The following is a 115,343-nucleotide window of genomic DNA, read 5'->3' as shown; positions in this document are numbered from 1 at the left end:
ATTCCCGATCCATTCTGGAAGCCATCCGACAGCATGGACATCTCTCCACCCATGTTGGTGAAACTGCCCTATATCGTGGTGATGGTAGATGAGTTTGCTGACCTGATGATGACCGTGGGCAAAAAAGTTGAAGAGCTGATTGCCCGCTTAGCGCAGAAAGCGCGTGCTGCCGGGATTCATCTGGTTCTGGCAACACAGCGCCCGTCAGTGGATGTGATAACGGGTTTGATTAAAGCTAACATTCCTACGCGTATCGCCTTTACGGTCTCCAGCAAAATTGACTCCCGTACCATTCTTGATCAGGGGGGGGCAGAATCACTACTGGGCATGGGGGATATGCTGTATATGGCACCTAACTCATCAATTCCAGTGCGTGTGCACGGTGCCTTTGTCCGTGATCAGGAAGTACATGCTGTCGTTAATGACTGGAAAGCTCGTGGTCGCCCTCAATACATTGAGAGTATTATCAGTGGTGGTGACGAGGGGGAAGGCGGTAGCCTTGGCTTGGACAGTGATGAAGAGTTAGATCCACTGTTCGATCAGGCGGTGAGCTTTGTGTTGGAGAAGCGCCGTGCGTCGATCTCTGGTGTTCAGCGTCAATTCCGAATCGGCTATAATCGTGCTGCACGTATTATTGAGCAGATGGAAGCTCAACAGATTGTGAGTACCCCGGGCCATAATGGCAATCGTGAAGTTTTGGCACCGCCACCTCATGAGTAATCTTTTGTTCTGAGGCTGTTAACCTAGACAGGGCCGCTTTGCGGCCCTTATGCCAAGAAGCATCACCCGTATTTATCAGAGAATTTTATAAGGTATTTAGAATAATGAAAAAACTGCTTGTTGCGTGCTGTCTGTTATCTGGCTTAATTTCAACCTCAGTCTTGGCGGATGCCAGCACTGATCTGCAAGGTCGCCTGAGCAAGGTGAACAGTTTCCATGCTAATTTCTCGCAGAAAGTCACCAGCTCTGAAGGGGCTGCGGTGCAAGAAGGCGAGGGTGAGCTATGGGTAAAACGCCCTAATCTGTTTAACTGGCATATGACCTCACCGGATGAGAGTGTGCTGATTTCCGATGGTGAGACACTGTGGTTCTACAACCCCTTTGTTGAACAAGCTACTGCGACCTGGCTGAAAAATGCCACCGGCAACACACCTTTCATGCTGATTACTCGCAACAACCCAGATGACTGGAAGCAGTACAATGTTAAGCAAAAAGGCGATGACTTTGAGTTGACGCCAAAAAATGCCAGCGGCAATCTGAAGCAATTTACAATAACAGTTACCCCAACAGGCACCATTAAAAGCTTTGCTGCAGTTGAGCAAGATGGGCAGCGCAGCGCGTATACCCTGAAGGGGCAACAAAATAGCTCAGCGGATGCCAGCAAGTTTAAATTTACCCTACCAAAAGGTGTGACGCTGGACGACCAGCGGCAGTGAGGTTTGAGTGAGTAATATGTCCCTCGATTTTTCCCAAAATGAGTTTCAGCCACTGGCCGCGCGGATGCGGCCTTTGACGTTGGATCAATATATTGGTCAGCAGCATCTGCTGGCAGCGGGTAAACCGCTACCGCGGGCAATAGTCGCGGGGCAGTTACACTCGATGATCCTCTGGGGGCCGCCGGGGACCGGCAAAACCACGTTAGCAGAGATTATTGGCCGCTACGGTCAGGCGGATGTTGAGCGTATCTCTGCGGTGACCTCTGGTATTAAAGAGATCCGCGAAGCTATTGAGCGAGCGCGGCAAAATCGTGATGCTGGGCGGCGCACAATATTGTTTGTCGATGAGGTTCATCGCTTCAATAAAAGCCAGCAGGATGCATTTTTACCGCATATTGAAGATGGCACGATCACCTTTATCGGCGCCACCACTGAAAATCCTTCGTTTGAGTTGAACTCGGCACTGCTCTCCCGTGCACGCGTCTACTTGCTGAAATCATTAACTGCCGCAGATATCGAAAAAGTGATTGATCAGGCGATGTCTGACTCTCAGCGTGGCTATGGTGGGCAGAATATCAAACTGCCCGATGAAACCCGCCGCATGATGTCTGAATTAGTGGGGGGGGATGCGCGTCGTGCCTTGAATAGCCTCGAAATGATGGCAGATATGGCAGAAATAGATGCCAACGGGGTACGTGTGCTCACCCCTGATTTGCTAAAAGAGGTCTCTGGCGAACGAAGCGCTCGCTTTGATAATAAAGGCGACCGCTATTACGATTTGATTTCGGTAGTGCATAAGTCTATTCGTGGTTCAGCCCCAGATGCGGCGCTGTACTGGTATGCCCGAATTATCACCGCTGGTGGTGATCCGCTTTATGTCGCCCGGCGTCTGCTGGCGATTGCGTCAGAAGATGTGGGTAACGCAGACCCACGCGCCATGCAAGTGGCAATTTCAGCTTGGGACTGTTTTACCCGAGTAGGGCCAGCAGAAGGTGAGCGGGCGATTGCTCAGGCGATTGTTTATTTGGCCTGTGCGCCGAAGAGTAATGCTGTTTATACCGCGTTTAAAGCAGCGATGCAGGATGCTCGCGATAAACCTGATTTTGATGTTCCAGAGCATCTGCGTAATGCGCCAACCAAACTGATGAAAGAGATGGGGCTGGGGGCTGAATACCGATATGCCCATGATGAGCAACATGCTTATGCTGCGGGTGAGAACTATTTCCCGCCAGAAATGGCCGCTACACGCTACTATTCTCCGTCATCCCGAGGTCTGGAAGGGAAAATCGGTGAAAAGCTGGCATGGTTGGCTGAGCAGGATCAAAATAGCCCGATAAAACGCTACCGCTAGCCCTGTCGTTGCGGTAAGGTTAACGCTATAACCACTTGGTAAGTGGCGGTTTACGTCGCTTACCGCGTTAAATTTTTCTCCCATTAACCATTTATACCCAGAGTTTATCTATACGGAAGTATATATGTGGGTATATCCATAACTACAAGCACAGGACTAGCATGCTCGATCCCAATATGCTGCGCAATGAGCTAGACGCAGTCGCCGAAAAACTGGCTCGCAGAGGTTTTAAACTTGATGTTGAGATGTTGCGCCAACAAGAAGAGCGCCGCAAAGTTTTACAGGTTGAAACAGAAAGTCTGCAAGCAGAACGTAATGCCCGATCGAAACTAATTGGTGCGGCCAAGGCGCGTGGCGAAGATATCGAACCATTGCGTTTGGAAGTCAATGTGCTGGGTGAAAAACTGGATGCGGCTAAGGTCGAACTGGATAAGTTGCAAAACGAAATCCGCGATCTGGCACTCTCTATCCCTAACCTGCCGGATGATTCTGTGCCAGTAGGCAAAGATGAAAACGATAACCTTGAAGTCAGCCGTTGGGGTGAACCACGCAAGTATGACTTTGAGGTGAGAGATCACGTCTCGTTGGGCGAGATGGCCGGCGGCCTCGATTTTGCTGCCGCAGTAAAACTGACCGGTGCACGTTTTGTGGTGATGAAAGGGCAAATTGCCCGTATGCACCGCGCGTTATCCCAGTTTATGCTGGATCTGCATACTGAGAAGCATGGCTATCAGGAAGCTTATGTTCCTTATCTGGTTAACCATGCCACTTTGTATGGTACTGGTCAGTTACCTAAGTTTGGCGAGGATCTGTTCCACACCAAACCACTGGAAGAGGAGTCAGACAGCAGCAACTATGCGCTGATCCCTACAGCTGAAGTCCCGCTGACTAACCTGGTTCGTGATGAGATTCTGGAAGAGGAGTCTCTGCCATTGAAAATGACCGCCCATACACCGTGCTTCCGTTCAGAAGCTGGCTCTTATGGTCGTGATACCCGTGGCTTAATCCGTATGCATCAGTTCGACAAAGTTGAGATGGTGCAGATAACCCGCCCGGAAGATTCAATGGCGGCACTGGAAGAGCTGACCGGTCATGCAGAGAAAGTGCTGCAATTACTGGAACTGCCATACCGTAAAGTGCTGTTGTGCACTGGTGATATGGGCTTTGGCTCCAGCAAGACTTACGATTTGGAAGTGTGGCTGCCAGCGCAGGATACTTACCGCGAAATCTCTTCCTGCTCAAACATGTGGGATTTCCAGGCTCGCCGTATGCAGGCCCGTTGCCGCAATAAAACCGATAGAAAGACCCGTTTGGTTCACACCCTGAATGGTTCTGGTCTGGCAGTCGGCCGTACGCTCGTTGCGGTGCTAGAGAATTACCAGCAGGCAGATGGCCGCATTCAGGTGCCAGAAGTATTGCGCCCGTACATGGGTGGGCTGGAGTTCATTGGTTAAAAAATACGGATTAATAAATTGTGGGTGAACAAAATAGCCGCGATTTATCCTCAGTATTGATCAAGCGCCTACGGGCGCTTTTTCTTTTTAGGTGTACCGATCGAATATCGCCAACTCACTGCTGACAAAAACGAACCAACATATCGTGCTATCCCCACCTGAGAGGGAATTGACTTTTTTATCGCCAGTGGCATGATGCGCTCACTTTCATCGTCCCGACGGCTTCTCTCTTACTATGTCCGCATACTCTCGCCCGGTGCTGCTTCTGCTCTGTGGGCTTTTGCTGTTTACTATCTCTATCGCGGTGTTAAATACATTGGTTCCCCTATGGTTATCCCATCAACAGTTGCCGACCTGGCAAGTGGGGATGGTGAGTTCATCCTATTTTACCGGGAATCTGGTCGGGACCTTGATTGCCGGGCGATTGATCCAACGGCTCGGCTTTAATCGCAGCTACCACTACTCCTGCATTTTGTTTGCGCTGGCGACTTGCGGATTAATGCTTTCTGTCGATTTTTGGAGTTGGCTGGGGTGGCGCTTCTTTGCTGGCGTGGCCTGCGCGCTGATTTGGGTCATTGTTGAGAGTGCGTTACTGCGCAGTGGCACCTTAACCAATCGCGGGCAACTGTTGGCGGCCTACATGATGGTTTACTATCTTGGGACTGTCACCGGGCAACTGCTGCTAGGCGTGGTGTCGACACAACTGCTGAATGTCATCCCTTGGGTCAGTGCATTGGTGATTACCGCGATGTTGCCGCTGTTGTTTGCTCACTTCTCACATCAGGAGGGTAGTGACGCCTCCCATATTGCAGTTTGGCCGATGCTCAAGCGCCGTAGCGCGCGTCTGGGCATCAATGGCTGTATTATCTCAGGTGTACTCTTAGGCTCGCTCTATGGGTTGCTGCCGTTGTATTTATCCCATCAAGGGATGAGTGATGCCAGTGTGGGATGGTGGATGGCATTACTGGTCAGTTCAGGGATTATCGGTCAGTGGCCGATTGGCAAAATGGCTGATCGCTATGGTCGCTTGCTGGTGCTGCGCATTCAAGTATTTGTGGTGATCCTTGGTAGTGTGGCCATTCTGGGCAATTACGCTTTGGCTCCCGCACTCTTTATTTTGGGCTGCGCTGGTTTTACCCTCTATCCAGTGGCGATGGCGTGGGCATGCGAAAAAGCCAGTGCCGATGAGTTAGTGGCGATGAATCAGGCACTGCTGATGAGCTATACTATCGGCAGTCTGACCGGCCCGACCATGACTTCATTGCTGATGCAACGCTATTCAGACAATTTACTGTTTATCATGATTGCGGGTGTGGCGTTGGTGTATTTGATGATGTTACTGCGCAAACCTGATCAGCAGCAAACACCGTACGCGGCAGTCTAGTCACCAAAAAAATGCCGCCAGTTGGGTATCCAACATGGCGGCATTGATTGAGTCTCTGATTATTGGCTGGCGATTATCAGTAGATTACTTTGTGACCATAGCTTTCCAGAATACCTTTCACGCGGTCCATAATCTCCGCAGTAGGGGGTTTGACCCCATCTAATTTGTACTCTTCGCCCATGGCAATCCATTTATGCTTACCCAACTCATGGTAAGGCAGCAGTTCGATCTTCTCGATATTGGTCATATTCTGGGTAAACTCACCCAACATATGTGCTGATTTATCATCATCCGACCAGCCCGGCACCACCACATAGCGGATCCAGGTTTTCTGGTTACGTTTTGCCAGATAGCGGGCAAACTCCAGAGTGCGATGATTGGAGACACCAACCAGATTTTGATGCACGCTGTCATCCATCTGTTTCAGATCCAGCATCACGAGATCGGTGGCATCAAGTAACTCATCAATGACGGGGTCATAACGGCGCACAAAGCCGTTGGTGTCCAGACAGGTGTGAATACCCTCTTCGTGGCAGGCGCGGAACCAGTCGCGCACGAATTCAGCCTGTAGGATAGCTTCGCCACCGGAGGCGGTCACGCCACCGCCAGAAGCATTCATAAAGTGACGATAAGTGACGGCTTCTTTGACCAACTCTTCAACGGTAACTTCTTTACCGCCATGGGTGTCCCAGGTATCACGGTTATGGCAATACAGGCAGCGCATCAAGCAGCCTTGGAAGAATACGATAAATCGGATCCCAGGGCCGTCAACGGTGCCACAGGATTCGAATGAGTGAATGCGGCCAAGTACGGACATTGCAGGTTACTCCAATACTGAATAAATAAAGGCCCCACAAAGGTGGAGCCTTTTAGTCTAATCTATTTTAGTTAGAACTTATATTGACTGAGTGAATGTACGTGTAATTACATCTTGCTGCTGTTCTTTAGTCAGCGAGTTAAAACGAACAGCGTAACCTGATACACGGATAGTCAACTGCGGATATTTTTCCGGGTTTTCCATCGCATCTAACAGCATTTCACGGTTCATGACGTTCACGTTCAGGTGTTGACCACCTTCGATGGACGCTTCGTGATGGAAGTAACCATCCATCAGACCCGCCAGGTTAGCTTTACGCACTTCGTCGTCTTTACCCAGTGCGTTTGGCACGATAGAGAAGGTGTAAGAGATACCATCTTTAGCGTAAGCAAACGGCAGTTTGGCCACTGAGGTCAGAGAGGCAACCGCACCTTTCTGATCACGGCCATGCATTGGGTTAGCACCAGGACCGAATGGAGCACCGGCGCGGCGGCCATCTGGAGTGTTACCGGTTTTCTTACCATAAACCACGTTAGAGGTAATGGTCAGCACGGATTGAGTTGCAACCGCACCACGGTAAGTACGCAGCTTCTGAATTTTCTTCATGAAGCGCTCAACCAGATCACATGCGATGTCATCAACGCGTGAGTCGTTGTTACCAAACTGTGGATATTCGCCTTCGATATTGAAGTCGATAGCCAAGCCATCAGCATCACGAATGGTGCTTACTTTGGCATATTTGATAGCAGAGAGGGAGTCAGCAGCAACAGACAGACCTGCAATACCACACGCCATAGTGCGATAAACATCACGGTCATGCAGTGCCATCAATGCAGCTTCATAGCTGTATTTGTCGTGCATGTAGTGAATGATGTTCAGCGAGGTAACGTATTGTTTAGCCAGCCAATCCATAAAGTGATCCATGCGTTCCATGACTTTGTCATAGTCCAGCACTTCATCCATCATTGGCGCTTCTTTCGGGCCAACCTGGATCTTCATTTTTTCGTCAACGCCGCCGTTGATTGCGTACAACATGGTTTTCGCCAGGTTAGCACGGGCACCGAAGAACTGCATTTGCTTACCGACAATCATCGGGCTAACACAACAAGCGATAGCATAGTCATCGTTGTTGAAGTCAGGGCGCATCAGATCATCATTTTCATACTGTACAGATGAAGTATCGATAGAGACTTTAGCTGCGTATTTTTTGAAGTTCAGTGGCAGTTTTTCAGACCACAGAATGGTCATGTTCGGCTCTGGAGACGGCCCCATGGTGTACAGGGTGTTCAAGAAGCGGAAGCTGGTTTTGGTCACCAGAGTACGGCCATCAACGCCCATACCTGCCAGTGATTCAGTGGCCCAAATTGGGTCACCAGAGAACAGCTCATCATACTCAGGGGTACGCAGGAAGCGAACCATACGCAGTTTCATAACCAAATGGTCAATCAGTTCTTGCGCTTCGATTTCAGTCAGTTTGCCCGCTTTCATGTCACGTTCGATGTAAACGTCAAGGAAAGTAGAAACACGACCGAAGGACATTGCAGCACCGTTTTGCGATTTAACCGCAGCCAGGTAGCCGAAGTAAGTCCACTGTACTGCTTCTTTAGCGTTAGTCGCTGGACCTGAGATATCGCAACCATATTTAGCTGCCATCTCTTTGATCTGAGCCAGAGCACGATGCTGTTCAGCAATCTCTTCGCGCAGCTGGATAGTCATCTCCAGGTCTTTACCGTTCTCCAGATCATCTTGCAAAGAGTTGAACTGAGCCAGTTTGTCTTTCATCAGGTAGTCGATACCGTAAACGGCTACACGACGGTAGTCACCAATGATACGGCCACGGCCATAGGCATCGGGTAAACCGGTCAGTACACCTGATTTACGGCAGTTCAGGATATCTTTGGTGTAGACGTCAAACACACCTTGGTTGTGCGTTTTGCGGTAATCGGTGAAGACTTTTTTCAGTTGCGGGTCAAGTTCACGACCGTAAACTTTGCAAGAGCCTTCTACCATTTTGATGCCGCCGAATGGGATCAGGGCACGTTTTAATGGTTTTTCAGTCTGCAAACCAACGATGGTTTCCAGATCTTTGTTGATATAGCCAGCATCATGAGAGGTGATGGTCGCCACAACGTCGGTATCGAAATCAACTGGCGCATGAGTGCGGTTTTCCAGTTTGATGCCTTCCATGACTTGCGCCCACAGCTTGTCGGTTGCTTCGGTAGAGCCGGCAAGGAAGGATTCGTCGCCTTCATAAGGGGTGTAGTTCTTCTGGATGAAGTCACGAACGTTTACTTCGTTCTGCCAGTCACCCTGGGTAAAGCCTTGCCATGCTTTGGCCAATTTTTCATTAAGTTCGGTCATAATGCATCTACCTTTTAATGTGAATTTCTTCGAAAACCGTGTGCGGCCACACTTAGTGTTGCTGGTCACCGCGCAGATAAATTACCCAGTAAGTCAAACCAACCAACAAACCGCCACCAATGATGTTGCCGATGGTGACTGGAATCAGGTTATCAATAACAAAGTGACTTACAGTTAGGTTAGCAAATTGCTCTGGTGCTGCTCCTATGGATTGCCAAAACTCAGGCGTCGCGAAGTTTTTAATCACGATACCCATAGGAATCATAAACATATTGGCGATGCTATGCTCAAAGCCGCTGGCAACAAACATGCCCACCGGTAAGATCATCGCGAACATTTTGTCCATTATGGTACGGCCGGAGTAACTCATCCAAACCGCCAGGCAAACCATTAAGTTAGCCAAAATCCCCAAACAGACTGCTTCAATAAAAGTATGGTGTAGTTTGTGGTCAGCTGTTTGCAGGACATTCAGCCCCCATTGACCATTTGCCACAGTATATTGGCCGGCGAACCAGATAAGCGCGACGAAGAACAGTGCTCCGCACAAGTTCCCAATATAGACATTAACCCAGTTACAGCCAAGTTGACGCCAGGTAATACGGCCACTGGCTTTGGCGACAGTGGTTAATACAGTAGAGGTGAAAAGGTCACCACCACACACCACCACTAACATTAGCCCCAAGGAGAAACAAATACCACCAACCAACTTGGCAAAGCCGAAAGGCACGCCCGCAGTACCGGTAGTTGCTGTGATATAAAAAACAAACGCAATTGAAATAAACACACCAGCAGTAATCGCTAAATAAAAAGTTTTCAGCGGATGCTTGGTGGCTTTATAGACACCGGCATCTTCAGCTACTTTAGCCATTGCCGCAGGTAATAATGCATCGAAGGGGTTGTCAGCTTTCACACTAACTCTCTTTTTAGGGTTAATAAAGCACAACGAGATACTAGCAAAGCAGTATAGCGTGAAAATTGATATGGATCATATTGCGCGAGTTTAGTTAGGGCTAAATCATTACAAATTGTACGCTTAATAAGGTTAACTTTATGATTTTAAACATAAAAAAATATTTTAAGTTTTACAAATAATTTTGATTGGACTGTTTTGAAGCCGTTGAGAAGGTTAACTAAAAGCGGTATTTGTAGCTGTTTTTATTATTATCGATCATGAAAAATTAACTATTTATTCACCTCTCTGCCTACTTTATCTCGCTGGCAAATAATGTTTGTTTAATAGTGCTGTTTTTCCACATAAGCGGCGTCAGAAAATAACGTTTTTTTATGACAAAAACAATTGTTGGAGTTCAGTGATGGCTATTTATTTTCGTTAGGAATAATTGCAGTAATAAATAGGCGAGGATCTCGAAGATAACCTCTCCCGCAGATGGCTAATTGATCCACGGGAGAGGGTAAAGAGCTTACTCGCCTTTAGCCCAGTAGCGGCGTTTAGCGGCTTGTAACTTGGCATAAGCACCGAGCAGCGCCTGATGTGCAGGTAATGCTTTCAGATCTTCATCGACACTAAACAGGCCGTTGAAGCGCTCCTCACCCGCTAATGCCGCAGAAGCAGCCTCTACCGCTTCCTGGCCATACATCTTCACAAATGCGCTGTGGTACTGCATCGGTTCACGATCAGGCTCTTGAGTCAGCAGCAGCAAGGTTTGCAGACAACGGTAATAGTTGGCCTGTTTTGCCGTAAAGACCGAAGAGTTAAAATCTTGCGTCCACTCCAGCCAAATTAGCCCTTGCTCCAGATCGCCGCCCGCTAATGCCAGCATGGATTTCAGTTCACCCACCCGCAAGGTATACCAGCCGTTATCTTTACCGGTGGCGATACCCAGCAGTTCGCGCACACGGGCGAAGTCGTCCAGCCCCTCATCATCAAGTTGTTGGATCAGTTCCAGATACTGCGCGGGTTGCCAATCACTGTCTGGCAGGGCCAGTAAGGTGTCACGCAGATGCACGCCCATGGTGTTGTTCGCCATCAGCAGGTCTTCGGCAGGGTAAATATCAGACATTCCCGGCACCAGAATGCGGCAGGCGTAAACACCTAAATGTTCGTAGTCAGCAATGTACACTTCAGCATCTTCTTGATTGAAGATGGCCATCAAGGTGGCGAACTCCTCTTCCGTGCTGCCTTTAAAGCTCCAGTCGACAAACGGATAGTCGGCATCCTCTTTAAACATATCCCAGCTGATTAAGCCGCTTGAATCGATAAAGTGAGTTTCTAGGTTGGTATGCTCAGCCACCTCTTCATCATCAAAGGTCGGTGCTGTAAAGACATCCAGATCTTTCAGGCTACGGCCCTGCAATAGCTCAGTCACTGTACGTTCCAGTGCAACACCAAAGTCTGGGTGGGCGCCGAAGGAAGCAAAACAGGTGCCATTTGATGGGTTAAACAGCACCACACAGATAACCGGGTACGCGCCACCTAAAGAAGCATCGTAAGAGAGGATCGGGAAACCCTCCTCTTCCAGTTTGGCGATAGCTTCCACCACCCCCGGATAGCGATTTAACACCTCTGTCGGGATCTCTGGCAAGCTAATGGATTCCGCGATAATGCGGTTTTTCACATAGCGCTCAAAGACTTCCGACAGCGCCTGCACGCGGGCTTCGTTGGCGGTATTCCCCGCAGACATGCCGTTTGAAACATACAGGTTGCCGATAATATTCATCGGAATATAGACGGTTTCTAAATCTGACTGGCGGGTGAATGGCAGCGAGCAGATACCGCGTTTGACATTACCGGACTGCAAATCCACCAGATCACTGGCGACCAACTCCTGTTCAGGGTCGTAAAACGCCAGCAGGCGCTCATCCAGAATACCTTCCGGCAGCAGATCATCCTCAGGGATTGGGAACCACTTTTCATTCGGATAATGAACGAAATCGCCCTCGGCAATGGCTCTGCCCAGATAGAAATCCGCGAAGAAATAGTTGGTGGATAAGCGCTCGAAATATTCACCCAAGGCCGAAGCCAGTGCCGCTTTCTTGCTGGCACCTTTGCCATTGGTAAAGCACAGCGGGCAGTCGCGGTCGCGGATATGTACCGACCAAACGTGAGGAACCGGGTTGAGCCAAGAGGCTTCTTCGATATTAAAGCCGAGGTCACTCAGTTTTTGCTGAAAACGGGAGATGGAGTCTTCCAGCGCGGCATCTTTGCCGGGAATAAAGGTTTGGGTCATTGTCGTCACTTTTTGGCGGTACTAAAAACGCGCGATCATACGGGGTTTTAGTTAATAGCTCCATGTATTCCTAAAGTACAGCAATTGTCACAGTTTTGATGTGGATATTCCGGATAATTCGCTAGCTTATAAATAAATGGAGTCATAAATATGGAATCTATAAAGCTAACGGTATTAGCTGGGATCTTAGCCGGGATCAGCGGTTCGGCCTTTGCGCTACCCAATATTACCTTATTGGCAACCGGGGGAACTATCGCGGGTGGCGGTGATTCAGCCACCAAATCTAACTATACTGCGGGAAAACTGGGGGTCGACGCCTTGGTGAACGCGGTTCCTGAAATGAAAAAACTCGCTAATATTCAGGGCGAGCAAGTGGTAAATATCGGTTCTCAGGATATGAATGATGAAGTCTGGTTAAAGTTGGCGAAAAAAATTAATGCCGATTGTGCCAAAACAGATGGATTCGTGATCACCCATGGCACTGATACATTGGAAGAAACCGCCTATTTCCTTGATTTAACAGTGAAATGCGATAAACCCGTGGTCATGGTTGGCGCAATGCGGCCAGCCACCGCTCTGGGGGCAGATGGCCCGCTGAATCTTTACAATGCAGTGGTGGTTGCCAGTGACGCCAATTCCGCCAAACGTGGCGTGCTGGTGGCGATGAATGACCAGGTGCTCGCGGGCCGTGATGTGATGAAAACCAATACCACCTCGGTACAGACCTTCCAGTCGCCGAATAGCGGATCACTAGGTTATGTCTATGATGGAAAAGTAAATTATCTGCATCAACCTGCGCCAAGACAACCGGCTTTCGATATCAGCAAGCTGGAGACATTACCGAAAGTTGGCATTATTTATAACTACGCCAATGCGTCTGATGTTCCGGCTAAAGCACTGATTGCTGATGGCTACCAAGGCATTGTTAGCGCCGGTGTTGGCAATGGTAATCTTTATCACACGGTGTTCGATACACTGGCAACAGCGGCTCATAATGGTGTGGCTGTTGTGCGCTCATCCCGTGTGCCGACCGGCTCGACCACCGAAGATGCAGAAGTTGACGATACCAAATATGGTTTTGTTGCCTCTGGCTCTCTGAATCCGCAAAAAGCCCGCGTGTTGCTGCAATTGGCATTAACCCAAACGCAAAAACCGCAAGAGATCCAAAAGCTATTCCACGCCTATTGATCGGGCAATCTTCGACGGAGGCTTCGGCCTCCGTATCATTAAAGCAGCACAGTTTCTCCCTCTCAGGCGAATAACCATTGCAGCAGGCGGACTCGAATGATAAAACCGAGTCAGGATAATGTTGGCAATCTCAGTAGAGTGTGGTGAGGGGAAATGACACAAGTTTATAATTTTAGCGCAGGTCCGGCGATGCTACCGGTTGAGGTTTTACGTCGTGCGGAACAAGAGTTACGTAACTGGCATGGTCTTGGAACGTCGGTGATGGAGATCAGCCACCGCAGTAAAGAATTTATGCAGGTAGCTGAAGAAGCAGAAAAAGATCTGCGCGATCTGATGCAAATTCCGGCTAATTATAAAGTGTTATTCTGCCACGGTGGTGCGCGGGCGCAGTTTGCAGCCGTGCCATTGAACCTGCTCGGCGACAGTAAAAGCGCTGATTATATTGACGGCGGCTACTGGGCACACAGTGCAGTTAAAGAAGCACAGAAATACTGCACACCTAATGTTATTGATGTGACGACCCACGATAACGGTGTGACGGGTATTCAGCCGATGAAACAGTGGAAGTTGAGTGATAATGCTGCCTATGTGCATTACTGCCCGAATGAGACCATTGATGGCCTGGCGATTAATGAAGAGCCTGATTTCGGCAATAAAGTGGTGGTTGCCGACTACTCCTCATCCATTCTCTCTCGCCCGATTGATATCAGCCGCTATGGCGTGATTTATGCGGGTGCACAGAAAAATATTGGTCCAGCGGGCCTGACCGTGGTTATCGTACGTGACGATTTGTTAGGTAAAGCGCGTACTGAGTTGCCATCGATCCTTGATTATAAAGTGCTGGCTGAAAACGACTCTATGTTCAATACCCCGCCAACCTTCGCCTGGTATCTCTCCGGCCTGGTCTTTAAGTGGCTGAAAGAGCAGGGTGGTTTGGGCGCAATGGAAAAACGTAATCAGGCCAAAGCCGAATTACTCTATAGCGCTATCGACAGCACCGGTTTCTACCGCAATCAGGTGGCGAAAGCTAACCGCTCTTGGATGAATGTGCCGTTCCAAATGGCTGATGGGTCATTGGACAAACTGTTCTTGAGTGAGGCTGAAGCGCAAGGCTTGCAAGCTTTGAAAGGGCACCGCGTGGCCGGCGGGATGCGCGCTTCGATCTATAACGCGATGCCAATCGAAGGCGTTAAAGCATTAACAGATTTTATGGCTGACTTTGAACGCCGCCATGGTTGATGGCTGACGGCTCAGGGCCGATATCAACCTGAGCTGACATCACCCATTTACTTATAACGCATTAATTTATAATAATTTAATTTGCTATGACAACAGCTCCGCCCTATGCGGGGCTGTTGCCCATTGAAGACTGGAGAGTACTTTTCCCATGCTGGAATCCCTGACGTTACAACCCATCGCCCTGATTAATGGCACCGTTAATTTACCCGGTTCTAAAAGTGTTTCTAACCGTGCACTGCTTCTGGCCGCGCTGGCCGAAGGGACTACCCAGCTGAATAACCTGTTAGACAGTGATGATATTCGCCATATGCTCAATGCGTTACAGGCGCTGGGGGTGAATGTCCGTCTCTCCGCTGATCGTACCCGCTGTGAAGTTGATGGTGTTGGCGGTAAGTTAGCAGCAGAGAGCCCATTGGAGCTCTTCTTGGGGAATGCGGGAACGGCAATGCGGCCATTGGCAGCCGCCCTGTGCTTGGGTGATAGCGATATTGTGTTAACCGGCGAACCGCGTATGAAAGAGCGGCCAATTGGTCATCTGGTGGATGCATTGCGCCAGGGGGGCGCACAGATTGATTATCTGGAGCAAGAAAACTACCCACCGCTGCGCTTACGTGGCGGCTTCCGTGGCGGCAACCTGACGGTTGATGGCAGTGTCTCCAGCCAATTTCTGACGGCATTGCTCATGGCGGCCCCGCTGGCTGAACAGGACACCGAAATTCAGATTCAGGGGGAGCTGGTTTCCAAGCCCTATATCGATATTACCCTGCATCTGATGAACGCCTTTGGTGTGGATGTCAAGCATGAGAACTACCAGATCTTCCATATCAAGGGGGGCCAGAGCTATCGCACTCCAGGGGCCTATTTGGTTGAAGGTGATGCCTCTTCAGCCTCCTATTTCTTAGCCGCCGCTGCGATTAAGGGTGGCACAGTGCGTGTCACAGGTATCGGCAAAAAAAGTGTGCAGGGCGACATCCGGTTTGCTGATGTGCTGGAAAAAATGGGCGCAAAAGTGACTTGGGGCGACGATTACATTGAGTGCAGCCGTGGCGAATTACGCGGCATTGATATGGATATGAACCACATTCCTGATGCGGCAATGACCATTGCGACGACAGCACTATTTGCTGATGGCCCGACAGTCATTCGTAATATCTATAACTGGCGGGTAAAAGAGACAGACCGCTTATCGGCTATGGCAACTGAGCTAAGAAAAGTGGGGGCGCAAGTCGAAGAGGGCGAAGACTATATTCGCGTCGTCCCCCCTGCGCAGTTAATCACCGCAGAAATCGGAACCTATAATGACCACCGCATGGCGATGTGTTTCTCACTGGTGGCGCTATCCGCTATTCCAATAACCATCCTTGACCCTAAATGCACCGCGAAGACCTTCCCTGACTACTTCGAGCAGTTAGCCCGATTGAGTCAGCCATCCTGATCATTATTTTTATGATCATAATATTATGATGGGTGCTGCGTGATCTATCAGCATAAAATGGGCGCCCCTAGGTGCCCACTCTTTAGTCGATAACAGACTGTTTTATTACCTGTCATCACTTATCTCTTTAGCGAATCAATAAAAAATAAATATTTTTTCTGGTTATCTTTCCCATCTCTTCTACACTCCTGCCACTGCCATGGTCTTATTTTCAGCAACTGAACCTCGGTGGGGTAACAGTTCACATCGATGCGGCGTATAATGTTGCTCCTGTGTTTGCCCGATGGGGTAGACAAGAGGTTTTGCCTACCGAAAGGAGAGAGAAATGACGGTGACAGCCCCGGTGATAACCGTTGATGGACCAAGTGGTGCAGGAAAAGGTACGCTTTGCAAAGCATTGGCTGAATCGTTGGGCTGGCGTTTGCTAGATTCTGGTGCGATCTACCGAGTTTTGGCTTTGGCGGCACTGCATCATCAGGTTGATATCAGCACCGAAGAGGCATTGGTACCACTTGCCGCACATCTCGATGTTCGTTTTGTCTCACAGAATGGGCAGTTAAAAGTGATTTTAGAAGGTGAGGATGTCAGTAATGAGATCCGCACCGAAACTGTGGGTAACACCGCATCCCAAGCTGCTGCTTTTCCACGTGTTCGTGAGGCATTATTGCGCCGACAACGGGCATTTCGTGAAGCGCCAGGCCTGATTGCCGATGGCCGAGATATGGGTACTGTGGTCTTTCCTGATGCGCCGGTAAAAATATTTCTTGATGCAAGTTCGCAAGAACGTGCGCACCGACGTATGCTACAGTTGCAGGAAAAGGGGTTTAATGTTAACTTTGAACGTCTTTTAGCCGAGATACAGGAGCGAGACTCTCGCGATCGTAATCGGTCTATTGCACCTTTAGTCCCTGCGGCGGATGCGTTGGTACTGGATTCAACCAGTATGTCAATCGAGCAGGTGATCGAACAGGCGCTGGCTTATGCCCAACGAATTCTAGCATTGCCGTTAAAAAAATGACGTCAATGCGGTCAGTTCTGAGCTCTCAACGATTTATTTTTTAATTAAAATTATTTTTGATGAGCACTTTAACCTTACTGCAAGGATATGTGGCGAGGCATGTGAAACAACCCCATCCGGCGGGATGCTAGATGGACGTTAACCTTAAGAATCCTGAAGATTATAAACATGACAGAATCTTTTGCTCAACTCTTTGAAGAATCCCTGAAAACAATTGAAACACGTCCGGGCTCTATCGTCCGTGGTGTTGTTGTTTCTATCGATAAAGATATCGTACTGGTTGACGCCGGTCTGAAATCTGAGTCAGCAATTCCAGCAGAACAGTTCAAGAACGCGCAAGGCGAACTGGAAATTCAAGTCGGCGACGAAGTTGACGTTGCACTGGACGCTGTTGAAGACGGCTTCGGTGAAACTCTGCTGTCCCGTGAGAAAGCTAAGCGTCACGAAGCATGGCTGATGCTGGAAAAGGCTTACGAAGAAGCTGCAACCGTTACTGGTGTGATCAACGGCAAAGTGAAGGGCGGCTTTACAGTCGAACTGAACGGTATCCGTGCGTTCCTGCCTGGTTCACTGGTTGATGTGCGTCCAGTTCGCGATACTCTGCATCTGGAAGGCAAAGAGCTTGAGTTCAAAGTCATCAAGCTGGATCAGAAACGCAACAACGTCGTTGTTTCTCGTCGTGCAGTTATCGAATCTGAGAACAGCGCTGAGCGCGATCAATTGCTGGAAAACCTGCAAGAAGGCATGGAAGTCAAAGGTATCGTTAAGAACCTGACTGACTACGGCGCATTCGTTGATCTGGGTGGCGTTGATGGCTTGCTGCACATTACTGACATGGCTTGGAAACGTGTTAAACACCCAAGCGAAATTGTCAATGTGGGCGACGAAATCACTGTTAAAGTTCTGAAATTCGACCGCGAACGTACTCGTGTATCCCTTGGCTTGAAACAGCTGGGCGAAGATCCATGGGTTGCTATCGCTAAACGTTACCCAGAAAGCACTAAGCTGACTGGCCGTGTAACTAACCTGACTGATTACGGCTGCTTCGTAGAGATCGAAGAGGGCGTTGAAGGTCTGGTACACGTTTCAGAAATGGATTGGACCAACAAAAACATTCACCCGTCTAAAGTTGTTAACGTTGGCGACGTAGTGGAAGTTATGGTTCTGGACATCGATGAAGAGCGTCGTCGTATTTCTCTGGGCCTGAAACAGTGCAAATCTAACCCATGGCAGCTGTTTGCAGAAACCCACAACAAAAACGACCGCGTTGAAGGTAAAATCAAGTCTATCACTGACTTCGGTATCTTCATCGGCCTGGACGGCGGCATCGACGGCCTGGTTCACCTGTCTGACATCTCCTGGAACGTTGCAGGCGAAGAAGCAGTTCGTGAATACAAGAAAGGCGACGAAATCGCAGCTGTTGTTCTGCAAGTTGACGCAGAACGCGAGCGTATCTCCCTGGGCGTAAAACAACTAGCAGAAGACCCGTTCAATAACTACCTGTCTGTTAACAAGAAAGGTGCTATTGTTACTGGTAAAGTAACTGCAGTTGACGCTAAAGGTGCTACAGTTGAATTGGCTGGCGGCGTAGAAGGTTATCTGCGTGCTTCCGAAGCAACTCGCGACCGCGTTGAAGATGCAACGCTGGTTCTGAACGTAGGTGATGAAGTTGAAGCCAAATATACTGGCGTTGACCGCAAAAACCGCGTAATCAGCCTGTCTGTTCGTGCTAAAGACGAAGCTGATGAGAAAGATGCTATTGCTACAGTTAACAACAAGCCAGAAGAAGGCAACTTCTCTAGCGCAATGGCAGAAGCGTTCAAAGCTGCAAAAGGCGAGTAATAACGGGGGGCGGTTTCTCCGCCCCTATACGGTAGTTTAGCTGCAAAGCTTGGAGGTAATATGACCAAGTCTGAACTTATTGAAAGACTTGCTGGCCAGCAATCTCATGTACCGGCTAAGGCCGTTGAGGATGCAGTGAAAGAGATGCTTGAACATATGGCTGGAACACTAGCTGAAGGTGAGCGCATTGAGATCCGAGGATTTGGCAGTTTTTCTCTTCACTACCGTGCTCCGCGTGTTGGCCGTAATCCAAAGACTGGCGCTAAAGTTGAGTTGGAAGGTAAGTACGTTCCACACTTTAAGCCAGGTAAAGAATTGCGTGATCGCGCTAATATCTACGGTTAAGTTGTTTACGACTTACCGCGTTATTATGTGTGCCCAAAGAACGTGGGGTTGTCGCTAACAAGCTGCAACTTCATGTTTTAAGGTATACACGCTGATAAGAAACGGTGCCTCTCGCGGCACCGTTTTTCTTTTTTATCCCTCAATGCTGTTGTCCGTCATATCCGGCCTTCTCGATAAATAAATCACTTCTTTTTTAGATACATCCCGCATTTCCTCCACTGTTTTTGCAACAGGGTAAAAGAGTTAGCGAACTGGCTCTGAACTCCTGCATTTTGTACTGGCAGCATGGTTCATCAACATAGAAAATCCACTTATTCCCTGTGAAATGAACGGATGGCATGAGGCTATCTGGTAGGCGACAATGGACGGTTTATTATTACTTTATCAATCGATCAGGCGGCAGCGGCTGTAGTTGTCGGGTTATTACCCCTTATCTTTCTACCTCAGTTGCCCGGAGCCAATATTATTGGCGCGGTGTTGATGTTAGGCGTGCTACTCGGGTTAATCCGCAATAGCTATTGCCAATTTTTGGCATTAGTCATGATCAGTTTTATATGGGGGAGTTGGCACGGAAATAGGGTGCTGGCACAAATTGGAGCATTAACTCAGGGCGAGCAGCAAATAGTCGCAACAATAAATAGTTCGCGTCTTGCATGGGGCGAAGATAAAAAAGTCCTATTGGGCATTCAACAAGTTAATGGACAACGAGTCTTTCCCCCTATCGCGGTCGTCGTACATGGGGTAAATGCGCTTGAGCATCATTGTGCTGGACAACAATGGTCGTTGAGCTTGCGAATGCGGGCTGTTCACAGCTTATTAAATGAAGGTGGCTTTGACAGCCAACGATGGGCGATGGCAAACCGCCATCCATTGCAAGGACGTATCATTAAAGCTGAGTTACTTGATGGGCGTTGCAGTCTGCGCCAGCAGGTCATCAGCGTCATTGAACAGCAACTAGCGCCCTATGATCAGCGGCAGATATTACTGGCGCTGGCTTTTGGTGAAAGGAAGCAGTTGGATAGACCACAATGGGCGCTGTTGCGTGATACAGGGACAGCACACCTGATGGCGATTTCAGGGCTGCACATTGCTTTGGCGGCTCTATTCGGAGGAGTACTGGCACGGGCAGTACAACTCTTATTACCCGCCAGATGGGTTGGGCCACTGTTTCCGCTGATAATTGGTTGGCTGGCGGCAATGATATATGTTTGGCTGGCAGGGGCAAATCCTCCAGCAGTCAGGGCTGCCATAGCATTAACTCTGTGGCTGTTGCTCCGGCTATTTGGTATTTCGTGCAGCACATGGCAAGTATGGTTATGGGGGCTGGCGCTAATTTTACTGAGCGAACCACTCGCTATACTCTCAGACAGTTTGTGGCTCTCCTGTCTGGCGGTATTCAGCTTACTATGTTGGTATCACTGGGTGCCCATTTCCGCTCGCTTTCGGGTGGGGTGGGCTGGGGTGGTTATCCGGTGTTTCCATTTGCAATTCGGCATGATGCTGTTGTTGATGCCACTGCAAATTAGTTTGTTTCATGGTGTCAGCTTATTTTCGATACCAGCAAATTTATGGTCAGTACCACTTATTTCTTTGCTTACTGTACCTTGCGTGTTGCTGGCACTGGCATTCACGCTGCTTCCAACCACGGCTGGCGTATTTTGGTTTATGGCCGATATGTCACTTACCGTGGTTCTCTTACCGCTCAATCAACTGAAAGCGGGGTGGTTGCATACCGGGGCCACATCAGTTGCACTTGGCTATGGTGGCTGGTTAGCCATACTCATCTGGCGTTTTCAATGGTGGCGAAGCTATCCCATTGGGATCATGGTGTTATGTGTCAATTTGGTACTATTCAGTCATAGGCGCGATGAATATCACTGGCGCGTTGATATGCTGGATATTGGGCATGGTCTGGCAATGGTTATTGAGCGTGAGGGGAAAGCGATTATCTTTGACACGGGTAATCGCTGGAGTACGGGCAGCATGGCTGCTGTAGTGGTTCTTCCTTATTTGCGATGGCGCGGCATTACTGTTGAGCAGATTATTCTAAGTCATGACCATCAGGATCATACCGGGGGGCTTGCTGAGATTCAGGCCATTTTTCCACAGGTGAGTGTTCGTGCACCATTTCCCGTCGCCGGTATTGTAAATAGTTTGCCATGTAAACAAGGGGTTACTTGGCAGTGGCAAGGTTTAGATTTTGAGGTTTTGTGGCCTAAAACAGAGGTGATTAATGCCCAAAATGATGATTCATGTGTTATTCGCATTGATGATGGTAAACACAGCTTGTTATTGACCGGTGATCTTGAGACTCAGGGAGAACGGCACTTGATCAAACATTTCCGCACTAAATTAGCTGCAACAGTGCTGCAAGTCCCTCACCACGGCAGTAATACCTCTTCGACAGCGCCTTTTCTGCGGGCAGTAAAACCCGAATTGGCATTTGCTTCTGCCGCGCGCTATAACCAATGGCAGCTACCAACGAAAAAAGTGATTAAGCGCTATCAAAAAAATAACATTATTTGGCGAGAAACATCAGTATCCGGCCAGATAAGTGTTTATTTTTACAGTGATAATTGGCAAGTTAAAAGTTATCGCGAACAATTAATGCCACGTTGGTATCACCAGCGGTTTGGTGTTGGAGGCCATAATGAGTAGAATAGGCCGCTATTTCTTCTGGTGCTGGTATTTGCATGATGAATGATAAAGATCTATCCACTTGGCAGACATTTCGTCGCCTCTGGCCAACGATCACTCCTTATAAGACCGGACTTGTTGTTGCGGCGATAGCATTAATCCTAAATGCCGCCAGTGATACCTTTATGTTGTCGTTGCTGAAACCATTGCTAGACGATGGGTTCGGTCATGCGGATAGCTCAATTTTAAAATGGATGCCATTGGCTGTCATCGGTTTGATGGTTGTTCGTGGGGTAACCGGTTTTATTTCTAGCTACTGTATCTCATGGGTATCGGGCAAAGTGGTGATGCATATTCGCCGCCGATTGTTCAGCCACATGATGGGGATGCCGGTCTCCTTTTTTGACCAGCAATCGACCGGTACACTGTTATCGCGTATTACCTATGACTCCGAGCAGGTAGCGGCATCATCTTCCAGTGCATTGGTGACAGTGGTGCGGGAAGGGGCTTCTATCATCGGTTTGTTCATCATGATGTTTTATTATAGCTGGCAGTTGTCAGTAATTTTAATCGTCATTGCGCCGATTGTTTCAATCTCTATCCGATTGGTTTCTAAGCGTTTTCGTAATATCAGTAAAAATATGCAAAGTACCATGGGTGAAGTGACCACTAGTGCTGAGCAAATGCTGAAAGGGCACAAAGAGGTGTTGATCTTTGGTGGCCAGAAAGTTGAAACCGAACGTTTCGATACCGTCAGTAACCGTATGCGCCAGCAGGGAATGAAACTGGTTTCTGCCTCTTCCATTTCTGATCCGATTATTCAGCTAATTGCCTCTTTTGCCTTGGCATTCGTGCTCTATGCAGCAAGTTTCCCTAGCGTGATGGAAACCCTGACCGCCGGTACTATCACTGTCGTATTCTCTGCAATGATTGCTCTGATGCGTCCATTGAAATCACTTACCAATGTGAATGCACAGTTCCAGCGTGGTATGGCTGCTTGCCAAACGCTATTCACCATTTTGGATATGGAGCAGGAAAAAGACGAGGGTAAACTGGAAGTTGAACGTGCTAAAGGCGAAATCGAATTCCAGCATGTGACCTTCTGCTATCCAGGCAAAGATACCCCAGCACTGAATGATATCAATATGCACATTGAAGCGGGCAAAACCGTGGCATTGGTAGGGCGTTCAGGCTCAGGTAAGTCGACCATCGCCAATTTGCTAACCCGTTTTTATGATGTTAGTGACGGTAGTATTTTGTTGGATGGACACGATCTGCGTGATTACCGACTCGGGGCTTTACGCAACCAAGTTGCGTTAGTCTCGCAAAACGTTCATCTATTCAATGACACAGTAGCGAACAATATTGCTTACGCCCGTGATGATCAGTACAGTCGCGCTGAAATCGAAGAAGCTGCTCGTATGGCGTATGCCATGGACTTTATTAATAAAATGGAGCATGGCCTGGACACTGTTATTGGTGAAAACGGCGTAATGCTTTCCGGGGGCCAGCGTCAGCGAATTGCCATTGCCCGAGCCTTACTACGCGACTGCCCAATCTTGATTCTGGATGAAGCCACTTCGGCGCTGGATACTGAGTCTGAGCGGGCAATTCAGGCCGCCTTGGACGAGCTACAGAAAAATCGCACCTCACTGATTATTGCTCATCGCCTATCAACGATTGAAAAAGCGGATGAAATATTGGTTATTGAAGATGGGCGCATCGTAGAGCGTGGTGTACATGCAGAATTGTTGGCGAAGCAAGGTGCTTATGCCCAACTTAACCGTATGCAGTTCGGCCAATGATTGAGCGTATCTGGTCAGGAGACTCCTGGCTCTATTTGCTGCTGTTACCGCTCTCTTGGTTATACGGCGCAATCAGCTGGATTATCCGGGCCAGTTACCGCTTGGGACTGCGAACCTCCTGGCGCTCGCCAGTTCCGGTTATCATTGTGGGTAACCTGACTGCGGGGGGCAATGGCAAGACGCCTGTCGTCATCTGGCTGGTGGAGCAGTTACAACTGCGGGGCTACCGTGTTGGGGTAGTCTCTCGTGGTTATGGTGGCAAGTCCGCCGTGTATCCGTTAGTGCTGACTAATGAAAGCACCACGGCGCAGGCTGGTGATGAACCGGTGTTGATTTATCAACGCACTGGTGCGCCAGTGGCGGTTGCGCCAAAACGTGCTGAAGCAATCCAGGCGCTACTGCAATCCCATACACTGGACTTTATCATCACCGATGATGGTTTACAGCACTATGCACTACAGCGCGATGTTGAACTGGTAGTCATTGATGGTGTGCGCCGTTTTGGCAACGGCTGGTGGTTACCCGCAGGCCCGATGCGCGAGCGGGCAGGGCGATTGCACTCCGTGGATGCGGTTATCACTAATGGTGGTGTCGCCGCAGCGGGAGAGATCCCAATGCAATTGGTCGCTCGGGAGGCGGTCAATCTGGTGACAGGGGAGCGTCAACCGGCACGGCAGTTACAGCATGTCACTGCTATGGCCGGTATTGGTCATCCTCCGCGTTTTTTTGCCACATTGAGTCTGCTAGGGATTGAGCCTGAAAATGAGTATGCTTTTGCCGACCATCAGGATTATTCATTGGCGCAACTTAGCCCACTGACCACTGGCCCACAAATTTTACTGATGACCGAAAAAGATGCCGTCAAATGCCGGACTTTCGCTCAGCCTAATTGGTGGTACTTGCCAGTAGATGCCCTGTTGCCAGCCGATCAGGCTGAATCATTGTTGCTGAAAATAGAGGCATTATCGCAACATGCAAAATAGCCCAAGGTAATAGCCCAAGGTTATATATTCAACTGCGTGAGCTTCAGGGCTGTTGCACATGCCCTAAGTGAGCGCTGCTGAGTCTCTTCGTACAGTTGTAATTCATTCATCACCGCTATACCCAAATCACGCTGAAAATTTTGTTGGCTGGAGTGTTCGGCAAAATGACTCTGCCCTTTATCCCCTAAGTTCGACTGAAAAATACCGGCAGCACTGACTGGCAGAAAGTCCTCATAGACCAAAGGTTCATATTGGATGATCTCGGCGTCAATTAGCTGATTTAGCGTCAGCGATTGTATTGATTCAGTCGATACGCTACGGCTTTTCTCTGTGGGGAAATAGCGGAAGAAGGCGAGCTTCTCGGCACGCATCGCCTGATAATTATCAGGAAACTGACTAAATTGCTCGCTAAGAATCGCCATGTACTGCGCGGCATTTTTTTCATTCGCGGGAACCTGCAATTGATCCTGTGCGGCTTGAAGCAAACGGTCATATAGACTGCGGCCCTTGGCTGTCAAGGCGGCCCCGCGTTGCTCTATCTCGCCAAACCGGGCGGTGTGATGCCCTGGAATGAGTTGCCCATCGGTGGAGACAAACGCGATTTTCTCCTCCAGCGCTTTAAAACTGGTTTGCCGTAGCAGTATTGGGCAGTTGCGTGGCGGAGGGCCTTCAATCACCGCTTTGGGGGTAATATTATGCTGAGGCATCGCCAATTGTACGGCGTCAATATCCAAGGTTCGTGGGGTCAGGTGGTTAATATGTGGCCCTTTGAAAGCCACCACATCGGCAATCAGCCGATGCTGGTCATGCAGTTGCTGATAGACTTCAGCACTAACCGTTGCTTGATTATGCCAGCGGAATGTCTCGAGTGACTGAGTGATAAAATCATCGGCCTCGCCACTGGTCAGCCCGCCTGCGGTTTCAGACTGAATAATCAGCTCGATAGCTCGCGAGGTAAAAATTGACCTTTTTGCCAAAATATCGGCAGCTTGTTGCCGCAACTCAGGTTGCTCAATCAACTCCAACCGCAGTAATGACGTAAAAATTCTGAACGGACAGGTTTGTAGCGAAGCTTCATGTACCGCACGGAAGGCTGTCGAGTGCACCGGCACACCCGCAGGAGCCAGATCATAATAGCCGACAGCTTGCATGCCCATCACAGCAAAAAGGCGGCGTAGCATCGCAAGTTCAGTAGCAGTTCCTACGCGAATAGCGCCGTGCCGCTCCATGCTAAGCCGCTCAATCTCTCCTGTTTGGTGCAACTGACGTGCCAGTGCAGGCTGCTGATTTATCGTCTGTTTATTGGTATCGGCAACCAGCTGTAATAAGGTGCCGTAAAGTGGGACTTCGGCCTGATACATATCCGACATGGCGCGGGAGAATCTGGCGCGGATCTCATCGGGATGGATAAATGACGGGTGGCTCATAATCAGGTCGCTCCTTCTTGCCTATCGGGGCCGTCATCGCCAGATAATGGTGTCTGCGGCGCTCGTATGTTCAGTTTTTATTTTAGATTGATATCGATAAATTAGCTGGTAAGCAGCGGAGAATATTGGTTTTTTATGCGTAGCATCTCATTCATGCTGTGATTTAATGCATACCCCCAGATAAAATTGTTGCATAGTGTATTATATTGTGAGTTAATGGCGGTTGGCCTGTGATACAGACCTATTTATGTGTAAACCTGTACGAGAGTAAAGCAGAGCAGTTCCTCCCAAGACGTTATCTTGCGATACCGCTTCAAAGGCGAATCTTCTAGTATCTCCGATAGTAACTCCCATAAGTAATGTTTATAAACAGCCCCACTACTATTTATTCCCACTAGCGAGTTTCCAATAGCGCTAAGTGCCTTATGGCAGATAAAGCTGCGTGGGTGGTAGTTACAGATGGTGGTAGTTACAGATATTGTTGCTCTGTCATTCAGAACAGTAATGTTTGGACTATTTTGGAAAATAATCATGCCTCTGTGCTAATTATTTATCCGGATAGCAAAATTTTAAGACCCGTACTTATGCGGGTTTTTTCATACAATCAAGCTCATAGAGGTTTAATCAGAAAACTTTAGGATGGGCAACTGCATCTAAACAATAAATAAAAATGAGTTGTTAGGATGCCCAGTAAAAGGAAATTTATTATGACGTTAAAAATGGGTCGCGTGAAATGGTTCAATCAGTCTGAAGGTTACGGCTTCATTTCACCACACGATGGTGGTTTGGATGTGTATGTGAGTAAGACAGCCATTGCCAACACCAAAAACAGATCACTGAGTGAAGGGCAGGACGTGGAATTCTCTACTTATCGTAGTATTCATGGACCGTCAGCAGCAGATGTGATCGCTTTCTAAGCAAACGGCTACCCAAGGGTAGCCGTTAGTTTTTTTGCCTCTATTCAACCAACACACTGATTGCCGGGCGATTTTGCAGGTGCTTCTATTTGTATTTTTGCAGCTTAGTTGCTGAAGTTAGCAAACAGCGCAATGATTTTATGGAATACTTTCATTTCTTTCTCGATAGATACAATTGTGTGATTTAGGTCACAAATTTTACTCCTCGCCATTCAACATATCAATAACAAAACCAACATTTATCACCCCTGGCTAGGGCGTGTGTTTACTTATCTTGATGCTAATTAACATAACTGTTTGTTATTAATCGTTGATATGCATGACGGTGCCGGCGCAGTTAACCTGCATCCGCAGATATGGTATCCTCGACCACTTTCCTGCTGGCTAAACTCCACTCTGGGGGATGTATGGATCATCGTTTACTCGAAATCGTTGCCTGTCCGGTCTGCAACGGCAAGTTGTACTTCAATAAAGAGAATCTTGAACTGGTATGTAAGGCTGACAATCTGGCCTACCCGGTGCGCGATGGCATTCCGGTATTGTTGGAGAACGAAGCCCGCCCACTGTCAATTGATGAGAAGCACGCATGAGTTTCATTGCTATAATTCCCGCCCGTTATGCTTCAACCCGTCTGCCCGGTAAGCCGTTGGCTGATATTGCTGGCAAACCGATGGTCGTCCATGTGATGGAGCGCGCGCTGGCATCCGGTGCTTCTCGGGTGATTGTGGCAACCGATCATCCGGAAGTGGTTAAAGCCGTTGAAGCCGTGGGGGGAGAGGTGTGTCTGACCCGCACAGATCATCAATCAGGTACCGAGCGATTAGCGGAAGTCATTGAGCGTTATGGCTTTGCGGATGATGACATTATCGTCAATGTGCAGGGCGATGAACCCCTGATACCACCGGTCATTATTCGCCAGGTAGCTGATAACCTGGCAGCATGTAGTGCTGGTATGGCAACACTGGCAGTGCCCATTGAAAGCAGCGAAGAAGCATTTAACCCTAATGCCGTCAAAGTGGTGATGGATGCTCAAGGTTATGCGCTCTATTTCTCCCGTGCCGCTATTCCGTGGGAAAGAGAGCGTTTTGCGCAATCAAAAGAGAGCATCGGCGACTGCTTCTTGCGCCATATTGGTATCTACGCCTATCGTGCCGGTTTTATCCGCCGTTATGTTAACTGGGCACCGAGTAAACTCGAGCAAATCGAACTGTTAGAGCAACTGCGTGTGCTGTGGTATGGCGAGAAAATCCACGTGGCGGTCGCCAAAGCCGTACCTGCGGTAGGGGTTGATACCCAAGAAGATTTAGATAGAGTTCGGGCGATTATGCTCAACCAGTAACAGCCGCTAAAGCGCTTAAGCCAGACTCAATGGGGTCTGGCTTTTTTGTGCACAGAAAACCCCCAGCTAGGCTGGGGGTTCCGTAAAGCTTTCAGCTTTGAGTCAGTTATAAAAACCCCTTTTGATTTGTTAAAACAGTTTGCGGTCTGGCAACTGCAAACGTTCAACAAGAAATCAAAAGGGGGTCCCTATGAGGGACGAAAAGAGCTTAGCGCACACGCGATGGAACTGTAAATATCACATAGTATTTGCGCCGAAGTACCGAAGACAGGTGTTCTACGGGGAAAAGCGCAAAGCGATTGGCAGTATTTTAAGAAAGCTGTGCGAATGGAAGAACGTGAATATTCTGGAAGCGGAATGTTGTGTGGATCACATCCATATGCTTCTGGAAATCCCACCCAAGATGAGTGTGTCGGGCTTTATGGGATACCTAAAGGGAAAGAGTAGCCTGATGCTTTATGAGCAGTTTGGCGATTTGAAGTTCAAATATCGTAACCGGGAGTTTTGGTGTCGAGGGTATTACGTTGATACGGTGGGTAAAAATACAGCCAGGATACAAGAATACATAAAACACCAACTGGAAGAGGATAAAATGGGTGAGCAGTTGTCGATCCCCTATCCGGGTAGCCCGTTTACGGGCCGTAAGTAACGAATTGTGATGCAAATGTCAGATCGCGATGCGCCTGTTAGGGCGCGGCAGGTAAGAGAGCCTTATAGGCGCATATGAAAAACCTCCGGCTATGCCGGAGGATATTTATTAATGGGGGCTACCCTGCATTGCGCTATTTTATGTTTATTGTGGATATTATTTGATCTGCATTCTGGAAATCTCCTGCCCACCATCCCATTATGAATCATCAATTTTGGCAGATAATTGGATAGAGCCTTATGGAACAGCTGAAAGCTGAATTGAGTGTCGTGCTTGGGGAGTCAGTTACCCGCCTTGAACGCATCAGCGAGCAGCCCTATGCCCATCTGTATGCAATCTATAATCAGCAGGGGCAGGCTATCCCATTATTGGCGAAAAGCTATGTTTGTCAGGGGATTGCCCAGCAAGAGGCCTATAAGTTGTCCATGCTGGCGCGGGAGGGGGACATCCGCTTGCCGACGGTGTACGGCTTAGTTATGACCCATCAATCGCCCTATAAAGAAATTCTGCTGATGGAACGTCTACGTGGCGTTTCGGTAGAAGCACCGACGCGGACCGGCGACCGCTGGAGTGCCTTGATGGATCAAATCGTTGAAGGTGTGTTGGCGTGGCATCGGATTGATAGCCATGGCTGTGTCGGCAATGTAGATAGCACGCAGGAAAATGATTGGTTTAGTTGGTATCAGCAGCGAGTTGAAGTGCTGTGGGCCAGTTTGTCGAATATGAACTCGCCGCTAATGACGTTAGAGGACCGCGCGATACTTTATCGTGCCAGAGCCTCACTGAAGTCACTTTTTGCCGATTTTGACGACAGCTCGGTACTGGTTCACGGCAATCTTACGCTGCGCAGTATGCTCAAAGATGCGCGTAGTGACCAGTTGTTGGCGATGCTCAACCCAGGCCCGATGTTGTGGGCGCCACGTGAATATGACTTATTCCGCCTTAGCGAAGAGGGTATGCCGAGCCAACTTCTCTACCGCTACCTCAGTAAAGCCCCCGTCTCTGAATCCTTCGTTGCCCGCCGTTGGCTCTATACGCTTTGGGAACTCGTCTCGCGCTTTATTCATACTGGCAGTTTAGATCGCGCTTTATTTGATAACGCAGCGCGACAACTTTTACCTTGGCTAAATTAGCGATCTTGGGCGCTGCTGCTATTTTCATCACTCTTATGGCCACTTAATTTTTGCCACATTAGCCCCATTGTCTCATACCAGGCGCGCTCGCTATGACCCAAATAGGCTGCCGCTGGAATAGTGCGTTCCCAGCTATGCAGTGGCGTGGTAATGGCCAACTGATTAGCCGGAGCGGGGATAGGGTGCAATCCAATGGCGGTAAAGAACTTAATTGCACGTGGTAGATGGCTCGCTGAGGTCACCAGTAAAAACGGTTTATCCCCCACCAAAGTCGCCACCGCCGCCGCCTCTTCGACAGTATCTTTCGGTTGTTCTAACGTCACAATATCTGCCGCTGGGACACCTAAACTTTCTGCCACCTGTGCTGCGGTCTTCGCGCTGCTCTGATTGTTGGGGGTACTGGCGCCAGTAAACACCATTTTTGCATTAGGATGGGCGCGATAAAGCCTGACTCCCTCAGTGACTCTTGGCAAACTATTTGCGAATAAATTGGCACTGGGTGGCCAATTCGGATTAAACGTGTAGCCGCCACCAAGGACAACAATGTAATCTACCGGGTCGTTTCCCTGATAAGTGGCGTACTGTTTTTCCAGTGGTAATAGCAGGCGATCCGCGACAGGTTGTAGGCTAATAAGCAATAATAGCAGCCAACTCAATGTAAAAAGTGTTTTGCCACTTTTCTGCCAGCGAGTAAACCACAATAAGATTAATGCCAGTCCCATAACCAGAAGTAGAAAAGGCAGTGGCATTAATAAGCCGCCAACAAATTTTTTTAAGGTGAAAAGCATAAAAATAGGGACCTTTTGACTGAAAAAACGGCATTTGATGAGGATTACCGGTCAAGAAGATTTATTCTAAGTCAGGCTGTGCCAAAATAGCAGGTTCGACGGCACTCTTTTTACTGTAACTATCGATTTACTCGTCTCTATCAACGGCGATAAATCAATAGTTATAGATATACCCAAAGTCATTGGCGGAGCAGTTGTTCATGCAGGATCGTAATTTCGATGATATTGCCGAAAAGTTCTCCCGCAATATCTACGGTACGACGAAGGGAATGATTCGTCAGGCGGTGGTTTGGCAAGATATTACCGAGCTGTTAGTGCAGTTACCGCAACGGCCGTTACGGATTTTAGATGCCGGAGGCGGCGAAGGGCATATGGCATGTCAACTGGCGGCATTAGGCCACCAGGTTCTATTATGTGACCTCTCTGCTGAGATGATCCAGCGTGCTAAAGCCGCGGCTCAGGAAAAAGGTGTGAGCCACAACATGCAATTTGTACAAAGTGCGGCTCAAGATATCACCCGACATTTAGAACAGCCGGTTGATCTGATATTGTTCCATGCGGTTTTAGAATGGATTGCAGAGCCACAAGAAGTTCTGCAAATACTTTTTAATGCGCTAAAGCCCGGAGGTGCGCTCTCATTGATGTTTTTCAATGCCAATGGGCTGGTAATGCGCAATGCAGTATTAGGTAATTTTCAGTTGGCGATACCGGGTTTAAAAAGGCGTCGACAGCGCTCGCTGTCACCGCAATACCCTTTAGATCCGCCGACGGTATATGGTTGGCTTGAGCAAATGGGTCTATCCATTAGCGGCAAGACGGGAGTCCGGGTGTTTCACGATTACATGAAAAATAAACAGCAACAAGTCGATGAGTTTGCTGAATTATTGGCGTTAGAACAGCGCTATTGCCGGCAGGAGCCGTTTATCAGCCTGGGGCGCTACGTGCATGTCTCGGCGTTTAAGCCGAATCTGAAGGACCCATTATGAGTGAATTTTCCCAGACAGTACCCGAACTGGTCGCCTGGGCGCGAAAAAATGATTTTTCGATTACTCTGCCAACGGAGCGTCTGGCCTTTCTTATGGCGATTGCCACCTTAAACGGTGAGCGGCTGGACGGTGAAATGAGTGAAGGGGAGTTGATCGATGCATTTCGTCACGTCAGCAAAGGTTTTGAACAGACCTCCGAAACCGTGGCGGTGCGGGCCAATAACGCCATCAATGATATGGTGCGCCAGCGGTTACTAAACCGATTTACCAGTGAAATGGCTGACGGCAATGCTATTTACCGTCTGACCCCATTGGGCATTGGTATCACCGATTATTATATTCGTCAGCGCGAATTCTCTACTCTGCGCCTGTCAATGCAGCTGTCTATCGTGGCGCAAGAGCTACAGCGGGCGGCAGAAGCGGCAGAAGAGGGCGGTGATGAATTTCACTGGCACCGCAATGTCTTTGCGCCGCTAAAATATTCAGTGGCTGAAATTTTCGACAGCATTGATATGACGCAGCGCCTGATGGATGAGCAGCAGCATAGCGTGAAGGAAGATATCGCCGCGCTGTTGAATCAGGATTGGCGTGCGGCAATTGCCAGTTGCGAAATGTTGCTGTCAGAAACCTCAGGTACACTACGTGAGTTGCAAGATACGCTGGAAGCGGCAGGTGATAAGCTTCAGGCAAATTTATTGCGTATTCAGGAAGCGACCATCGGCAATGCCGGGTTGGATTTGGTCGATAAGCTAGTCTTTGATCTGCAAAGTAAACTTGACCGTATTATCAGTTGGGGTCAACAGGCGATTGACCTGTGGATCGGTTATGACCGCCACGTGCACAAGTTTATTCGTACTGCAATTGATATGGATAAAAACCGAGTATTCGCCCAACGACTGCGCCAATCGGTACAGAACTATTTTGATAGTCCTTGGACCCTCACCTACGCCAATGCGGATCGCTTGCTGGATATGCGCGATGAAGAGCTGACGTTGCGTAGCGAAGAGGTCACAGGGGAGCTGCCGCCGGATCTGGAGTTTGAAGAGTTCAATGAGATCCGTGAGCAGTTAGCCGCCATGATTGAGCAGGCGTTGCTGGTGTATCAGCAGCAAAAAATGCCGCTCAATTTGGGGGAAGTGATGCGCGACTACCTCGCGCAATATCCGCGTGCTCGTCATTTCGACGTGGCTCGTATCCTGGTCGACCAGGCAGTTCGCCTTGGTGTGGCCGAAGCCGATTTCTCAGGGTTACCTGCCGAATGGCTGGCAATCAATGATTACGGAGCCAAGGTGCAGGCACATGTCATCAACAAATATTGAAGTAGTAATGTCGGTTAAACTGGCTCAGGCATTAGCCAACTCACTGTTTCCCGCGCTGGATAGCCAGTTACGTGCGGGTCGCCATATTGGCATTGATGAGCTGGATAACCATGCTTTTCTGATGGATTTTCAGGAGCAATTGGAAGAGTTCTATACCCGCTATAATGTGGAGTTAATCCGCGCACCAGAAGGTTTCTTCTATCTGCGTCCTCGCTCTACCACCCTTATCCCGCGCTCGGTGCTATCTGAGCTGGATATGATGGTGGGTAAGATCCTGTGTTATCTCTATCTCAGCCCAGAACGTCTGGCCCATGAGGGGATCTTTGCGCAGCAAGAGTTGTACGAAGAGCTATTGAGTCTGGCCGATGAGAGCAAATTGCTGAAGTTTGTTAACCAGCGCTCGACCGGTTCGGATTTGGATAAGCAGAAATTGCAGGAAAAAGTACGAACGTCCCTTAACCGGCTGCGTCGGCTGGGCATGATCTACTTTATGGGCAATGACAGCAGCAAGTTTCGTATCACTGAGGCGGTGTTCCGCTTTGGTGCTGATGTGCGCAGCGGCGATGACCCACGTGAAGCCCAGTTACGCATGATCCGTGATGGCGAGGCCATGGCGGTGGAAAACAGTCTGTCACTCCATGATGAAAGCGATGAAACTGATATCACCATGGGCAATACAACGGACAGTGCAGAGGATGAACAGGAATGATTGAACGCGGTAAATTTCGCTCACTGACCTTGGTTAACTGGAACGGTTTCTTTGCCCGAACATTCGATCTTGATGAATTAGTCACCACGTTATCTGGCGGTAATGGGGCCGGTAAATCGACCGCCATGGCCGCTTTTGTCACCGCATTGATTCCTGACCTGACGTTACTGCACTTTCGTAACACCACCGAAGCCGGTGCCACCAGTGGTTCCCGCGATAAAGGCTTACACGGTAAGTTGCGCGCCGGGGTCTGTTATTCAACTCTGGACGTCGTCAACTCTCGTCATCAGCGGATAGTGGTTGGTGTGCGCTTACAACAAGTCGCAGGGCGTGACCGTAAAGTTGATATCAAGCCTTTCACCATTCAGGGGCTGCCGACCGCTATCCAGCCAACGCAGATCCTTACCGAAGTGGTGGGCGAGCGTCAGGCGCGCGTGCTCTCATTACCAGAGCTAAAAGAGCGCGTCGAAGAGATGGAAGGGGTGCAGTTTAAGCAGTTTAACTCGATCACTGATTACCACTCCCTGATGTTTGATTTGGGGGTGATTCCGAAGCGCTTGCGCTCTTCTGCTGATCGCAGCAAATTCTATCGCTTGATTGAAGCCTCCTTGTACGGCGGTATCTCCAGCGCCATCACCCGCTCACTGCGCGATTACTTATTGCCAGAAAACAGCGGCGTGCGGAAAGCCTTCCAAGACATGGAAGCTGCGCTGCGTGAGAATCGCATGACGCTGGAAGCTATTCGCGTGACTCAGTCTGACCGCGACCTGTTTAAGCATCTGATCTCAGAGGCAACCTCCTACGTTGCCGCTGACTATATGCGCCATGCTAATGAGCGGCGTATTCACCTCGATGGTGCGCTGGTCTTGCGCCGTGACCTGCTTGCCAGCCGCAAGCAACTGATAACTGAGCAGTATCGCCATGTGGAGATGTCCCGTGAGCTAGCTGAGCAAAGTGGTGCAGAATCGGATCTCGAGACTGACTATCAGGCGGCCAGTGACCATCTGAGTTTGGTGCAAACCGCGATGCGCCAGCAGGAAAAAATCGAGCGTTATCAAGGCGATTTGGAAGAGCTGACCTACCGGTTGGAAGAGCAAAGTGAGGTCGTCGGCGAGGCTGGTGAGCAGCAGGCCGATAACGAAGCCCGCGCCGAAGCCGCCGAGCTGGAAGTGGATGAGCTGAAAAGTCAGTTGGCCGATTACCAGCAAGCGCTGGACGTCCAGCAGACCCGCGCCATCCAATACCAGCAGGCGCTGCAAGCACTGGAACGCGCGCGCGCGCTGTGCCAATTGCCTGAATTAACAGCCGATAATGCCGAAGAGTGGCTAGAGACCTTCCAGGCCAAAGAGCAGGAAGCGACCGAATCCTTATTGCAGCTTGAGCAAAAACTGAGCGTTGCCGATGCCGCTCACAGCCAATTTGAGCAGGCGTATCAACTGGTGGTGAACATTGCCGGTCAGGTCAGCCGCAGTGAAGCTTGGCAAACCGCCCGTGAACTACTCCGTGACTGGCCATCTCAGCAACATTTGGCTGAGCGGGTGCAACCATTGCGTATGCGCTTGTCCGAACTGGAGCAGCGCTTACGCGCCCAGCAGGACGCCGAGCGCTTGTTGCAGGAGTTTTGCAAACGTCAAGGGCAGGTTTATCAGCCAGAAGAGCTGGAAGAGTTGCAGCGCGAGCTGGAGTCGCAGGTTGAAGAGCTATCCCTGAGTGTCAGCGATGCCGGTGAACGGCGCATGGAGATGCGTCAGGAGCTGGAGCAACTGAAGCTAAAAATTCAGGAGTTGACCGCGCGCGCCCCGGTTTGGCTGGCAGCACAAGATGCCCTGAGCCAACTTAGCGAGCAGAGCGGCGAGGCACTGGAAGATAGCCGTCAAGTCACGGAACACATGCAACAGTTACTGGAGCGTGAGCGTGAAACCACGGTTGAGCGTGATGAAGTGGCGGCGACTAAACGCGCCATTGATGCGCAAATCGAGCGGTTGAGCCAGCCGAGTGGCGCTGAAGATGCGCGAATGATTGCGCTGGCCGAGCGTTTTGGTGGTGTGCTGTTATCCGAGATTTATGACGACGTCACTCTCGACGACGCCCCTTACTTCTCCGCGCTTTATGGCCCATCACGCCACGGTATCGTGGTGCCGGATTTGTCATTGGTGCGCGATCAACTGGTCGGTTTGGAAGATTGCCCGGAAGATCTCTATCTCATCGAAGGGGATCCGCAGTCATTTGATGACAGCGTATTTGCCGTCGAAGAGCATGACAAAGCGGTAGTGGTGAAAATCGCCGATCGCCAGTGGCGCTACTCTCGTTACCCAGAAGTGCCGCTGTTTGGTCGCGCTGCCCGTGAAAACCGCTTGGAAGCGCTGTATCAAGAGCGCGACAGTTTGGCTGAACGCTACGCCACCTTGTCATTTGATGTGCAAAAAACACAGCGTCTACATCAAGCATTCAGTCGCTTTATTGGCTCCCATCTGGCGGTGGCGTTTGATGCAGATCCAGAAGCTGAAATTCGTTTGCTGAATACCCGTCGCGGTGAAATAGAACGCGCACTGAATGCACATGAAGATCAAAACCAGCAGCAGCGCCAGCAGTTTGCACAAGCCAAAGAGGGAATTTCGGCCCTTAACAGATTGATTCCACTGGTTTCACTGCTACTGGATGATACCTTAACCGATAGAGTCGAAGAGATAACCGAAGAGTTGGCAGAAGCACAGGAAGCGGCCCGTCATATCCAAAAACATGGCGCGGCTCTAACCAAACTTGAACCGCTGTTGGCGGTGTTGCAAAGTGACCCGCAGCAGCACGAACAGTTGCAGGAAAACTATGCTTTGGCCCAGAACAGCCAGCGCCAGGCGAAACAGCAAGCTTTCGCCCTGACCGAGGTGGTTCAGCGCCGTACGCACTTTAGCTATACCGACTCTGCGGGCATGTTGACGGAAAACTCAGATCTTAACGATAAGCTGCGTCAGCGCTTAGAGCAGGCCGAAGCGGAACGCAGCCGTGCTCGTGAGCAGTTACGCCAATATCAGGCGCAGTTTACCCAGTACAACCAAGTTTTGGCTTCACTAAAAAGTTCTTACGACGCCAAGCGTGAGATGCTGAAGGAGCTGAGTCAGGAGCTGGTGGATATTGGTGTTCAGGCCGATGCCGATGCAGAAGCTCGCGCCCGCACCCGCCGAGATGAGTTGCATGCCGCACTGAGCACTAACCGCTCGCGACGTAATCAGTTGGAAAAACAGATCACCTTCTGTGAAGCCGAGATGGACAGCTTGCAGAAGAAACTGCGCAAGCTGGAGCGCGATTATTATCAGATTCGCGAGCAAGTGGTCAATGCCAAAGCGGGTTGGTGTGCGGTGATGCGGATGGTGAAAGATAATGGCGTTGAGCGCCGCTTGCATCGCCGTGAACTCGCCTATATGGATGGTGACGAGCTGCGGTCAATGTCGGATAAGGCGCTGGGGGCATTGCGTCTGGCGGTTGCCGATAACGAACATCTGCGTGACGTGCTGCGTTTGTCAGAAGATCCGAAGCGGCCTGAACGTAAAATCCAGTTCTATATCGCGGTGTATCAACATCTGCGTGAGCGCATTCGTCAGGATATTATTCGTACTGATGATCCCGTCGAAGCCATTGAGCAAATGGAGATTGAGCTGGGCCGCTTGACGGAAGAGTTGACGGCGCGTGAGCAGAAATTAGCCATCAGTTCCAAAAGTGTGGCAAATATCATCCGTAAAACCATTCAGCGCGAACAGAACCGTATTCGTATGCTGAACCAGGGTTTACAAGCGGTCTCATTTGGTCAGGTGAAGAGTGTGCGGCTGAATGTTAATGTGCGTGAAGCTCACTCTACCTTGCTCGATGTCCTATCCGAGCAGCAAGAGCAGCATCAGGATCTGTTCAACAGCAACCGTCTGACCTTCTCGGAAGCGCTGGCAAAACTGTATCAGCGCCTGAATCCACAAATGGATATGGGGCAGCGCTTGCCGCAAACCATTGGTGAAGAGCTGCTAGATTACCGTAACTATCTGGAGCTGGAGGTCGAGGTTTACCGTGGTGCGGATGGCTGGTTACGTGCAGAGAGTGGTGCATTATCGACCGGTGAAGCTATCGGGACCGGTATGTCTATTCTGGTGATGGTGGTGCAGAGCTGGGAAGAGGAGTCACGCCGTTTACGTGGTAAAGATATTTCTCCTTGCCGTTTGCTGTTCCTTGATGAAGCGGCGCGTCTGGATGCGAAATCTATCGCGACATTATTTGAACTGTGTGAGCGATTGGAAATGCAATTAATTATTGCAGCACCAGAAAATATCAGTCCAGAGAAAGGGACAACCTATAAATTGGTACGAAAAGTCTTCCAAAATCATGAGCATGTACATGTGGTTGGCTTAAGAGGCTTTGCGAATGAAATACCGACACTGCCGGTTGAACAACTGCATGGTGGTTAATAGTTGTTCAAATAAAAAGCAGCAATAATTAATCCTACTAAATAGCCGCGTAAAAACGGCTATTTTTATTTCTGCCACATCTTGCGGGTTATATTTTATAAGTGCAGAAAATCTGTTAGCGTAAAGTAATGGTTAAAAATATAGCGTTGGCTACTCACAAGGGCATTTCAGTTTGTATAATCATATTAATGCCCAAAATTTAGAGAGAGCAGCTAATACCGCTGCAATGTCAAGGAAGAAGGGTAACGACAAACTATGGCGTATTTAGATAGTCAGCATACCGGGGGCATAGAATGTCGATAGGGAAACGAAGTCCGCAACGCGCATTAACGTTATATTGCGCTTTAATTTGCAGCCTGATGCCACTATTTACCGCATCGGCACCGATCACAGCAATAGACTCATCTTCAGTGTTGTCTCCGAGCCGTCAGGTGATCCCGGCGACATCAAATATGTCGGTGGCACAAAGCCGTTCACAGTTATTAGCAATATTGCCTAAAACGATTACACCTTTTTATGCGTCTGATTTGGCACTTTTATATGCTGAAAATGCGATGCAACCTATGTGGCAGGATAAAGTTGCCACCCAGCGTTTTCAGCAACAATTAGCCGAAGTGGCGCTCTCCGGTATTCAACCGCAATTTATGCAGTGGGTAAAATGGTTAAGTGATCCTGAGATGACCGGCATGGCCCGTGATATTATTTTATCGGATGCCATGCTGGGGTATTTGCACTTTATCTCAGGTGTGAATGCCAACGGCAGCGTTTGGTTGTACAGCAATGTGCCTTACAAGATGGCGATGCCACCCGCCACCGCGCTAAATCGCTGGAAGCAGGCAGTACAAGAGGGGAGTTCCGCGGCTTATCTGGCGTCATTGGCCCCTCAGCATCCTCAATACGACAAAATGCACAAAGCGCTGAAACAGATGCTGGCTGATCGGCGACCCTGGCCACAGCTGTCCAATGGCCCGAGCTTACGTCCGGGGCAGCTCAGTGATGATATTCCGGCGCTACGTCAAATTCTCGATCGAACCGGCATGTTGCACCCTGTGGCCGCGACGCCGGTAAAAGCGCCAGAGGTTATCCCTGTTGATAATCCTACGGTTGCCGCAGTCAATGACGACCTCTCTGTTGATGAAGAGAAAACCCGCGCTCAGGCCCACAGTCTGGTGGTTAGCCCATCAGCGGCACCTGTTGCTGATATTCCGGTCACCGGAGGGGCTATCACGCCGCCATCTGCACCGTTAACAACTATCGCTACACTTACCGACAATGTCTACACGCCCGAGTTAGTGGCGGCCGTCAAACGTTTTCAACTGTGGCATGGGTTGAGTGATGATGGGGTGATTGGCGCGCGCACCCGCGAGTGGTTAAATGTTTCACCACAAACGCGGGCTACCTTGCTGGCACTGAATATTCAGCGCTTACGTATTTTGCCGGGGCAGGTTGATAACGGCATCATGGTTAACATTCCAAACTATTCGCTGAATTATTATAAGAATGGTGCGGAAGTGCTCTCATCCCGAGTGATTGTTGGCCGTCCAAGCCGCAAAACACCGCTAATGAGTAGCGCGTTAAATAATGTGGTCGTTAATCCACCGTGGAACGTACCGACCTCTCTGGTACGCCAGGATATCGTGCCAAAAGCACGCTATGACGCGGGCTACTTCCAACGTCACGGTTATACCGTGCTGTCTGGGTGGAGTAATGAGGCTGAAGTCGTTGACCCATCAATGATCGATTGGAGCATGATTTCACCTAATAACTTCCCTTATCGTTTGCGTCAGGCCCCAGGTGCCAGTAATTCATTAGGGCGATTCAAATTTAATATGCCAAGCTCTGATGCTATCTATCTGCATGATACGCCGAACCATGGGCTGTTCCAGAAGGATATCCGCGCGCTAAGTTCCGGCTGTGTGAGGGTGAATAAAGCCTCTGATTTAGCCAATATGCTATTGCAAGATGCGGGTTGGAATGATGCGCGGGTCTCATCGACCCTGAAGCAGGGCGATACCACTTACGTCAACATCCGCCAACGTGTTCCGGTGCAATTGTATTACCTAACAGCATGGGTTGCTGATGATGGTAAGCCACAATTTAGAACAGATATTTACAATTATGATAAAACGGTGAGATCCGGTGCACAAATCTCACCTCAAGCTGAACTTTTGCTGCAATAAATGCAGTAAAACTCAATAACTAATGGTCTTAATATCGGGTTATCGTCGGGGGGGCCTAAACCAAGGCTCCCTTTAACCGAACATCAACGCACAGTGAATGCGGGCCGAATGCGGGTTGACTGACTTTCCGTAGGCGGTTATGGTTCGGAGCGGCACATTTAGTGCTTTCTTTTGACATTATTGCCAGGTATTAACAGAGAACATGGATAAAATTGATAATCATCGCCGCAAGTGGCTAACATTAGGCGGGGTGGCGCTGGGTATGTCGCTACTACCGGGGCAAGCATTTGCTACGCTTTCGACTCCTCGCCCACGTATCTTGACCCTGAATAATTTGAATACAGGCGAGTCCATAAAAGCAGAGTTTTTTGATGGTCGAAGCTATAACAAAGACGAACTTTCCCGCTTAAATCATCTATTCCGCGATTATCGGGCCAATAAAGTAAAAACCATCGATCCACGCCTGTTTGATCAGCTATATCGTCTACAAGGTCTTCTCGGTACAACTAAACCGGTGCAGCTTATTTCCGGTTACCGCTCCCTTGATACCAATAATGAGCTGCGTGAACGCAGTCGCGGTGTGGCTAAGCACAGTTTCCACACGCAAGGGAAAGCGATGGATTTCCATATTGAAGGTATTCAACTAAGCAATATCCGCAAAGCGGCATTAAAAATGCGCGCAGGTGGTGTAGGATATTACCCTCGCAGTAACTTTGTGCATATTGATACCGGGCCGACTAGAACCTGGTAACGCGAATTTTTATGCCAATGCATTGAACGCTGCATTGGGGGTGGAGCTTATGAAATATCAAATTATTCCAGTCACGGCCTTTAGCCAGAACTGCACCTTAATCTGGTGCGAAGCCACGGGGCAGGCTGCATTGGTCGATCCCGGCGGTGATGCAGACAAAATCATTGCTGAAGTGGCACGCCAAGGGGTCAACGTGAACCAGATTTTGCTGACCCACGGTCATCTGGACCATGTAGGGGCAGCTGCTGAGTTAGCTGCACATTTTGATATCCCTATCTATGGCCCTGAGAAAGAAGATATTTTTTGGTTGGAAGGGCTACCTGCCCAGAGCCGAATGTTTGGGCTAGATGAGTGTGAAACTTTTACCCCAACTCGTTGGCTGGAAGAGGGTGATAAAGTCACCGTCGGCGAAATAGAGTTGTCAGTCCTGCACTGCCCTGGCCATACGCCGGGGCATATTGTTTTCATTGACCAGCAAGGTCGCCTGGCGTTAGTGGGTGATGTTATCTTTAATGGCGGGGTTGGGCGCAGTGATTTTCCGCGTGGTGATCACCAGCAATTGATCAACTCCATTCGGACTAAATTGCTGCCATTGGGCGATGATATAACCTTTATCCCCGGCCATGGCCCAATGTCTACACTAGGGCATGAGCGGCAGACTAATCCATTTATACGTGAAGAACCTGCTATTTGGTGATGACAAATATTTTAGTCGCATTATAAGAGTACACAACCAAAAGGAAGGCACCATTCGGTGTCTTTTTGCATTATATTTAATAAGTGAACAATGTGCTTTGTGAGCCAATCAGCGGCTATTTATTTGTGCTGTTATCATAATAATGATATCCATTGAGCAGAGTGCTATCGCTGCGATATTGACGGGGTATAATGGCCAGATAGCGCCACTAACCAGCAGTAATTGATATTGACGCGGCATGGTTCTTACTGCCGTTTTGAGCTAGTAATATTACGAGCGCTTTTCAATGGGATCCACTATGCCATTTCGTCGTTTCAGACTGAATAAGTTCCTGTCCCGGCTTGGTTTTTCTTGCATGGTATTTTTACTGTTTCTGTTGCTAGGTGCTGTTGTGATTTATGGGCAAACCAAAGCAAATATGCATCAGGATGCAGAGACCAAACTATTACAAGGTAGGGTGCGCTTCGATCAGATATTTAATAACTTGCAACATGCGGCTATCCAAGTCGAAACCGGACTGGGAAAACCTTGCTTGCAAGTTGTACAGAACTTACGGGATCAAGTGGTCATGGTGCCAGATGTTCGCTCTGTCTCTTTTGCCAAGGGTTCGACCATTTTTTGCTCCTCAATATATGGCCCGCTTTCTGCCCCTTTTGATTTAAATGTATTTGTCGATGGGCAACTCGAGTTAATGTCGGGTAATGATGTTACACCCGACCGCGCTTTAATGGTGTACCGACAGGAACGAGGTGATTACAGTATTTTGGTTGCCGTCGATGGCTATTACCTGCGTAGTATCCTTAATCTGCTGAGTGGTGATATTCAGTTGCAACTGAGAGTGGGTAATCAGTGGATGGACGCGGCAGGTGCAGTACATGTCGGCGCGCCTCAGAAGAAGGGGGAGTTACTCTATTTGGCGTCAGATAAGTTTGCTTATTCGTTAAGCACAACACTCTCTAATCAGCAATATTTGGCCTACGTTTGGCAATATACTCAAGGTAGCCTGATATTCTTCATCTTAATGAGTATCGGATCAGCTGTACTTGTTTTTTGGTTATCGGGCCGAGCGGCATCACCCACTCAGGTATTAAAACAGGCATTAGAAAATAACGAGTTTATTCCTTACATGCAGCCCATTGTTTCGGGTAAAGAGAAATATTGGATTGGCTGTGAAGTATTAATGCGCTGGCAGCATCCTGGGCAGGGAATGATTCAACCAAATCATTTTATTCCGATGGCCGAGGATAGCGAACTGATTGTGCCAATGACTCGTTCTATTATGCAGCAGGTGAGTGCAAGATTTGCCCCTTATGTAAATCAATTACCGGAAGGTTTCCATTTTGGCTTTAATATTAGCGCCAACCATTGCCGTGATTTGAGCCTATTAGATGACTGCCGTAATTTCATTCAGGCTTTTGGCGGCAATAAAATTAATATTACGCTGGAATTAACCGAGCGCAAATTGATTGTTGCAGATGAGATGACTGACCGATTATTCGCAGAACTCCATGCTCTTGGTGTCTTTATTGCTATTGACGATTTTGGCACCGGACATTCAAGTCTGAGTTACTTGCAGAAGTTTAAAGTCGATTTCTTGAAAATAGACCAAAGTTTTGTCGGCATGATTGGCTCCGATGCGCTCTCAAGTCACATTGTGGGTAATGTTATTGATTTGGCGACCCGACTGGGGTTACAGACGATTGCCGAGGGGGTCGAAAACGACACACAGATGCGTTATTTGCAGGCTCACAATGTTGATTACCTGCAAGGCTATATGTTTGGCCGGCCGATGCCTATGAGCGAATTTGCCAAATATATGTTCCATTAAGAGCTGTTGTTTGATCTGACATATTAAGAAAAATAAAAGGGTACCTGCAAAGGCACCCTTTTACGGTCAGTGACCCGTCATAAAGCACTAATTAGAGCACAGCGACGATAGCTTCACACAGTGGAGCCATGTTGTCCGGCGTCATACCAGCAACGTTGACTCGACCAGAGTTAACCGCGTAAACAGCGAACTCATTACGCAGGCGTAGAACTTGCTCTTTGGTCAGGCCACTGAACGAGAACATGCCATTCTGGTTAATGATAAAGCTGAAATCTTGTTTCGCGCCTTTTTCCTGCAACGTATTCACAAACAACTGACGCATACGGTGGATTCGCTGGCGCATATCGGCCAGTTCTTGTTCCCAAATCGCGCGCAGTGCTGGGGTGCTCAAAATTGTGGCAACTACAGAGGCGCCATGCGCTGGTGGGTTAGAGTAGTTAGCACGGATAACCGCTTTAACCTGACTGAACGCAATATCAGCTACATCGTTGCTTGCTGCAACGACAGTGCAAGCCCCAACACGCTCGTTGTACAGGCCGAAGTTTTTTGAATAAGAGCTGCAAACAATCAACTCTTGATGTGTCGCGGCGAAAATTCGCAGGCCCTGAGCATCTTCTTCCAGCCCTTTGGCAAAGCCCTGATAAGCGAAGTCAAACAGTGGCAACCAACCTTTAGCTACTGACAGTTCAGCCAGTTGGCTCCACTGGGCTTCAGTTGGATCGATGCCGGTTGGGTTATGGCAGCAGCCATGGAACAGCACGACGTCGCCAGCCTGAGCTTCTGACAGGCTATTTAATAGCCCATCGAAATCTAGCGCATGGTTCGCTGCGTCATAATAAGCATACTCAACCACTTCCAGCCCGGCAGCAGCGAAGATATTTTTATGGTTCGGCCAGCTTGGATTACTGACCCAGACACGTTTGGCGCTGGTTTGGTGGGCGATAAAATCAGCAGCGATACGTAACCCGCCAGTCCCACCAGGGGTTTGAGCGGTACGCGCACGTTTATCGGCGATAATGGCGCTCTGGCTACCGAACAACAGTTCCTGAGTGCAACTGGCGAAAGCCGGTAGGCCACCAATATCCAGATAGTTTTTGGTAACTTCGTTTTCCAGCAAATACTGCTCAGCTTTTTTCACGCTGGTGAGCACCGGCGTTTTACCGGTTTCGTCTTTGTAGACGCCGATCCCCAGGTTGATTTTATTAGGGCGGTCATCCGCGCGGAAAATATCGGTCAGGCCCAGAATAGGGTCCGCAGGTGCAGCAGTGATTTTTTCAAACATGTCAGAGGCTTCCATGGCTTAGCGTTAAGCAAACAGAACCATCAGGGTAACGCCAGTTGCGGTCTTTGCCAACCGTTTGCGATAAAAAGAAATGAATGTTGTGAGGCGGGGGGATTCAGGGTGAAAAATCGGCACAATAGAGCCATTGACAGCGGAATATCCCTATATTTTGGCTAAGGATAGAAACAAAAAGGCAGAGCCGAAGCCCTGCCTTTTTTCAACTTATGTCAGCAGATAAACTGCCTGATTAAGTTTAACTTAGAACTGGTAAACCAAGCCAACACCAACAACGTCGTCTGTCAACAGACCGTTAGCTTCGGTGAATGCATCTTTATCCATCAAGTTGATTTTGTAATCAACATAGGTGGTCATGTTTTTGTTGAACGCGTAGTAAGTACCAACAGAAACATATTTCACCAGATCATGGTTGTCGCCAGCTGCGTCATCCAGATCCTTACCTTTAGACTGTACATAGCCTAAAGATGGACGCAGACCGAAGTCGAACTGGTACTGTGCAGTGATTTCAATGTCACGAGTCTTGTTAGCGATAGTATCATTAGCATCGCCGTATGGAGTCATGTTTTGAGTTTCAGCATACATTACAGCCAAGTATACGTTGTTTGCGTCGTATTTAGCACCAACGTTCCATGCCTGAGCTTTTTCGCCAGGAGCAGTGCTGAAACGTTTTTGTTCGTCAGTACGGTTTGAAGAAGAGAAACCAGCACCGAAGTTTACACCGTAACCGATATCATAAGTAGAGGAGATACCGAAACCGTCGCCATTCTGATCTTTCAGGTTATTAAAGGTAGTAATACCACCTGTTGTGGTAGAACCATCACGACCATCTTCGTTTTTGCCTTGATATTGCAGAGCAAAGTTCAGGCCATCAACCAGACCGAAGAAGTTGGTGTTACGATAAGTAGCCAGACCAGTAGAACGGCCAGTCATGTAGTTATCAGAGTTAGAGATGGAGTCGCCACCGAACACTGGCAGCATGTCGGTCCATGCGTTAACGTCATAGATTACGCCGTAGTTACGGCCGTAGTCCAATGAACCGAATTCAGCAAATTTCAGACCAGCAAAGCCCAGACGGGTTTTGTTGCCTTTGTCGCCTTGAGATTCAGCGTGGTTAGCCTGAACGTTGTATTCCCACTGGCCGTAACCGGTCAGTTGGCTAGTAATTTGGGTTTCACCTTTGAAGCCAAAACGAACATAAGTTTCGTCGCCGTCTTGACCTTTGTTGTCAGAGAACTGGTGACGCGCGTCAACTTTACCGTACAGGTCAAGTTTGTTGCCGTCTTTGTTGTAGATTTCTGCTGCATTAGCTGCGCCAGCTGCTAACAATGCTGGGATTACTACTGCAAGAATATTGCGCTTCATCATTATTATTACCCTCATTGGTTTTATTCGGACACCTGCCACTGCCGCCAATAATTTTTTTGGAACTATTGTTGAGAGTTTGGTGTCGTCTGTGTCTGAACGCAGTGTTCCATTCGCAGGGCTTATAATCCAGACCGAAAATGCTACCAATTACCTGAATATGTTTCAGTGGGATACTATTTGTTACTAAATGTAAATTTAAGGGAACTTTGTGACTTAGATCTAACTTTAAAAAATGACAAAAGCCAGCTGAGCTGGCTTTTATTTATACAAATAAACATTTTTTTTCGAAATGACGAACTTAGAAGCTGGCATTTCTCGGTGTGCGTGGGAATGGAATGACATCCCGAACGTTCTGAACCCCAGTTACATAGGAGATCAAACGCTCAAATCCAAGGCCAAATCCTGAATGCGGTACAGTGCCGTAGCGACGCAGATCACGATACCACCAATAATCTTCTTTATTGAGGCCCATCTCTTCCAGACGCGCATCCAACACATCTAAGCGCTCTTCACGTTGTGAACCCCCGATGATTTCACCAATTCCCGGCGCCAATACATCCATCGCCGCAACGGTTTTGCCATCTTCGTTCATACGCATATAGAAAGCTTTAATGTCTTTCGGATAGTTTTTAACCACTACCGGCGCTTTAAAGTGTTTCTCAGCCAAATAGCGTTCATGTTCAGAAGATAAATCAATGCCCCAAGAGACGTCATTCTCAAATTTTTGACCTGATGCTTTCAGGATCTCGATAGCGTCGGTGTAGTTAACCTGAGCAAAGTCAGAGGTAACAAAGCGTTGCAAGCGATCTAACGCATCTTTATCTACCCGTTCAGCGAAGAACTTCATATCATCGGCACGTTCGTTCAGTACCGCCTGGAAAACGTATTTCAACATTTTCTCGGCCAAGCCGGCGACATCATCCAGTGAGGCAAAGGCAACCTCTGGCTCTACCATCCAGAATTCAGCCAAATGACGACTGGTATTGGAGTTTTCAGCACGGAAAGTTGGGCCGAAAGTGTAAACCTTAGATAACGCACTGGCGTAGGTTTCACCATTTAGCTGGCCGGACACAGTCAGGAAGGCCTCTTTACCGAAGAAGTCCTCGCTGAAATCGACAGCACCGGTATCAGTGCGTGGCAGATTTTCCAGATCTAAGGTGGAGACACGGAACATTTCACCGGCACCTTCGGTATCTGAAGCGGTGATCAGTGGTGTAGAAACCCAGAAATAGCCATTTTCATCGAAGAAACGATGAATCGCCTGTGCCAAAGTATGGCGAACACGGGCCACTGCACCAATCAGGTTAGTCCGTGGGCGCAAGTGAGCGACTTCACGCAAATATTCGATACTGTGACGTTTTGCCGCCATCGGGTAGGTATCGGGGTCATCAACCCAACCTACCACTTTAATTGCGGTGGCTTGAATTTCAAAACTCTGTCCTTCACCTGGTGAGGCCACCACTGTCCCGGTGACTTCGACTGAACAACCGGTAGTCAGATGCAGCACTTCATCCTGATAATTAGGCAAAGTATTATTCACGACGGCCTGTAACGGGTCAAAGCAGGAACCGTCATAAACGGCAACGAAGGAGATACCCGCTTTAGAATCTCTCCGGGTACGCACCCAACCGCGTACGGTGACTTCACTGTCAACCGCAGCACGGCCTTGCAGTACGTCGACTACAGGCACTACGCTCATAGATTTCTCTCTTTAATAGTTTTGATATAGAAATAGTTAACAACCCAAGAAAATGGGGATATTGCTATGTTACTTGCGACAGTGCAGGACACAAGTAGAAATCACCAGTTTAGTGCAACATTTCTGTGCTTATTTCTGAATAGAGGCGACACAATTCAGGGCTGATTTTAACTGAGGGGGATAGAGTGGCGGAAAAATGTGCAACTCAGGCAAATAGCTGGGCGGTTTCGCGACCCAGCTATTGATCAATAAATACAAAAAAACGGTGCTCGAGGTTAACTGGCTTTCTTGACTAAAGGCAGGGCAAAGGCTTCACGTAACTCATCAACAAAAGCAGGGTCATGACAAATGGTTTTACCAGGGCTATCAGAAAGCTTAGCTACTGGTTTGTCGTTGCACTCAATTAGCTTGATAACAATATTGAGTGGCTTAACCCCGGGGATATCGCAAGTTAAACGCGTACCAATACCAAACACCAATTGAATTCGTTGGTAGAAGTGGCGGTAGAGCGATAATGCTTTTTCCAAGTCCAGATTATCTGAAAACACCAATGTTTTGCTCATTGGGTCAATACCCAGCTTCTCATAATGGGCGATCGCTTTCTCTCCCCATTCGACTGGATCACCCGAGTCATGGCGTAATCCCTGATAGCGATTGGCGAATATTTGATCGAAATCGCGTAAAAAAGCATCCATGGTAATACAGTCGGTCAATGCTACGCCGAGTTGATCGGGATACTCATCCAACCAGACTTGTAGCGCCACGCGCTGGCTGTTGGCCAGAACTGGGCTTATCTGCTGATGCGCCTGGAACCATTCATGGGCCTGAGTGCCCACTGGCGTTAATGCCAACTTGCGTGCTAAATCATAGTTGCTGGTCCCGACCAGATAAGGGAACTCCTCTTTTAAGCTACTGACGATGGCATATTGTATTTCACGCGAAAAACGGCGGCGAGAGCCAAAGTCCATTAACTTAAAGTGAGTAATATCAATATCAGCGCTAAGCAACTTAAACTGTTGCAGCTTGTTGCGCAGTTGCTGGACCGCCTGGGCGGTCGAAACATCCACAGAGCGGCGGCGATGGACAATTTCACTGATCACTGCCAGCAGCGGCACTTCCCATAAAATCGTTTCACACCATAAGCCGGCAATACGAATCTCTAACTTACCGCTGTTATCCGATACAGTGACCTGCTCGGGATTAAAGCGAAAAGTACGCAGCCAGTTCAGATAGTCAGCTTGAAAGAAGGGTAAGCCGGAGAGGTAGAGATACTCATCATCGGTCAGCGCTAATTGGCTCATTAATACTATCTGGTGGCGGATTTCGTCGGCATATTTGCCCAACAGCTCATCACCACGGCAGCGAAATTCAGCGGCAACGGTAATATAGCGATAGCGATGGAACACGGCTTGCTGCATGTGAAGCTTATATGCATCGGTATCAAGCAATGAAGTCAAAATCGGTGAGGCGTCTTGAGTCATGGCGCTATACAGCATCCTCGTAGCAACATTTCCGTAGTCGGCATAAACGATAAAGTCACGGGAGTATACCGAGATTATCCTGTTATTGAAGCTTCATCACACCATAAATGCTAATCCGAGGTCTAGGTTTAAACGTGCCATTAGCTCTGAATCGGAAATAGTAAACAGCTATATCTTTTGGCATTCCCACTCACGGATATCACCCAAGGCGGCAACGTGGGTATCCAGCGCGGGTAAAGACGCCATGAACGCCGGACAATAACTGCGCTACTGCTCACCAATTGCAAACCTATCATTGACTTGCGAACTGGCGCGAAAAATTCACAATCAGTGCCAGATTTTCCCTAATAGCACGGGTTCTCAACTAGGTTTTTCTAACAATTGTGATACATTGAAACGCTATCTGGGTCTGGGGCGAAGTCAATGGCAGTCATGTTCTTAAGCCCCACCAACTATAAATACAGACCTGATAATCATACTCACAGATGACGTCAAAAGGGTTTCTATGACACAACAGCCGCAAGCTAAATACCGTCACGATTATCGTGCGCCGGATTACACCATCACCGATATCGATCTGGACTTCGCACTGGATGCGCAAAAAACGACGGTAACGGCGGTCAGTAAAGTAAAACGTCAGGCAACCGAAGTGACACCGCTGATCTTAGATGGTGAAGATCTCACATTAATCAGTATCAGCATTGATGGGCAAGCATGGCCTCATTATCATCTGCAGGATAATTCGCTGATTATTGAGCAATTACCCGCATATTTCACACTGACAATCGTCAATGATATCCACCCGGCGACAAACAGCGCGCTTGAGGGGCTATATCTTTCCGGTGAAGCGTTATGTACCCAGTGTGAGGCCGAAGGCTTCCGGCATATTACCTACTACTTAGACCGCCCTGATGTGCTGGCCCGTTTTACAACCCGCATTGTTGCTGACAAGTCTCGCTATCCGTATCTGCTTTCTAATGGTAACCGGGTAGGGCAAGGGGAACTGGAAGATGGCCGCCATTGGGTAAAATGGGAAGACCCATTCCCAAAACCTTGTTACCTGTTTGCACTGGTTGCCGGTGATTTTGATGTCTTACGCGATAAGTTCATTACCCGTTCTGGCCGTGAAGTGGCACTGGAACTTTTTGTTGATCGGGGCAATTTAGATCGCGCAGACTGGGCGATGACCTCACTGAAGAACTCCATGAAGTGGGATGAGACCCGTTTTGGTCTGGAATATGACCTCGATATCTATATGATCGTTGCGGTTGATTTCTTCAACATGGGTGCCATGGAGAATAAAGGGTTGAATGTATTCAACTCAAAATATGTTCTGGCAAAAGCAGAAACCGCGACAGATAAAGATTATCTGAATATTGAAGCGGTTATTGGTCATGAATATTTCCATAACTGGACCGGCAACCGAGTCACTTGCCGTGATTGGTTCCAGTTAAGTTTGAAAGAAGGGTTAACAGTATTCCGTGATCAAGAGTTTAGCTCTGATTTAGGCTCACGTTCTGTTAATCGCATTGAAAATGTACGCGTCATGCGCGCAGCACAGTTCGCGGAAGACGCCAGCCCAATGGCCCATGCGATTCGCCCAGATAAAGTCATCGAGATGAACAACTTCTATACCCTAACGGTATATGAAAAAGGCTCAGAAGTGATCCGCATGATGCATACCTTACTAGGTGAACAGCAGTTCCAGGCGGGGATGCAGCTCTATTTTGAGCGCCATGATGGCAGTGCGGCGACCTGTGATGATTTCGTCCAGGCAATGGAAGATGCATCTAATGTTGATCTCTCCTTATTCCGCCGCTGGTATAGTCAATCTGGCACTCCAATACTGACGGTACGTGATGATTATGATGCAGAAAAGCAGCAGTATCATTTGCACGTTAGCCAAAAAACCTTACCAACCGCTGATCAGCCAGAAAAACTGCCATTACATATCCCACTGGATATTGAGCTATATGACAGTAAAGGCAATGTGATCGCGTTGCAAAGAGATGGCTTGCCAGTTCATCATGTGCTGAATGTGACCGAAGCTGAACAGACCTTTACCTTTGATAATGTTGAACATACACCAATCCCATCCTTGCTGCGTGAATTCTCCGCGCCAGTTAAATTGGATTATAGCTATAGCGATCAGCAGCTCACTTTCCTGATGCAGCATGCGCGCAATGAATTCTCTCGTTGGGATGCGGCGCAAAGTCTGTTGGCAACCTATATCAAGCTTAATGTTGCTAAATATCAGCAGAAACAGCCATTGACTCTGCCTGCCCACGTGGCTGATGCCTTCCGCGCAATATTACTTGATGAAAATCTTGATCCTGCGTTAGCCGCACAGATCCTGACACTGCCATCAGAAAATGAAATTGCAGAACTGTTTACCACCATTGATCCGCAGGCTATTAGTGCAGTGCATGAAGCGATTACACGTTGCTTGGCTCAAACACTGTCCGATGAGCTGCTGGCTGTTTATGTGGCGAATTTAACGCCGGTTTATCGCATTGAACACGGTGATATCGCCAAGCGGGCATTGCGCAATACTTGCCTGAGTTATCTGGCATTTGGTGACGAGGAGTTTGCTAACAAGCTGGTCTCTTCACAATATCACCAGGCCGATAATATGACTGATTCGCTGGCAGCAATGGCCGCAGCAGTTGCAGCACAGTTACCTTGCCGCGATGAGTTACTGGCCGCCTTTGATCTTCGCTGGAACCACGATGGCTTGGTGATGGATAAATGGTTTGCGCTGCAAGCGACCAGTCCGGCGGTAGATGTTCTGACTCAGGTGCGGGCTTTGCTTAAGCATCCAGCATTTAGTTTGAGCAATCCAAATCGGACTCGTTCATTGATCGGCAGTTTTGCCTCTGGCAATCCAGCAGCATTTCATGCCAGCGATGGTAGCGGCTATCAATTCCTAGTGGAGATTCTCAGTGATTTGAACACCCGTAACCCGCAGGTTGCTGCACGATTGATTGAGCCTTTGATCCGGCTGAAACGCTATGACGCAGGGCGTCAGGCTCTGATGCGTCAGGCATTGGAACAATTGAAAACGTTGGAAAACTTATCCGGTGATCTGTTCGAGAAGATAACCAAGGCGCTGGCTGCATAAACCTGGCGGTATAGTCTCTGACTAAATAAGAGGCGTAGGGTAAATAGATGGCTGACCATAATGAATCACCGGTCAGCCAGATTATCTTCCCCATTAAGGAGGGCAGTAATGCCCTCTCAGGCTGCTAACAAACCCCGATGACGCGATCTGGAACGGGAGAGGACGGGTAGAAGAGTAAAGCGTCTGCGCCAGGGATGGCGCGGCTCGAGCCTCCAGGGAGGGATTGACGGCGTCTTTACGATCTAGCTGTTCTCTCCGCAACCGGCACTTTGTCAATAACCTCAGAGGGCAGTAATGCCCCCTTTATCTCTCATTACCTGCAAATAATTAACACTTTGTTAGCAAGAAAGTGGCGCTTGCGACTCTTTGCGTGGCTTTACTTAGCAAACGTTTACTTTCCCGAAAGATGAATTTACCATTCCCTCATCTATCCGCATGTTGGAAGTCGGTCAACTAACCGCTGTGAATTGGTGTCGCCACACAAATTGAACGCCAATGGTTGTAGAACGACAGAATTAATACCTACCAACGGTTTGTCACCGGTCGCTCAGGAGATCACATGTACTATCCTCTCGTCAAAAAAGCACTCTTTCAGCTTGATCCAGAACGTGCCCATGAATTTACGTTCCGCCAGTTAAAACGTGTTACCGGTACACCGCTTGAGTTTTTGGTACGCCAGTCGGTGCCAACTAAGCCGGTAAGCTGCATGGGTCTGTCATTCAAAAACCCGTTGGGTTTGGCTGCCGGTCTGGATAAAGATGGCGAGTGTATTGATGCGCTAGGCGCAATGGGCTTTGGCTTTATCGAAGTCGGAACAGTGACACCACGACCACAGTCAGGTAATGACAAGCCAAGATTATTCAGGATCGTTGAAGCCGAAGGTTTGATCAACCGGATGGGATTTAATAATCATGGGGTTGATAACTTAATTGAAAATGTCAAAAAATCACATTTTGGCGGTATTTTAGGCATTAATATCGGCAAGAATAAAGATACGCCAGTAGAACAAGGTAAAGAAGATTACTTGATTTGTATGGATAAAATATATCCATACGCGGGATATATTGCGATTAATATTTCCTCACCTAATACACCTGGATTACGATCTTTACAGTACGGTGAGGCATTAGATGACCTATTAGCAGCAATTAAAGATAAACAAACCGAATTGCATGCACGACACAATAAGTACGTTCCGGTTGCAGTAAAGATCGCGCCGGATCTTACGGAAGAAGAATTGATCCAAATAGCTGACAGTTTAGTTCGCCATAATATAGATGGTGTTATTGCCACTAATACAACACTCGATCGCTCTCTAATACAAGGATTAGATTATTGCGAACAAGCCGGTGGTTTAAGTGGTCGACCATTACAATTACGCAGCACTGAAGTGATTCGTCGTTTATCACAAGAGTTGCAAGGGCGTCTGCCAATTATTGGTGTCGGTGGAATTGATTCAGTCACCGCCGCTCGGGAAAAAATGGCTGCCGGTGCGTCATTGATTCAAATTTATTCCGGATTTATCTTCCGTGGACCCGGTTTGATTAAGCATATCGTTACTCATATCTAATTATTTATCTTCATTACATGCCGGGGGGTTTATTTATTCCTCCGGCTCGTCTATATTTTACTCCGGTAGATAAAATATACAGCGAAAGCCTTAAATGAATTTAATCCCCCTTGATGGGTGAATACTCAGTTATTGAGTCAATGATGTGGCAGCATGGCGGGAAGGAAAAATATGCGAATTAAACCAGACGATAAATGGCGTTGGTATTTTGATACCGAACATGACCGACTGATGTTGGATTTAGCCAATGGTATGATATTTCGCTCGCGTTTCCCGTCTAAAATGCTCACCCCAGATGCTTTTGATGAATCTGCATTTTGCGTTGACGATGCAGCACTCTATTTTGAATTTGAAGATCAATGCCGCCAAATTAAGTTGAGTAATGAACAACGTTCAGAATTGGTGTTAAATGCACTGGTCGCATTTCGTTACTTAAAGCCGTTAATGCCTAAAAGCTGGTATTTTGCTCAACAGGCTAAATCATTTGCGCCGCAAAATGCTGAACTGGCCGTGGTGAAAGTATTAGATAGCGGAGAGGAGGTTCGTTTGTTAGTGGTTGAGTCAGGTGACTCCGCCAGCTTATGCTTATTAGCGCAGTCTCAGGTAGTATTAGCTGGCCGCCAGTTGGTGCTGGGTGATGCGATAAAGATAATGAACGACCGCTTATTGCCACTCGTGATTGAAGAGATTTATACCGCACCAGCTTTCAACCTTGACCGGGCGGTATAATTCTCGGCAGTTTAAAATCGATTGGCTCTATTAGAGGCTTATTTACCACTGAGTGTAATGTCGCCCTTAGGAATACAGCTACAACAAAGAATCGTTCCGTCATTGCTAATGGCACTCTGTTTTAATGGTGCAACTTCGCCATCCACTAAGGTAATTCTACAACTACCACATATCCCAGCTCGGCATGAATAGGGTATACGGATATTCTGTTGTTCCAGTTGCTCCAACAATACCTGCTGATTATTGCCATTAAAGCGGATGCCATTATATTCAATGGATACCGCTTTGGATTGATCTTGTGGTGCATTAACGCTTTCAATGATGATACCTGCGGCGTAAGGCCGTGGTGGTTTGGTTGACAGAATTTCGACTTCATCGCCGACGCGAATAATACCACTGTTTCTGGCCACCATATTCTGACCAAAATCGATATCGCCATTCTCCGCCGTTCGGAATGTCTGCAGTGTCCGCAATGGCTCGCCGGTTGGATGTTTCCGTCCACGCTCAACGCTGACTGTGGTTAATACACAGCGGCTACATGGCTTAACCAGATCAAAGGTAATATCGCCGACACGGATAACTTTCCAACTGTCCTCGGCAAATGCACTCGCACCGGTCACCACTAAATTTGGCCGAAACTGTTCCAGCTTAATACTGCCGGGGCAGCGCTGTTGCAACTCTTTAAAGGATGCTTCGTTGATCAGCAGGTAAGGGAAGCCATCGGCAAAAGAGAGTGGAACTTCTGGCATCGGTTTTACCCGGCGGGTTAATTCCGTTCCAAGCCAGCGCAATTGCACTTCACGCTGAAAATAACCACTGAGCCAGTTGTTGATATCGGCAGGGGCAATCAGCGCTGTAAAATGATTTCCCCAAACTTCAGTCGGTTCGGCATTGGCTAAAAAATCATTAAAGCGGATACTGGCACTCTCGCCATCGGGGGCGGTGAGATATAAGCCGTCCGACATTAATGCCGGTGTAAACATCACCATCTTTGGATTTTGACGCGCAGTAATAAAAGTGCCATCCGGCTCAGTAATCATGAATACGCGGTCAAAAGCCAATCCGCTGCTGCTGACTTGAGCATGAGAAAGCTGTAAACCGCGCATGGATTTGACTGGATGAACGTAGAGTCGGGAGAGGGTAATCACCATTGCCTCCGTGCGTGTATAAAATTTAGAGGGAGCAACTTTATGACAAGCTGCTGGGATTAGCTATAATGCGCAACAATTTTCTTTTTGGTGATAGTGCGATATGAACTCTCTGTTTGCCAGCACGGCGCGTGGACTGGAAGAACTGTTAAAAAGCGAACTCGAAGCGCTGGGCGCTCACGACTGTAAAATAGTACAGGGTGGGGTACATTTTCAGGGCGACGATCGACTCATGTACCAAAGCTTGCTGTGGAGCCGGCTGGCTTCGCGCATCCTGTTACCGCTTAATGAATTTAAAGTTTACAGTGACTTGGACTTGTACCTTGGGGTGCAGGCGATTGATTGGCCGTCAATCTTTGGTTTAGATAAAACATTTGCCGTGCACTTTAGCGGCGTGAATGACGAAATCCGCAACAGTCAGTATGGTGCGCTGAAAGTCAAAGATGCCATTGTGGATAGCTTTACCCGCAAATTGGATCAGCGCCCGACCGTCGCCAAGCAGCAGCCGGATATCCGCGTTAATGTTTTCCTGCAACGGGATATGGCCAGTGTAGCACTTGATCTCAGTGGCGAAGGTCTGCATCAGCGTGGCTACCGTGACCTGACCGGTCAGGCTCCGCTGAAAGAGAATCTGGCTGCAGCAATCATTCAGCGTTCTGGCTGGCAGCCGGGTACGCCAATGGTCGATCCCATGTGTGGGTCCGGCACCTTGCTGATCGAAGCCGCCATGATGGCATCTGATCGTGCGCCGGGCCTGCATCGGTCACATTGGGGGTTCACTGGCTGGAGCGCGTTTAACGAAGATCTCTGGCGCGAATTGACCACTGAAGCGCAAGTTCGTGCCCGCACCGGTTTGCAAGAGACGACTTCCCGTTTCTTCGGTTCCGATATTGATCGTCGGGTGATTGAGATGGCACGGGCCAACGCCCGTCGTGCCGGGGTATCAGAGCTGATTACCTTTAATGCCAATGACGTCAGTAAACTGGTAAATCCATTGCCAGAAGGGCCTGTGGGCACAGTTATCAGTAACCCGCCTTATGGTGAGCGGCTGGAAAGTGAGCCGGCGTTGATTGCGCTGCATAATATGCTCGGCCGCATTATGAAAACCGCATTCGGTGGCTGGCGCTTGTCACTGTTCAGTGCTTCGCCAGAGCTGCTAAGCTGCTTGCAATTACGCGCAGATCGCGAATTTAAAGCTAAAAATGGCCCACTTGATTGTGTGCAGAAAAACTACCAATTAGCGGCCAACCCACAGGGGGCGGGTGGTTTACAGGTGGCGGAGGATTACGCCAACCGTCTGCGTAAGAACGTGAAAAAACTGGATAAGTGGGCCAAACAGCAGGGTATCGAATGCTACCGCCTGTATGATGCCGATTTACCCGATTACAATGTAGCCGTCGATCGCTACGGCAGCAAAGTCGTGGTGCAGGAGTATGCGCCGCCGAAAACCATTGATGCACAAAAAGCGCGTCAGCGCCTGTTTGATGTGATTAATGCCACACTCGCGGTGTTGGATTTACCATCAAATCAGTTGGTGTTGAAAACCCGTGAACGCCAGAAGGGCAAAAACCAATACGAAAAATTGGCACAAAAAGGTGAATTCCTGCTGGTGAGTGAGTATAACGCCAAGCTATGGGTTAACCTGACCGATTACCTCGATACGGGTCTGTTCCTTGATCACCGCATTGCTCGCCAGATGCTGGGCAAAATGAGTCAGGGCAAAGATTTCCTGAATCTGTTTGCCTATACCGGCACGGCAAGCGTCCATGCTGGTCTGGGTGGCGCGCGTAGTACGACCACGGTCGATATGTCGCGTACCTATCTGGAGTGGGCTGAGAAGAATCTGCGGGCGAATGGCTTAACGGGCCAACAGCACCGTTTGATTCAAGCCGATTGCCTCTCTTGGTTGAGTAATACCGATGAGCAATTCGATGTGATCTTCATCGATCCACCGACGTTCTCCAACTCCAAGCGTATGGAGACCACCTTTGATGTTCAGCGCGATCATTTGGTGCTGATAAAAGAACTTAAACGGTTACTGCGCCGTCAGGGGACAATCATGTTCTCTAACAATAAGCGTGGTTTCCAGATGGATTTGGCCGGGATAGAGGCGTTGGGGCTGGAAGCGAAAGAGATAACCGCGCAGACGCAATCTGAAGACTTTGCCCGTAATCGTCAAATTCACAACTGCTGGCTGGTGACTCACCGCCGCGAGGAAAAGTAAAAACTATGTCGTTAATTAGCATGTCCGGTGCCTGGCTCTCCTTCAGCGACGCGCCTTTATTAGATAATACTGAATTGCATATTGAGGCAAACGAGCGCGTTTGTCTGGTGGGCCGCAATGGCGCGGGTAAATCCACCTTGTTGAAAATTCTAAGCAAAGAAGTTCCGCTGGATGATGGCCGTATCATTTATGAGCAGGATTTGATTGTGGCGCGTCTACAACAAGATCCTCCGCGCAATGTGGCCGGCACCGTGTTTGATTTTGTCGCGGAAGGGGTGCAGGAGCAGGCAGAACATCTGAAGGCTTACCATGCCACGCTGCACGATGTAGAGCTTGATCCAAGCGAGAAGAATCTGAATCGCTTGGCCGCGCTACAGGAAATTCTTGACCATCAGGGCCTGTGGCAGTTAGATAGCCGCATCCAGGAAGTGCTGGTTCAGTTGGGGCTATCGGCCGATGCTGAACTCTCATCACTGTCCGGTGGTTGGCTGCGTAAAGCAGCATTAGGCCGCGCACTGGTGAGCTCACCAAAAGTGCTGCTGCTGGATGAACCGACCAACCATTTGGATATTGAAACCATCAACTGGCTGGAAGGTTTCCTGAAAGATTTCCAGGGCAGCATCGTGTTTATCTCCCATGACCGCTCCTTTATCCGCGCAATGGCGACACGCATTGTCGATCTTGATCGCGGTAAATTGGTGTCATGGCCGGGTAACTATGAGCTGTATCTTGCTAGCAAAGAAGAGGCACTGCGGGTTGAAGAGCTGCAAAATGCAGAGTTTGACCGCAAACTGGCGCAAGAAGAGGTGTGGATCCGCCAGGGCATCAAAGCACGACGCACACGTAACGAGGGCCGTGTTCGGGCCTTGAAAGCATTACGGATGGAGCGTTCGGCGCGCCGTGAAGTGATGGGCACTGCCAAGATGCAAGTGGAAGAGACGGTGCGCTCAGGCAAAATCGTCTTTGATCTGGAAAATGTCAATTATCAAGTTGATGGCAAAGTGCTGGTGAAAGATTTTACTGCGCAAGTACAGCGTGGTGACAAAATTGCCTTGGTCGGCCCGAATGGTTGCGGTAAAACCACCTTGCTGAAACTGATGCTCGGTCAGCTTAAAGCGGACAGCGGCAAAGTGCATTGCGGCACCAAACTGGAAGTGGCCTATTTTGACCAGCACCGTGCAGAGCTTGATCCCGAGCGCACGGTAATGGATAACCTGGCCGAAGGTAAACAAGAAGTGATGGTCAATGGTCGTTCACGCCATGTGTTGGGCTATCTGCAAGACTTCCTGTTCCACCCGAAACGTGCCATGACACCAGTGAAAGCCCTGTCTGGTGGTGAGCGTAACCGCCTGTTATTGGCTAAGTTATTCCTTAAGCCAAGTAACTTGTTGATCCTCGATGAACCGACCAATGACCTGGATGTGGAGACACTGGAGCTGTTGGAGGAGATGGTTGATAGCTATCAGGGCACGGTATTGCTGGTGAGTCATGACCGTCAATTCGTTGATAACTCGGTGACTGAATGCTGGATCTTTGAAGGTAACGGTCAAATCAGCAGCTTTGTGGGCGGTTATTATGATGCTCACCAACAGCGTGCTGAGGCAAAACCTATTCGTCAGGTGGCCGCTAAGGTGGAAGAGACCAAAGCTGCCGCACCGGCAAAAAGCAATGCAGCGGCGGTCAAGCGCCCAGGTAAGCTGAGCTATAACTTGCAGCGCGAGCTGGATCAGTTACCGCAGCAGCTAGAAAAGCTGGAAAATGAGATCAGTGGCTTACAGGCTCAGGTTAGCCACTCAAATTTCTTCTCCCGTCCGCATGAAGAGACACAACAGGTCTTGAAAGCATTAGCCGATGCCGAACAGGCGTTAGAAGTTGCGTTTAGTCGTTGGGAAGAGCTGGAAGCTCAGAAAAATGGCTAAAAACGCATAATCACTGCTCTATCAGCTGACACAATAGCCCACGTTATAATGCTATTGTGTCTATTGTTATATTACGCCTCTTGATAGAACGGTGTTCAGCTATGCCCTTCAATGATGAAGGGCATATATAGCCGTAAGGAATGAGATATTGTGTTCTATTATTCAGCCTGAGCACGGCGAGCACTCCGGGCAGTCAGGGGATGTGATCCTGTGCCGGCAGTGCGATATGTCAGTGGCCTTACCCTCCCTGCCTTATGGCACCAAAGCGGTATGTCCGCGCTGTAAGACCACACTGACCGCGCGGTGGGATGAGCCACGTAAGCGCCCGGTTGGTTATGCTATCAGTGCACTGCTTATGCTGTTGCTGGCGAATATGTTCCCCTTCGTTAAAATGCGCGTCGCGGGGATCACCAGTGAAATCACCCTGATCCAAATACCCAAAGTGATGCTGGCGGATAACTATGCCAGCATGGCAACGCTATTTATGGTGCTGGTGCAGTTGATACCGGCCTTCTGTATGGTGGCAATTATTCTGCTTTGCCTGCGGGTTCGCATGCCCAACCGCTGGAAGGCGTGGATAGCAAAAGCGTTATTCCAATTTAAAACCTGGTGCATGGTGGAGATCTTCCTCGCCGGTGTGCTGGTGAGTTTTGTCAAATTGATGGCCTATGGTGAAATTGGCATCGGCAGCAGTTTTATCCCCTATTGCCTATTCTGTTTGTTGCAAGTGCGCGCTTTCCAATGTGTTGACCGCCACTGGATGTGGCAGGATATTGCGCCGGCACCCGCGTTACCTCATCCATTAATTGCTGGCCGTACCGGTTTGCGCCAAGGGCTGCGCTCCTGCTCCTGCTGTACCGCCATTTTGCCGCAATCTCAGGTGCAATGCCCCCGTTGCCATACGCACGGTTACGTCCGTCGCCGCAACAGTTTGCAGTGGACCATGGCACTGCTTATTACTTCAATCCTGCTCTATATCCCCGCCAATCTGCTACCGATCATGATCACTGAAAGCTTGGGGAACCAAATGGGTTCCACCATTATGTCCGGGGTGATTTTCCTGTGGAGCGAAGGCTCCTATCCGGTGGCGCTGGTGATTTTTATTGCCAGTATTATGGTGCCATCACTAAAAATGCTGGCGATCGGCTGGCTGTGCTGGGATGCGAAAGGCAAGGGCAATACTGATACCGAACGAATGCATTTTATTTATGAAATCGTCGAGTTTGTTGGCCGCTGGTCAATGATTGACGTCTTTGTTATTGCAGTGCTCTCGTCATTAGTCCGTATCGGGCAACTGATGAGTATCTACCCGGCGATCGGGGCGCTACTGTTCGCAATGGTAGTGATCCTGACTATGTTTGCTGCATTAACGTTCGATCCGCGTTTAACCTGGGATCGGATAAGTGACACAACCCAAAAGGAGCCGCAAGGTGACGGACAATAATCCCAGCCAGCATGTGGCGGAAATTGAAAAAATCAAGCGGTGGTCCCCAGTGTGGATCATCCCGATTATCACTGCGCTGATTGGTGCATGGATACTGTTTTATCACTTTAGCCATCAAGGGCCTCAGGTGGTGATGACCACACTGAATGCTGAGGGTATTGAAGCGGGTAAAACAAAAATAAAGAGCCGTAGTGTGGATGTCGGCATCGTTGAGCAGGTCACGCTAAGTAAAGATCTCAACCATGTGATCGTGCAGGCGCGGCTGAATTCAGGTATGAATACCCTGTTGCACGCCGATACCGTGTTCTGGGTGGTCAAGCCACAGATTGGGCGCGAGGGTATTTCTGGCCTTGGGACACTGCTTTCTGGTGCTTACATTGAGCTGCAACCCGGCAGCAAAGGCAGAACATTAGATGAGTTCACCTTACTGGACTCCCCGCCGCTGGCCTCACCCGATGCGAAAGGGCTGCGCATCACACTGAATAGCGAACAAGCAGGGCAGTTGAATGCTGGCGACCCGGTGTTGTTCCGTGGCTATCGCGTCGGTTCGGTGGAAACCAGCACTTTCGATGCTAAATCACGCCTGATGCGCTATCAGCTATTTATTGGCGCGCCTTATGATAGCCTGGTCACCACCAATGTCCGTTTTTGGAAGGACAGTGGTGTCGCCGTTGACCTCTCCTCGCAGGGGATGCGAGTCGAAATGGCATCGCTGGCAACCTTGTTCAGTGGCGGTGTGAGCTTTGATGTCCCTGATGGTTTAGAACTGGGCAAGCCAATCACGGCAGATAAGCCCGAGTTTAAGCTGTTTGATAACCGCAGCAGCATCCAAAACTCACTCTATACGGAACATGAAGACTTCTTGCTGTTCTTCTCCGATTCAGTCCGTGGTTTGCAGTCGGGGGCGCCAGTAGAGTTCCGCGGGATCCGCGTGGGTACTGTCGGCGATGTTCCATTCTTCACCGATGGGATGAGGCAGCGCCTGGATAATGATTTCCGCATTCCGGTGCTTATTCGTATTGAACCAGGCCGTTTCCGCAAAGATTTAGGTCCAGATGCCAATTTCGAACAGCTACTGAAAACCGCCAAACAGCGCGGCCTGCGGGCCTCATTGAAATCGGGTAACTTGTTGACCGGTGCACTGTTTATTGATCTGGATTTCTACCCAGATGCCAAACCGTGGAAAGGGCCGTTGGAAGTGGCGGGTTATCCATTGCTGCCAACAGTTAGTGGCGGCTTAGCGCAGATGCAGCAAAAAGTGATGCAAACACTGGATAAGATTAATAATCTGCCGCTAGACCCAATGCTCAATGAGGTCACAAAAACGCTGGTTGAGAGTCAGAGAACCATGCGTGAGACGCAGAAAACCCTGGAGTCACTGACGGCTATTACCACCAGTCCGGCGATGAAAGATCTGCCACAAGATCTGCAAAAAACCTTGAATGAGCTGAATCGCAGCATGAAAGGCTTCCAGCCTGGTTCTCCGGCCTACAATAAAATGGTCGGCGATATGCAGCGGTTAGATCAGGTCTTGCGTGAGTTACAGCCGGTATTGCGGACGCTGAATGAGAAGAGTAACGCGCTGGTATTTGAAGCAGCAGGAAGTCAGGACCCTCAGCCTAAGAAGGCCAAAAAATGATGAAATGGATGGCAGTTATCGCCGCGCTGTTACTCAGCGCTTGCAGCAGCGAACCTAGCAAAACTTATTATCAGTTACCGGCAATGAGTGCGCCTGCTACCGCCAGTAGCAGCGTGGCATCAAGGCAACTGTGGATTGAGCATGTTGGTGTCGCTGATTATCTCGCTGCGACAGGGGTGGTCTATCAAACCAACGATGTGCAATATGTGATTGCGACCAACAACCTATGGGCCAGCCCACTGGATCAACAGTTGCAGCAAACTTTGGTCACCAATCTGAGTAATGCACTGCCGGGTTGGTTAGTCTCTTCCCAGCCGCTGGATAGCGATCAGGATGTCCTCAATGTGACCGTCACTGGGTTCCATGGGCGTTATGATGGCCGTGCCATCATCCGTGGTGTCTGGATCCTGAAACATCAGGGGCAACTGATTAAGCAGCCATTCGATTTGGAGCTGAAGCAGAGCGAAGATGGTTATGATGCCCTGATCCGCACCCTGGCTGCGGGCTGGCAGCAAGAAGCTGGGACGATTGCCGCCCAGTTGCAGCGGGTTAAATAATATATTGTTCTAAAACAATCTAATCCTCTTTCATTGGTAATAATAAAATTGCTATGAAAGAGGATTCTCATTAAATATCAATCCATTACCTCCAACCACCCTAAATCAATCACTTAGCGTATTCTGCGGGCATAGCTCACAAATGTGACATTGGCGTGAATTTTGCGCATTGCTTTTCTGTTTCTTAAGGACTATCACTTAACTGTGATTGCACATAAAGTGGTCACTGTTTTCTTTCCACCAGACCGAAAGATGAGGGAAACGAGGCATGAAGAGACAGAAAAGAGATCGCCTGGAAAGGGCGTTGTCACGTGGGTATCAGGCAGGTATTTCAGGGCGTTCGAGGGAAATTTGTCCCTATCAAGCTTTAGACGCTAGATCGCATTGGTTAGGAGGTTGGCGACAAGCCATGGAGGACAGGGCTGTGACCGCTTAAGCGGCTCTCTGTCAGACTAAGGGATAACCTCCGCTTTATGCGCATATTGCGGAGGTTGTTAATTAGCCCTTGTACTTAATGATGCCGTGTTGTTGGCTACTCTAATTATCCCACCCAGCGTTTCAGCAAGATACTGGCGTTGACTCCGCCAAAACCAAAACCATTTGAAAGCGCATAGGTCATCTCATGTGGCAGAGCTTTACCCGCCACGATATTCAGCCCCTTAGCCGCAGGATCCAGATTTTCCAGATTCAGCGTGGCGGGAACGATTTGATCGCGTAATGCCAGCACGGTGAAAATGGTTTCCAGCCCACCAGCGGCACCCAGCAAATGGCCAGTGGCCGATTTGGTTGATGTCACCGCTAGCGTATCGCCCTCACCAAACAGATGCTTAATGGCATTAATTTCGCCAAGATCACCTACCGGTGTTGAGGTTGCATGAGCATTTAGATGCTGAACCTGCGCCGGTGAAATCCCCGCCTGACGCAAAGCAATCTTCATCGCCCGATAAGCACCGTCGCCATCTTCAGCGCCAGAGGTCATGTGATAGGCATCGGCACTAGTACCATAGCCGACAATCTCAGCCAAAGGCTGCGCACCACGGGCCAGGGCATGTTCCAACTCCTCGATAACCAGCAAACCGGCCCCTTCGCCCATCACAAAACCATCGCGTGCACTATCAAAAGGGCGCGAGGCTTTTTCAGGGGCCTCATTTGAGCCGGTTGATAATGCACGTGCTGCGGCAAAGCCAGCCAAACTGACTTTATCAATCGCGGCCTCAGCACCGCCACATAAGGCAATATCAGCTTCATCGTTGCGAATCATCCGCACGGCATCACCGATAGCTTGCACACCTGCGGCGCAGGCAGTGACAGGTGCGCCAATCGGGCCTTTGAAGTGATGCTTAATCGAGACGTGACCGGCGGCCAGATTCACCAAAAATGAAGGCACAGTGAAAGGGGATAGCCGCTTCGGCCCACGACTGTCAGTGGTGCGCACGGCATGGGCGATAGCGGGGAAACCGCCAATACCCGAACCTATAACAGTGGCGGTGCGCTCCTGTTTCTCTACGTCATCCGCTTGCCAGCCTGCATGAGCAATGGCTTCATCCGCTGCGGCCATAGCAAATTCAATAAAGCGATCCATCTTCTTTTGATCTTTTGGTGCGACAGCTTTATCAGGATCAAAACCTGCTGCGGGGTCGGCCGTAAGAGTTGGGACTTGTCCGCCAATTTTGGTCGGTAAATCGCCGACAATCTCATCGGGCAGCACACGGATGCCCGATTGTCCGGCCAGCAGACGTTGCCAAACAGCTTCGCTACCACAGCCTAATGGGGAGACCACACCCATTCCTGTAATTACTACACGGCGCGTATTCATCATTTTTCCTTTTGAAGCTCAATTGAGTGGGGTGGCTGCCTGGCATCGTCTGACTGCTTGCCTTGCATCAGTGCCAACCGTTGATTAATTATATCGCTCCTGACGGAGCCTGCCGCAAGAGTGACATCTTGCGCACGAATAGGTTGCCCGGAGTGTCTGTCGAGCAATATGGGTTCGACAGGTGTGCCAGTGCGGCGATCCACAAGAAGCACTGCGGGGCCTTCCGGCGCAAAATGCTGATTACCCCAGTGAAACAGGGCTGCAATGACAGGGAAGAGGTCAGTGCCCCGCTCGGTCAGTAAATACTCATAGCGGGCGGGGCGGGGATTATAGAGCCGCTTTTCAAAGATGCCGCTCTCCACCAGATATTTTAAGCGGCGAGTGAGGATGGTTGGTGAGAGCTGCAAACTTTGCTGGAATTCATCAAATCGCGTTAACCCTTGAAAGGCATCACGAATGATCAATATGCTCCACCACTCTCCGACTCGCTCAAGAGAGCGGGCCACCGGGCAGGGCATATCTTCAAAACGAGTTCTTTGCATACCATGCACTCTCACTTGGTTACAGTGGATTTAGCTGGCCCATGACCTGAAAATTAGCAGGTCGCCCTGTGACTACGTTTATTGTAGTTACTGAGTAAAAAAAATGCCGTTGGGCATCAAAATAGTGAGTCATCAGTATAACAGTGGGGGGATGTTACGATCCCCCGCACAAGGAGAGCAGATAAAATACTAGAAAGCGTTGGTGTCTTTAAACAAACCCACTTTCAAGTCGGTGGCGGTGTAAATCACTTTGCCATCAACTAATACTTCACCGTCCGCAACACCCATGATTAATTTACGCATAATAATACGTTTGAAATTAATACGATACGTCACTTTTTTGGCATCAGGCAGCACCTGTCCGGTGAATTTAACTTCACCCACCCCCAGAGCACGACCTTTCCCTTCGCCGCCCAACCAGCCAAGATAGAAACCAACCAACTGCCACATGGCATCAAGGCCCAGGCAACCAGGCATTACAGGGTCACCGATAAAGTGGCAACCGAAGAACCATAGGTCCGGATTGATATCCAGTTCCGCTTCCACATAACCTTTACCATAGGTGCCGCCGTCTTCTGTCATTTTGACGACACGGTCCATCATTAACATATTGCCTGCTGGCAACGGTGGCCCGCCAGCGCCAAACAGTTCGCCACGGCCTGATGCTTCAAGGTCTTCTTTTGTATAGGATTCGCGTTTATCTACCATGTTCTCAGTAAGCCTTATTTTAGTGAAGTGCGCAGAATAGCGTACAGCTGTACGCTGAGCAAGTCCGATCAGCCCTGGTTGAACCAGTTCAACCAACGTAATGGCCACGGCCAACGACGCCTGTCCAGCGGATTTACCTGCGAGATTCGCTCTTGAATTATACCCAACAGACTCGGTTGTTGCTCATCGGCATAGACCACGCCCGTTAATATCGGCAGCGCTTCAGCCACCGTATCAACTGCCCACAGATGGAATTGACCATTTTGCACGGCTTCAATCACCGCCTGATTAAGGCACAAATGACGGACATTGGTGGAGGGTAAAATCACCCCCTGAGTGCCCGTTAGCCCACGGCGCTGGCAAGCCTCGAAGAAACCTTCGATCTTTTCATTCACGCCGCCAATAGGCTGCACATTACCAAACTGGTCAACAGAACCTGTCACGGCAATTTGTTGGTTGATTGGCTGCTGCGAGAGCGCACTGATCAACGCGCAAAGTTCAGCGAGTGATGCACTGTCGCCGTCCACTTCACCATAAGATTGCTCAAAAACAATGGAAGCGGAGAATGGTAGCGGCTGATCGAGATCCAGTTCTGAATGCAAAAATGCCTGCATGATCATCATGCCTTTAGCATGAATATTGCCACCCAGTTCAGCTTTTCGTTCAACATCAACAAACTCGCCATCACCTAAGTGAACAACACAACTGATACGTGCCGGCTCGCCAAAGGCATAAGGGTGGCCTGGGTACTCCAGCACCGACAGGCCGTTAATTTGGCCGACAACTTGCCCTTCAGTATCCACCAGAATTTGGCCTAGCTCTATCTCATCCTGCATCCGCTCGGCGAGGTAGCTATGCCGCCAATCGCGGGCATTCAGTGCCGTTTCCAGCGCGTTGGCGGTAATGGTGTCCTCTTCGACATACAGTGCCGCTTCAGCTAGCTGGTGGGTTAGCCATTGTGGACACAGTGGTAGGCTGCCTTGGTCACCGCTGTAACGTACCGCCTGGCGAAACAGTACCGGCCAGGCATCGACAGAGAGGGGCGGCAGCTGCTTTTGTTGCAATAGCGCATTGATATAGCCGCACCATAAGGTCATGCCATCAATATCGACCAGTGGCAGCTCGACTTCAAACTCACCATAAATAGCCAATTCGCCCAGTTCAGGTTCCATATCATGGAAATCGCCAAGACCGAGACGGTCACCAACCAGAATCAGGCGCAGATCCAATGGCATAGAGGGAATCTGTACCGGCAGAGGGCGGGTTTCATCAGGAGAGAGCCAGTCAAAACGTTGTTGGGCAATCATCTGTTTTAGGCGCAGCCACATTAATGGTTGCGCCTGTAGAGCACGTACCGACAGGATCAAGATGCCGCCATTAGCCTGATGAACCAAGCCGGGTTGCAAACTGATTTGATCTTTATGCCATCTAACACAACCAAACAGTTGCTCTGGCTCGACCCACTCCTGATAGAGGCAGCGTGATTGTGCCGCAAACAGCTCGTCACCACGTTGTGCTGGCTGCCAGGTGACTTGGTGACCATTTATCAGATAATCGCCACCAAACAGGGCTGAAGCCGCAGGTTGCAGCTCTTTAACCGCCTGTGCAATTAGTGCCAGATACTCAGTGCTCTCTTGAGCTTTGATCAGCATGAAACGCGGTTGAGACTGTGGATGACAGAACAGCGTCATGCCATTTTCTAACCGGGGCTGAATCACGGCAAAAGGAACAGGCTCCAATTGGGAGGCAGTAGCGAATAACGCTTCATATGGCGTTGTGTTCGGCAGCAGTGACTGCCATTCAAGTCGGTTATTGGTCAAAGTAATAGATGCAATCGTCAAAAAGGGAAAGGGCGATTATACAAGAATAAAGCAGGCTGCATACACGTAGAGTAGCAGTTGGTGGCAAGGAGTAAGACATCGGCAGTATTCCGTACAAAAAACAATCTATTCATGTGCTTTTAGTAGGGTGAAATTCTGTGTAAAGCTGTTATGCTTGATTTAAGTTACGCGGTCACTAAAGAGCTCACGATGAAATATCAACAACTGGAAAATTTGGAAAGTGGTTGGAAATGGGCGTATTTGGTAAAAAAACACCGTGAAGGTGAAGCCATTACCCGACATATCGAAAACAGTGCAGCTACGGACGCCGTAGAGCAACTGATTAAGCTGGAAAGTGAGCCAGTGAAGGTGTTGGAGTGGATTGATGCACATATGAACCAGCAACTGGCGACTCGGATGAAGCAGACAATCCGCGCCAGACGTAAGCGGCATTTTAATGCAGAGCATCAACATACCCGCAAAAAATCAATCGATTTAGAGTTTTTGGTCTGGCAACGTTTGGCAGCCCTTGCCCGGCGTCGTGGTAATACGCTTTCGGAGACAGTGGTTCAGTTGATTGAAGATGCTGAGCGCAAAGAGAAATATGCCCACCAGATGTCCTCTTTGAAACAGGATTTGCAGGATATTCTTGGTAAAGAGAGTTAATCTGTCTGGTATTCGGAATTTGAGATTACTCCGGAAACACCATAAGAAAAGACTCTGTGACCCAGCAGTGCTTATTCTCATAAAAAAAACCCCGCAAAGCGGGGTTTTTTACGAAAGCTGTAAACTTAAGCCTGTGGCTGAGTTACAACTTCTTTGTAGCCTTTAACTTCGATCTCTACGCGACGATCTGGTGCCAGGCACTCGATCAAAGCAGCACGTGGTTTCACGTTGTCACAGGTGTTACCTGTAACTGGGTTCGCTTGGCCTTCACCGCGAGCGGTGATTTTTTCAGCAGGGATACCTTTAGAAACCAGGTAATCACGCACGCTGTCAGCACGACGCTGAGACAGAGCTAAGTTAGGAGCTGGTTGACCGATACGGTCAGCAAAGCCCAGAACCACTACAGAACCATCTTTAGGATCGATAGAGCTCAGCTGAGAATACAGTTGGTCCAGAGCTTGCTGGCCTTCTGGTTTCAGAGTTGACTTGTTGAAAGCGAACAGCACGTCAGATTTCAGTGTGAAACGCTTAGTATCAACAACTGGCGCTGGAGCTGGAGCTGGCGCTACTGGCACAACTGCATCATCCTGACCGAAACGGTAAGATACACCTACGCTCAGCATGCCATTGTCTGGACGAGCACCAACGGTAGCACGGTCACCGATGTTGTTAACCCACTGGTATTCCATACGGGTTGCCCAGTTTTTGGTCCAAGCGTATTCAGCACCCAGAGCAACCAATGGAGAAACACCGGTGTCGTGGCCACTAGTGCGGTCGCCATTGATAGAACCGGTAGCATCTGCACGCCAAACCATACCACCCAGACGAGTGTAAACGTCCAGATCTTGTGCAACAGGGTAGCTCAGTTTAGCAGCTAACTGTACGCCTTGTGCTTTGAAAGCACCGTTGTTGGTGTCGCCTTTATAAGGCATACGGCCAAGCCAGTCGTATCCCATTTCAAAGCCCAGGTATTGGTTCGCTTGGTAACCCAAGAACGCACCAGCACCCACTTGGTCTTTATGAGTTGGGCCGTCATTTTCAATGATGGAACCAGTATCTTGGAACTGGGACCAGCCCAGTTTACCACCGGTGTACCAGGTGTTATCTTTCGGTGCGGCTTGCGCTACTGTAGCGAAACCAGCCAGTGCCACTGCTAATGCGATAGCTGTCTTTTTCATTTTACGCCTCGTTATCATCCAAATAGGCAATGAGCTTTAAAAAGCCAAGCCCTTGGTTAAAATTCTTCGTTAAGGTTTTAACGCTCCCGTTAAGCACGCTGCCAGTATGATTTGGCATTTTAGAGCAACCTTAGCGATGTAAAGTCTACAACGTGGCGAGAAAGTTACAAGTGTGATGTAATAAACGGCCTGAAAAAAAAGCGAAATAGTACATAATCTTTAACGATTTAGTGGTAAAAAGCAGCCTTTTCTATGCGACATTTTCTGCTGGAAGCCGCATTCCGACTCGCTTTATGTCAGTTCCACAGGAGTAAGCGCTAAATATTGTAATAATTCATGGGATAAATCCTAAATTCACTTAATGATACAAAGAAGAATGAATTTTTAACGTTGCGCACTGTCCTTGACCCGTTTTTGTGTCATTCAAAGGGTGCATAACAAACCCATAAGCATTTCCTAACTTTGCTGCTAAACGTAAACGGATACGATCATCGTCTGATAGCTCCGGTAGCCAGCCAAGCACAACACTATAATTTCCCGTCAATAATGCTTTTTCCATCGCATCAACAGTCGACAATGGATTGATTTGTCTTAGCTGAACAACCTTATGCGCTGGTAAACCTGATTGCTGTAACCAGATACGGCTCAATTTCTGTTGCGGTGTTAACCATAAGAGCCATCGAGATTGCTTACCAAGCTGTTGTAATAAAGGGAGTAATAGCTGGGTTACCGCAGGTTGGTTTTCACTGTACACAAGTTCACTGATAAGGCCACTATCTGTTGGAGCATCAACTCTTTGTGCGGCATCGCGGGTAACAAGAGAATGATAATTAGCATGATAAGGTTTTAGTGATTGAGTACGCATAATGAACCTCGCCTGTAGTATCCTGTATGTATATACAGTAGTCGCTGTTTATTCGAAGATCAACTAAATTTTTACAAGACGCTTCGCATAATTGCGAAGTAAACCCGTGCAAATTCATTTTGTATTTGGCTAGGCAATCCATTTTGCGTATTTTCTAATTAGTTGTTCCTCTTACACTTATTGCAACTAAATAGGGACGTTAGTTCGGATTTTTACTAAAGGAGTAGTTATGGAAAACGCATCAGAAAACAAAATCATGCAGGCACGAGATTGCTTTAATTTTTTAGGCCAGATCACAGTTCGCTCACTGTTTGGCGGCTATGGACTATTGGCTAATGGGATTATGTTTGCTGTGGTTTCTGAGGGGGAACTGTATTTACGTGCCAATGATCAGGTTGAGGGGCTATTTCGCGCGAGGGGGATGACGAACCTTGTTTACGCCAAACGTGGGATACCGATTTTGCTGCGCTACTATCGGGTCGATGCTTTTTTATGGGAGGATGAACGCACGCTGCGTAATTTTGCAGAGCGCGCTTATCAGGAGGCCAGAACTGAGGTTTTAAGCAAAAAAGGCCCCACAGTCAGACTGAAGGATTTACCCAATCTTAGTGCTAGCCTTGAGCGGTTATTATGGAAGGTCGGCATTAAGAATGCAGCGGAGTTGCGGCTTGAGGGCGCTAAGCGCTGTTATTTGAAATTACGTGCGGTACGACACTCGCTTGGGATAAATGTTTTGTTGTCACTGGCGGGGGCTATCAGTGGCTACCACTATGCTGCATTGCCGTTGATGATACGTGTTGAGCTAGTTGAATGGTTTGAGACACACATCAGCGCAGTCTATGAAACAGCATAACCACGGGCCATCGAGGATGGCCCGTGGTTAACTAACGAGTCTGGCTGATTTGCTTATTCAGTTCACTAAGTTCAGGTAACAGCTCCAGCAGTAAACCAATCTGCTGTAAAACCAATTGATCTTTACTCTCCGGCTCAGGGTTACACTCTTGCAGTCGGGTAGATAAGCCCGCTAATACCTGTGCCATTTTCGAACTGTCTGGTTGCTCTTGCTCAAGAGTGCCCTCGATATAACAAATAGCATCGTTAAGTAAATTCAGTGTGGCGGTATTGGTCAGTTTCTCACGATGAGCGCCCAGCGCGGAGATATAACTGAGCATGGTGTGGTTCAGGCAGAGTAAACGGAATGCCGCCTCTTGAGTCTCGTTATCACTCTTGGGCTCTGCTGACATATTTGAAATGACGGAGGCTAACTCGGCATCACAATTATGAGCATCACGGCGCGCTATGCGATAGGGCAGGCTGTTATCTTTACCTTGATAGTATTGCACCAGAATTGCATCCAGATAGCGGCAATTCGCATTAAGTGTTTTGTGGACCACCGTCGGAAGTTGGCGGAACTTCCAGTCAGGCCAGATAAAGCTCACAGCGACCCAGGCAATAGCGCACCCCAGTAAAGTGTCGAATACTCGTGGTGCGGCAACCTCAAACCCTTCACCTAGCAGGTTAAAACATAACAAAACCAGCAGGGTAATAAACATCGTGGCGTGAGCATACTGCACATTACGGAAGGCAAAAAAGAGCACCCCGGTAATCACAATCAGAATTAATTGCCCCTCAATGGATGGCACGAAATAGAGGATAGGCAAACCGATAAGTATGCCGGCCAGAGTACCGACGATGCGCAGTGCAAGGCGGCGGCGTGTTGCATTATAGTTGGGCTGACAGACAAAAAGGCTGGTTAGCAAGATCCAATAGCCGTGGCGCATACCGGTAAACTGAATGAATGCATAGCCGATACAGAGCACGACGGACATGCGGACTGCGTGGCGAAAGAGTGCCGATTTTGGTGTCAGATGGCGGCTGATGCGCAGCTTAATATCACTCCAACCGGTGAGGTGGTCGTCAGACAAACGGCTTTCTGGCTGTGGGCCTTCGGCGAGTACCTGCTCTGATTCAATTCCAGCCAGTTGAGCATCAATCGCCCGCAAGTTTTTCAGCAAATGGGAAAGTGCTTTAACTTGCTGCACATTCTCGTTTTGAGCCAGCTCTCTGGCCAGTGCCGCATCTAAAAAAGTAAAGGCTCGCTCAAAGCGAGGATCATGCTGATATTTTTGTCTCATCAAGATAGATTGCGAAAGCTGCATACAGGCTCTGGCTTGCATACTTAATAAGCGCTGAAAGCGGAATAGCACATCGCTATAGCGGAATTTCTCCCGTAGCGCTTGATATTGGACATGCGATGAACTGGCACGTTCATGGATATCTTGCGCCACAAAATAGTAGTGCAGAGTGCGCCGCGTCCCACGCTGGCCCCGGTCACCTTTTAGCCGCGTCACCAGCGAGGCTTTGGCTTGATTCAACGTTGCGACTAAAGTGCCGTTGGCCATCGCCACATCAATAATAGGTTGATCGACCCCTGGCTCAATATCGGGATCAAATAGATTGGCTTTGGCTTCCAAATAGCGGGCAAGCTGCTGATAACAGCGGGCCAAATTATCCTGTAAGGGGCGGATAGGGAAAATAAGATGCCCGCACAAGGTCAGTAGGTTGTACCAAACGGCACCCAGCAGCAGTAACAGTGGCTGCTGATACCAAATATGGTACATCGAGGTGCCGAGCATGGTGTAGATGGCGATTAACAATGCACCAAAAGCAATGGTTGCGTAGCGTTGGCCTAAGGCACCCAGCAGAATGAAACCACAGGTTGAGAAGGTCAGGCCAAGGGCAAAGAGCCAGGGATAAGGGAATAAAAGCTCAATGGAGGCTGAGGCGACAAAAAAACAGATCAGCGTAATGAATAGGTTACGTAACCGCCCGGTCAGGCGGTCATCAAGGTCAGTCAGTGCTGCGGCAACAACGCCTAGGGTCAGTGGAATGGTCAGTTTAGGTTGATCAATCCACCATGGAACCGCTGTTACTCCCGCCAACGCGATAAAGATACGGACATGATAAAGCAGACTACTATTGTAGACATAACGGCGTAAAGCAGTGACGAAAGTGAGCACAAAAAACCTCTAAAACTGAAATTCAGCGTTGCTGATACTGGCGTTGAGCATTGGCTATTCTTGCCTGTTGCGCCATTTCGACTGAAACGACACGGCGACCCACTGGCCATAGTGCGATAGCAGCAATCTTAAAATTGGCAATCCCCACCGGGATCCCGATGATGGTTATACACTGCACAATACCGGTGACGATATGTGATAAGCAGAGCCACCAGCCAAATAGCACAAACCAGACAATATTTAATAGAGAACCACCCGCAGTTAGCAAAGCATTACTTTTTTCTGGGTATAATTCATTGACATGGATCGCCTCATTGCCATAAGGGAGAAATGATAACTTGGTAATCTCCCAGCAAGAGCGGGTTAATGGTAAGGTGAAAATCAGAATGACGCTGACGACTGTGGCTAACAGCCAGCCCAACGTGGTGAAGAAACCACCTAAAACAAAATTAAGAATGTTCAGTACAGTACGCATAATGATTAATCTACCAGGCTGAATATAAAAACCGCAATGCGGATGAGTGATAACACCGACTAACCATGTTATACGGATAGCACGGGTGAGTTTCCTTTTTCAACTATCGGATACCTATTGTTTAAACTCAATTATTTTATTTACACTCCATTATGTTATTTCAATTCACTTAATACGAGTTTGGCGCGCAGATATGGAACTTAAAGCGACATCTTTTGGCAAGCATCTGGCTCAGCACCCCTATAATCGGGTGCGCTTGCTAAATGCGGGCATTGAAGTATGCGGTGATAAACATCAATACCTGATTCCGTTTAACCAGTTGGTTAACATTCAATGTAAGCGCGGTATTGTCTGGGGCGAGATGGAATTTGAACTGCCAAATCAGCAGGTTGTGCGTTTGCATGGCACTGAATGGCAGGAGACCCAACGTTTTTATCATCACTTACTGGGCATCTGGCAGCAATGGAGTGAGGAGATGAGCCGGGTTTGTGTTGAGGTTTTGCATAAACAAGTCGAATCAATTAAGCGAATTGAACAGCAGGATAAATGGTTTAAACGTAGCGAATTAGGTCAGGTACAAAACGCTATTCGTGAGGCTTTCGCGGCGTTACCTATGCCCGAACAGCGATTAATGGCGTTTGACTCTTGTCGTGCGGATTATGAGCTCTGTTTGGGCTGGTTGCAGCAAGGTAACCGTAGTGTAGAGCGCCGTAATCAGCAATGGACTAACCGAATGCTGGAGGAGCATCAAGATCTCTTCCAGAGTGTTGAAAGCTCGCCACTGAATGAGTCGCAGAGTCGTGCGGTGGTCAACGGTGAAGATTCGGTGTTGGTACTGGCAGGCGCGGGCAGTGGTAAAACGTCGGTGCTGGTGGCCCGCGCGGCCTGGCTATTACGCCGTAATGAAGCACGACCTGAGCAGATCTTGCTGCTGGCGTTTGGCCGCCAGGCGGCTGACGAAATGAATAGCCGCATCAAGCAGCGGTTGGCGGTGGATGATATTCAGGCCAAAACCTTCCATGCACTTGCGTTGCAGATTATCCAGCAAGGCAGCCGCAAAACCCCCGCTATCAGTAAATTGGAATCTGACAGCAAAGCCAGAAGATCGCTGTTGATTCAGCATTGGCAGCAGCAGTGCAGCGAAAAGAAAGCGCAGGCTAAAGGGTGGCGTGAGTGGCTAACCCATGAGTTGGCATGGGAAGTCAGTGAAGGTGATTTTTGGCAGGATAAACGACTGGCGGCGCGGCTGGCAGGGCGACTTGAGCGCTGGTTAGGATTGATGCGGATGCATGGCGGTAGTCAGGCCGAAATGATTGAGCAGGCTGATGAGGAGGTACGCGATCTCTTCCAGAAACGCATACGTTTAATGGCACCCTTACTAAAAGCATGGAAAACAGCGCTGAAAGAGGAGGGGGCCGTCGATTTCTCCGGGCTGATTCATCAGGCGGTAAATTTGCTGGAGAAAGGGCGGTTTGTTAGCCCGTGGAAACACATTTTGGTCGATGAGTTTCAGGATGTCTCGCCGCAACGGGCCATGCTACTGACCGCGCTGCGTAAGCAAAATAAGCAAACTTGCCTGTTTGCAGTCGGTGATGATTGGCAGGCAATTTACCGGTTCAGCGGCGCAGAGCTCTCCCTCACGACGGCGTTTAGTCAGCATTTTGGCGAGGGCGCTGAATGTGCACTGGATACGACCTACCGTTTTAATGATCGCATCGGTGAGATTGCTAACCGGTTTATCCAGCAAAATCCCTATCAATTGAAAAAACCACTGAATAGCTTAAGCAAAGGCAATAAAAAGTCGGTGATGATTTTACCGAGCGAACAACTTGAGACATTGCTGGATAAGCTCAGTGGCTTTGTTAAGGGTGACGAGCGTATTCTGATCTTGGCGCGTTATCATCATCTGCGGCCCGATATTTTGTCAAAGGCGGCAACACGCTGGCCAAAGTTAATCATTGATTTTATGACGATTCATGCCAGTAAAGGGCAACAGGCTGATTATGTAATTATTGCTGGTTTACATCAGGGGAGTGATGGTTTTCCTGCCGTGGCACGGGAGTCAATTTTGGAAGATGTGCTGCTACCGGCACCGGAGGATTTCCCTGATGCAGAAGAGCGGCGTTTGCTTTATGTCGCCATGACCCGAGCAAAACATCAAGTATGGCTGCTGCAAGACACGGCTAATCCCTCTGTTTTTATTCAGCAACTGGGTGAATTAGGTGTCCCGGTTCAGCGCAAACCCTAGCTAAAATGAAGCCCGATGGGTCATCACCGGGCTTCATGATTATTTCAGGCGTTGCTTCAAATAGTGATCATAATCAGGGATAGCGATGGTCACTTCACTGCTGAACAAAGCTGAGCCAATTAAGAAATCTGCGGTTGAGCGGTTAGTGGCCACGGGAATATTCCAAACCGTCGCCAGGCGCAGCAGGGCTTTTACATCTGGATCATGGGGAACCGCATTGAGCGGGTCCCAGAAGAAGATAAGGATATCGATTTTTTTCTCAGATATCAGTGCGCCCACCTCCTGATCCCCCCCCATTGGGCCACTAAGCAAACAGTGGACATCAATCCCCGTGGCGTTTTGAACCAGATTGCCGGTGGTGCCAGTGGCATAAAGTTCGTGCTGTGCCAAAAGATCTCGGTTTGCCATGACCCACTCAAGCAGTGATTTTTTGCAGTGGTCATGGGAAACAAGGGCAATATGCTTACGTGCCGCAATAGTGCGGGTGGTGAGTTCCATCAAAATATCCTTCAATAAGAGCCAGCGGTTTGCTGACAGATTACTGAAATGGCTATTTTGTGCATAGCGCTAACGCAAAGAAATGCGAAGAAACAAGCATAACCTGATATTTAAGAGCAGCCTAAACGGGACTCACTACTTAGCGGGTGGTTTTTTTGCCCATAGCAGGAAGCGCTGTTGGGTTTCGGCATCGGCTTGCAGGAACCAATATTGCAGCATCTGTTCAGCGACATTCTCACCTTGCAGACGGGTTGTCTTCTGTGTTGCATTTGTACCTGCAACCGCAATGGTGGTCCCCGGCACGGCACTTACTGGTGACGGCGGTATTGTGGCAAATGAGGGAACGGAAGCACTGTATTGCCCGACGTTATAGGTGGCCATTGCGGTTTCAAGTGTTGTCGCAGTGTTGAGATTCTCTTCGTGCAGCACATCGTGGCGCACCGACAACGGGCGGCCATTATCGCCAATAAGCTGAAATATAGGGTTTTTAGAGAACTTATTCCCATCTCGTTCAGTCTCGATAGCGGGTAGTTTGATGGCAACTGAGCGAATATTGCGGGTATTAAACACCACCACCAGTGGCGGAGATGCATACAATATTTTCGGTTCTGCCGGCAGCGGTTTTGCCACTTTGAACAGGATTTGATGCTGGCCGCTGTTTAGCTCCAAACTATCGGCCCCTTTTAGCAAGGAGCCAGACATATTTTTGCCATCGACCACCAACAGGTCAATTTCCGGTGCAAGTTTTAAGGTCGTGGCTAACGCTGAAGTGCTACAGCAAACGGCCAAAATCCCTGCGACCACCAGACCAAATTTCATGTGTTGCTCCTGAAGGTGATATCCACTTACATTGTCAGACAGGCTAGATTATGTGTCAAAGTCTTTCCGTGCGCCCACACTTATTTACTTTCTGAAATATTCAGTATAAATGTGTCATCATTATCCTAATGAATTCTAAAGATAAAAGAGGCAATCTAACAGTTATTAGTGCTATATCTATTAAACGAAATCAATTAGACCGGGTTTATTCTCAATTTTCCACATGATGTACACTTAGACGTCGCCTAATATTTATCATTCCACCTAAATGCAAATGGATAGGAATATTCTTTTAGCGCATCAGAGGAGCTGAAAAATGCACGATAAAGAGATTGCTGACACTCTCCAGCAGGTAAAAACAGTTGCGCTAGTCGGGGCAAGTGATAACCCATCGCGTCCCAGTTATAGTGTTATGGCTTATCTGCTACAGCAGGGGTATCAGGTTATCCCTGTCAGTCCGAAACTAGCGGGAAAAACGTTACTGGGGCAGCAGGTATACGCTGAACTGGCGGATATCCCTCATGCAATTGATATGGTGGATGTCTTTCGTAACACCGAAGCTGCGTATGGCGTGGCACAGGAGGCGATAGCCATCGGTGCTAAAGTGCTATGGCTGCAAATCGGTGTGATTAATGAGTTGGCGGCAACATTGGCGGCGGATGCGGGGCTAAAGGTGGTTATGGATCGCTGCCCGAAAATTGAAATACCTCGGCTGGGCTTAGAAAAAGAGTAATATTCGCACCTATTGGGGCAACTCCCCGCCATAAAAAGCCCGGCAGGGTGCACCGGGTTTTATTGATATGCCTTGAGACTAAGGTGTCTGGAGACTCAGTTTCGTAGACGTGGGGCCTGTAATTGATGGCGAATGGACGCCGCCAGTTCATCCAACGACGGCTGCTCTGGGTGAGCATCCACATCTTCATAAGTCAGCTGTGCTTCAGCGAGATAAGTATGTACCGGTTGCCCCTCATCATCCTCAATGACCACGTGATACCAGGGTGATGAGCGCAAAGTATCATTGTTTGCAACTTCATCAGGTTCAGGTGGCTCAAGAGAATATTCAGGATCGATATCAATTACCACACCCAAATAGCCGTGCAGGCTGTGGCGGACCTGTTGCCCAATACCAAATTTGCTGGCGATCATGATAACCTCCTGAAAAACATTACCCTGCCTTCTATATGAGGGCATTGCGGGGTATTTCAAGTCACACTATCCGACAAGCGAAGCCTTTTAGGTACAAACCTTCCGGATATGTTGCAATTACCGGATGATCTGCGGCCTGACGGAACTGCTCTATAAATTGTATATCATTGCCTGCATCTAACGCGGCATCTGCCAAAATTTTCTGGAATAAATCTGTTGGCATTAATCCTGAGCAGGAGAAGCTTAATAAGATCCCACCCGGACGCAATAGCTGTATCGCTAACATGTTGATATCTTTATAACCACGACAGGCGCTCGCCAGCTGACTCTTATTTTCCACAAATTTTGGTGGGTCCATAATGATCATGTCAAACTTCTCCCCCTGTGCGCGATAATTGCGCAGCAGTTGGAACACATCATCACGCACGAACTCAGCTTTGCTCATATCCAACTGATTCAGTTCAATATTTTGCTTTGCGATATCCAGCACTGATTGCGAAGTATCAACACTGATAACTTGTTGGCAATTGCCCATTAGCGCGGCGACAGCAAAAGCCCCGGTATAGGAGAAGCAGTTCAGAACACGGCGGCCATCGGCGTAACGACGTGCAGCCAGGCGGCTATCGCGCTGATCCAAATAAAAGCCTGTTTTATGACCTTGCTGAATATCAACCAATAACTGCATACCGTTTTCGCTGATTGGCAACAGAGCAGGGGGCATTTCGCCGCAAACTGTCCCTTGGGTCAGTGGTAAGCCCTCTTTTTTACGTACCGAAACATCAGAGCGGTCGTAAATAGAGCATTCCGGGTAGCATTGCTGCAACGCGCTGACCAGTGCAGCCCGCTGATATTCGGCACCGGCAGATAGCAACTGTAATACCAGGAAATTCTGGAAGCGATCAATGGTGATACCCGGCAGGCCATCAGATTCACCGGCAATCAGACGGTAGCCATTCAAGCCATCTCGCTGTGCCAGCCAATCCCGCCAGCGCTGTGCTTGCTGTAGACGGCGGACAAAGAATTCGCGGTCTATCACTTCATCTTGTTGGAACGTCCAGACGCGTGCCAGAATTTGTGATTCCGGAGAGTAGGCACCGCGAGCCAGCCATTTACCTTGGCTATCAAGGATATCGATAGTTTCACCGGGAAGGGCATCGCCTTCAAGGCGCAGAACTGCCCCAGAGAAGATCCATGGATGGCGACGAAGTAAGGACTTTTCACGTCCTTTGGCAAGAATCAGGCGTAAGGTCATAATTAAGTGGCTGCCAGCTAGCTAAAAAAGAGCGGTATTGTCGGAGTATGAGCCGGAAAATGCAAATTATCACGTTGATGAGGGGTTGATATGGCAAAAATATGCACGGCTGCCTATGTTTACGGCATCGTCCAGGGGGTCGGTTTCCGCTATAGCACACAACGTCAGGCCCAGAGACTGGGGGTAACAGGTTATGCCAGAAATTGTGATGATGGCAGTGTAGAGGTGCTGGCTTACGGTGAGCAAGAAGCCGTAGATAGCTTGATGGCGTGGATTAAGCAGGGGGGGCCACGTGGGGCGCGGGTGGATCGCTTGCTGACCGAACCTCATCCCGCCACGCCGTTTACAACATTTGACATTCGCTATTAATTCGCCAGTCGGCGGGTGCTATGGCGGCAATGGTGCCGCCTATTAAATACATTTTACGGGTTTGGGTAAACCTGCAATCTTCGTCGCTTGTTTTGCTGGCCCTTTGGGGAATAAACGATAGAGATATCGACTATTACCTCTCTCTTCACCATATTTCTGTGCCATGGCTTTAACCAGCATACGGATGGCGGGAGAGGTATTGAATTCCTGATAAAAAGCGCGCACAAAACGCACCACTTCCCAGTGAGGATCTGTCAGTGTGATGCCCTCCTGTTCAGCTAAAATCGCGGCTAAAGCTTCGCTCCAGTCTGCGCTGTTTTTCAGATAACCCTGCGCGTCGGTCTCAATACTCCGACCTTCAAACTCCAACATATCACCTCGGTGATTAAATCAATGAAACGGACGCTAATTTAGCAAATATTTGCCCACAGCCCAAAGAAATCTCTCTATTCATCTGCCAGGGGCGGCAGTACGAGATAAAAGTGCGGGTTGTTGCGCAGCGAATCATCAGTCATGACGATTAATTCATCACTCGATATTCAGATGGCGGCTTTTTGGCCGATTAAACACAAACAAGCTTTACAAGCGGCAGTGCTCTGTTTATAGTTCGGTCCGTTGCGGAGGGGTGGCCGAGTGGCTGAAGGCAACGGTCTTGAAAACCGTCGACGGGTAACCGTTCGAGAGTTCGAATCTCTCCTCCTCCGCCATCTTCGAATCCCAATCCCTTGAAAAGATTGGGATTTTTTGTTTGTGACTTTTTCTGGTATGCCATCGGGTATGCCATGTCCCATTCGCTGTGATTAGACTGAATTGATTGAGATTAGGATAGATACAGTCTGCGATGAAGATAAGTACCCACAATTCGGCCCGATAGAAATCGGGTCAATCGGTTCTGAGAGTATCGAATTTAGATGCTGCTAAATTTTTGTCGAAAGCATCTGTGGATAGTGTTTCGCCACGATATCATTCATCTTATCAATCAATTCAGGCTTCCTAAATGTCAGATGCGCTGAGCCCTTCATAAAGTATTTTATCGAAAAGTAATCGTCTTCATAAACTTTCGCTATATGCGGATTGGCACTGATCAGCGCATAAAGCCGAGTTGTCACATCGCCCCGATTATCGGGGATAGCCTTAGCGGAAACGGCGATGTACAGTATAAAGCAGTTGTTCGGTGGTTCGCTGACGTTGCGTGACTACGATGGTCAGGTTGCAGAGGCTTTGGCCATGGTGCGTGCGCTGAACAAAATGACGAAGGCAGGCATGCCAGAAAGCGTGCGTATTATCTGACAACTGCAACCGGCTACGAAGATGCTTGCCCAAAATCTGATTTATTCAACAAAGCCAGCTATCCAATGAAATAGCTGCGCTTTATATTTTCTTACTTTGGCAATAAAACTGCTCACACTCAATAATACCGATTCATGCCTCAGGTCGACTTTGTCATTGGATTATTCGCATTGATACGAAACCGATACCAAGAATCCGATAATCCGAGCTTCCGGTAAGCTGCATAGGCGATACCGCTTTGGGTGGGATGAAAGTGATGCTATCGGCGCTCTCACCTTCGAGGTCAACATCCAGACGGATTTCAGAGGCACCTGTAGTGAGCGGAATACGGTATTCACGACTGCCTATCCTGACGAGAGTCGGTTCATGATCTTTCGCGTCAAAAATCCGAGCATTCAGTATAAGAGAGAATTTCTGTGGCAGTGGGTCGGTAAATTTGAAGACGGCTTGTTGGGATGACCAGCGTCCCCACGGCTCGGCTGCATACAGACCTTGGGCGTCGTCTATAAAGTCAGGCAAGTTGGCCCGGGTAAAGTCTATTCCGCTCATCAGGTCTGCGCTGTAGCGTGGGCCTAAAGCGTCTGCAATGTACCCTGCCTCTCGCTGAATTTGCTTTGTTGTCAGACTGGCCAAGTCGGGATGCGCGCTGTTATCCAGCTTATAGAACACCATTTCTTTGTTGTCACTCTGAAGCAGCGGCGGTTGCTGTAGCAACTGAGATAATTCTTGAATAATCGCTTCGCCGTTGTCTGCATAGCCACGACGATCGATATAAATGCCATCAAAGCCGAGTTTGCGGATGACCTCAATCTGATGCGACATTGGCTCTTGTGCCAGCGCACGATAGAACAAATCACCTGGCCGCCCCTTCGTACCGCCGTAGCTCCAATGCAGGTCTTTCGAATGCAGCACACCAGCCATCATTTGGTAACTGCGTAAGCGGTGCATTATCGGTGTTTCAGGAAAGCCTATGTAAGGCAACTGATAAACCGCCCCCCCGCAGGGAGCGCTTTTTCGATAGATTGGACAAAGTCTCTGTCGTTATCGAACCAAGCCTTAACGGTCGCATTACAGTTTTTGCAGGCTGACACGGTCTGGTCGTACAAGCCTACGAACATCAGCACTACTGCAATGGCTACCGACTGCTTGGCAAGCCGAGGTGCTTTCTTCTGCAATAAAAGCTGGAGCGAAATGAAGAAGAAAAGCAGGGCGCCGCAAGCGATGAAAATGCTGTCTCTGTTCCAACCCCTTATCAACGGGGAAATGACCATTGCAAAGAGCGAACCTAAGCCGCCTACTGTTGCAAACAGGAACAGCACAAATGTCGTGACCGCAAGAAGGCGAAGCTTATCATCATATCTCGTCCGTGCAGGGATGAAGATTAGGTAAAGCAACGCCATCATAAAGCCCGCAGCACCGATGATACCCATCGACGAACTAGCATTTTCGTTGACTAAAGGGGTTTGTTGATACTTCTGGGCGACCGCTCTAAATTGTGAAATCCGGTGGTCTATCCGCGGCATCAACAGCTGCATCATCTTCAGCCCATAGGTTTCAGATTCGACAATTGAACGCTGAGCCATCTCCAGGTTAGGGCCGTTCTTATAAGTCCCTAGCACGTTAGGCGCGAGGTTTAACATCACACCTAAAATGGTTGCACTGATGAGTAGCGCCGCTTTTTTCGCACCGTGGGAGCGTCGAGATTTGATAGCGCTCATGACACCGGCTGTGGCGAGAATAATCACCCCAAACAAAGCGTAATACACCCCGAAGGAGGCGAGAACCAGCATGCCTGCAGCGGACGCCACGAGTTTGCGAAGCGTCGATTTAAGTCCCGTGCGACCTGTAGGCCCGCGGGTCAGGTAGATATCTAATGCCAGATAGAAAAACAGCGGGGCGACAAAATAGCAAGTGTAAAAAAGATGTCCTAACCGAAGGAAGTGGAAAGGGACAAACGTGTAAAGTACGCTCATCGCCACGGCAAAACTGCGATTCAGAGAGAAAGCCCGAGCGGTCACGTAGGTGGCAACGAAGCAGGAAGCAAATCCAAACAAAAAGAATAGATTCACTCCACCCACCCAGCCGCCACTCATCAGCGCGAATACTTTGATCAATAAGTGAGCGCCCGAATCTGAACCTGGGAAATCTAGGAAGCTTGAACCGAATGGATAACCACTTCGGACGTTATCGAATAGCCAGCCTTCCGTGACTCTTTGCGCCATCCATGCATGGAACAATCCATCACCCGAATAGCCATAGGGGGTTGTCAAGTTTGGTATCAAGCCGTCGGGCAGGCCACTCATGAAAATGCTTGCGAGGAAGAAAGTCGCAATCGTACCGATGATTATCAGCTTCCAGTCGGCAGCAAACGTCATCCGCCATGTTGGATAAGCGCTCATTTCAGTCTCACTATATGTACTTGGTTTAAGTATAGATTTCAATGCATTCCCCAGGGAGGTTAGTCAAAATTCACGCGTTCGCTTTCGATGACTAACGGCATATTGCGGATTTTGGTGTGAACCGATCCCAAGTACTCCCCAAGCATCCCCAAGAACAGGATCTGTACCGAGCTGAAAAAGAACAAAGAAATGAGCAATGGCGCGATACCCATTTGGAAGGAGTTCCAGAATACCAACTTCGCGATCAAGAACCCAAATGCGGCCAACAGGCTGAGCCCTGCGAGCATTGCGCCGCCTATCACCATCAGCCGTAGCGGCACTTTGGAGTGATTGGTAATACCCAGCATGGCAATGTCATACAACGTGTAGAAATTGTTTTTGGTTATGCCGCGCATGCGCCGTGGTTGCTTGAATGGCACGGTCGCGATCGGGAAGCCTATCTCACACAGCAGACCACGGAAATAGGGATAAGGGTCGTCAATCTTCTTCAGTATGTCCAGAACGGCCCGGTCGAATAGACCTGCTCCCGTGGCATTTTGCACCAACGGCACTTCGGAGATACGGGTGACGAAGCGATAGTAGGTACGGCGTGCGAAGAACATTAGGCGCGACTCTTCGCTTTCCGGTTTCACCGCCATGACTGTCTTGAAACCTTCCTCCCACTTTTTCACGAACTCTTCGATCATTTCGGGCGGGTCTTGCAGGTCAGAGGCAATCAATATTGCGGCATCGCCCCGAGCCTGAAGCAAAGCATAGTACGGCGAGCGGATATGGCCGAAGTTTCGCGCGTTCAGGATGAGCTTTACCCGCTTGTCTTGGGCCGCCAATGCACGCAACTTGACGAGGCTGTTATCAGTTGAGCAGTTGTCGATGAAGATATGTTCGTAATCGTAGTCAAGACGTGCCATAACGTCGACGATGCGCTGGTAAAGTTCATCAATATTGGCTTCTTCGTTGTAGCAAGGTGTCACTATGCTGATGAGTTTACGCATGATTGAATATATACCTGTTATTAATGACAAATGAGAGTAGAGCCATCGGCACAATTAATGCGATGCCAGCTAAATAGGGGGTCGCGCCCAGTGATGTAAGCGCAGCAATACCCGCCACGTTGGCACCGTAGACAACGATATACCCGGCCACGAAACGGAAGATGAGACTATTTTTTTTCGAGCCAAACACCAAGGCACCGATGCTTTTAAAGTTGAACAAGACGCCGAGGATCGTGGCCAGTAGTAGAGCCATGCTGTAATGCAGACCGAGGTAGAGAAAGGCAGCAAAACAGCCGTAACCGAACGCTGCATTCATCACCCCCACCAACAAAAAACGGACCAGCTTTACCTCTAGAAGTGCGCTAATCCGTGGGCATGCTTTTTCAGTCTTCTGCATGCAGTGCCTGCCTGATCTCATGCATCACACCGCTCAGCGAAGAATCGGTGGGTACATAGCCGAATAATTGCTCGGCCTTGCGATTGTACGAATAGTAATGAGCCTTTTGGCCTGTGGCATTCACCTGAGACTGCTCACCGACAATCGTAAAGTTCAGACCGAACTGCTCGCCCAAAGCTGCGAGCAACTCAAATTTCCCTACGGGCGCGAGGCTGTAACAGTCCACAGCACTGTTGCATGCAGGCGCTTGCAGTATTCGGTCGATTAACTGCATGAAGTCAGCAGGGGTAAGGTAGTCTCGCAGCATGTCATCCGGTGCAACTTCCAGAACCGTCCCCGCATGCAGTGCCCTTAGGATGTCACTAAGGAAGAACCGTGCCTCGCGCGCCTGACGATGACTGAAATAGCTGAATACACGAACATCGACGATAGCCGCATCCGGCAGTGCTCGATGACGACACTCAGTCTGGAATTTGGCAGCGCCATACCAGTGCTGGGGCAATAGGGCATTGATTGGAAAAACTGCCGTCGAGGTCTCTGTGACCGGGGCTGCAAAATTGGAACCATAGGCGGCGCCGCTACTGAGATAGATGTATTTGCACTCAGGGTGGCTGCGCAGATAGGCCAAGGCAAAGTTGTCATAGTGTTCGGTGACGGTAAAAATGGCTTGACCCATTTGTAACGCTCTGGCCGGATCGCCTACGCCAACGAAATTGATGATCGCGTCGAACTGGTCGCTATCATCAAAACTGTCGTAGGTGACGACGGCAAACCCCTTGCGCGCCGCAGTCTCTTGAAGCTCGGCATCCAACGTGCTGGACGCGCGGACGAACAGGGTGCACTGATAAGTCGTCGACGGAATGCTGGCTATCAGGTCCTTGGCGATATGGCTGCTCGCTCCTAGGATGGCGAGTCTCATTGACCCAGCTCCAGTAGCGGCGACTGTTCGTTGATGGGACGGCCGAACTCCAGACGTGGTCGGCACTCTCGCGCATCTGGCATCAATACCTCAAGCAGCATCGGCTTTCCACTCGCTAGGAACTCAGACACCGCTGCCTTGAAGGTTTCCAGGTCGCTCAAGCTCCGCGAATCGATGCCATAGGCAGCACCCAGTGCTTGGAATTGCGATGTGTAGCCATCCCAGTAAGTGGAGGAGTTACGACCCTCGAAATACATTTCCTGAAAGCCTCGTACCATGCCTAGGGAATGGTTGTTCAATACCACCGTGAGGATGGGGAGACGCTCACGGGCGATGATATCCAGCTCTTGAATATTCAGTTGGGCGCCGCCATCACCAGTAATCACCACAACTGGCTTGCCACCAGCGATACAGGCACCCACCGCAGAGGGAATGGCAAAGCCCATCGTACCTAGGCCACCAGAATGGTGCATAGCCTGACGAGAGCCTAGGCGCAAGGTGTGCGCGGCCCACATCTGGTTGTTGCCCACATCGACGACGTAATCTAGCGCTTGGCCTTCAGCCAGCTCGTTGAGGGTACTGAACAGTTTGAAAGGGCTGATACTCCAGTCCGTATACTCGTCCTTGAACGACTGCTCGAACACCTGCGCTAGGTGCGTTTGCCAAGCAGTGGGGACGGATCGTAGGTTTGGAGCATGGGTGACGAAAGAGGCAAATACCGCCTCAAGGTTGGCATTGATCGACTGTTGCGCTTTTACCCTGTTATCCAACTGGGCAGCGTCCAGATCGAACTGCACGATATGCGCATTGTGCGCGAAGGTTTCCGTCTTTGCGCCGGTTTGGCGCACATCCATGCGGCTGCCGAACACGATCAACAGGTCGCAGTTCTGCACTGCATAATTAGCCGCTCGGGTGCCATAGGCCCCCAGCATTCCAAGGTAATGCTCGCTGGCAGGTAGTTTCTCGGCACCCTTAAGGCTTGCGACGTGAGGGATGCCCAGTTTACTGACCTCGCTCAACCATTGGCTGAACCCAGGTACATTTACTGCGCCGCCACCAATAAGGAAAACGGGTTTCTGCGCTTTTTCCAACAACGCCCATACATCGTCGTACGGGGCGCTTTGCTCCGGTGCCAACGAAGACTCGTAGGCCCAGACGCTTAATAATTCATCCAATACTGCCTCGTCCACCTCGGCTCGCTGGATGTCCATGGGTATGTCCAGCAATACAGGGCCTGGGCGACCTGATCGAGCGATGGTAATCGCTTTGAGCAAGCAGGGAATCAGTTCATCAATGTGCCCGACTTGATGAGCATACTTGGTGATACTCTTCACCAACGCGACGCTATCGAGCTCTTGAAAACCCTGTTGACGGATGGCCCGTTCCCCTTTGAGCTCATGTGTATTGACCTGGCCGGTCAGGAACAGACACGGGTGGCTGTCCAGCCAGCAATCGGCAATTCCCGTGATCAAGTTCGTGGCACCTGGGCCACTAGTGCCCAATGCCACGCCCATCACTTTGTGATTTGTCGCACGTGCGACAGCAGATGCAGCGAAGGCGGCGCCTTGCTCATGGTGCATTGATACCAATTTGGTTTTGCCAAGCAAGTTAATGCTATCCACCAAATGGGTGATCATTCCACCAATGAGCTCAAAACCATAAATGACTTGGGTGTCCGCTAGGACTTTTGCTACTGCATCTGATGCTTTCATAAGTTAGAAACCGATCCCGAAGAACTCTTCCAGTTTTTCACCAACGTAATCGAAATGTTCCTGACCCAACGACGGTTGTACGCCCAGCCAGAAGGTCTGGTTCATGGTGCGATCGGTGTTGGTCAGTTCGCCCACCACGCGGAATTCCACATCATGGAAGTACGGCTGGCGAGTCAGGTTGCCTGCGAAAAGAAGCCGAGTGCCGATCTTGTGTTGATCAAGAAACTTTAGCAAGTCTACACGCTTAACGCCTGCAGTTTCTTTCAAGGTCACTGGGAAACCGAACCAAGATGGGTCACTGTTAGGCGTAGGCTCGGCGATTTCCAAGAAGGCGCTGAGGCTGGACAAACGCTCTTTCAGTAGCTTGAAGTTGCGCTTGCGGGTCTCGATGAATGTCGGCGCGCTTTCCAACTGGGCCAAGCCGCAGGCGGCTTGCATGTCAGTGATTTTCAGGTTGTAGCCCAAGTGTGCGTACACATACTTGTGATCGTAACCTTGTGGCAGGCTACCGAATTTCTGTCCGAAACGATTGCCGCAGGTGTCGTCGCAACCTGGCGCGCAATAGCAGTCACGGCCCCAATCACGGAACGACTCGGCGATCAGTCTCAGTTGAGCGTTGTTCGTAAACACAGCGCCACCTTCACCCATGGTGATGTGGTGGGCAGGGTAGAAGCTGAGCGTGGCGATATCGCCAAAGGTACCGACCATTTTGCCGTCGTATGTCGCGCCCAGCGCGTCACAGCAATCTTCGACCAGCCACAGGTTGTACTTTTCACACAGTGCTTTCACCTTGCTCAGATTGAATGGGTTGCCCAAGGTGTGAGCGAGCATGATGGCCTTGGTCTTCGGCGTGATGGCGGCTTCGATCAAGTCTGCATTGATGTTGTGGGTGTTCATTTCAACATCGACGAACACAGGGATCGCGCCGAACTGAACGATCGGGTTAACAGTAGTCGGGAAACCCGCAGCAACGCCAATGACTTCGTCGCCTTTTTTGATTGCACGATCACCCAGTTTCGGTGAAGTTAGGGTGCTGAACGCAACCAAGTTGGCCGAAGAACCTGAGTTCACGGTCAGCAGGTAGTTCACGCCCAAAAACGCAGCTAGTTTCTTCTCGAATTCAGCGTTGAAACGACCAGTGGTCAGCCAGCCGTCCAGCGAGGCCTCAACCATCAGTTGCAGTTCACGTGCGCCGATTACTTTACCCGATGGAGGGATGACAGTTTCGCCCCCGACAAAAGGTTTAGCCGCCAAGGCAGTTTGGGCGTAGCGCTCAACGAGTTGGCTGATTTCCTGACGGAGCATATCGGGGGTCATAGTATTTCCTGTTCAATCTAATTATCGGTTAAGTGCCAGTGGCATAGCTGCCATGTAGCTATTGATTTCTTCGATGCAACGGGCATGCATGTCATCGCTCTGCAACCAGGCGCGATGCCAGTTGACGATGCGAGTGAGTGTCGTCTCCAAGCCCCATGTTGGTTCCCACTTCAGGTGAGTGCGGACCTTGGATATATCCAGTTTTAAATAGCGTGCTTCGTGCGGTTGCGGGTCGCTGTCAAGCTGCCAGCTAGCGCCATCCCCCCAGGCCTGCACCATGTGATCGAGTATCCATTCGACTGGTTGAGCATCTTCGTCGCGAGGACCGAAGTTCCAGCCCTGAGCAAATGATTGGCCATGCTCCCATAGGTGTTGGGCCAGAACAAGGTAACCGCTTAGCGGCTCAAGTACGTGCTGCCAAGGGCGGGTGGCCTTCGGGTTACGCACGACAACGGGCTTGCTCTGTTCGACAGCACGCAGGATGTCCGGAATCAACCGGTCGTCGGCCCAATCGCCTCCCCCGATGACATTGCCGGCGCGTGCCGAGGCCAATACAGCGGAGTGTTCGGTATTAAAGAATGAGTTGCGATAAGCACTGGTGACCAATTCCACACAGCCCTTACTGTTGCTGTACGGATCGTGGCCACCCATGGGTTCATTCTCGCGATAGCCCCATTCCCATTCTTGGTTCTCGTAACATTTGTCGGTGGTGACATTCACGATAGCACGTAGGGCGGGACACTTACGCGCGGCCTCCAACACATGAACGGTGCCCATGACGTTGGTGGAGTAGGTTTCGACAGGCTCGCGGTACGACAGTCTAACCAGCGGTTGAGCCGCCATGTGAATCAGTATGTCTGGATTGAAGGCAACCATGCTATCAGTAACGGCATGTAGGTCACGAATGTCGCCTATCTGCGACTCTATACCCCTTTCAACCTGTGCCTGTTCGAACAATGAAGGCGTAGTTGGCGGCGCTAAGGCAAAGCCTTTCACCTGAGCACCCATGTCCTGTAGCCATAAAGCCAGCCAACTACCCTTGAAACCAGTATGACCGGTGAGGAAGACCTTTTTACCTTTCCAGAAGTCAGCGGAGACAGAAGCTTTCATATCGTTCTCAGTCCCAGGTTTTCCAAGGTGCGTTGCCGCTCTGCCACAACTTCTCAAGCAGATTTTTGTCGTGCAGGGTGTCCATCGGTTGCCAGAAGCCCGGGTGCTCGAAGGCCATCAGTTGGCCCTGTTCGGCGAGGCTCATCAGCGGGCCCTGTTCCCAGACCGTGCTGTCCCCTTCTAGGTAATCTAGCACCTGAGGAGAAAGCACAAAGAAGCCGCCATTGATCATGGCGCCATCGCCTTTAGGTTTTTCTTTGAAGTTCAGAACTTGGCCTTCATTCATATCCAGCGCGCCAAAGCGGCCTGGTGGAAAAGTCGCGGTGAGCGTGGCAGCTTTGCCGTGGCTCTTGTGGAAGGCGACGGCAGCGCTGATGTCCATGCTTCCCACGCCATCACCGTAGGTGAAGCAAAAAGCCTCTTCATCGCGCACATAGTCTGCCACACGGCGCAGGCGGCCACCGGTCATCGACGTTTCGCCCGTGTCGACCAATGTCACATGCCAGTCTTCAGCACGCTGATCGTGAATCTTCATGGTGTTTTCGCGCATGTTGAACGTGATGTCCGACGTATGCAGGAAGTAGTTAGCGAAGTATTCCTTGATCATGTAACCCTTGTAGCCACAGCAAATGATGAAATCATTGATGCCATGGGAAGAGTACATTTTCATGATGTGCCACAGAATCGGCTTGCCGCCGATTTTAACCATAGGCTTCGGCCGCGTACCGGTTTCTTCGCTTAAACGCGTGCCGAGCCCACCAGCCAGAATGACCGCTTTCATAACCGTTCCTTATTAGTATTAGTTCGAACTCACGAATGCATCGGAGTAAAAGTGTTTCACAGGTAACCCAGCAATAGTCAGTGCTTCGCGGGCGGAATGAATCATGCTTTCCGAACCACAGGCGTAAACCACCGCCTTAGTGAGGTCGATTCCATCATCCAGCAGGACGTTCTGTACGTAGCCTGTACGCCCCTGCCAGTCCGCGCCGGCTCGCGACAATACCGGAATAAACACCGCGTTCAGACTCTCGAAATGGGGGGCCCAATAAATATCATCTACGGTACGCCCGCCCCAGTATATGAGAATTTTCTTACCTTCTGCCAGAGCCGGGTTGTTTAGCAGTTGCTCAAGCATCGCCTTCACTGGCGCAATACCGGTGCCAGTAGCGAGAAACACGATTGTGCTGGCGTCTTTGTCTCGCAAGCAGAAGGTGCCGAGTGGGCCTTCTAGACGAAGTAGATCATTCGGTTTGGCGCTGCCGAACCAGTATCTTGACATCGCGCCTTGTTCGACTTCGCGGATCTGCAGTTCCAGCTTACCGTCGGTGCGTGGGGCATTGGCAATAGAGTAGCTGCGACGCAGGCCGCCATCACCGATCACATCCAGATATTGACCCGGAAGGTAATGCAGCTTGCTGGCGGGAGGCACTCGCAAGAGTACTTCCACAACGTTATCAGCCAAACGGGTGATCGTATCAATGCGGCAAGGGAGAGTTTTGACCTCGATGTCGCCCAGAGCGCCAATGTCTTCGGCATCAATCTCGACATCGCTTATGGCATGGCGGCAGCAGGTAAGAATCACTCCCGCTGCAATTTCCTCGGTAGTCAGTGACGTTTCTTCCCTGTGAGCTTCAGTATCACCGCTGAGTACGGTGGCTTTGCACACGCCGCAACGACCCGTGCGACAGCTGTATTCCAATGTAATGCCCGCTGCTTTGGCGCTGTCCAGCAGCGAAGTGCCAAGGTCGGAACTGAATGTCTGTCCATCATGAAGTTTTACTGAAACCATGGATTACCGGATTCGAATTTTGAAAGTCTATTAGAATATACTATCTATTTAGGGGTTGCCATTATTATGAGCTTAAGCAGGAATGCGTCGATCTCGGACAACCCGCGCAGCGGTGTTGAACGTCGCTTGCGACGGCCCCGAAGGGGTGAGTCCTGCTGGCAGGGCGAATAATCGAACGGCGTTCGATGGAGAGTCAAACGCCAGAAAGCAAAAAACCAGCCGTTAAGCTGGTTTCTCTAAATATGGTGCCCGGACTCGGAATCGAAATAAACTACATTATGCGTTGTTATTAAACGATATTATTGTATTCGATAAATGTAGAGGCCCCCGTTAAGGCCCCCGGAATGTTTTGCATCAAAAAGGGAATAGGTTTGATGATTTTTTCTCCTGCGAGAATATTACATATCATTCAGGGGGGGCCGCATCACGGAACCACCCTGAACATCAACTATAATGTAATCTGAGGATGTTTAATACCGCATGCATGGGCATACCTGACTAATGTGTCAAGGCTCGCTTTAACGATATTAGACTCCATGCGGGAAACTGTGGGCGGTGTTACCCCCATTCGTTCTGCAACCTGCGCACGGGTTAATCCTGCATGGCGACGCCATTCTGCCAGCATTATCTGTAAACGCTCTTTACGCTCTTCGGCTTCATAAGCGGCTTGTACTTCTGGGTCAGACATTAAATCAGCCCTGACGGTATCCCAGGCAATACCTTTAACTTTTGTCATGTAGCATCTCCTCTAATCGCTCAAACGCGAGGGTTATCTCCCCTGACGGTAATTTCTGCGTTTTCTTGATGAACACGCGCAGTAGATAGATATTTTTTCCTTTCTGGTAAACATACAATCCCCTGGCAATATCGGTTCCCATCGTTCTGAGTTCAAACAAACCGTCTCTGACGGGTTTGCTGTCGGGCTCTCGTAATGCCGTGGCATTCATTTTAAGCTTATCAATCAGGCGGATCATTTTAGCCCTGATGACTGGCGGTAAACCTGCTATTTCATCAGGCACTTCATCATGTAAAATTACATTAAACACAGAATACTCCTCTATAGAGAAATATTGCCTTTTAAGCTAAGTTAAGTCAAATGCTAATTAACGAGTGATCGACTCAATTAGCCTGATCTTCAACATACCCGGTAAGATCTGGGCTATCGCTTCAGTTTTCTACAGAGGTTTTATGATCCGCCAGAGACGTACTTGCCAGCCATGCAAAGAAAGTAAGACGGAGGTCGCATTACCTGGTTGTACGTTCCGGCAGCACGCCTGGGTAATGTTTCGCCACGATAGCATTCATCTTGTCAATCAATGAAAGTTTTCTAAATGTCAGGTGCGCTGATCCCTTCATAAAGTATTTTATCGAAAAGTAATCGTCTTCATAAACTTTCGCTATATGCGGATTGGCACTAATATGCTCATACAACCGGCTTGTCACATCGCCCCGGTTATCCGGGATCACTTTACCGTCCAGCAAGTGCAACATGCGCTCCAGGTCTCGCCGGGAACCGTGGTTCAGGGTAAAGCCCCATCGGTTGCAACTGACCAAATTGCTGATGATTATTTTTTTGCCAAATTGGCATGGACTGTTGGTTTTATAATGCCAGGATAATCCTTTGAATAAATTGATGACCCCGCGTGGCTTTGTTGAATAAATCAGATTTTGGGCAAGCATCTTCGTAGCCGGTTGCAGTTGTCAGATAATACGCACGCTTTCTGGCATGCCTGCCTTCGTCATTTTGTTCAGCGCACGCACCATGGCCAAAGCCTCTGCAACCTGACCATCGTAGTCACGCAACGTCAGCGAACCACCGAACAACTGCTTTATACTGTACATCGCCGTTTCCGCTATCGACCGACGGTTGTAATCTGTTGTCCATTTCCACCGTGCATTGCTCCCGCTCAGCCGTTGATTCGCAACAGCACGATTACGGTCTGCATACTCACCTGACCAGTAGCCAGCTCCCTTCCGGGGAGGAATGAGCGCGCTGATTTTCTTGCGACGTAGTTCGTCATGACATCGCCGTGTATCGTAAGCTCCGTCCGCCGCCGCTGACCTGATTTTTCGGTGGGTCTGCCGGATAAGTCCCGGGAAAGCTTCAGCGTCCGTGACGTTGTTCAGCGACAGGTCCGCGCAGATGACTTCATGCGTACTCGCATCAACAGCCAGATGCAGTTTTCGCCAGATACGACGGCGCTCTTTGCCGTGCTTTTTGACTTTCCACTCCCCCTCACCGAAGACTTTTAAGCCGGTGGTGTCGATAACCAGATGCGCAATTTCACCCCGGGTGGGCGTTTTAAAACTGACATTAACCGACTTTGCCCGCTTGCTGACACTGGTGTAATCCGGACAGCGAAGAGGAACATCCATCATGGCAAAAATGGAATCAATAAAGCCCTGTGCGGCTCGCAGGGTCAGGCGGAATACACGTTTAACGACCAGGACAGTGGTGATGGCGAGATCAGAATAGTGCTGAGGCCGTCCCCGCGGTTGATGAGGGCCTTGTTGTAGTTGCGCCAGTTAGTGACTTTAAACTTCTGCTTTGTCATGGGACGACCAGTGTTGCCGGATGATGCGTGATCTGATCCTTTAACTCAGTAAAAGTTCGATTTATTCAACAAAGCCATTTGATGGCAATAGTGCAGATATAAACATTATTGCCACCCTCACAGCTGCTTTCTATTTTCTATTTCAGCTATTTCAACTCCTGAACCTGTTTGTTTAATTGCCATGACAGCAGTGGCGTAAATGCTTGCCACCGATTAAAGGTTTTCTCCTGTTCCGCGTCCATTGGTTGAGCGGCGCCCAGTAATAGCCCCTGTTTATCAGCCCAGGGATGGAACTCCCCTTTGCCCGCTAAAGTGAAACTCCCTTGCTCAGTGATCAACAGTTCAGGGTTGTAGCCCTGACACCAGAGCGCATCCGGCTTTTCAGACAGCAAATCGCAACCGGTCCGGTAGTAGGGGGCTTCTGACAGGCTAAGTTGATACAACGTCGGCCAGATATCTTTATGGCTGCCCACACGGGATGCATCAAAATGGCGGTTCTGACGATAGCCCTGAGGGACATAAAGATAGAATGGAACTGCGCGGCTAAGGGCCAGTTCTCTGTTGTCAGGATAGCTGATACCACGAATATTATGGTCACCCGTCGCGGCAATAATCGTGTGCTCACCTAATGGCTGCTTTTTTACCCAACTGATAAATTGCCCTAGCTGATCATTGGTGTAACGCAGGGTATGGAATACCTCATCCAGCTGCTTACCGCTAGCCAGATTGCTCAGCCGCAGTTTTTCCGCATCGGACAATTTGATATCGGTCTTCGCATAGCTATTAGGCGCTTTGAATGGCGGATGATGGGTAGTCGACATTGACATGATCAAGACGTGCTCACCCACTTTGTCGGCCTGAGCTAAACGCTCTTTGATGTAGCGGAACATAAATTCATCAGGGACACCCCAGGTGCTGGCTTCGGCTTCTGGATAGCGCTTTTTCAAACCGTTTTGTTCAACAAATTCACTGACGCCTAAGTGAGGCAGGAACTGATTCAGATTGCGCCAGGAGCCGTTACCTGAAGTGACGAAAATGATTTTATAGCCGTTAGCCAGAAAGGGCTTAAACATATTGCTAGAAAAATCAGTATTTTGAGCGTAGGACTGGCTAATGTTACTGTTTGGGCTGCGGACAAAGAAGCGGCTTAGGCTATCAATAGTGCCATTCCCTTCGGAGATAAAACGGCTAAAGCGCCAGTCAGTTTGCCAGTGCTGTTTTAGTGCGCCGAATAGGTCACGATCCGGGCGGTCATACTCTTCAAGGTGATAGCCCATACTCTCCATCACGGTGAAAACAACATTAGGTGGGGATTTTTTCGCGATAGGGTTAGGGAGCGTTTTCGCCATAAATGGCTTGAAACTCGCCTCGGTGGGCTGAGCTAAAAACTGACTAAGTAGCTCTTCCCCCTGCTGGTTGGTGGCTGGAGGGAAATTGCTATATTCACGATGGGCCTTAACCGCCCAGGTCAGGGCCATTGGGCCGCTCGGCGTCAGCATATTCAATAAGTTAACATCTGAAACCTGGGCATCTGACTGTCGAAGCGGAAAGGTCCCCAGAGAGCCGCGGGTGCCGATAAAACTGACGGCCAGAATAACCAACGTTGAAATGGCGGCCACGGCGATACAGCTGCGTTGTTCAGGCCAACTGCTAATTTTTTGCTGCCAGCGGCGACAGATCCACAAAATTGCGACCACAAACAGCGTTAGGCAAATCACGCTGCGAATAACCGGATAGTCACTCCACAGGGTTTTTAGCACCGCGACGGTATCATCTTCCGCCAGCCCGAAAATAAAGATATCAATCGGCCGCTGATAGGTCGCGTAATAGAAAATATTTCCCACGGTGAGTATGGTGACGAGGGTGCCCAGGAGGGTGGCAAACCAGGGCCAAAAACGCTGCCAGAGGTGAAAGCTGCTTTTATTGAGCGCCAGCAGACCCGCAATTAATAAGCAGGGAACAAACATCAAGCTGGCGATGCGAACATCAAACAGCCCACCGATGAAAAACATACGCTGTACGTCAGTTGATAAACCAGCCAGTGACTCGGGGTCACCATAATCTGTTAGCAGATAGACTCGTCCTGCTAGCTGGGTGGCCACAACCAGTATCCATGGGAGCAACAGCGCAATAAAAGCGTGCTTAAATCTGTAAAACCACATAATCCTTTTCCTGTGAGTTTCCAAAGGCAACAACATTTCAAAGTCATCAGAAATACCTTCGGCCCTGTCGCGTTAAGTTCACGTCGACTATCCGAGCACAGGGTATCGGCAGGAGTGGGGGAAACATTAATAATTAAGGAAAAGCAAGGTGTTACGATATTTGTGTTACATAATCTGTTGTAACCAGGGATATGGAAAAACGTATCTGGCCTGTTAATTAATTGTATTGAATTGATCTGTTTTAGGTGAGTGGAGAAACCCGGTGACAAGCAGATTGGTGGGATAGTTAATGGTGAGATAGTTATTGGTGAGATAGTTATTGTGCTCGCGGGTATAAGTGATTTTGTAAACAGGTTAATACTCGGCAACACCATTTAGTATCAGCCCCACGACGACCAATATCATCAACCCTACCTATAAAGAGGTATTCCATTGACTTTTATGTAAAAAATGATCGATAGGCACTTTTTATTTGAGCTGCTTCATAAAAGTGAATACCCATACAAAAATTGTTTGATCTAAAACAAGCATTCTCACTACTACAAATAATTTGCCGCAAAACCTCCTTAATATCGCCTTACCCCAGTGGGTGATATTGGCCATGGACTGTCTCTTGGCTGAGCATTTCTCATCCTATGTGGGCTTAAAAATAAAAATAACTATCTGGTGCGGGCAGTGATATCGCCCGGGATGGAAAAATACACTGGGGTACATATTGTGAGCAAATTGATAAGAGAGATGTCAGTAGGGATATTGGCTCTTTTGGCAATAGGGGGCGTGTTTTCTCTGTCGGCTGCCCCCACACCGCCGATTGAGGCCCGCAACGATAAATTCGCTGAGCAGCATGTTGATCAGTTCACCTCATGGCTAAAAACCAAAGAGAGTGGGCCGCGTGAAGATGCACTGGCGGATGATCCTAATTTGGTCATTCTCTGGGCGGGCTATCCCTTCGCGAAAGATTATAACAAACCCCGCGGGCACTATTATGCCGTGACCGATGTGCGGGAAACATTGCGCACCGCCGCGCCGAAAACCGCAGAAGATGGCCCACTACCGATGGCCTGTTGGAGTTGTAAGAGTCCGGATGTCGCCCGCTTGATCAATGAGCAGGGTGAAGAGGGCTACTTCAAGGGAACATGGGCCAGAGGCGGCCCAGAAGTGGTCAATCAGTTGGGATGTGCCGATTGCCATGATACCGCCTCGGCCGATTTTGCCGCCGGCAAACCCGCATTGGTGCTCTCTCGCCCCTATACTGAACGCGCGCTGCAATCCATCAATCAGCCTTTCGCGCACGCCAGCCGTCTGGATCAACAATCCATGGTGTGCAGTCAATGCCACGTTGAGTATCACTTCGCGGGCAAAGATAAAACGGTAAAACTGCCATGGGATCAAGGCACCGATGTGGAGTCAATGGAGAGATATTATGATGAAATTGCGTTCTCTGATTGGGTTCATCCGCTGTCGAAAACCCCAATGCTCAAAGCGCAGCATCCTGAGTATGAAACCTGGCGTGCAGGGATCCATGGCAAGAATAATGTCAGCTGCATCGATTGCCACATGCCGAAAATCCAGAATGCGGCGGGCAAAGTGTACACCGATCATCAGATCCGCAATCCCTTCGATAGCTTTGAAAGCACCTGTGTTAACTGCCATACCCAAGACAAAAAAACCTTGCAAGATATTGTTGCTGAACGCAAAGCCAGCATTCAGGAACTGAAATTGAATGTTGAGAAGCAGCTGGTTCATGCCCATTACGAGGCGAAAGCCGCGTGGGATGCGGGGGCGACTGAGCAAGAGATGAAGCCTATTTTGCAAGATATCCGTCATGCCCAGTGGCGTTGGGATTATGCCATCGCCTCCCACGGCATTCATATGCATGCCCCGGATATTGGCCTGAAAGTGCTGGGCGGCGCGTTGAATAAAGCCGCCGATGCCCGCACTAAGCTGGCGCGTCTGCTGGCGACTAAAGGGATTAGCCACGAAATTGTGCTGCCGGATATCTCGACCAAACTCAATGCGCAAAAAGCACTGGGGATGGATATGGATAAGCTGAACCGGGAGAAGCAGGAGTTTCTGCAACAAGTGGTGCCAGCCTGGGATGATCAAGCCAGAAAAGCGGGCCGTTTGAGCCAGTAAGCGGCGTTCCGGTGGGCGAAACCCGCTCACCGGCTCTCTTCCAGGGACCAACTGACCCCAGTTTGGGGTCATAGCAAAGGTGGAATCACTATGCGCGTTTTACGTTCATTCTGTTCAGCAGCGCTGCTGGCCGTATTGACTCTGTGCACGCTGCCCACTCACGCCACGACACAGACCGCGCCGCCGAAAACAGCTGCCTCGCGTCATGTGGTGGAGCCGCAGCGGGATCCAGATGCAGCTTGTATCCAATGCCATAAAGAGCAAAAAGATGAGTTGCACGGCAAACATGCGGGTGCAGTTAATCCGAATACCCAATTGGCGGTCACCTGTACCAACTGTCACGGCAAGGCGTCGGTATTGCATCGTAACGGCGTCAAAGATGTGATGCGTTTCAACAGTGAGATGTTGAATGCCGATAAGGCGATGTACAGCGTCACGCAACAAAATAGTGTCTGTATGAGTTGCCATCAGCCGGAAAAATTGCGCGAAGCTTTCTGGCCGCATGATGTGCATATGTTGAAGCTCTCTTGTGTCAGTTGTCATCAGTTGCACCCTAAAACTGATCCGATGCAGGGTCTGGATGATAAAGGGCGGGTCAAAATCTGTGTTGATTGCCACCGCCGCCAGCAGGAGCTGATTCCGAAGGAGAGGCCATGAATAGCCATCGTCGTCACTTTCTTATCAGTATGGGGGCGCTGATCTTTATCACCGGCTCCACCAGAGGTTCGCTGGCATTTAGCGGCACTATCGACGGCGTTCGCTACGGGATGCTACATGATGAGACTCGCTGTATCGGCTGTACCGCCTGTATGGATGCTTGCCGCGCAGTGAATCAGGTTCCGGCTGGGGTTTCGCGGCTCACTATCATTCGCAGCCAGCCCATCGGGGAGTTTCCGGCGGTGAAATATCAGTTTTATCGTCACTCCTGCCAACATTGTGATAAAGCCCCTTGCGTGGATGTTTGCCCGACCGGCGCATCCTATCGCGATAAGGCGACCGGCATTGTCGATGTCAATCCTGACCTCTGTGTCGGCTGCCAGTACTGCATCGCCGCGTGCCCCTACCGGGTGCGCTTTATTCATCCGGTCACAAAAACTGCGGACAAGTGCGATTTTTGCCGCAAGACCAATCTAAAGCAGGGGAAGCAGCCGGCCTGTGTGCTGTCATGCCCCACCAAAGCACTGGTATTTGGCAATCTGGACGACGCCAATAGTGAGCTGGTGAAGCTACTGCATCAGCGCACGGTGTATCGCGCCAAACTACATCTGGGGACACAGCCGAAGCTGTACCGTGTGCCTTTTCAGTATGGGGAGATTACCGGATGAGCCATAAACCGAATACGCCGTTTCACTTTGAGTCGTTAGTGTGGGATTGGCCGATAGCCATCTATCTGTTTTTGATTGGCGTCTCTGCGGGGATGGTGGTGGTGAGTCTGCTGGTTAAGCGGCGAGTGCTAAGGGAGGATGCGGCGCAGAGCGGGCTGCTCAAATCCACGGCAATTATTGCGCCACTGGCGGTTATCTTCGGCTTACTCATCTTAATCCTGCATCTCACGCGGCCATGGACCTTCTGGAAGCTGATGTTTTTCTACAGCACCAGTTCTGTGATGTCACTGGGGGTGATGCTCTTTCAGCTCTACATGGTGGTGCTGTTGCTCTGGCTGGCGGTGATATTCCGCCACTGGCTAACCGCCCAGCTACAGCCCTATCCAAAACTGAGCTGGCTGGGCACGATACTCAATAAAATAGCGCCGATTGAGCGCCAGCTTGAGCCATTTATGCTGTTACTGGCCGTGGCTTTGGGGGCCTATACCGGTTTTCTATTGTCCGCGCTGAAGAGCTATCCGCTGCTGAATAACCCCGTGTTACCGGTGCTGTTCCTATTCTCAGGTCTCTCTTCGGGGATCGCGGCAATGGTGCTATGTGCGGTGACATTGTTTAATGAGCCGGTAGATAGCCCAGCACTGGCGTATCTCCATCGGCTGGAAAAACCGGTGGTCTGGCTGGAGCTTTTTCTGCTGCTGGCATTCTTTACCGGGCTATGGTTTGGCGGCGGTCAGAAAGCGGTGGCGGTGACGGTCGCATTAGGCGGCGGCTTCTGGGCCACTATGTTCTGGTTTGGGGTGATTGGTTGCGGCATGGTGCTGCCATTGATCTTAAACCGCTACTGCAGACCTAACCTGCGCCACCGGCTCTCTTTTTTGCTCACAGTATCGGGCCTGAGTCTGTTTGGCGTCTTCGTTTTACGTTTTTTCATTCTTTATGCTGGCCAGATGACGGTGGTGTGATGAGCGAGCGGATATGATTGGTGAATTAGGGCTGTTGTCACTGCTGGCGGCGGCGTCACTGGCGCTATTGCTCGGCTGTGTGCCCTTTATCGCGCTACAGGGGCGGCGGTTGCCACTGCTCTATTGGCTACCGTCGCTCAGCTATGGCGTGACACTCTTTATTTCACTGGCGCTGTTTTTACTGGGCGGCGGTTTTGTGACTGACGATTTCTCGCTGCTCTATGTGGCGCAGCACGCGAATACTCAGCTGCCGCTGTTTTACAAAATTGCGGCCATCTGGGGTGGGCATGAAGGCTCTATGCTGTTCCTGCTCTTGGCATTGAGTCTCTGGAGTGCCGCGCTAACCTTTTTCCGTCGCCATTTTCCGCTGCGTTTTTTTGCCCGCGCGCTTGGCGTGATGGGCTGGCTACTGCTGATTTTCACTCTATTTATCCTCTTTTTCTCCAATCCTTTTGAGCACTTATTCCCCACCCTGGCACAGGGGCGTGACTTAAATCCGATGCTGCAAGACTTGGCGCTGATCTTCCATCCTCCGCTGCTGTATCTGGGCTATAGCGGTTTTGCCATCAGTTTCGCTTTCGCCGTCGCGGCGCTGCTGGAGGGGCAAAGTGGTCAATCTATGGCGCGCTATAGCCGCCCGTGGGTATTGGCGGCCTGGAGCTTGCTGACCATCGGGATCTTGCTGGGCGCCTGGTGGGCGTACAGTGAATTGGGGTGGGGCGGCTGGTGGTTTTGGGACCCGGTTGAGAATGCGTCATTGCTGCCCTGGCTCACCGCAACCGCGCTACTGCATGTGCTGGCTATCAGCCAGCGGCGTGGCTTATATCCTCACTGGGGCACTCTGCTGGCGCTGGTCACCTTCCAGCTTTGCTTGCTCGGCACCTTTATCGTGCGCTCCGGCGTGTTGACCTCGGTACACGCTTTTGCCGTGGATACCGCCCGGGGCGAAGCTCTACTGCTGCTGTTTGGTGTCGTCACCTTAGCCTCACTGACGCTGTTTGCACTGCGGGTGAGGGGGGGCAGTCGCGCTGCTGATTTCAACCTGTTCTCGCGGGAAACCTTGCTGCTGGCGGCATTGGTACTGTTGAGTGTCGCGGCGGTGACGGTGTTGATTGGCACTTTATACCCCTTGATTTTCAGCTCGTTAGGCTTGGGATCTCTCTCTGTTGGCGCCCCTATTTTAATCAGACGCTCACCCCCTTTGTGCTGTTACTGCTGCTGTTGATGGGATTAATGCCCTTTGCTCAGTGGCAGCGAAGCGCCAAAACTGCCCTCTGGCGGCTGGCGCTCCCCGCCTTACTCGCCATCTTTGCGGCATTACTCACGGCCGGGCTGGGTGCATCACCGTGGCAAGCCGGGATGGTGCCGGGTGTCACGCTTGCCCTGTGGGCCTTGCTGGCCCCCCTATTTGCACCAAAAATAGCGTGGCGTTCCTGGCTGCTACATGGCGGTGTTGCCGTCAGCTTACTGGGGATGCTGTTTGCGTCGTATCACTCGGTGGAGCTGGGTAGCCGAATGTCTCCCGGCCAGCAGATCACGTTGGCGGGCTATCAGTTTACCTATCAGCAAACCGAGCTGCGGGTTGGCCCGAACTACACCAGCGAACGGGCGCACATCCTGGTTAGCCAACAGGGGCAACCGATAACCACACTATTACCAGAACGGCGGCGCTATAGCGTGCGTGAGGTATTGATGATTGAACCGGCGATCGCCAGTGGCCCTCTGGCCGATTTTTATGCCGTGTTGGGGGATAACCTGGGGGCCGGGGAGTATAGCGTGCGTTTGTATCATAAGCCGCTGGTGAGCTGGATCTGGGGCGGCGCGCTGATGATGGTATTGGGCGGATTGCTGGCACTTAGGCACCGAATTCAGCATTTCAATGACACGGCGGAGGATGAATGAGACAACGTTGGCCCTGGCTGATGGTTCCCTTGCTGGCTTTACTCTTAGGTGTGCTGCTTTACAGTGGTTTAAAGCGCGATCCTCATCGCATTGAATTAGCGGCAAAAGATCTGCCTTTTCCGGCGTTTTCACTCTCTGAATTGCAGCAGCCCACACAGCTCATCACGCGGGATCAACTGCTGGGTAAGGTCACGGTGATTAATGTCTGGGCCAGTTGGTGCGCCAGCTGCAAGCAGGAGATGGCGGTGCTCGGGCAGATCGCCAGTAGCATGCCAGGGGTACAGTTCTATGGGCTGAATTACCGCGATGAGCGCCAGTCGGCATTGAATACCCTCCAGCGTTATGGCAACCCTTACCAAAAGAGCCTGTTTGACCCGCAGGGCACCTTAGCACTGGCGATGGGGGTCTATGGCACACCTGAGACCTGGCTAATTGATGCCAATGGGATTATTCGTCAGCGCTATGCAGGAGAAATGACAGCAGCAGTATGGCAGCAGCAATTTATGCCGCTATTGGCGCAATGGGCAAACGCGGAGAGATCATGAAAATCATTTTGCTGATGCTATCACTGCTCATCACCCCTTGGGTGTTAGCCGATCTGGTCGACACCTACACCTTTAGTTCGCCGCAACGTCAGCAACAGGCATTGGCGCTGGCAAAAGAGCTGCGCTGCCCACAGTGTCAAAATCAGAACTTATTGGAGTCGACATCGCCCATTGCGCAACAGTTGCGGTTAGAGGTCTACCATTTGGTCGAAGCCGGGCATAGCTCGCAGCAGATAATGACCTCAATGACCGAGCGCTATGGGGATTTTATTCTCTATCAGCCGCCGCTGCGCAGTACCACACTGCTGCTCTGGTTTGGGCCTGGAGTGCTACTGATAAGCTTGTTGGGCGGGTTGATATTCAAAATACGCAGGCGGGCCGTCTCATCGACAAGAGGGGAGCGCTGATGGTGCTGGCAATCGGACTGGCGGCACTGCTGCTGCTGATCCTCATCGCGATATGGGGGCCATGGTTCGCGCAATATGGCCGCATCAGCTGGCGCTGGCCGGTGGGGTTTACACTGGTGGTGCTGGCCCTGACTCTTTTAGGCTATCAACAACTGGGTGGCTATACCCTGGTGCAGCAGGAGGGGCTGCGACAGCAAGAGGCCAGACGATTAAATAATATGCTGGATAAGCAGAGCAGTGACCCCACGTTATATCGCTTACAACAGCGCATCCGCCAATCCCCTGATAATGGTGCTGGCTGGTTTAGTTTGGCTCAACACTATTTATATCGTAATGAGTTTGACGATGCGCTGATCGCGTTGCAGCAGGCGGAGCATCTACAGGGGGCTAATGCCGCACTGGATGCGGCTCGCGCCACCATCTTGTATTACCAGTCGGATAAAAACATGACCGCTGATGTGACTTATTGGATACAGCAGTCATTGGCGAAAGATCCGTTGCAATACACAGCGCTAATGTTACAAGCGTCTGATAAATATAGAAATTCACATTATGCTGACGCCATCGCTATTTGGCAGCGGCTGCTGGATAGCGATAATCCTGAGGTCGATCGTGCGGTGATTATTCAAGCGCTAACATTAGCTCGGATGCTGCAAAAGGCCGCTTAAAACCTGCGCCTGGCCTAAATTGTGGGCAAAAAAAACCCTTACCAATCTCATTTGGTAAGGGATGCCAATTCGGCCAACACCAGGGAAACATTATAACCGTTGATTTATCATACGATTAATTTCGGTTACGGACATGACTTAAGTCAAGTTTATCAAAATTACATAAATAAGTTTAATGTTTATATGCGTAAAAAGAGAATTTATCCATTGTAATAGGTGAGTATCAGCCAGGAGAGTGTGCTATTTGTTTGATTTTTAAACGATATGGCGAGGGTGTGATCTTTAGCACATCATGCAGCAACATTATGTTTGCACTTACAGTACTGGGTATGTTGTCAAATAAGGTTAATAAATCAGCTATTGTCACTGTGTGATGGGGGGGTAGCGCAGGTTAGAGATTACAGCCATCTGAATGTAAAGACATCCAGATGGCGGGGTAAAACGGTACTATTGGACTTAAAAAGTCCCCTGGTATTGGCGAAATTATATTCTTTTCAGACTAACTTTCTTGGCATCTGTGCGCTAAGATATTAGTTCAATTATATTCAAAGCTAATTGTTTAAAGCAAAAACAGTTTAATTAACATGGGGCTATAATAATAGCTAACCTTAGGTCTAGCTTGCAAAACTATCCTTTGGTCTAGGTTTTTTATTTTTATCAGGCGGACTCGCCCCATTTAAGGAATATCTGCAACTCTATTTATACACTGATTTCTATTGAAAACAATGTGATAAAATTGTATTGTTGCGCAATGTATATAGTGAGTTTGGTTTGTTATGATAATTGATTATTTTGATAATGAAAGCATTAATGAAGACATAAAGAACTATATTCAAAGAAGAATAAAAGCTTATGGTGATCTTCGTTACTCTTATCTGGTCATGAATAAGAAAACACCATTGCACCCGGCTATTATTTCTAACTATCCATTGGATTGGATAAAGGAATATAAGAAGAATAGTTATCACCTTATCGATCCTGTTATTTTGACGGCAAAAGATAAAGTTGCCCCCTTTGCTTGGGACGACAATTCAGTTATCAATAAAAAATCAACTGATTCAGCGGTGTTTAATTTAGCGAGAGAGTATAATATCATTAATGGTTATACCTTTGTTCTGCATGATAATAACCATAATATGGCAACACTGAATATTTCCAATGGAAATGATGATAGTATTTATTTTGATGAAAGTATCGAAATAAATAAAGAAAAAATCCAAATGTTGCTGATTTTGACCCATGATAAAATGCTGGGGCTGTATCAAAAAAATAATAATGAAAACAAAGAGCTAGGGAGATCTGCTGCTGAAAGGGAGATATTCTCTCCACGAGAAAACGAGATTCTATATTGGGCTAGTGTCGGTAAAACCTATTCAGAAATCGCTATCATTCTGGGAATAAAAAGAAGTACGGTTAAATTCCACATCGGCAATGTAGTTAGAAAGCTAGGTGTTTTGAATGCCAAGCACGCAATTAGACTTGGCATCGAGTTAAAGTTAATCAAGCCTATTTAATGATATCAGGCACAGCTAATGGCCAGCTTTTCAGGATATCAGGCTCGACTTGATGTTTTCTGGATATTTTATTTATGAGTTTTTGTTGGCTATCAATATCAACACCCAGACTTAGAAGGTAAATAATTTCGTTCTTCTCTGATTCACCTTGATTTAATACAGTAATATTCCATCCAGAACGCTTCAGCAAGATATACATGCCCCGGCTTACAACGGTCAATATACCTTTATATCCACGACTTCTGGCATAATTAACCATCGCCAAAAACAGTATCGTGCTAAGTGAACTGTCATTACCGACCATATCTCGGACTAATGCTTTTTCAACAAAAAAACGGCTAGACTCGATAAAACCATCAATAGGTAAGTCAACATCGCTAAAGTAAGGCGAGAATGGCCCCGCAATCATCGTCGGGTATTTCATTTCAATAAATCGGACACTACATACAATCGTATCCTCTATTGTGCCTAATATATAATTGGTATTCTCATCATCATATTGATCACTTTCTCTGCCATCAATACAGGTTACTTTCCAATCTAACCGATCTTTAAAAGTTATTTTTCTCAGTGTGAAGATCTCGTCTAACTTTCTTTCAGGCATACTGTTAAAGTTTACGTTAAATAGTTTTAACATAATGAAAACCAAAGTTATTTAATTAAACCAGCATCGTACACGATCTTTGTTGGTCAGTGCAAACATTGAACGAGATTAGCTACTGTATGAATAACCAATTAATGTCATATTCACGGTACAATAATTCTACCAATCAGAAGGCTGCATACAATTCATTTTCAGTCAGTATGTTCTATTAGTGCGAAACCTCGGGGCAATTGAGCTGTTTTTAAGCGAAAAGTGACATCAGGCAAGACTTTTCGGCAGGGAATAGTTATAACGAAACATTATTCCATTTTTTTTGTTCGAAAAGGATGTTCGCGTGGACCGCAGTTCTCCGCTTTTTACCAATAAAAAATTTGTTTTCCTCGTGGCGAGCTTCTGTTGCCTCCTTTGGGGGAGTGCGTATCCCGCGATAAAAAATGGCTATGTGCTGTTTCATATTGCGCCTGATGATATTCCGAGCAAGATGGTATTTGCCGGTTATCGCTTTTTGTTGGCAGGATTGGTATTGCTGATGGTGGCGATGGCTAGCGGTAAGGCCATCGGCCGCCTCCAAAAGAGACAATATAGGCAGATAGTTATTCTGGGGCTAACACAGACCACACTACAGTATATCTTTTTCTATATTGGCCTGGCCTACACCACCGGGGTAAAAGGCTCCATCATGAATGCGACCGGGACATTTTTCAGTGTGCTGTTGGCGCACTACATTTATCAAAATGACCGGTTAACCTTCAATAAAGTTATTGGCTGCGCATTGGGTTTTGCTGGGGTAATGGTGGTGAACTTTGGTTCAGATTTAATGGATTTTCATTTTTCACTCATCGGTGAGGGATCGGTGGTGCTGGCTGCTTTCATTCTTTCCGCTGCCACTATTTATGGGAAGCGTATTTCGCAGACCATGGATACCACGATAATGACGGGCTATCAGCTGGCTATCGGCGGCTTGGTACTGACGGTCGGGGGCTATCTGTTTGGCGGTAATCTGGCTGACTTTGGCTGGCGCGCTTTGTTATTACTGGGGTATCTGGTGCTGTTGTCGTCAGCAGCGTTTGCGCTGTGGAGCTTATTACTGAAATATAATCGGGTGGGGATGGTAGCCCCATTTAATTTCCTCATCCCGGTATCTGGCGCTGTTCTCTCCGCCATCTTCCTCAATGAGAGTATTTTAGAATGGAAGTACGCCGTTGCACTGCTCTTGGTCTGTGTGGGGATCGTTTTGGTGAATAGAATTAAGCAGAGCAGAGTCTAGCGGCTATTACGATGGAGGTGAGTGCTAACCGGAATTTTATGAAAATAATTTCGGTTAGCATGGCTCAGTAGCTAGCAAAAATAATCAGGCTTTATCGGTAACGATTTTCACCCCAACCCGGATGACGCGATCAGACTCCATTTCGGCAATGGTCCAGGTCAGACCATCCCACTCAATCTGATCGCCGATAACCGGTTCGCCACCAAACAGATAGAGGACGAATTGACCCAACGTTTGTTGCTTGTCGATACCCGGTTCCAGATTGAGGCCATAGATCTGCGAAATATCGTCGAGTTTTGCATCGGCATCCAAAATAAAATCACCAAAGAAACGCTCATCTAACTGGATACTTGGGGACTGACTAAAGAGTTTCCCCAGTGCAGGTAAGTGATGTTCCTGACCAATGACGCACAGGATATCGCCCTCTTTTAGGCGGGTACTGCCGGTGGGGTGCAATAGATCTTTGCCACGGAACAGGGCGGCAATACGGGTTCCATGGGGCATCTCTAAATCGCGCAAGGCGGCACCGATACACCATTTGTCACAACTGAGCTGATAAATAAACTGTTCCCACTGATTATTCTTATCAATATCTAAGCCAATACGTGCCACGGGTGCCAGTGCGGGCGGCACCACCAATTTCGTTTTGCGTGCGGCAAATGAGAGACTGGTGCCTTGTAACAGTAGTGATACCAGCACCACAAAAAAGGCGACATTGAAGAATAAATTCGCATTGGGGATGCCCGCCATCATCGGGAATACCGCCAAAATAACCGGCACGGCACCGCGTAAACCCACCCATGAAATAAAGATCCGCTCGCGCAGATTAAAGCTTGGGAAGGGCAACAAGCCGATGAACACTGAGAGCGGACGGGCAAACAGAATCATCCACAATGAGAGGATCAAGGCTGGAATGGCAATCGGCAACAATTCGCTCGGGTTGAGCAGCAAGCCCAATACCAGAAACATACCAATCTGACTGAGCCATGCCAGCCCATCGAAGGTTTGCAATATGCCCGCGCGGTTGCGGATGGGGCGGTTACCGAGCAGCAGGCCGCAGAGATAGACCGCTAAGATACCGCTTCCGTTCATCGCGGTGGCAAGTGAGAAGACTAAAATCCCACCACTGACCGCCAGTAGTGGATACAGGCCATTCGCCAGCTCGATGCGGTTGATGAGCAGCAACAGTAATCCGCCCCCCCCCAGCCCGATCATAATTCCCAGGCCGAACTGCTGAATCAAGTGCACCAGGAACATCCAGCTCAGGCTGCTCTCGCCCGCTGAAATCATCGCAATCAAGGTGACGGTCAAAAATACCGCCATCGGGTCATTGCTGCCGGATTCAATCTCGAGTGTGGCACTGACACGCTCGTTGAGTCCTTTGCCGCCTAACAGTGAGAAAACCGCCGCCGCATCAGTCGAACCGATAATTGCGCCAATTAATAACCCTTGAATGATATCCAAATCGAATAACCAGGCGGCAGCCAAACCGGTTAGCCCGGCGGTAATTATCACGCCGACAGTGGCGAGAGAGAGAGCCGGCCAGAGGGCGACGCGGAAGGATGATGCACGGGTGCGCATACCGCCATCCAGCAGGATCACGGCTAATGCCAGGTTACTGACCAGATAGGCTGCGGGGTAGTTATCAAAGGCAATACCGCCAATCCCGTCAGTGCCAGCCAACATCCCGATAGCTAAAAAGATAACCAAAATAGGGATACCTAATCGCGATGAGAATGAGCTGAGTAAAATACTGGCTCCCACCAGCACCGCGCCGATCAAAAAGAGGCTATTAATAGTGATGGCGTCCAAAGTGGGAGTTCTCCTGATGTAATACGCAAACGAATGGGTGGCGAGTGAATGTTAATGAAAAATTATTATACACAGATTTTTCGGTTTCGATGGGAAGATATGACCTAATTCAATATGTTAAATCGCATTCCCCTGCGTCCTTGACGCCGCAGCGGTGTTGGCTGCACTCATGCGCCCGAATCACTTACCTGAGTAAGCTCATCGGGACTTATTCGTTTGCCGCCTTGCTGCAACGGCAATGACTTTGGGGATCTCCTGGGTTGACGCCGCAGCGGTGTTGGCTGCACTCATGCGCCCGAATCACTTACCTGAGTAAGCTCATCGGGACTTATTCGCTTGCCGCCTTGCTGCAACGCCAATGACTTTGGGGATCTCCTGGGTTGACGCCGCAGCGGTGTTGGCAGTCACATAATAGTTTGGGGATCGAAAGATAGGGCGCATACAGAGGGGGGGGGATTAAGGATCGCTCACCTTTAATCGCCCGACGGGGAATCAAGGGTGAGCGTTGGATGATAAAACTAGTCGCGTTTGAGTGTTGCCAGTACCCTTTTCAGCGCCTCAGTGGTCAGCGTTTTTTCTGGCTCAGGCAGACTATCGACAGAAAGTTGTGAAAGCTCATTGACCAAAACACTGCGATCTTTCCCAGTGATTGCACTGTCCAGTGCGCCGCTAAGACGACTCACCAGGGCGAGCAGGGTCGCAAACTCGGCAACTGCTGGCGTATCTGAGGTGGGATTACTCTCAATAGATTCTTGCTTATTCATCACAATTCCTCTTTTTGTTGTCACTGCAAGTGAAACAAATCCTGATAAGGAATCTACAGGATACTTGCTCTGAAAGCAGAGCGCACAGTGAGGCATTAGCCATCCCGCATCTACATGATGGTTGATCAGTGTAGCGGGTTTATCACAGTAGCGATATTCGGATATTAATATCGCTTAGCAATAACCTTATTCGTTTGAATAATAATTTGATTACGCTTTTTGCTGCGGCTTTCTGCCAGAAAACAAGTATTTAAGCACAGGAATGCGGCGATGAACCTCATACAGTGAAAATGAAATCAGGCAAACAAATACCATGCCTAAGAGAAATCCGAAGCCGTTATTGCCAATCTGTGGCGTAATAAATGCGCCATAAATCAAGGTCAATGGGTGATGCACCAGATAAATGAAGAGTGATGCGTTCACCAGATAGGTGATGTGAGGGGAGGGGGAATTTAATAGCTTATACCCGAGGGAGTAGATCACATTGGTCATGGTCACCCCCATCAATGCTTTGATGATAAGATCCAATTCAAAGACAAAAAATTCAGCACTATTAGCATGTTGGTTCACAACGTAAGCAGCAAATAGTATTAGTGAGGCCAACATCGCAGTGGGTGAAAACCGAAGAAATAGTTGTTTGAGTGGCGCATAGATAAAGCTGTAGGCACCAAGAAGAAAGAAAGGAAGATAAAACAGTGTCTCCATAACGGCGAAATTGAGGATGCTATTAAAGAGTATTTCAGGGTTAAGAAGATATATTACTCTGCGTATTACAGAATAAACTAATACAAATAGAAACACATATAGTGAGACTTTTCCTATGTTATTCATTCTCTTTATCAATATTGGGACTGTCGGTAGGCTATTCTTTATTCTTTTAAACAGATAAAAACAGATAATTGTCAGTAGAGCGAGTGTTAACAGAAACCACAAGTGCGAAACCAGCTCCCAAATAGCAATATTTATTTTTTGATAAATTGTAAATAAATTCCAATCTTGTAATTTGCTGGTGTAATTTTTGAGAAGGAAAAATTGTGGCAGCGTAATTAGCACCATGGCCGCCAGTAAAGGGATAACCACCCGCTCAAGGCGGACCTGTAGCCAGTGCTGGCGCTCATAGCGCTGATATAGCATGAACGAAAAATAGCCGGAAATAATAAAAAACACCTGCATACGAAAGGCGTGAATGAAGTCATTTAGCAGAGTAAATACCAGTGAGGGATGGCTGCTGTTTACCGCCCAATGATGACTGGAGTATATAAGAGAAAGATGAAAAGGAATGCCGAGTAACATCAAATAGGCGCGAATAGCGTCTAGAAAGTACTCCCGCTGGTTAGTGTTTTTTTTCATACTTATTCGCAAGTTGTTATCGAAAATAGAATAACGTGTCGGTTTTTGACCAGCATATTTTTTATAGTAAGCACATCGCTGATAACGTTATACGTTATTAATGGATCAGTACGGCGAGAAACACTACTATAAGGGTTAATAATTTTCCATCGCGTATTTTAGCATGGCTCGTGGCTTAGCCACTGGTTTGCACAATAAGCTGGCAGTATAACTCCGGACATCACCGCTACCTGAGCTTATCTGCCTGACCTGTTGGATAAATCGTCAATAATTTGGCTGTTATGATTTAGGGGGAGATGTGCGAGTTAATATTTTTTCAAACGTGAATAAAATGTCAAAAGGGTCACGGCCAAACAGTGCCGGATGGTTAGGGCTGACTCTTTTGTTGTCGCTATTGGCCTCTCCGGCAATGGCTTTTTCGCTAGATGATGTGGCAAAACAGGCGCAGGCACTGGCGGGGAAAAGCTTCGAAGCACCGAAAAGTAACCTGCCATCGCAATTTCGCGAAATGAAATTTGCCGACTATCAGCAGATTCAGTTTAACCATGATAAGTCCTATTGGAGCAAACTGGATACGCCATTTAAGTTGGAGTTTTATCATCAGGGCATGTATTTCGACACGCCGGTGCAGATTAATGAAGTCACCGCGACCAGTGTTAAACCTATCAATTACAGCCCCGATTATTTCAACTTCGGTTCGGTGAAGCACGATCCTGATTCAGTTAAAAATCTCGGCTTTGCCGGTTTCAAAGTCCTTTATCCGATTAATAAAGCGGATAAAAAAGATGAAATCGTCAGTATGCTCGGTGCTAGCTATTTTCGCGTGATTGGTAAAGGTCAGGTTTATGGTCTTTCGGCGCGCGGGTTGGCGATTGATACCGCCCTGGCTTCCGGTGAGGAGTTCCCGCGCTTTCGTGAGTTCTGGATTGAGCGACCAAAACCCAATGATAAACATCTGGTTATCTATGCGTTGCTAGACTCCCCGCGTGCCACCGGCGCTTATAAATTTGTTATCTATCCGGGCCGCGATACCACTATTGATGTGCAGGCCAAAGTTTTCTTGCGCGATAAAGTGGAGAAATTGGGCATTGCACCATTAACCAGTATGTTCCTGTTTGGCCCAAGCCAGCCGTCGGCGGTGTTGAATTATCGTCCGGCATTACATGATTCCAACGGCCTTTCTATTCATGCAGGTAATGGTGAATGGATTTGGCGGCCACTGAATAATCCAAAACATCTGTCGGTCAGCACCTATACGATTGAAAATCCGAAAGGGTTTGGTCTGCTGCAACGTGGCCGCGAATTCTCACAATATGAGGATTTAGATGACCGCTACGATCTGCGTCCAAGTGCCTGGGTTGAACCGCGTGGCGATTGGGGCAAAGGTAAAATCGAGCTGGTGGAGATCCCAACGGCCGATGAAACCAACGATAATATCGTGGCGTTCTGGTCACCTGATCTGTTGCCGGATGCGAAAAAATCACTCGATCTCAACTATCGCCTGCACTTCACCCGCGATGAGGATAAGTTACATTCAGCTGATGTGGCCTATGTTAAACAGACTCTGCGCTCAACCGGTGATGTGAAGCAGTCGAATTTGATTCGTCAACCCGACGGCAGTGTGGCGTTCCTGATTGATTTTGTCGGCCCGTCGCTGAAAGCGCTGGATGAGAGTACGCCGTTGGCTTCGCAAGTCAGTATTGATGATAACGGTGAACTGATCGAGAACAGTGTGCGCTACAACCCGGTCACCAAGGGCTGGCGTTTGACACTGCGGCTGAAAGTTAAGGACGCTAAAAAACCAATAGAGATGCGCGCGGCGCTGGCTAACGGTGATAAAACTCTGACTGAAACCTGGAGCTATCAGCTACCTGCCAATGAATAAGTCAACTCAATCTCCTGTACAGGACTATATCACGGAGTTGCCCCTGACGGCGCAGCAACAAGAGGCACTGCGTGATGCTCTCCCAACAGATGTGCTACTCGATAGCACGCCTGATGCCATGTTGCGTTTGCATCAACAATTGGCGGCCAGCACCGCTGAAAGTGCCACTTTTAGTGCACAGGAGGGTGCATTGGCGTCAGTCAATGCCCGTCTGCAAGCCGCATGGCCGGACGCCGTAAAGGGCGATAATGTGTTGGGGCAAGACAGTGAAGGGCGCACGGTTATCCATGC

The 115,343-nt window shown here is 49.2% G+C and carries 93 protein-coding genes, 1 tRNA gene and 5 pseudogenes (2 of these 99 running past the window's edge); 55 read left to right on the top strand and 44 right to left on the bottom strand.

Features of this window, described 5'->3' with window-relative positions; all coding sequences use genetic code 11:
• The 5 genes from HRK25_RS18230 to HRK25_RS18210 all read left to right on the top strand — a co-directional run.
• On the top strand, positions 1 to 720 hold the 3' portion of the coding sequence (locus HRK25_RS18230; RefSeq protein WP_005275086.1) for a DNA translocase FtsK. 3,030 nt of this gene lie to the left of the window's left edge; 720 of the gene's 3,750 nt are visible here — the last part of the coding sequence; its start codon lies off the left edge, out of view; the stop codon is at positions 718 to 720.
• Between the two features lie 104 nt (positions 721 to 824).
• Entirely contained in the window at positions 825 to 1,436 is a 612-nt protein-coding gene (gene lolA / locus HRK25_RS18225; protein ID WP_005275087.1) for an outer membrane lipoprotein periplasmic chaperone LolA, read from the top strand.
• Positions 1,437 to 1,443: 7 nt separating this feature from the next.
• A complete protein-coding gene (locus HRK25_RS18220) occupies positions 1,444 to 2,787 on the top strand; it encodes a replication-associated recombination protein A (protein ID WP_032898064.1) in 1,344 nt (447 codons plus the stop codon).
• Positions 2,788 to 2,948: 161 nt separating this feature from the next.
• Entirely contained in the window at positions 2,949 to 4,241 is a 1,293-nt protein-coding gene (serS, locus tag HRK25_RS18215; protein ID WP_005275091.1) for a serine--tRNA ligase, read from the top strand.
• Positions 4,242 to 4,476: 235 nt separating this feature from the next.
• Positions 4,477 to 5,625 (top strand): MFS transporter, encoded by a 1,149-nt coding sequence (locus tag HRK25_RS18210; RefSeq protein WP_032898065.1) that lies wholly within the window; start codon positions 4,477 to 4,479, stop codon positions 5,623 to 5,625.
• Positions 5,626 to 5,701: 76 nt separating this feature from the next.
• Here the strand turns inward: HRK25_RS18210 and pflA are convergent, their stop codons facing one another.
• The 4 genes from pflA to ycaO form a co-directional block, all read right to left on the bottom strand.
• The gene (gene pflA, locus HRK25_RS18205) at positions 5,702 to 6,442 is read right to left on the bottom strand and encodes a pyruvate formate lyase 1-activating protein (RefSeq protein ID WP_005171041.1); all 741 of its coding nucleotides are present in this window, start codon (positions 6,440 to 6,442) and stop codon (positions 5,702 to 5,704) included.
• Positions 6,443 to 6,520: 78 nt separating this feature from the next.
• Positions 6,521 to 8,803, bottom strand: a complete 2,283-nt coding sequence (pflB, locus tag HRK25_RS18200; RefSeq protein ID WP_005275094.1) for a formate C-acetyltransferase — start codon at positions 8,801 to 8,803, stop codon at positions 6,521 to 6,523.
• A gap of 52 nt (positions 8,804 to 8,855) precedes the next feature.
• Positions 8,856 to 9,713: a formate transporter FocA gene (gene focA / locus HRK25_RS18195; protein WP_005275097.1), complete on the bottom strand. Its 858-nt coding sequence runs from the start codon at positions 9,711 to 9,713 to the stop codon at positions 8,856 to 8,858.
• Positions 9,714 to 10,224: 511 nt separating this feature from the next.
• Entirely contained in the window at positions 10,225 to 11,991 is a 1,767-nt protein-coding gene (gene ycaO, locus HRK25_RS18190; RefSeq protein WP_005275100.1) for a 30S ribosomal protein S12 methylthiotransferase accessory factor YcaO, read from the bottom strand.
• A gap of 150 nt (positions 11,992 to 12,141) precedes the next feature.
• Here ycaO and ansB point away from each other — a divergent pair, with 150 nt between their 5' ends.
• The 9 genes from ansB to lpxK all read left to right on the top strand — a co-directional run bounded on the left by ansB (position 12,142) and on the right by lpxK (position 24,483).
• The gene (ansB, locus tag HRK25_RS18185; protein ID WP_005275106.1) at positions 12,142 to 13,179 is read left to right on the top strand and encodes an L-asparaginase 2; all 1,038 of its coding nucleotides are present in this window, start codon (positions 12,142 to 12,144) and stop codon (positions 13,177 to 13,179) included.
• Between the two features lie 153 nt (positions 13,180 to 13,332).
• Entirely contained in the window at positions 13,333 to 14,418 is a 1,086-nt protein-coding gene (gene serC / locus HRK25_RS18180) for a 3-phosphoserine/phosphohydroxythreonine transaminase (protein WP_005275109.1), read from the top strand.
• A gap of 148 nt (positions 14,419 to 14,566) precedes the next feature.
• Positions 14,567 to 15,853, top strand: a complete 1,287-nt coding sequence (gene aroA / locus HRK25_RS18175; protein WP_005275111.1) for a 3-phosphoshikimate 1-carboxyvinyltransferase — start codon at positions 14,567 to 14,569, stop codon at positions 15,851 to 15,853.
• Between the two features lie 325 nt (positions 15,854 to 16,178).
• A complete protein-coding gene (gene cmk / locus HRK25_RS18170) occupies positions 16,179 to 16,871 on the top strand; it encodes a (d)CMP kinase (RefSeq protein WP_005275113.1) in 693 nt (230 codons plus the stop codon).
• 168 nt (positions 16,872 to 17,039) lie between these two features.
• Positions 17,040 to 18,713 carry a 30S ribosomal protein S1 gene (gene rpsA, locus HRK25_RS18165; RefSeq protein ID WP_004391091.1) on the top strand — a complete coding sequence of 558 codons (1,674 nt, stop codon included), beginning with the start codon at positions 17,040 to 17,042 and terminating at the stop codon, positions 18,711 to 18,713.
• Positions 18,714 to 18,773: 60 nt separating this feature from the next.
• Positions 18,774 to 19,058 carry an integration host factor subunit beta gene (ihfB, locus tag HRK25_RS18160; RefSeq protein WP_005184672.1) on the top strand — a complete coding sequence of 95 codons (285 nt, stop codon included), beginning with the start codon at positions 18,774 to 18,776 and terminating at the stop codon, positions 19,056 to 19,058.
• Positions 19,059 to 19,430: 372 nt separating this feature from the next.
• Positions 19,431 to 21,716, top strand: coding sequence for a ComEC family protein (locus HRK25_RS18155; protein ID WP_032898066.1), 2,286 nt, complete (start codon positions 19,431 to 19,433; stop codon positions 21,714 to 21,716).
• A gap of 35 nt (positions 21,717 to 21,751) precedes the next feature.
• Positions 21,752 to 23,500, top strand: a complete 1,749-nt coding sequence (gene msbA / locus HRK25_RS18150) for a lipid A ABC transporter ATP-binding protein/permease MsbA (RefSeq protein WP_005275123.1) — start codon at positions 21,752 to 21,754, stop codon at positions 23,498 to 23,500.
• Complete coding sequence (gene lpxK / locus HRK25_RS18145) at positions 23,497 to 24,483, top strand: tetraacyldisaccharide 4'-kinase (protein ID WP_032898067.1); 987 nt, start codon at positions 23,497 to 23,499, stop codon at positions 24,481 to 24,483. The genes msbA and lpxK overlap by 4 nt, the downstream gene beginning before the upstream one ends.
• 20 nt (positions 24,484 to 24,503) lie before the next feature.
• On the opposite strand, the gene hglS is transcribed toward lpxK, so the two are convergent.
• Positions 24,504 to 25,910, bottom strand: coding sequence for a 2-oxoadipate dioxygenase/decarboxylase HglS (hglS, locus tag HRK25_RS18140; RefSeq protein ID WP_005275138.1), 1,407 nt, complete (start codon positions 25,908 to 25,910; stop codon positions 24,504 to 24,506).
• A 707-nt stretch (positions 25,911 to 26,617) separates the two neighbouring features.
• Here hglS and HRK25_RS18135 point away from each other — a divergent pair.
• The 5 genes from HRK25_RS18135 to HRK25_RS18115 all read left to right on the top strand — a co-directional run bounded on the left by HRK25_RS18135 (position 26,618) and on the right by HRK25_RS18115 (position 29,948).
• Positions 26,618 to 26,827 carry a cold-shock protein gene (locus HRK25_RS18135; RefSeq protein WP_032898068.1) on the top strand — a complete coding sequence of 70 codons (210 nt, stop codon included), beginning with the start codon at positions 26,618 to 26,620 and terminating at the stop codon, positions 26,825 to 26,827.
• Positions 26,828 to 27,234: 407 nt separating this feature from the next.
• Positions 27,235 to 27,417, top strand: coding sequence for a Trm112 family protein (locus HRK25_RS18130; RefSeq protein ID WP_004700032.1), 183 nt, complete (start codon positions 27,235 to 27,237; stop codon positions 27,415 to 27,417).
• Positions 27,414 to 28,166, top strand: a complete 753-nt coding sequence (gene kdsB, locus HRK25_RS18125) for a 3-deoxy-manno-octulosonate cytidylyltransferase (protein WP_032898069.1) — start codon at positions 27,414 to 27,416, stop codon at positions 28,164 to 28,166. Before HRK25_RS18130 ends, kdsB begins: the two co-directional genes overlap by 4 nt.
• Before the next feature lie 190 nt (positions 28,167 to 28,356).
• Positions 28,357 to 28,815 (top strand): IS200/IS605-like element IS1541B family transposase, encoded by a 459-nt coding sequence (tnpA, locus tag HRK25_RS18120; RefSeq protein WP_032899290.1) that lies wholly within the window; start codon positions 28,357 to 28,359, stop codon positions 28,813 to 28,815.
• 239 nt (positions 28,816 to 29,054) lie between these two features.
• Positions 29,055 to 29,948, top strand: coding sequence for a YcbJ family phosphotransferase (locus HRK25_RS18115; RefSeq protein ID WP_049601410.1), 894 nt, complete (start codon positions 29,055 to 29,057; stop codon positions 29,946 to 29,948).
• On the opposite strand, the gene elyC is transcribed toward HRK25_RS18115, so the two are convergent.
• Positions 29,945 to 30,736, bottom strand: coding sequence for an envelope biogenesis factor ElyC (gene elyC, locus HRK25_RS18110; RefSeq protein WP_005278317.1), 792 nt, complete (start codon positions 30,734 to 30,736; stop codon positions 29,945 to 29,947). The two genes, HRK25_RS18115 and elyC, sit on opposite strands and share 4 nt — an antisense overlap.
• Before the next feature lie 200 nt (positions 30,737 to 30,936).
• Between elyC and cmoM the strand changes: the two genes are divergently transcribed.
• From cmoM to HRK25_RS18070, 8 genes are all read left to right on the top strand, one after another.
• Entirely contained in the window at positions 30,937 to 31,722 is a 786-nt protein-coding gene (gene cmoM / locus HRK25_RS18105) for a tRNA uridine 5-oxyacetic acid(34) methyltransferase CmoM (protein WP_032898712.1), read from the top strand.
• The gene (mukF, locus tag HRK25_RS18100; RefSeq protein WP_032898713.1) at positions 31,719 to 33,041 is read left to right on the top strand and encodes a chromosome partition protein MukF; all 1,323 of its coding nucleotides are present in this window, start codon (positions 31,719 to 31,721) and stop codon (positions 33,039 to 33,041) included. Before cmoM ends, mukF begins: the two co-directional genes overlap by 4 nt.
• Entirely contained in the window at positions 33,022 to 33,750 is a 729-nt protein-coding gene (gene mukE / locus HRK25_RS18095; RefSeq protein ID WP_032898716.1) for a chromosome partition protein MukE, read from the top strand. The genes mukF and mukE overlap by 20 nt, the downstream gene beginning before the upstream one ends.
• Positions 33,747 to 38,195: a chromosome partition protein MukB gene (gene mukB / locus HRK25_RS18090; RefSeq protein WP_032898717.1), complete on the top strand. Its 4,449-nt coding sequence runs from the start codon at positions 33,747 to 33,749 to the stop codon at positions 38,193 to 38,195. Before mukE ends, mukB begins: the two co-directional genes overlap by 4 nt.
• Positions 38,196 to 38,488: 293 nt before the next feature.
• On the top strand, positions 38,489 to 40,375 hold the full coding sequence (ldtD, locus tag HRK25_RS18085) for a L,D-transpeptidase (protein ID WP_032898719.1): 1,887 nt from the start codon (positions 38,489 to 38,491) through the stop codon (positions 40,373 to 40,375).
• Between the two features lie 202 nt (positions 40,376 to 40,577).
• Positions 40,578 to 41,126 (top strand): peptidoglycan L,D-endopeptidase MepK, encoded by a 549-nt coding sequence (gene mepK, locus HRK25_RS18080; protein WP_005278337.1) that lies wholly within the window; start codon positions 40,578 to 40,580, stop codon positions 41,124 to 41,126.
• 49 nt (positions 41,127 to 41,175) lie between these two features.
• Positions 41,176 to 41,823 (top strand): MBL fold metallo-hydrolase, encoded by a 648-nt coding sequence (locus HRK25_RS18075; RefSeq protein WP_005278338.1) that lies wholly within the window; start codon positions 41,176 to 41,178, stop codon positions 41,821 to 41,823.
• A 298-nt stretch (positions 41,824 to 42,121) separates the two neighbouring features.
• Positions 42,122 to 43,651, top strand: a complete 1,530-nt coding sequence (locus HRK25_RS18070; RefSeq protein WP_032898721.1) for an EAL domain-containing protein — start codon at positions 42,122 to 42,124, stop codon at positions 43,649 to 43,651.
• A 91-nt stretch (positions 43,652 to 43,742) separates the two neighbouring features.
• Here the strand turns inward: HRK25_RS18070 and HRK25_RS18065 are convergent, their stop codons facing one another.
• The 4 genes from HRK25_RS18065 to pncB all read right to left on the bottom strand — a co-directional run bounded on the left by HRK25_RS18065 (position 43,743) and on the right by pncB (position 49,496).
• On the bottom strand, positions 43,743 to 44,933 hold the full coding sequence (locus HRK25_RS18065; RefSeq protein ID WP_032898723.1) for an amino acid aminotransferase: 1,191 nt from the start codon (positions 44,931 to 44,933) through the stop codon (positions 43,743 to 43,745).
• A gap of 258 nt (positions 44,934 to 45,191) precedes the next feature.
• Positions 45,192 to 46,313: a porin OmpF gene (gene ompF / locus HRK25_RS18060; protein WP_161598536.1), complete on the bottom strand. Its 1,122-nt coding sequence runs from the start codon at positions 46,311 to 46,313 to the stop codon at positions 45,192 to 45,194.
• 301 nt (positions 46,314 to 46,614) lie between these two features.
• Complete coding sequence (gene asnS / locus HRK25_RS18055) at positions 46,615 to 48,015, bottom strand: asparagine--tRNA ligase (protein ID WP_004873772.1); 1,401 nt, start codon at positions 48,013 to 48,015, stop codon at positions 46,615 to 46,617.
• 275 nt (positions 48,016 to 48,290) lie between these two features.
• On the bottom strand, positions 48,291 to 49,496 hold the full coding sequence (gene pncB, locus HRK25_RS18050; RefSeq protein WP_032898724.1) for a nicotinate phosphoribosyltransferase: 1,206 nt from the start codon (positions 49,494 to 49,496) through the stop codon (positions 48,291 to 48,293).
• 505 nt (positions 49,497 to 50,001) lie between these two features.
• Between pncB and pepN the strand changes: the two genes are divergently transcribed.
• The 3 genes from pepN to HRK25_RS18035 all read left to right on the top strand — a co-directional run bounded on the left by pepN (position 50,002) and on the right by HRK25_RS18035 (position 54,916).
• Positions 50,002 to 52,617 carry an aminopeptidase N gene (gene pepN / locus HRK25_RS18045; RefSeq protein WP_005278370.1) on the top strand — a complete coding sequence of 872 codons (2,616 nt, stop codon included), beginning with the start codon at positions 50,002 to 50,004 and terminating at the stop codon, positions 52,615 to 52,617.
• A gap of 559 nt (positions 52,618 to 53,176) precedes the next feature.
• Complete coding sequence (pyrD, locus tag HRK25_RS18040; protein WP_005278758.1) at positions 53,177 to 54,187, top strand: quinone-dependent dihydroorotate dehydrogenase; 1,011 nt, start codon at positions 53,177 to 53,179, stop codon at positions 54,185 to 54,187.
• A 171-nt stretch (positions 54,188 to 54,358) separates the two neighbouring features.
• Positions 54,359 to 54,916 (top strand): cell division protein ZapC, encoded by a 558-nt coding sequence (locus tag HRK25_RS18035; RefSeq protein ID WP_032898811.1) that lies wholly within the window; start codon positions 54,359 to 54,361, stop codon positions 54,914 to 54,916.
• A 38-nt stretch (positions 54,917 to 54,954) separates the two neighbouring features.
• Here the strand turns inward: HRK25_RS18035 and HRK25_RS18030 are convergent, their stop codons facing one another.
• Positions 54,955 to 56,067 (bottom strand): YcbX family protein, encoded by a 1,113-nt coding sequence (locus HRK25_RS18030; protein WP_005278766.1) that lies wholly within the window; start codon positions 56,065 to 56,067, stop codon positions 54,955 to 54,957.
• Between the two features lie 100 nt (positions 56,068 to 56,167).
• On the opposite strand from HRK25_RS18030, the gene rlmKL reads away from it, so the two are divergent.
• From rlmKL to rmf, 6 genes are all read left to right on the top strand, one after another.
• Positions 56,168 to 58,288, top strand: a complete 2,121-nt coding sequence (gene rlmKL, locus HRK25_RS18025) for a bifunctional 23S rRNA (guanine(2069)-N(7))-methyltransferase RlmK/23S rRNA (guanine(2445)-N(2))-methyltransferase RlmL (RefSeq protein ID WP_005278769.1) — start codon at positions 56,168 to 56,170, stop codon at positions 58,286 to 58,288.
• 5 nt (positions 58,289 to 58,293) lie between these two features.
• Positions 58,294 to 60,207, top strand: coding sequence for an ABC transporter ATP-binding protein (locus HRK25_RS18020; protein ID WP_032898813.1), 1,914 nt, complete (start codon positions 58,294 to 58,296; stop codon positions 60,205 to 60,207).
• Between the two features lie 226 nt (positions 60,208 to 60,433).
• Positions 60,434 to 61,651, top strand: a complete 1,218-nt coding sequence (gene pqiA, locus HRK25_RS18015; RefSeq protein WP_005278774.1) for a membrane integrity-associated transporter subunit PqiA — start codon at positions 60,434 to 60,436, stop codon at positions 61,649 to 61,651.
• A complete protein-coding gene (pqiB, locus tag HRK25_RS18010; RefSeq protein ID WP_032898815.1) occupies positions 61,638 to 63,290 on the top strand; it encodes an intermembrane transport protein PqiB in 1,653 nt (550 codons plus the stop codon). The genes pqiA and pqiB overlap by 14 nt, the downstream gene beginning before the upstream one ends.
• Positions 63,287 to 63,847 (top strand): membrane integrity-associated transporter subunit PqiC, encoded by a 561-nt coding sequence (pqiC, locus tag HRK25_RS18005; RefSeq protein ID WP_032898817.1) that lies wholly within the window; start codon positions 63,287 to 63,289, stop codon positions 63,845 to 63,847. The genes pqiB and pqiC overlap by 4 nt, the downstream gene beginning before the upstream one ends.
• A gap of 268 nt (positions 63,848 to 64,115) precedes the next feature.
• Positions 64,116 to 64,283, top strand: a complete 168-nt coding sequence (gene rmf, locus HRK25_RS18000) for a ribosome modulation factor (protein WP_005170911.1) — start codon at positions 64,116 to 64,118, stop codon at positions 64,281 to 64,283.
• Positions 64,284 to 64,388: 105 nt separating this feature from the next.
• Here the strand turns inward: rmf and fabF are convergent, their stop codons facing one another.
• From fabF to HRK25_RS17980, 4 genes are all read right to left on the bottom strand, one after another.
• Positions 64,389 to 65,663 (bottom strand): beta-ketoacyl-ACP synthase II, encoded by a 1,275-nt coding sequence (gene fabF, locus HRK25_RS17995; RefSeq protein ID WP_032898819.1) that lies wholly within the window; start codon positions 65,661 to 65,663, stop codon positions 64,389 to 64,391.
• Entirely contained in the window at positions 65,663 to 66,205 is a 543-nt protein-coding gene (locus HRK25_RS17990; RefSeq protein ID WP_032898820.1) for a winged helix-turn-helix transcriptional regulator, read from the bottom strand. The genes fabF and HRK25_RS17990 overlap by 1 nt, the downstream gene beginning before the upstream one ends.
• A 189-nt stretch (positions 66,206 to 66,394) precedes the next feature.
• On the bottom strand, positions 66,395 to 66,913 hold the full coding sequence (gene fabA, locus HRK25_RS17985) for a bifunctional 3-hydroxydecanoyl-ACP dehydratase/trans-2-decenoyl-ACP isomerase (protein WP_005160035.1): 519 nt from the start codon (positions 66,911 to 66,913) through the stop codon (positions 66,395 to 66,397).
• Positions 66,914 to 66,981: 68 nt separating this feature from the next.
• On the bottom strand, positions 66,982 to 68,733 hold the full coding sequence (locus HRK25_RS17980; RefSeq protein ID WP_032898822.1) for an AAA family ATPase: 1,752 nt from the start codon (positions 68,731 to 68,733) through the stop codon (positions 66,982 to 66,984).
• Between the two features lie 210 nt (positions 68,734 to 68,943).
• Here HRK25_RS17980 and matP point away from each other — a divergent pair, with 210 nt between their 5' ends.
• Positions 68,944 to 69,399, top strand: coding sequence for a macrodomain Ter protein MatP (gene matP, locus HRK25_RS17975; RefSeq protein WP_032898824.1), 456 nt, complete (start codon positions 68,944 to 68,946; stop codon positions 69,397 to 69,399).
• 125 nt (positions 69,400 to 69,524) lie between these two features.
• Here matP and ompA read toward each other — a convergent pair whose 3' ends face one another.
• The gene (gene ompA / locus HRK25_RS17970; RefSeq protein WP_005278793.1) at positions 69,525 to 70,577 is read right to left on the bottom strand and encodes a porin OmpA; all 1,053 of its coding nucleotides are present in this window, start codon (positions 70,575 to 70,577) and stop codon (positions 69,525 to 69,527) included.
• A gap of 358 nt (positions 70,578 to 70,935) precedes the next feature.
• On the bottom strand, positions 70,936 to 71,442 hold the full coding sequence (gene sulA / locus HRK25_RS17965; protein ID WP_005278795.1) for an SOS-induced cell division inhibitor SulA: 507 nt from the start codon (positions 71,440 to 71,442) through the stop codon (positions 70,936 to 70,938).
• Between the two features lie 229 nt (positions 71,443 to 71,671).
• Between sulA and HRK25_RS17960 the strand changes: the two genes are divergently transcribed.
• A complete protein-coding gene (locus tag HRK25_RS17960; protein WP_005278797.1) occupies positions 71,672 to 72,295 on the top strand; it encodes a TfoX/Sxy family DNA transformation protein in 624 nt (207 codons plus the stop codon).
• 31 nt (positions 72,296 to 72,326) lie between these two features.
• On the opposite strand, the gene yccS is transcribed toward HRK25_RS17960, so the two are convergent.
• Both yccS and HRK25_RS17950 read right to left on the bottom strand, forming a co-directional pair.
• Complete coding sequence (gene yccS / locus HRK25_RS17955) at positions 72,327 to 74,462, bottom strand: YccS family putative transporter (protein ID WP_054872805.1); 2,136 nt, start codon at positions 74,460 to 74,462, stop codon at positions 72,327 to 72,329.
• A gap of 22 nt (positions 74,463 to 74,484) precedes the next feature.
• Positions 74,485 to 74,937 (bottom strand): YccF domain-containing protein, encoded by a 453-nt coding sequence (locus HRK25_RS17950; RefSeq protein ID WP_005279908.1) that lies wholly within the window; start codon positions 74,935 to 74,937, stop codon positions 74,485 to 74,487.
• Between the two features lie 193 nt (positions 74,938 to 75,130).
• Between HRK25_RS17950 and helD the strand changes: the two genes are divergently transcribed.
• On the top strand, positions 75,131 to 77,185 hold the full coding sequence (helD, locus tag HRK25_RS17945) for a DNA helicase IV (RefSeq protein ID WP_005279909.1): 2,055 nt from the start codon (positions 75,131 to 75,133) through the stop codon (positions 77,183 to 77,185).
• A gap of 39 nt (positions 77,186 to 77,224) precedes the next feature.
• Here helD and HRK25_RS17940 read toward each other — a convergent pair whose 3' ends face one another.
• A complete protein-coding gene (locus tag HRK25_RS17940; protein ID WP_005279811.1) occupies positions 77,225 to 77,683 on the bottom strand; it encodes a methylglyoxal synthase in 459 nt (152 codons plus the stop codon).
• 135 nt (positions 77,684 to 77,818) lie between these two features.
• Positions 77,819 to 78,502, bottom strand: a complete 684-nt coding sequence (locus HRK25_RS17935) for a DUF2057 family protein (protein WP_005279810.1) — start codon at positions 78,500 to 78,502, stop codon at positions 77,819 to 77,821.
• A gap of 316 nt (positions 78,503 to 78,818) precedes the next feature.
• On the opposite strand from HRK25_RS17935, the gene HRK25_RS17930 reads away from it, so the two are divergent.
• Positions 78,819 to 79,235: a CoA-binding protein gene (locus tag HRK25_RS17930; RefSeq protein ID WP_005279808.1), complete on the top strand. Its 417-nt coding sequence runs from the start codon at positions 78,819 to 78,821 to the stop codon at positions 79,233 to 79,235.
• A 95-nt stretch (positions 79,236 to 79,330) separates the two neighbouring features.
• On the opposite strand, the gene hspQ is transcribed toward HRK25_RS17930, so the two are convergent.
• Together hspQ and rlmI are read right to left on the bottom strand one after the other, a co-directional pair.
• Positions 79,331 to 79,648, bottom strand: a complete 318-nt coding sequence (gene hspQ / locus HRK25_RS17925; RefSeq protein WP_004873797.1) for a heat shock protein HspQ — start codon at positions 79,646 to 79,648, stop codon at positions 79,331 to 79,333.
• A 61-nt stretch (positions 79,649 to 79,709) separates the two neighbouring features.
• Positions 79,710 to 80,900 carry a 23S rRNA (cytosine(1962)-C(5))-methyltransferase RlmI gene (gene rlmI, locus HRK25_RS17920; RefSeq protein ID WP_005279806.1) on the bottom strand — a complete coding sequence of 397 codons (1,191 nt, stop codon included), beginning with the start codon at positions 80,898 to 80,900 and terminating at the stop codon, positions 79,710 to 79,712.
• A 90-nt stretch (positions 80,901 to 80,990) separates the two neighbouring features.
• Between rlmI and yccX the strand changes: the two genes are divergently transcribed.
• On the top strand, positions 80,991 to 81,269 hold the full coding sequence (gene yccX, locus HRK25_RS17915; RefSeq protein ID WP_005279804.1) for an acylphosphatase: 279 nt from the start codon (positions 80,991 to 80,993) through the stop codon (positions 81,267 to 81,269).
• Between the two features lie 42 nt (positions 81,270 to 81,311).
• Here the strand turns inward: yccX and tusE are convergent, their stop codons facing one another.
• A complete protein-coding gene (tusE, locus tag HRK25_RS17910; protein ID WP_005279802.1) occupies positions 81,312 to 81,641 on the bottom strand; it encodes a sulfurtransferase TusE in 330 nt (109 codons plus the stop codon).
• A gap of 247 nt (positions 81,642 to 81,888) precedes the next feature.
• Between tusE and HRK25_RS17905 the strand changes: the two genes are divergently transcribed.
• A tRNA-Ser gene (locus tag HRK25_RS17905) sits at positions 81,889 to 81,976 on the top strand.
• Positions 81,977 to 82,186: 210 nt separating this feature from the next.
• On the opposite strand, the pseudogene HRK25_RS17900 reads toward HRK25_RS17905, so the two are convergent.
• Positions 82,187 to 82,414, bottom strand: a pseudogene (locus HRK25_RS17900) (DUF4942 domain-containing protein); the annotation flags it as partial.
• Here HRK25_RS17900 and HRK25_RS17895 point away from each other — a divergent pair.
• A pseudogene (locus HRK25_RS17895) lies at positions 82,401 to 82,559 on the top strand (IS5/IS1182 family transposase); the annotation flags it as partial. The pseudogenes HRK25_RS17900 and HRK25_RS17895 sit on opposite strands and share 14 nt — an antisense overlap.
• 153 nt (positions 82,560 to 82,712) lie before the next feature.
• On the opposite strand, the gene HRK25_RS20100 reads toward HRK25_RS17895, so the two are convergent.
• The 15 genes and pseudogenes from HRK25_RS20100 to HRK25_RS17825 all read right to left on the bottom strand — a co-directional run bounded on the left by HRK25_RS20100 (position 82,713) and on the right by HRK25_RS17825 (position 97,911).
• Positions 82,713 to 83,483 carry a DUF7024 domain-containing protein gene (locus HRK25_RS20100; protein WP_217364410.1) on the bottom strand — a complete coding sequence of 257 codons (771 nt, stop codon included), beginning with the start codon at positions 83,481 to 83,483 and terminating at the stop codon, positions 82,713 to 82,715.
• Between the two features lie 44 nt (positions 83,484 to 83,527).
• Positions 83,528 to 84,958 carry a hypothetical protein gene (locus HRK25_RS20095; protein ID WP_217364409.1) on the bottom strand — a complete coding sequence of 477 codons (1,431 nt, stop codon included), beginning with the start codon at positions 84,956 to 84,958 and terminating at the stop codon, positions 83,528 to 83,530.
• Positions 84,959 to 85,017: 59 nt separating this feature from the next.
• Positions 85,018 to 85,950, bottom strand: a complete 933-nt coding sequence (locus HRK25_RS17885) for a glycosyltransferase family 2 protein (protein ID WP_032899095.1) — start codon at positions 85,948 to 85,950, stop codon at positions 85,018 to 85,020.
• On the bottom strand, positions 85,943 to 86,347 hold the full coding sequence (locus HRK25_RS17880) for a GtrA family protein (RefSeq protein ID WP_032899094.1): 405 nt from the start codon (positions 86,345 to 86,347) through the stop codon (positions 85,943 to 85,945). The genes HRK25_RS17885 and HRK25_RS17880 overlap by 8 nt, the downstream gene beginning before the upstream one ends.
• The gene (locus HRK25_RS17875; RefSeq protein WP_032899093.1) at positions 86,334 to 87,266 is read right to left on the bottom strand and encodes an NAD-dependent epimerase/dehydratase family protein; all 933 of its coding nucleotides are present in this window, start codon (positions 87,264 to 87,266) and stop codon (positions 86,334 to 86,336) included. Before HRK25_RS17875 ends, HRK25_RS17880 begins: the two co-directional genes overlap by 14 nt.
• Positions 87,263 to 88,978: a thiamine pyrophosphate-binding protein gene (locus tag HRK25_RS17870; protein ID WP_005279595.1), complete on the bottom strand. Its 1,716-nt coding sequence runs from the start codon at positions 88,976 to 88,978 to the stop codon at positions 87,263 to 87,265. The genes HRK25_RS17875 and HRK25_RS17870 overlap by 4 nt, the downstream gene beginning before the upstream one ends.
• A 3-nt stretch (positions 88,979 to 88,981) precedes the next feature.
• Positions 88,982 to 90,295: a lipopolysaccharide biosynthesis protein RfbH gene (gene rfbH / locus HRK25_RS17865; RefSeq protein ID WP_005279592.1), complete on the bottom strand. Its 1,314-nt coding sequence runs from the start codon at positions 90,293 to 90,295 to the stop codon at positions 88,982 to 88,984.
• A 21-nt stretch (positions 90,296 to 90,316) separates the two neighbouring features.
• Entirely contained in the window at positions 90,317 to 91,405 is a 1,089-nt protein-coding gene (gene rfbG, locus HRK25_RS17860) for a CDP-glucose 4,6-dehydratase (RefSeq protein WP_005279590.1), read from the bottom strand.
• A gap of 7 nt (positions 91,406 to 91,412) precedes the next feature.
• Positions 91,413 to 92,186 (bottom strand): glucose-1-phosphate cytidylyltransferase, encoded by a 774-nt coding sequence (gene rfbF / locus HRK25_RS17855; RefSeq protein WP_032899091.1) that lies wholly within the window; start codon positions 92,184 to 92,186, stop codon positions 91,413 to 91,415.
• 18 nt (positions 92,187 to 92,204) lie between these two features.
• Positions 92,205 to 93,194 (bottom strand): FAD-binding oxidoreductase, encoded by a 990-nt coding sequence (locus HRK25_RS17850; protein WP_005279585.1) that lies wholly within the window; start codon positions 93,192 to 93,194, stop codon positions 92,205 to 92,207.
• A gap of 448 nt (positions 93,195 to 93,642) precedes the next feature.
• Complete coding sequence (locus tag HRK25_RS17845) at positions 93,643 to 93,930, bottom strand: helix-turn-helix domain-containing protein (RefSeq protein WP_012104592.1); 288 nt, start codon at positions 93,928 to 93,930, stop codon at positions 93,643 to 93,645.
• Positions 93,917 to 94,240 (bottom strand): type II toxin-antitoxin system RelE/ParE family toxin, encoded by a 324-nt coding sequence (locus tag HRK25_RS17840; protein ID WP_005280057.1) that lies wholly within the window; start codon positions 94,238 to 94,240, stop codon positions 93,917 to 93,919. The genes HRK25_RS17845 and HRK25_RS17840 overlap by 14 nt, the downstream gene beginning before the upstream one ends.
• A gap of 199 nt (positions 94,241 to 94,439) precedes the next feature.
• Positions 94,440 to 94,838 (bottom strand): annotated as a pseudogene (locus HRK25_RS17835) (DUF4942 domain-containing protein); the annotation flags it as partial.
• Positions 94,839 to 94,895: 57 nt separating this feature from the next.
• Positions 94,896 to 95,814 (bottom strand): annotated as a pseudogene (locus tag HRK25_RS17830) (IS5 family transposase).
• 81 nt (positions 95,815 to 95,895) lie between these two features.
• Positions 95,896 to 97,911 (bottom strand): LTA synthase family protein, encoded by a 2,016-nt coding sequence (locus HRK25_RS17825; RefSeq protein ID WP_032898988.1) that lies wholly within the window; start codon positions 97,909 to 97,911, stop codon positions 95,896 to 95,898.
• Between the two features lie 738 nt (positions 97,912 to 98,649).
• On the opposite strand from HRK25_RS17825, the gene nrfA reads away from it, so the two are divergent.
• From nrfA to HRK25_RS17780, 9 genes and pseudogenes are all read left to right on the top strand, one after another.
• Positions 98,650 to 100,047, top strand: coding sequence for an ammonia-forming nitrite reductase cytochrome c552 subunit (gene nrfA, locus HRK25_RS17820; protein ID WP_049602390.1), 1,398 nt, complete (start codon positions 98,650 to 98,652; stop codon positions 100,045 to 100,047).
• A 90-nt stretch (positions 100,048 to 100,137) separates the two neighbouring features.
• Positions 100,138 to 100,704 carry a cytochrome c nitrite reductase pentaheme subunit gene (nrfB, locus tag HRK25_RS17815; RefSeq protein WP_005279228.1) on the top strand — a complete coding sequence of 189 codons (567 nt, stop codon included), beginning with the start codon at positions 100,138 to 100,140 and terminating at the stop codon, positions 100,702 to 100,704.
• The gene (gene nrfC / locus HRK25_RS17810; RefSeq protein ID WP_032898990.1) at positions 100,701 to 101,372 is read left to right on the top strand and encodes a cytochrome c nitrite reductase Fe-S protein; all 672 of its coding nucleotides are present in this window, start codon (positions 100,701 to 100,703) and stop codon (positions 101,370 to 101,372) included. Before nrfB ends, nrfC begins: the two co-directional genes overlap by 4 nt.
• Entirely contained in the window at positions 101,369 to 102,334 is a 966-nt protein-coding gene (gene nrfD / locus HRK25_RS17805) for a cytochrome c nitrite reductase subunit NrfD (RefSeq protein ID WP_032898991.1), read from the top strand. Before nrfC ends, nrfD begins: the two co-directional genes overlap by 4 nt.
• Before the next feature lie 13 nt (positions 102,335 to 102,347).
• Positions 102,348 to 104,236: pseudogene (locus HRK25_RS20410) on the top strand (heme lyase CcmF/NrfE family subunit).
• A complete protein-coding gene (locus tag HRK25_RS17795) occupies positions 104,233 to 104,781 on the top strand; it encodes a DsbE family thiol:disulfide interchange protein (protein ID WP_032898992.1) in 549 nt (182 codons plus the stop codon). Before HRK25_RS20410 ends, HRK25_RS17795 begins: the two are co-directional and overlap by 4 nt.
• On the top strand, positions 104,778 to 105,188 hold the full coding sequence (nrfF, locus tag HRK25_RS17790) for a heme lyase NrfEFG subunit NrfF (protein ID WP_032898993.1): 411 nt from the start codon (positions 104,778 to 104,780) through the stop codon (positions 105,186 to 105,188). Before HRK25_RS17795 ends, nrfF begins: the two co-directional genes overlap by 4 nt.
• Complete coding sequence (locus HRK25_RS17785) at positions 105,188 to 105,856, top strand: TPR domain-containing protein (RefSeq protein ID WP_005279238.1); 669 nt, start codon at positions 105,188 to 105,190, stop codon at positions 105,854 to 105,856. The genes nrfF and HRK25_RS17785 overlap by 1 nt, the downstream gene beginning before the upstream one ends.
• Before the next feature lie 776 nt (positions 105,857 to 106,632).
• Positions 106,633 to 107,370, top strand: coding sequence for a helix-turn-helix transcriptional regulator (locus HRK25_RS17780; protein ID WP_005279240.1), 738 nt, complete (start codon positions 106,633 to 106,635; stop codon positions 107,368 to 107,370).
• Here HRK25_RS17780 and HRK25_RS17775 read toward each other — a convergent pair.
• Complete coding sequence (locus HRK25_RS17775; protein WP_032898994.1) at positions 107,363 to 108,007, bottom strand: acyl-homoserine-lactone synthase; 645 nt, start codon at positions 108,005 to 108,007, stop codon at positions 107,363 to 107,365. The two genes, HRK25_RS17780 and HRK25_RS17775, sit on opposite strands and share 8 nt — an antisense overlap.
• Positions 108,008 to 108,308: 301 nt before the next feature.
• Between HRK25_RS17775 and HRK25_RS17770 the strand changes: the two genes are divergently transcribed.
• On the top strand, positions 108,309 to 109,241 hold the full coding sequence (locus HRK25_RS17770; protein WP_032898995.1) for a DMT family transporter: 933 nt from the start codon (positions 108,309 to 108,311) through the stop codon (positions 109,239 to 109,241).
• 84 nt (positions 109,242 to 109,325) lie between these two features.
• Here HRK25_RS17770 and HRK25_RS17765 read toward each other — a convergent pair whose 3' ends face one another.
• The 3 genes from HRK25_RS17765 to mdoC form a co-directional block, all read right to left on the bottom strand.
• Positions 109,326 to 111,053, bottom strand: a complete 1,728-nt coding sequence (locus tag HRK25_RS17765) for a potassium/proton antiporter (RefSeq protein ID WP_005279243.1) — start codon at positions 111,051 to 111,053, stop codon at positions 109,326 to 109,328.
• Positions 111,054 to 111,571: 518 nt separating this feature from the next.
• Complete coding sequence (locus tag HRK25_RS17760) at positions 111,572 to 111,817, bottom strand: hypothetical protein (protein WP_005272965.1); 246 nt, start codon at positions 111,815 to 111,817, stop codon at positions 111,572 to 111,574.
• Between the two features lie 210 nt (positions 111,818 to 112,027).
• A complete protein-coding gene (gene mdoC / locus HRK25_RS17755) occupies positions 112,028 to 113,167 on the bottom strand; it encodes a glucans biosynthesis protein MdoC (protein ID WP_005272967.1) in 1,140 nt (379 codons plus the stop codon).
• A 331-nt stretch (positions 113,168 to 113,498) separates the two neighbouring features.
• Between mdoC and HRK25_RS17750 the strand changes: the two genes are divergently transcribed.
• Positions 113,499 to 115,052, top strand: a complete 1,554-nt coding sequence (locus HRK25_RS17750) for a glucan biosynthesis protein G (RefSeq protein WP_032897430.1) — start codon at positions 113,499 to 113,501, stop codon at positions 115,050 to 115,052.
• On the top strand, positions 115,045 to 115,343 hold the 5' portion of the coding sequence (mdoH, locus tag HRK25_RS17745; RefSeq protein WP_050413682.1) for a glucans biosynthesis glucosyltransferase MdoH. 2,284 nt of this gene lie beyond the right edge of the window; only the first 299 of its 2,583 coding nucleotides appear in the window; it begins with the start codon at positions 115,045 to 115,047; its stop codon lies off the right edge, out of view. Before HRK25_RS17750 ends, mdoH begins: the two co-directional genes overlap by 8 nt.

The sequence above is a fragment of the Yersinia bercovieri ATCC 43970 genome (assembly GCF_013282745.1).
Taxonomy (GTDB): Bacteria; Pseudomonadota; Gammaproteobacteria; order Enterobacterales; family Enterobacteriaceae; genus Yersinia; species Yersinia bercovieri.
The sequence above is the reverse complement of the archived record's forward strand: the minus strand, read 5'-3'. Positions and strand labels throughout refer to the sequence as shown.

Bases quoted from the DNA above. Each gene is read 5' to 3' on its own strand.
- HRK25_RS17780 (WP_005279240.1), top strand. From the start codon at position 106,633: ATGATAATTGATTATTTTGATAATGAAAGCATTAATGAAGACATAAAG.
- mdoC (WP_005272967.1), bottom strand. From the start codon at position 113,167: ATGAAAAAAAACACTAACCAGCGGGAGTACTTTCTAGACGCTATTCGC.
- sulA (WP_005278795.1), bottom strand. From the start codon at position 71,442: ATGCGTACTCAATCACTAAAACCTTATCATGCTAATTATCATTCTCTT.
- HRK25_RS17850 (WP_005279585.1), bottom strand. From the start codon at position 93,194: ATGGTTTCAGTAAAACTTCATGATGGACAGACATTCAGTTCCGACCTT.
- helD (WP_005279909.1), top strand. From the start codon at position 75,131: ATGGAACTTAAAGCGACATCTTTTGGCAAGCATCTGGCTCAGCACCCC.
- nrfD (WP_032898991.1), top strand. From the start codon at position 101,369: ATGAGCCATAAACCGAATACGCCGTTTCACTTTGAGTCGTTAGTGTGG.
- HRK25_RS18130 (WP_004700032.1), top strand. From the start codon at position 27,235: ATGGATCATCGTTTACTCGAAATCGTTGCCTGTCCGGTCTGCAACGGC.
- fabF (WP_032898819.1), bottom strand. From the start codon at position 65,663: ATGAATACGCGCCGTGTAGTAATTACAGGAATGGGTGTGGTCTCCCCA.
- serS (WP_005275091.1), top strand. From the start codon at position 2,949: ATGCTCGATCCCAATATGCTGCGCAATGAGCTAGACGCAGTCGCCGAA.
- HRK25_RS17880 (WP_032899094.1), bottom strand. From the start codon at position 86,347: ATGCAGAAGACTGAAAAAGCATGCCCACGGATTAGCGCACTTCTAGAG.
- HRK25_RS17760 (WP_005272965.1), bottom strand. From the start codon at position 111,817: ATGAATAAGCAAGAATCTATTGAGAGTAATCCCACCTCAGATACGCCA.
- pflB (WP_005275094.1), bottom strand. From the start codon at position 8,803: ATGACCGAACTTAATGAAAAATTGGCCAAAGCATGGCAAGGCTTTACC.
- HRK25_RS18075 (WP_005278338.1), top strand. From the start codon at position 41,176: ATGAAATATCAAATTATTCCAGTCACGGCCTTTAGCCAGAACTGCACC.
- HRK25_RS20100 (WP_217364410.1), bottom strand. From the start codon at position 83,483: ATGATGGCTGGTGTGCTGCATTCGAAAGACCTGCATTGGAGCTACGGC.
- HRK25_RS17990 (WP_032898820.1), bottom strand. From the start codon at position 66,205: ATGCAAAGAACTCGTTTTGAAGATATGCCCTGCCCGGTGGCCCGCTCT.
- ycaO (WP_005275100.1), bottom strand. From the start codon at position 11,991: ATGACCCAAACCTTTATTCCCGGCAAAGATGCCGCGCTGGAAGACTCC.
- aroA (WP_005275111.1), top strand. From the start codon at position 14,567: ATGCTGGAATCCCTGACGTTACAACCCATCGCCCTGATTAATGGCACC.
- serC (WP_005275109.1), top strand. From the start codon at position 13,333: ATGACACAAGTTTATAATTTTAGCGCAGGTCCGGCGATGCTACCGGTT.
- cmoM (WP_032898712.1), top strand. From the start codon at position 30,937: ATGCAGGATCGTAATTTCGATGATATTGCCGAAAAGTTCTCCCGCAAT.
- mukF (WP_032898713.1), top strand. From the start codon at position 31,719: ATGAGTGAATTTTCCCAGACAGTACCCGAACTGGTCGCCTGGGCGCGA.
- HRK25_RS17875 (WP_032899093.1), bottom strand. From the start codon at position 87,266: ATGAGACTCGCCATCCTAGGAGCGAGCAGCCATATCGCCAAGGACCTG.
- fabA (WP_005160035.1), bottom strand. From the start codon at position 66,913: ATGGTAGATAAACGCGAATCCTATACAAAAGAAGACCTTGAAGCATCA.
- HRK25_RS17775 (WP_032898994.1), bottom strand. From the start codon at position 108,007: ATGTTAAAACTATTTAACGTAAACTTTAACAGTATGCCTGAAAGAAAG.
- pyrD (WP_005278758.1), top strand. From the start codon at position 53,177: ATGTACTATCCTCTCGTCAAAAAAGCACTCTTTCAGCTTGATCCAGAA.
- rlmI (WP_005279806.1), bottom strand. From the start codon at position 80,900: ATGACCTTACGCCTGATTCTTGCCAAAGGACGTGAAAAGTCCTTACTT.
- rlmKL (WP_005278769.1), top strand. From the start codon at position 56,168: ATGAACTCTCTGTTTGCCAGCACGGCGCGTGGACTGGAAGAACTGTTA.
- HRK25_RS17845 (WP_012104592.1), bottom strand. From the start codon at position 93,930: ATGACAAAAGTTAAAGGTATTGCCTGGGATACCGTCAGGGCTGATTTA.
- nrfF (WP_032898993.1), top strand. From the start codon at position 104,778: ATGAAAATCATTTTGCTGATGCTATCACTGCTCATCACCCCTTGGGTG.
- HRK25_RS18020 (WP_032898813.1), top strand. From the start codon at position 58,294: ATGTCGTTAATTAGCATGTCCGGTGCCTGGCTCTCCTTCAGCGACGCG.
- HRK25_RS17750 (WP_032897430.1), top strand. From the start codon at position 113,499: ATGTCAAAAGGGTCACGGCCAAACAGTGCCGGATGGTTAGGGCTGACT.
- pncB (WP_032898724.1), bottom strand. From the start codon at position 49,496: ATGACTCAAGACGCCTCACCGATTTTGACTTCATTGCTTGATACCGAT.
- kdsB (WP_032898069.1), top strand. From the start codon at position 27,414: ATGAGTTTCATTGCTATAATTCCCGCCCGTTATGCTTCAACCCGTCTG.
- nrfB (WP_005279228.1), top strand. From the start codon at position 100,138: ATGCGCGTTTTACGTTCATTCTGTTCAGCAGCGCTGCTGGCCGTATTG.
- HRK25_RS18065 (WP_032898723.1), bottom strand. From the start codon at position 44,933: ATGTTTGAAAAAATCACTGCTGCACCTGCGGACCCTATTCTGGGCCTG.
- HRK25_RS17785 (WP_005279238.1), top strand. From the start codon at position 105,188: ATGGTGCTGGCAATCGGACTGGCGGCACTGCTGCTGCTGATCCTCATC.
- rpsA (WP_004391091.1), top strand. From the start codon at position 17,040: ATGACAGAATCTTTTGCTCAACTCTTTGAAGAATCCCTGAAAACAATT.
- ldtD (WP_032898719.1), top strand. From the start codon at position 38,489: ATGTCGATAGGGAAACGAAGTCCGCAACGCGCATTAACGTTATATTGC.
- HRK25_RS17940 (WP_005279811.1), bottom strand. From the start codon at position 77,683: ATGGAACTCACCACCCGCACTATTGCGGCACGTAAGCATATTGCCCTT.
- HRK25_RS17960 (WP_005278797.1), top strand. From the start codon at position 71,672: ATGGAAAACGCATCAGAAAACAAAATCATGCAGGCACGAGATTGCTTT.
- hspQ (WP_004873797.1), bottom strand. From the start codon at position 79,648: ATGATCGCCAGCAAATTTGGTATTGGGCAACAGGTCCGCCACAGCCTG.
- nrfC (WP_032898990.1), top strand. From the start codon at position 100,701: ATGAATAGCCATCGTCGTCACTTTCTTATCAGTATGGGGGCGCTGATC.
- tnpA (WP_032899290.1), top strand. From the start codon at position 28,357: ATGAGGGACGAAAAGAGCTTAGCGCACACGCGATGGAACTGTAAATAT.
- HRK25_RS18115 (WP_049601410.1), top strand. From the start codon at position 29,055: ATGGAACAGCTGAAAGCTGAATTGAGTGTCGTGCTTGGGGAGTCAGTT.
- rfbG (WP_005279590.1), bottom strand. From the start codon at position 91,405: ATGAAAGCTTCTGTCTCCGCTGACTTCTGGAAAGGTAAAAAGGTCTTC.
- pflA (WP_005171041.1), bottom strand. From the start codon at position 6,442: ATGTCCGTACTTGGCCGCATTCACTCATTCGAATCCTGTGGCACCGTT.
- HRK25_RS18135 (WP_032898068.1), top strand. From the start codon at position 26,618: ATGACGTTAAAAATGGGTCGCGTGAAATGGTTCAATCAGTCTGAAGGT.
- HRK25_RS20095 (WP_217364409.1), bottom strand. From the start codon at position 84,958: ATGAGCGCTTATCCAACATGGCGGATGACGTTTGCTGCCGACTGGAAG.
- HRK25_RS17885 (WP_032899095.1), bottom strand. From the start codon at position 85,950: ATGCGTAAACTCATCAGCATAGTGACACCTTGCTACAACGAAGAAGCC.
- HRK25_RS18035 (WP_032898811.1), top strand. From the start codon at position 54,359: ATGCGAATTAAACCAGACGATAAATGGCGTTGGTATTTTGATACCGAA.
- HRK25_RS18070 (WP_032898721.1), top strand. From the start codon at position 42,122: ATGCCATTTCGTCGTTTCAGACTGAATAAGTTCCTGTCCCGGCTTGGT.
- HRK25_RS17825 (WP_032898988.1), bottom strand. From the start codon at position 97,911: ATGTGGTTTTACAGATTTAAGCACGCTTTTATTGCGCTGTTGCTCCCA.
- lolA (WP_005275087.1), top strand. From the start codon at position 825: ATGAAAAAACTGCTTGTTGCGTGCTGTCTGTTATCTGGCTTAATTTCA.
- pqiC (WP_032898817.1), top strand. From the start codon at position 63,287: ATGATGAAATGGATGGCAGTTATCGCCGCGCTGTTACTCAGCGCTTGC.
- HRK25_RS17795 (WP_032898992.1), top strand. From the start codon at position 104,233: ATGAGACAACGTTGGCCCTGGCTGATGGTTCCCTTGCTGGCTTTACTC.
- HRK25_RS17950 (WP_005279908.1), bottom strand. From the start codon at position 74,937: ATGCGTACTGTACTGAACATTCTTAATTTTGTTTTAGGTGGTTTCTTC.
- ansB (WP_005275106.1), top strand. From the start codon at position 12,142: ATGGAATCTATAAAGCTAACGGTATTAGCTGGGATCTTAGCCGGGATC.
- msbA (WP_005275123.1), top strand. From the start codon at position 21,752: ATGATGAATGATAAAGATCTATCCACTTGGCAGACATTTCGTCGCCTC.
- rmf (WP_005170911.1), top strand. From the start codon at position 64,116: ATGAAGAGACAGAAAAGAGATCGCCTGGAAAGGGCGTTGTCACGTGGG.
- mukB (WP_032898717.1), top strand. From the start codon at position 33,747: ATGATTGAACGCGGTAAATTTCGCTCACTGACCTTGGTTAACTGGAAC.
- matP (WP_032898824.1), top strand. From the start codon at position 68,944: ATGAAATATCAACAACTGGAAAATTTGGAAAGTGGTTGGAAATGGGCG.
- nrfA (WP_049602390.1), top strand. From the start codon at position 98,650: ATGTCAGTAGGGATATTGGCTCTTTTGGCAATAGGGGGCGTGTTTTCT.
- pepN (WP_005278370.1), top strand. From the start codon at position 50,002: ATGACACAACAGCCGCAAGCTAAATACCGTCACGATTATCGTGCGCCG.
- hglS (WP_005275138.1), bottom strand. From the start codon at position 25,910: ATGAGCCACCCGTCATTTATCCATCCCGATGAGATCCGCGCCAGATTC.
- cmk (WP_005275113.1), top strand. From the start codon at position 16,179: ATGACGGTGACAGCCCCGGTGATAACCGTTGATGGACCAAGTGGTGCA.
- ihfB (WP_005184672.1), top strand. From the start codon at position 18,774: ATGACCAAGTCTGAACTTATTGAAAGACTTGCTGGCCAGCAATCTCAT.
- tusE (WP_005279802.1), bottom strand. From the start codon at position 81,641: ATGTTGGAGTTTGAAGGTCGGAGTATTGAGACCGACGCGCAGGGTTAT.
- asnS (WP_004873772.1), bottom strand. From the start codon at position 48,015: ATGAGCGTAGTGCCTGTAGTCGACGTACTGCAAGGCCGTGCTGCGGTT.
- elyC (WP_005278317.1), bottom strand. From the start codon at position 30,736: ATGCTTTTCACCTTAAAAAAATTTGTTGGCGGCTTATTAATGCCACTG.
- mepK (WP_005278337.1), top strand. From the start codon at position 40,578: ATGGATAAAATTGATAATCATCGCCGCAAGTGGCTAACATTAGGCGGG.
- mukE (WP_032898716.1), top strand. From the start codon at position 33,022: ATGTCATCAACAAATATTGAAGTAGTAATGTCGGTTAAACTGGCTCAG.
- HRK25_RS17870 (WP_005279595.1), bottom strand. From the start codon at position 88,978: ATGAAAGCATCAGATGCAGTAGCAAAAGTCCTAGCGGACACCCAAGTC.
- HRK25_RS17935 (WP_005279810.1), bottom strand. From the start codon at position 78,502: ATGAAATTTGGTCTGGTGGTCGCAGGGATTTTGGCCGTTTGCTGTAGC.
- HRK25_RS18030 (WP_005278766.1), bottom strand. From the start codon at position 56,067: ATGGTGATTACCCTCTCCCGACTCTACGTTCATCCAGTCAAATCCATG.
- yccX (WP_005279804.1), top strand. From the start codon at position 80,991: ATGGCAAAAATATGCACGGCTGCCTATGTTTACGGCATCGTCCAGGGG.
- HRK25_RS18210 (WP_032898065.1), top strand. From the start codon at position 4,477: ATGTCCGCATACTCTCGCCCGGTGCTGCTTCTGCTCTGTGGGCTTTTG.
- rfbF (WP_032899091.1), bottom strand. From the start codon at position 92,186: ATGAAAGCGGTCATTCTGGCTGGTGGGCTCGGCACGCGTTTAAGCGAA.
- ompA (WP_005278793.1), bottom strand. From the start codon at position 70,577: ATGAAAAAGACAGCTATCGCATTAGCAGTGGCACTGGCTGGTTTCGCT.
- ompF (WP_161598536.1), bottom strand. From the start codon at position 46,313: ATGAAGCGCAATATTCTTGCAGTAGTAATCCCAGCATTGTTAGCAGCT.
- rfbH (WP_005279592.1), bottom strand. From the start codon at position 90,295: ATGACCCCCGATATGCTCCGTCAGGAAATCAGCCAACTCGTTGAGCGC.
- lpxK (WP_032898067.1), top strand. From the start codon at position 23,497: ATGATTGAGCGTATCTGGTCAGGAGACTCCTGGCTCTATTTGCTGCTG.
- pqiA (WP_005278774.1), top strand. From the start codon at position 60,434: ATGTCAGTGGCCTTACCCTCCCTGCCTTATGGCACCAAAGCGGTATGT.
- HRK25_RS17930 (WP_005279808.1), top strand. From the start codon at position 78,819: ATGCACGATAAAGAGATTGCTGACACTCTCCAGCAGGTAAAAACAGTT.